The 115,343-nt window shown below is 62.9% G+C and carries 92 protein-coding genes (2 of these 92 cut by a window edge); 55 read left to right on the forward strand and 37 right to left on the reverse strand.

All coding sequences use genetic code 11. From position 1 onward, the window contains the following. Both PLANPX_RS26365 and PLANPX_RS26370 read left to right on the forward strand, forming a co-directional pair. Positions 1–269: the end of a biliverdin-producing heme oxygenase gene (locus PLANPX_RS26365; protein ID WP_152101605.1), read on the forward strand. 358 nt of this gene lie to the left of the window's left edge; the window shows 269 of its 627 coding nt (coding positions 359–627); its start codon lies off the left edge, out of view; the stop codon is at positions 267–269. Beyond that, a complete protein-coding gene (locus PLANPX_RS26370) occupies positions 266–3,028 on the forward strand; it encodes an ATP-binding protein (RefSeq protein WP_152101606.1) in 2,763 nt (920 codons plus the stop codon). Before PLANPX_RS26365 ends, PLANPX_RS26370 begins: the two co-directional genes overlap by 4 nt. A gap of 262 nt (positions 3,029–3,290) precedes the next feature. Here PLANPX_RS26370 and PLANPX_RS26375 read toward each other — a convergent pair whose 3' ends face one another. Both PLANPX_RS26375 and PLANPX_RS26380 read right to left on the reverse strand, forming a co-directional pair. Continuing rightward, positions 3,291–5,474, reverse strand: a complete 2,184-nt coding sequence (locus PLANPX_RS26375) for a hypothetical protein (RefSeq protein ID WP_198421819.1) — start codon at positions 5,472–5,474, stop codon at positions 3,291–3,293. 114 nt (positions 5,475–5,588) lie between these two features. After that, positions 5,589–6,332, reverse strand: coding sequence for a 3-keto-disaccharide hydrolase (locus PLANPX_RS26380; protein ID WP_198421820.1), 744 nt, complete (start codon positions 6,330–6,332; stop codon positions 5,589–5,591). A 304-nt stretch (positions 6,333–6,636) separates the two neighbouring features. Here PLANPX_RS26380 and PLANPX_RS26385 point away from each other — a divergent pair, with 304 nt between their 5' ends. The 9 genes from PLANPX_RS26385 to PLANPX_RS26425 all read left to right on the forward strand — a co-directional run bounded on the left by PLANPX_RS26385 (position 6,637) and on the right by PLANPX_RS26425 (position 15,205). Then, positions 6,637–7,734 (forward strand): hypothetical protein, encoded by a 1,098-nt coding sequence (locus tag PLANPX_RS26385; RefSeq protein ID WP_152101607.1) that lies wholly within the window; start codon positions 6,637–6,639, stop codon positions 7,732–7,734. A gap of 217 nt (positions 7,735–7,951) precedes the next feature. Continuing rightward, positions 7,952–9,001 (forward strand): CAP domain-containing protein, encoded by a 1,050-nt coding sequence (locus PLANPX_RS27705; RefSeq protein ID WP_194175112.1) that lies wholly within the window; start codon positions 7,952–7,954, stop codon positions 8,999–9,001. A gap of 408 nt (positions 9,002–9,409) precedes the next feature. Continuing rightward, entirely contained in the window at positions 9,410–10,018 is a 609-nt protein-coding gene (locus PLANPX_RS26395) for a DJ-1/PfpI family protein (RefSeq protein WP_152101608.1), read from the forward strand. A gap of 3 nt (positions 10,019–10,021) precedes the next feature. Next, positions 10,022–10,756 carry a DUF2071 domain-containing protein gene (locus PLANPX_RS26400; protein ID WP_152101609.1) on the forward strand — a complete coding sequence of 245 codons (735 nt, stop codon included), beginning with the start codon at positions 10,022–10,024 and terminating at the stop codon, positions 10,754–10,756. A 164-nt stretch (positions 10,757–10,920) separates the two neighbouring features. Then, on the forward strand, positions 10,921–11,496 hold the full coding sequence (locus tag PLANPX_RS26405; protein ID WP_152101610.1) for a hypothetical protein: 576 nt from the start codon (positions 10,921–10,923) through the stop codon (positions 11,494–11,496). Positions 11,497–11,550: 54 nt separating this feature from the next. Then, positions 11,551–12,507, forward strand: a complete 957-nt coding sequence (locus tag PLANPX_RS26410; protein ID WP_152101611.1) for a lactate/malate family dehydrogenase — start codon at positions 11,551–11,553, stop codon at positions 12,505–12,507. Positions 12,508–12,519: 12 nt separating this feature from the next. Next, positions 12,520–12,948, forward strand: coding sequence for a hypothetical protein (locus PLANPX_RS26415; RefSeq protein ID WP_152101612.1), 429 nt, complete (start codon positions 12,520–12,522; stop codon positions 12,946–12,948). A gap of 145 nt (positions 12,949–13,093) precedes the next feature. Then, entirely contained in the window at positions 13,094–14,752 is a 1,659-nt protein-coding gene (locus PLANPX_RS26420) for a right-handed parallel beta-helix repeat-containing protein (protein WP_152101613.1), read from the forward strand. A gap of 156 nt (positions 14,753–14,908) precedes the next feature. Further along, a complete protein-coding gene (locus tag PLANPX_RS26425; RefSeq protein ID WP_152101614.1) occupies positions 14,909–15,205 on the forward strand; it encodes a hypothetical protein in 297 nt (98 codons plus the stop codon). Between the two features lie 107 nt (positions 15,206–15,312). Here PLANPX_RS26425 and PLANPX_RS26430 read toward each other — a convergent pair whose 3' ends face one another. Next, on the reverse strand, positions 15,313–15,828 hold the full coding sequence (locus PLANPX_RS26430; protein ID WP_172992344.1) for a TPR end-of-group domain-containing protein: 516 nt from the start codon (positions 15,826–15,828) through the stop codon (positions 15,313–15,315). A gap of 633 nt (positions 15,829–16,461) precedes the next feature. On the opposite strand from PLANPX_RS26430, the gene PLANPX_RS26435 reads away from it, so the two are divergent. Both PLANPX_RS26435 and PLANPX_RS26440 read left to right on the forward strand, forming a co-directional pair. Then, positions 16,462–16,815: a hypothetical protein gene (locus PLANPX_RS26435; RefSeq protein WP_152101616.1), complete on the forward strand. Its 354-nt coding sequence runs from the start codon at positions 16,462–16,464 to the stop codon at positions 16,813–16,815. A 418-nt stretch (positions 16,816–17,233) separates the two neighbouring features. Then, positions 17,234–19,795: a hypothetical protein gene (locus PLANPX_RS26440; RefSeq protein ID WP_152101617.1), complete on the forward strand. Its 2,562-nt coding sequence runs from the start codon at positions 17,234–17,236 to the stop codon at positions 19,793–19,795. 225 nt (positions 19,796–20,020) lie between these two features. Here the strand turns inward: PLANPX_RS26440 and PLANPX_RS26445 are convergent, their stop codons facing one another. The 4 genes from PLANPX_RS26445 to PLANPX_RS26460 all read right to left on the reverse strand — a co-directional run bounded on the left by PLANPX_RS26445 (position 20,021) and on the right by PLANPX_RS26460 (position 24,251). After that, positions 20,021–20,731, reverse strand: coding sequence for a 3-keto-disaccharide hydrolase (locus tag PLANPX_RS26445; RefSeq protein WP_152101618.1), 711 nt, complete (start codon positions 20,729–20,731; stop codon positions 20,021–20,023). Positions 20,732–20,897: 166 nt separating this feature from the next. Next, the gene (locus PLANPX_RS26450) at positions 20,898–21,971 is read right to left on the reverse strand and encodes an SGNH/GDSL hydrolase family protein (protein ID WP_172992345.1); all 1,074 of its coding nucleotides are present in this window, start codon (positions 21,969–21,971) and stop codon (positions 20,898–20,900) included. An 81-nt stretch (positions 21,972–22,052) separates the two neighbouring features. After that, entirely contained in the window at positions 22,053–22,778 is a 726-nt protein-coding gene (locus PLANPX_RS26455) for a 3-keto-disaccharide hydrolase (RefSeq protein WP_172992346.1), read from the reverse strand. A gap of 330 nt (positions 22,779–23,108) precedes the next feature. Then, complete coding sequence (locus PLANPX_RS26460; RefSeq protein ID WP_172992347.1) at positions 23,109–24,251, reverse strand: GDSL-type esterase/lipase family protein; 1,143 nt, start codon at positions 24,249–24,251, stop codon at positions 23,109–23,111. Between the two features lie 186 nt (positions 24,252–24,437). Between PLANPX_RS26460 and PLANPX_RS27610 the strand changes: the two genes are divergently transcribed. Next, positions 24,438–24,593, forward strand: a complete 156-nt coding sequence (locus PLANPX_RS27610; RefSeq protein ID WP_172992348.1) for a hypothetical protein — start codon at positions 24,438–24,440, stop codon at positions 24,591–24,593. A 557-nt stretch (positions 24,594–25,150) separates the two neighbouring features. On the opposite strand, the gene PLANPX_RS26465 is transcribed toward PLANPX_RS27610, so the two are convergent. Together PLANPX_RS26465 and PLANPX_RS26470 are read right to left on the reverse strand one after the other, a co-directional pair. Further along, positions 25,151–25,366 (reverse strand): hypothetical protein, encoded by a 216-nt coding sequence (locus PLANPX_RS26465; RefSeq protein ID WP_152101622.1) that lies wholly within the window; start codon positions 25,364–25,366, stop codon positions 25,151–25,153. Next, positions 25,336–26,865 (reverse strand): anti-phage dCTP deaminase, encoded by a 1,530-nt coding sequence (locus PLANPX_RS26470; RefSeq protein WP_152101623.1) that lies wholly within the window; start codon positions 26,863–26,865, stop codon positions 25,336–25,338. The genes PLANPX_RS26465 and PLANPX_RS26470 overlap by 31 nt, the downstream gene beginning before the upstream one ends. Positions 26,866–27,676: 811 nt before the next feature. On the opposite strand from PLANPX_RS26470, the gene PLANPX_RS26475 reads away from it, so the two are divergent. Next, positions 27,677–28,171, forward strand: coding sequence for a ferritin-like domain-containing protein (locus PLANPX_RS26475; RefSeq protein ID WP_152101624.1), 495 nt, complete (start codon positions 27,677–27,679; stop codon positions 28,169–28,171). A 107-nt stretch (positions 28,172–28,278) separates the two neighbouring features. On the opposite strand, the gene PLANPX_RS26480 is transcribed toward PLANPX_RS26475, so the two are convergent. After that, positions 28,279–28,752, reverse strand: coding sequence for a hypothetical protein (locus tag PLANPX_RS26480; protein WP_152101625.1), 474 nt, complete (start codon positions 28,750–28,752; stop codon positions 28,279–28,281). 86 nt (positions 28,753–28,838) lie between these two features. Here PLANPX_RS26480 and PLANPX_RS26485 point away from each other — a divergent pair, with 86 nt between their 5' ends. Together PLANPX_RS26485 and PLANPX_RS26490 are read left to right on the forward strand one after the other, a co-directional pair. After that, complete coding sequence (locus PLANPX_RS26485; RefSeq protein WP_152101626.1) at positions 28,839–29,045, forward strand: hypothetical protein; 207 nt, start codon at positions 28,839–28,841, stop codon at positions 29,043–29,045. Positions 29,046–29,283: 238 nt separating this feature from the next. Further along, entirely contained in the window at positions 29,284–30,438 is a 1,155-nt protein-coding gene (locus tag PLANPX_RS26490; RefSeq protein ID WP_172992349.1) for an agenet domain-containing protein, read from the forward strand. 21 nt (positions 30,439–30,459) lie between these two features. Here the strand turns inward: PLANPX_RS26490 and PLANPX_RS26495 are convergent, their stop codons facing one another. After that, positions 30,460–30,738 (reverse strand): hypothetical protein, encoded by a 279-nt coding sequence (locus PLANPX_RS26495; protein ID WP_152101628.1) that lies wholly within the window; start codon positions 30,736–30,738, stop codon positions 30,460–30,462. A 391-nt stretch (positions 30,739–31,129) separates the two neighbouring features. Between PLANPX_RS26495 and PLANPX_RS26500 the strand changes: the two genes are divergently transcribed. Continuing rightward, positions 31,130–31,714 carry a DUF1990 family protein gene (locus tag PLANPX_RS26500; protein WP_232536255.1) on the forward strand — a complete coding sequence of 195 codons (585 nt, stop codon included), beginning with the start codon at positions 31,130–31,132 and terminating at the stop codon, positions 31,712–31,714. Positions 31,715–31,782: 68 nt separating this feature from the next. Here the strand turns inward: PLANPX_RS26500 and PLANPX_RS26505 are convergent, their stop codons facing one another. The 5 genes from PLANPX_RS26505 to treZ all read right to left on the reverse strand — a co-directional run bounded on the left by PLANPX_RS26505 (position 31,783) and on the right by treZ (position 38,269). Further along, positions 31,783–32,412, reverse strand: a complete 630-nt coding sequence (locus PLANPX_RS26505; RefSeq protein ID WP_152101630.1) for a PEP-CTERM sorting domain-containing protein — start codon at positions 32,410–32,412, stop codon at positions 31,783–31,785. A gap of 239 nt (positions 32,413–32,651) precedes the next feature. After that, the gene (locus PLANPX_RS26510) at positions 32,652–33,200 is read right to left on the reverse strand and encodes a hypothetical protein (RefSeq protein WP_152101631.1); all 549 of its coding nucleotides are present in this window, start codon (positions 33,198–33,200) and stop codon (positions 32,652–32,654) included. A gap of 689 nt (positions 33,201–33,889) precedes the next feature. After that, on the reverse strand, positions 33,890–34,927 hold the full coding sequence (locus tag PLANPX_RS26515) for a DUF1559 domain-containing protein (RefSeq protein WP_172992350.1): 1,038 nt from the start codon (positions 34,925–34,927) through the stop codon (positions 33,890–33,892). 71 nt (positions 34,928–34,998) lie between these two features. Next, positions 34,999–35,739, reverse strand: coding sequence for a helix-turn-helix domain-containing protein (locus PLANPX_RS26520; protein WP_152101633.1), 741 nt, complete (start codon positions 35,737–35,739; stop codon positions 34,999–35,001). 637 nt (positions 35,740–36,376) lie between these two features. Further along, on the reverse strand, positions 36,377–38,269 hold the full coding sequence (treZ, locus tag PLANPX_RS26525) for a malto-oligosyltrehalose trehalohydrolase (RefSeq protein WP_152101634.1): 1,893 nt from the start codon (positions 38,267–38,269) through the stop codon (positions 36,377–36,379). 212 nt (positions 38,270–38,481) lie between these two features. Here treZ and treY point away from each other — a divergent pair, with 212 nt between their 5' ends. From treY to PLANPX_RS26555, 6 genes are all read left to right on the forward strand, one after another. Then, on the forward strand, positions 38,482–41,496 hold the full coding sequence (gene treY, locus PLANPX_RS26530; RefSeq protein WP_152101635.1) for a malto-oligosyltrehalose synthase: 3,015 nt from the start codon (positions 38,482–38,484) through the stop codon (positions 41,494–41,496). Positions 41,497–41,571: 75 nt separating this feature from the next. Beyond that, positions 41,572–43,746, forward strand: a complete 2,175-nt coding sequence (glgX, locus tag PLANPX_RS26535) for a glycogen debranching protein GlgX (RefSeq protein WP_152101636.1) — start codon at positions 41,572–41,574, stop codon at positions 43,744–43,746. A 238-nt stretch (positions 43,747–43,984) separates the two neighbouring features. Further along, on the forward strand, positions 43,985–44,227 hold the full coding sequence (locus PLANPX_RS26540) for a hypothetical protein (RefSeq protein ID WP_152101637.1): 243 nt from the start codon (positions 43,985–43,987) through the stop codon (positions 44,225–44,227). 53 nt (positions 44,228–44,280) lie between these two features. Next, positions 44,281–44,466: a hypothetical protein gene (locus PLANPX_RS26545; RefSeq protein ID WP_152101638.1), complete on the forward strand. Its 186-nt coding sequence runs from the start codon at positions 44,281–44,283 to the stop codon at positions 44,464–44,466. 47 nt (positions 44,467–44,513) lie between these two features. Continuing rightward, complete coding sequence (locus tag PLANPX_RS26550; RefSeq protein WP_152101639.1) at positions 44,514–44,798, forward strand: hypothetical protein; 285 nt, start codon at positions 44,514–44,516, stop codon at positions 44,796–44,798. Between the two features lie 247 nt (positions 44,799–45,045). Then, a complete protein-coding gene (locus PLANPX_RS26555; RefSeq protein WP_152101640.1) occupies positions 45,046–45,606 on the forward strand; it encodes a cation transporter in 561 nt (186 codons plus the stop codon). A 148-nt stretch (positions 45,607–45,754) separates the two neighbouring features. Here PLANPX_RS26555 and PLANPX_RS26560 read toward each other — a convergent pair whose 3' ends face one another. Both PLANPX_RS26560 and PLANPX_RS26565 read right to left on the reverse strand, forming a co-directional pair. After that, complete coding sequence (locus tag PLANPX_RS26560) at positions 45,755–47,956, reverse strand: bifunctional serine/threonine-protein kinase/formylglycine-generating enzyme family protein (RefSeq protein WP_152101641.1); 2,202 nt, start codon at positions 47,954–47,956, stop codon at positions 45,755–45,757. Next, positions 47,935–48,519: an ECF-type sigma factor gene (locus PLANPX_RS26565; RefSeq protein WP_152101642.1), complete on the reverse strand. Its 585-nt coding sequence runs from the start codon at positions 48,517–48,519 to the stop codon at positions 47,935–47,937. The genes PLANPX_RS26560 and PLANPX_RS26565 overlap by 22 nt, the downstream gene beginning before the upstream one ends. A gap of 435 nt (positions 48,520–48,954) precedes the next feature. Between PLANPX_RS26565 and PLANPX_RS26570 the strand changes: the two genes are divergently transcribed. The 3 genes from PLANPX_RS26570 to PLANPX_RS26580 all read left to right on the forward strand — a co-directional run bounded on the left by PLANPX_RS26570 (position 48,955) and on the right by PLANPX_RS26580 (position 54,289). After that, positions 48,955–51,282 carry a PEP-CTERM sorting domain-containing protein gene (locus PLANPX_RS26570; protein ID WP_152101643.1) on the forward strand — a complete coding sequence of 776 codons (2,328 nt, stop codon included), beginning with the start codon at positions 48,955–48,957 and terminating at the stop codon, positions 51,280–51,282. Between the two features lie 262 nt (positions 51,283–51,544). After that, on the forward strand, positions 51,545–51,916 hold the full coding sequence (locus PLANPX_RS26575) for a BlaI/MecI/CopY family transcriptional regulator (RefSeq protein WP_152101644.1): 372 nt from the start codon (positions 51,545–51,547) through the stop codon (positions 51,914–51,916). Positions 51,917–51,961: 45 nt separating this feature from the next. After that, the gene (locus PLANPX_RS26580) at positions 51,962–54,289 is read left to right on the forward strand and encodes a M56 family metallopeptidase (protein ID WP_152101645.1); all 2,328 of its coding nucleotides are present in this window, start codon (positions 51,962–51,964) and stop codon (positions 54,287–54,289) included. Between the two features lie 113 nt (positions 54,290–54,402). Here PLANPX_RS26580 and PLANPX_RS26585 read toward each other — a convergent pair whose 3' ends face one another. From PLANPX_RS26585 to PLANPX_RS26605, 5 genes are all read right to left on the reverse strand, one after another. Next, a complete protein-coding gene (locus PLANPX_RS26585) occupies positions 54,403–54,780 on the reverse strand; it encodes a hypothetical protein (RefSeq protein WP_152101646.1) in 378 nt (125 codons plus the stop codon). Between the two features lie 12 nt (positions 54,781–54,792). Next, complete coding sequence (locus PLANPX_RS26590) at positions 54,793–57,465, reverse strand: DEAD/DEAH box helicase (RefSeq protein ID WP_152101647.1); 2,673 nt, start codon at positions 57,463–57,465, stop codon at positions 54,793–54,795. A gap of 156 nt (positions 57,466–57,621) precedes the next feature. Continuing rightward, entirely contained in the window at positions 57,622–57,948 is a 327-nt protein-coding gene (locus tag PLANPX_RS26595) for a hypothetical protein (protein WP_152101648.1), read from the reverse strand. A 191-nt stretch (positions 57,949–58,139) separates the two neighbouring features. Then, positions 58,140–58,715, reverse strand: coding sequence for a hypothetical protein (locus PLANPX_RS26600; protein WP_152101649.1), 576 nt, complete (start codon positions 58,713–58,715; stop codon positions 58,140–58,142). A gap of 701 nt (positions 58,716–59,416) precedes the next feature. Beyond that, the gene (locus PLANPX_RS26605; RefSeq protein WP_152101650.1) at positions 59,417–60,031 is read right to left on the reverse strand and encodes a hypothetical protein; all 615 of its coding nucleotides are present in this window, start codon (positions 60,029–60,031) and stop codon (positions 59,417–59,419) included. A gap of 207 nt (positions 60,032–60,238) precedes the next feature. Between PLANPX_RS26605 and PLANPX_RS26610 the strand changes: the two genes are divergently transcribed. Together PLANPX_RS26610 and carB are read left to right on the forward strand one after the other, a co-directional pair. Next, positions 60,239–61,474: a hypothetical protein gene (locus tag PLANPX_RS26610; RefSeq protein WP_152101651.1), complete on the forward strand. Its 1,236-nt coding sequence runs from the start codon at positions 60,239–60,241 to the stop codon at positions 61,472–61,474. A 257-nt stretch (positions 61,475–61,731) separates the two neighbouring features. Beyond that, complete coding sequence (gene carB / locus PLANPX_RS26615; protein ID WP_152101652.1) at positions 61,732–64,980, forward strand: carbamoyl-phosphate synthase large subunit; 3,249 nt, start codon at positions 61,732–61,734, stop codon at positions 64,978–64,980. A gap of 50 nt (positions 64,981–65,030) precedes the next feature. Here carB and PLANPX_RS26620 read toward each other — a convergent pair whose 3' ends face one another. Further along, entirely contained in the window at positions 65,031–65,690 is a 660-nt protein-coding gene (locus PLANPX_RS26620; RefSeq protein ID WP_152101653.1) for a hypothetical protein, read from the reverse strand. A gap of 1,139 nt (positions 65,691–66,829) precedes the next feature. Here PLANPX_RS26620 and PLANPX_RS26625 point away from each other — a divergent pair. The 3 genes from PLANPX_RS26625 (at position 66,830) to PLANPX_RS26635 (ending at position 71,802) form a co-directional block, all read left to right on the forward strand. Continuing rightward, on the forward strand, positions 66,830–67,984 hold the full coding sequence (locus tag PLANPX_RS26625) for a KpsF/GutQ family sugar-phosphate isomerase (protein WP_232536256.1): 1,155 nt from the start codon (positions 66,830–66,832) through the stop codon (positions 67,982–67,984). Between the two features lie 108 nt (positions 67,985–68,092). Continuing rightward, positions 68,093–68,614, forward strand: coding sequence for a KdsC family phosphatase (locus PLANPX_RS26630; protein WP_152101654.1), 522 nt, complete (start codon positions 68,093–68,095; stop codon positions 68,612–68,614). Positions 68,615–68,739: 125 nt separating this feature from the next. Further along, positions 68,740–71,802, forward strand: coding sequence for a hypothetical protein (locus PLANPX_RS26635; protein ID WP_152101655.1), 3,063 nt, complete (start codon positions 68,740–68,742; stop codon positions 71,800–71,802). Between the two features lie 113 nt (positions 71,803–71,915). Here PLANPX_RS26635 and PLANPX_RS26640 read toward each other — a convergent pair whose 3' ends face one another. Beyond that, entirely contained in the window at positions 71,916–72,665 is a 750-nt protein-coding gene (locus PLANPX_RS26640; protein ID WP_152101656.1) for an alpha/beta hydrolase-fold protein, read from the reverse strand. Between the two features lie 247 nt (positions 72,666–72,912). Here PLANPX_RS26640 and PLANPX_RS26645 point away from each other — a divergent pair, with 247 nt between their 5' ends. Then, positions 72,913–74,022 carry a glycosyltransferase gene (locus tag PLANPX_RS26645; RefSeq protein WP_172992351.1) on the forward strand — a complete coding sequence of 370 codons (1,110 nt, stop codon included), beginning with the start codon at positions 72,913–72,915 and terminating at the stop codon, positions 74,020–74,022. A gap of 83 nt (positions 74,023–74,105) precedes the next feature. On the opposite strand, the gene PLANPX_RS26650 is transcribed toward PLANPX_RS26645, so the two are convergent. After that, positions 74,106–74,318, reverse strand: coding sequence for a hypothetical protein (locus tag PLANPX_RS26650; RefSeq protein ID WP_152101658.1), 213 nt, complete (start codon positions 74,316–74,318; stop codon positions 74,106–74,108). A gap of 481 nt (positions 74,319–74,799) precedes the next feature. Between PLANPX_RS26650 and glgC the strand changes: the two genes are divergently transcribed. The 3 genes from glgC to PLANPX_RS26665 all read left to right on the forward strand — a co-directional run bounded on the left by glgC (position 74,800) and on the right by PLANPX_RS26665 (position 78,276). Further along, positions 74,800–76,035, forward strand: coding sequence for a glucose-1-phosphate adenylyltransferase (gene glgC, locus PLANPX_RS26655; RefSeq protein WP_152101659.1), 1,236 nt, complete (start codon positions 74,800–74,802; stop codon positions 76,033–76,035). Positions 76,036–76,056: 21 nt separating this feature from the next. Continuing rightward, positions 76,057–76,926, forward strand: coding sequence for a hypothetical protein (locus tag PLANPX_RS26660; RefSeq protein ID WP_152101660.1), 870 nt, complete (start codon positions 76,057–76,059; stop codon positions 76,924–76,926). 279 nt (positions 76,927–77,205) lie between these two features. Beyond that, on the forward strand, positions 77,206–78,276 hold the full coding sequence (locus tag PLANPX_RS26665; protein WP_152101661.1) for a substrate-binding domain-containing protein: 1,071 nt from the start codon (positions 77,206–77,208) through the stop codon (positions 78,274–78,276). Positions 78,277–78,519: 243 nt separating this feature from the next. Here the strand turns inward: PLANPX_RS26665 and PLANPX_RS26670 are convergent, their stop codons facing one another. Further along, positions 78,520–79,905, reverse strand: coding sequence for a hypothetical protein (locus PLANPX_RS26670; RefSeq protein ID WP_152101662.1), 1,386 nt, complete (start codon positions 79,903–79,905; stop codon positions 78,520–78,522). A 632-nt stretch (positions 79,906–80,537) separates the two neighbouring features. Between PLANPX_RS26670 and PLANPX_RS26675 the strand changes: the two genes are divergently transcribed. The 3 genes from PLANPX_RS26675 (at position 80,538) to PLANPX_RS26685 (ending at position 83,176) form a co-directional block, all read left to right on the forward strand. Continuing rightward, positions 80,538–82,205 carry a sigma-70 family RNA polymerase sigma factor gene (locus PLANPX_RS26675; protein WP_152101663.1) on the forward strand — a complete coding sequence of 556 codons (1,668 nt, stop codon included), beginning with the start codon at positions 80,538–80,540 and terminating at the stop codon, positions 82,203–82,205. A 192-nt stretch (positions 82,206–82,397) separates the two neighbouring features. Continuing rightward, positions 82,398–82,610, forward strand: coding sequence for a hypothetical protein (locus tag PLANPX_RS26680; RefSeq protein ID WP_152101664.1), 213 nt, complete (start codon positions 82,398–82,400; stop codon positions 82,608–82,610). Next, positions 82,607–83,176 carry a nucleotidyl transferase AbiEii/AbiGii toxin family protein gene (locus PLANPX_RS26685; protein ID WP_152101665.1) on the forward strand — a complete coding sequence of 190 codons (570 nt, stop codon included), beginning with the start codon at positions 82,607–82,609 and terminating at the stop codon, positions 83,174–83,176. Before PLANPX_RS26680 ends, PLANPX_RS26685 begins: the two co-directional genes overlap by 4 nt. A gap of 32 nt (positions 83,177–83,208) precedes the next feature. Here PLANPX_RS26685 and PLANPX_RS26690 read toward each other — a convergent pair whose 3' ends face one another. The 3 genes from PLANPX_RS26690 to PLANPX_RS26700 are packed head-to-tail and all read right to left on the reverse strand — an operon-like array spanning position 83,209 to position 87,754. Next, entirely contained in the window at positions 83,209–84,402 is a 1,194-nt protein-coding gene (locus PLANPX_RS26690) for an HD domain-containing phosphohydrolase (protein WP_152101666.1), read from the reverse strand. A gap of 50 nt (positions 84,403–84,452) precedes the next feature. Continuing rightward, positions 84,453–87,032 (reverse strand): hybrid sensor histidine kinase/response regulator, encoded by a 2,580-nt coding sequence (locus PLANPX_RS26695; RefSeq protein WP_152101667.1) that lies wholly within the window; start codon positions 87,030–87,032, stop codon positions 84,453–84,455. Next, positions 87,029–87,754, reverse strand: coding sequence for a hypothetical protein (locus tag PLANPX_RS26700; RefSeq protein ID WP_152101668.1), 726 nt, complete (start codon positions 87,752–87,754; stop codon positions 87,029–87,031). The genes PLANPX_RS26695 and PLANPX_RS26700 overlap by 4 nt, the downstream gene beginning before the upstream one ends. Positions 87,755–87,958: 204 nt before the next feature. Here PLANPX_RS26700 and PLANPX_RS26705 point away from each other — a divergent pair, with 204 nt between their 5' ends. From PLANPX_RS26705 to PLANPX_RS26715, 3 genes are all read left to right on the forward strand, one after another. Beyond that, positions 87,959–89,743 carry a hypothetical protein gene (locus tag PLANPX_RS26705; RefSeq protein WP_152101669.1) on the forward strand — a complete coding sequence of 595 codons (1,785 nt, stop codon included), beginning with the start codon at positions 87,959–87,961 and terminating at the stop codon, positions 89,741–89,743. Positions 89,744–89,936: 193 nt separating this feature from the next. After that, on the forward strand, positions 89,937–91,625 hold the full coding sequence (locus PLANPX_RS26710) for a M14 family zinc carboxypeptidase (protein ID WP_152101670.1): 1,689 nt from the start codon (positions 89,937–89,939) through the stop codon (positions 91,623–91,625). A gap of 34 nt (positions 91,626–91,659) precedes the next feature. After that, positions 91,660–92,139 (forward strand): hypothetical protein, encoded by a 480-nt coding sequence (locus PLANPX_RS26715; protein ID WP_152101671.1) that lies wholly within the window; start codon positions 91,660–91,662, stop codon positions 92,137–92,139. Between the two features lie 127 nt (positions 92,140–92,266). Here PLANPX_RS26715 and PLANPX_RS26720 read toward each other — a convergent pair whose 3' ends face one another. Beyond that, positions 92,267–94,408, reverse strand: a complete 2,142-nt coding sequence (locus tag PLANPX_RS26720; protein WP_152101672.1) for a sigma-70 family RNA polymerase sigma factor — start codon at positions 94,406–94,408, stop codon at positions 92,267–92,269. A 327-nt stretch (positions 94,409–94,735) separates the two neighbouring features. After that, a complete protein-coding gene (locus PLANPX_RS26725; protein WP_152101673.1) occupies positions 94,736–94,987 on the reverse strand; it encodes a hypothetical protein in 252 nt (83 codons plus the stop codon). Positions 94,988–95,464: 477 nt separating this feature from the next. Between PLANPX_RS26725 and argH the strand changes: the two genes are divergently transcribed. From argH to hemA, 5 genes are all read left to right on the forward strand, one after another. Further along, positions 95,465–96,859, forward strand: a complete 1,395-nt coding sequence (gene argH, locus PLANPX_RS26730) for an argininosuccinate lyase (protein ID WP_152101674.1) — start codon at positions 95,465–95,467, stop codon at positions 96,857–96,859. 44 nt (positions 96,860–96,903) lie between these two features. Further along, on the forward strand, positions 96,904–99,153 hold the full coding sequence (locus tag PLANPX_RS26735) for a hypothetical protein (RefSeq protein WP_152101675.1): 2,250 nt from the start codon (positions 96,904–96,906) through the stop codon (positions 99,151–99,153). A gap of 162 nt (positions 99,154–99,315) precedes the next feature. Next, complete coding sequence (locus PLANPX_RS26740; RefSeq protein WP_232536445.1) at positions 99,316–100,308, forward strand: sigma-54-dependent transcriptional regulator; 993 nt, start codon at positions 99,316–99,318, stop codon at positions 100,306–100,308. 207 nt (positions 100,309–100,515) lie between these two features. Continuing rightward, positions 100,516–101,433: a cytochrome c biogenesis protein CcsA gene (gene ccsA / locus PLANPX_RS26745; RefSeq protein ID WP_152101677.1), complete on the forward strand. Its 918-nt coding sequence runs from the start codon at positions 100,516–100,518 to the stop codon at positions 101,431–101,433. Further along, complete coding sequence (gene hemA, locus PLANPX_RS26750; protein ID WP_152101678.1) at positions 101,430–102,707, forward strand: glutamyl-tRNA reductase; 1,278 nt, start codon at positions 101,430–101,432, stop codon at positions 102,705–102,707. The genes ccsA and hemA overlap by 4 nt, the downstream gene beginning before the upstream one ends. A gap of 172 nt (positions 102,708–102,879) precedes the next feature. Here hemA and PLANPX_RS27615 read toward each other — a convergent pair whose 3' ends face one another. The 3 genes from PLANPX_RS27615 to PLANPX_RS26765 are packed head-to-tail and all read right to left on the reverse strand — an operon-like array spanning position 102,880 to position 104,723. Next, positions 102,880–103,299: a hypothetical protein gene (locus tag PLANPX_RS27615; RefSeq protein ID WP_172992352.1), complete on the reverse strand. Its 420-nt coding sequence runs from the start codon at positions 103,297–103,299 to the stop codon at positions 102,880–102,882. 33 nt (positions 103,300–103,332) lie between these two features. Further along, positions 103,333–104,055, reverse strand: a complete 723-nt coding sequence (gene scpB, locus PLANPX_RS26760; protein WP_232536257.1) for an SMC-Scp complex subunit ScpB — start codon at positions 104,053–104,055, stop codon at positions 103,333–103,335. A gap of 44 nt (positions 104,056–104,099) precedes the next feature. Then, the gene (locus tag PLANPX_RS26765) at positions 104,100–104,723 is read right to left on the reverse strand and encodes a hypothetical protein (RefSeq protein ID WP_152101679.1); all 624 of its coding nucleotides are present in this window, start codon (positions 104,721–104,723) and stop codon (positions 104,100–104,102) included. A 146-nt stretch (positions 104,724–104,869) separates the two neighbouring features. Between PLANPX_RS26765 and PLANPX_RS26770 the strand changes: the two genes are divergently transcribed. The 8 genes from PLANPX_RS26770 to PLANPX_RS26805 all read left to right on the forward strand — a co-directional run bounded on the left by PLANPX_RS26770 (position 104,870) and on the right by PLANPX_RS26805 (position 113,444). Continuing rightward, positions 104,870–106,048, forward strand: coding sequence for a cysteine desulfurase family protein (locus PLANPX_RS26770; protein WP_152101680.1), 1,179 nt, complete (start codon positions 104,870–104,872; stop codon positions 106,046–106,048). A gap of 100 nt (positions 106,049–106,148) precedes the next feature. After that, positions 106,149–107,249: a DnaA ATPase domain-containing protein gene (locus tag PLANPX_RS26775; RefSeq protein ID WP_152101681.1), complete on the forward strand. Its 1,101-nt coding sequence runs from the start codon at positions 106,149–106,151 to the stop codon at positions 107,247–107,249. A 412-nt stretch (positions 107,250–107,661) separates the two neighbouring features. Further along, complete coding sequence (gene dnaN, locus PLANPX_RS26780; RefSeq protein ID WP_152101682.1) at positions 107,662–108,777, forward strand: DNA polymerase III subunit beta; 1,116 nt, start codon at positions 107,662–107,664, stop codon at positions 108,775–108,777. 176 nt (positions 108,778–108,953) lie between these two features. Further along, entirely contained in the window at positions 108,954–109,337 is a 384-nt protein-coding gene (locus tag PLANPX_RS26785; protein WP_152101683.1) for a DUF721 domain-containing protein, read from the forward strand. Between the two features lie 146 nt (positions 109,338–109,483). Next, positions 109,484–112,060 carry a DNA gyrase subunit B gene (locus PLANPX_RS26790; RefSeq protein ID WP_152101684.1) on the forward strand — a complete coding sequence of 859 codons (2,577 nt, stop codon included), beginning with the start codon at positions 109,484–109,486 and terminating at the stop codon, positions 112,058–112,060. A gap of 34 nt (positions 112,061–112,094) precedes the next feature. Beyond that, positions 112,095–112,715: a hypothetical protein gene (locus tag PLANPX_RS26795; RefSeq protein WP_152101685.1), complete on the forward strand. Its 621-nt coding sequence runs from the start codon at positions 112,095–112,097 to the stop codon at positions 112,713–112,715. Between the two features lie 115 nt (positions 112,716–112,830). Beyond that, on the forward strand, positions 112,831–113,046 hold the full coding sequence (locus PLANPX_RS26800) for an antitoxin family protein (RefSeq protein WP_152101686.1): 216 nt from the start codon (positions 112,831–112,833) through the stop codon (positions 113,044–113,046). After that, positions 113,043–113,444, forward strand: coding sequence for a type II toxin-antitoxin system VapC family toxin (locus PLANPX_RS26805; protein WP_152101687.1), 402 nt, complete (start codon positions 113,043–113,045; stop codon positions 113,442–113,444). The genes PLANPX_RS26800 and PLANPX_RS26805 overlap by 4 nt, the downstream gene beginning before the upstream one ends. A gap of 57 nt (positions 113,445–113,501) precedes the next feature. On the opposite strand, the gene PLANPX_RS26810 is transcribed toward PLANPX_RS26805, so the two are convergent. Both PLANPX_RS26810 and PLANPX_RS26815 read right to left on the reverse strand, forming a co-directional pair. Further along, the gene (locus tag PLANPX_RS26810; RefSeq protein WP_152101688.1) at positions 113,502–114,224 is read right to left on the reverse strand and encodes a hypothetical protein; all 723 of its coding nucleotides are present in this window, start codon (positions 114,222–114,224) and stop codon (positions 113,502–113,504) included. Between the two features lie 131 nt (positions 114,225–114,355). Continuing rightward, positions 114,356–115,343, reverse strand: partial view of a hybrid sensor histidine kinase/response regulator gene (locus PLANPX_RS26815; protein WP_152101689.1) — the 3' portion only. The gene runs 662 nt beyond the window's last position; the window shows 988 of its 1,650 coding nt (coding positions 663–1,650); its start codon lies beyond the right edge, outside the window; the stop codon is at positions 114,356–114,358.

Consider the following 115,343-nt stretch of genomic DNA (forward strand, 5'->3'; position numbering starts at 1 on the left):
TCCTCGCGCGGCACTTCTTCGCCCGCTTCGGCCTCACCAGTCGCTGCGGCCTCGCGTTCTTCACCTGCTACGGCGAGCGCACCGGCGAAATGTGGCAGCGCTATTTGGCGAGCCTCGCCGCGTACGACAACCCGCGCGACGCCGACCGCGTCGTCGCTGCTGCGGTCAGCACGTTCGAATCGCTCGCAGCCTGGCTACCGCTGCCCGCCGAACCGCTCGGCGCTGCGACTCACAACATCAACGAAAGTGAACGTTTGGCGGCACGATGACCGAGACCATCGACCTCACCACCTGCGACCGCGAGCCGATCCACATCCCCGGCGCGATCCAGCCCCATGGCGTGCTGGTCGCGCTCGATGGCGAGCGGCTCACGATCACGCACGTCAGCGCGAACGCGGCCCAACTTATTGGCGCCGCGCCGGAGGAACTCTTCGGCCGCACGCTCGACGCGCTCCTCATCGAGAACGAGCAAGGCGAAGCCGCCCGCTGGCATCGCGACCTCGCCCAATTGAAGGAAGGCCGCCCCGCCTACCAATCGACGTGGGAACTCCGCCACGCCGAGGAACCGTGGGACGCGATCACCCATCGCTACGGCGACAAACTTTTTATCGAGCTCGAACGCTCGCCCGAAACCTCCGGCCAGCGTGCGAACGCTCTCTACCACAACCTACAAGACGCCCTCGTCCGCATCGAACGCGCCACCTCGGTGAAAGAGATGGCCGCGCTTGCCTGCGAAAAGGTGAGCCGCCTTTGCGGTTTCGACCGCGTGATGATGTACCGCTTCGACCGCGAGTGGAACGGCGAAGTCATCGCCGAAGAACGCCGCGCGGACCTCGAACCGTTTCTCGGCCTCCATTACCCCGCTTCCGACATTCCGAAGCAGGCCCGCGAGCTCTACACGAAGAACTGGCTCCGCTTCATCGCCGATCGCGATTACGTTGCGTCGCCAATTCTCGCCGCCCATGCGACCGCCCCGCCGCTTGATCTCAGCTACTCCGTCCTCCGCAGCGTTTCGCCGATCCATCTGCAGTACCTGCGGAACATGGGCGTCTACGCCTCGATGTCGATCTCGATCCTGCGGCAAGGCAAGCTGTGGGGCCTGATCGCTTGCCACCACTACTCGCCGAAATTTATTCCGTACGATCTGCGGAAGGCGAGCGAACTGCTCGGCCACTTCATGTCGCTGCAAATCGCCGCGGTCGACGAGCAAGAGACGCGCGAGCTCCGCAAGCGTCAGCTCACGTGCTGCGACAAGGTGATGACCAACCTCAGTCGCGACGAAGACTTCGCCAAGGGCGCCCTCTTCTCAGAACCGACGCTCATCGACTGCATCGATTCCGGCGGCGCCGCGATCGTTTCCGACGGTATTGTCTCTCGCATCGGTCACACGCCCAGCGAAGACGAAATCCGCCAAATCGCCGCGTGGCTGCTGGAGCGAGGCGAAGACGTCACCGCGATCGATAACCTCAGCAGTCAGTTCGGCGGCGGTTACCTCGCCGCCGTCGCCGCCGGCGTCCTGGCGGTGAACATCGGCCGCAACCGCGCGCACCAGCTCCTCTGGTTCCGCCCCGAACACGTCCGCACCGTCAACTGGGCCGGCGATCCTCGCAAAACGGCCCTCTCACAAGAGACGCCCGATCGCCTCTCGCCCCGCGGCTCGTTCGCCCTTTGGCGCGAAACCGTCAAAGGGACCTGCGAGCCCTGGACCAACGACGAAATCGCCACCGCCGACAACCTCCGCCAACGAATGGTCGCGCTGCTCGTCCGCCGCGCCGAAATGCTCGCGATGGCTCACGCCGACCTCCGCCTCGCCACCGTCGAGCGCGAGAAGGCGCTCGACAGCGAACGGATCGCTCGCCACGAACTCGAGCGTCTCAACCGCGTGAAAGACGAGTTCGTCGCCACGCTGTCGCACGAGCTCCGCACGCCGCTCAACGCCATCCTCGGCTGGTCGCAGCTACTGAAAATGACGGGCACGGAGCTCAGCGCCGAATTCCAGGAGGGCCTCGACGTCATCGAGCGCAACGCCAAAGCCCAGGCGACGATGCTCGAAGACCTGCTCGAGATCAGCCGCATCATCGGCGGCCGCCTGCGGCTCGACCTGCAAGACGTCAACCTGGCGACGATCGTCGAAGAAGCGGTCCAGTCGTCCGCCGTCACCGCGCAAGCGAAGGGGGTGCGGCTCGAAAAAATGATCGCCCCCCTCTTCGGCGTCAAAGCAACCGGCGATCCAAACCGTCTCCGCCAGGTTGCGTGGAATCTGCTTTCCAACGCGATCAAGTTCACCCCCAAAGGGGGCAAAGTGCAGGTCGTCCTGCAGCGAGTCGACTCGCACGTCGAGCTCACCGTCACCGACTCGGGCATCGGCATCAAGCCCGACCTGCTGCCGTACATCTTCGATCGCTACCGCCAAGCCGACGCGTCGATCAGCCGTTCGTACGGCGGCCTCGGCCTCGGCCTCGCGATCGTCCGCAACCTCGTCGAACTCCATGGCGGCGTCGTCTCGGCCGACAGCCCCGGCGAAGGCCGCGGCTCGACCTTCATCGTCAGCCTGCCGATTCGTTCCGTCTTGCAGGAGCAAGCGGCCGACGGCGAATCGCACGATCTCCACGACTCGCATCTCCACGAACCAACCTTTAGCCTCGCCGGCTTAAGCGTTCTGATTCTCGACGACGAAGCCGACTCCCGCGCCCTCGTCGCCCGCGTCCTCGAATCGTGCGGCGCCCGCGTCACCGCGGTCGAATCGCCCGAGCAAGCTCTCGAGTTGCAAGCAATGGCGACATTCGACCTGATCGTCTCCGACATCGGCATGCCTGGCATGGACGGCTTCACGTTCATCCGCCAGTGGCGCGCCCGAGAGGCGACGCTGCAACAAAAGAAAACGCCGGCGATCGCGCTCACCGCCTACGCCCGCGCCGACGACCGTCGCCGTGCGCTCGTCTCCGGCTTCACGTCGCATCTGCCGAAGCCAGTTGAAGCGGGCGAACTCATCACCCTCGCCGCGAGCCTCACCGACCGCATCGCCTAGCCCCGGGCTCCGCCCGGGGTTCGGTTTCCATGCCGGTAATGCGTTGCCGCGCGTAGCGCTGCGCTCAGTCGCCGAAGCCTCACTAAAATGAAACCATGAGGTCCCCTCCCCTCGATGGGGAGGGTTAGGGAGGGGTGAAGACAGCGGGTACCAGGGCTCACCCCCCTCCCCAGCCCGGTGCTGCGCACAGGCTACCGCCTGCGCTCGATCGCCGCTGGCGACCGTGCTCGTTGCTCCCACAAGGGGGAGGGAGCCACAACATTCATTGCGAGGCCCCTCGCCAAGGCCCGCCGTCATTCTGCGACATCTCTTCGCGCACCGCACCAAGCTGCGACGCGACCTTCGACGACTGGCTCACGTCCCACAGCGACGTTCCCTCAACGCGCAACCCCAACGTGATCGCCGTCCACGCCGGCCCCCACCCCGCTTCGGCGCACCAAGCTCCCCAACCGAGGTCGCCCGAGCTCGACCAATAATCCCAGCGCCGATAATCAAACGCCCGGAACCACGTCCCGTTGAGATACGGAATCGACTCCGACCGCACCTGCACGCGCACCAAATAGTCGGCCAAACGATCTTCCGCTTGCTTGAGCTCCGCATCGCCCGTCGCGGCGACCGCTTCGCGCAAGCCGAGGAGCACGAATCCCGACACATACAGCTGATCGGTCACCGGATCGCCGCTCTCTTGAATCAGCGGCGTCTCGCCCGTGCCGTACGCTTCGTTGGAAGTTGGCACGAGGAAATGCCCCGTCGAGGCATTGCCCGGCTGCTCCGGAATCCCGCCGCATGGCTGCTGCGTTTTCAGCAGGTCGTTCGCCACTTGCTTGAGCCAGCCGCGATGCTCCGCCGTGTCCTCCACGCGCACCAACCAGGCAAGCGCCAGCAACATCCGCGCGCGGTCGAGATTTTCTCCCCACCGCCAACCGGCGGGATACTCTTCCATCGTGCGGCGGATGCCGCGCTTGGTCACTTCCAGAAATTGCTCGTCACCCGTCCGAGCGTAAGCCCACAGATAGCAGGCCCAAGAGTACGCCTCGAAGTGGGGCGACACATTCACCGTCGGTGCGTCATGAAAGTGCTTCCAACCATGCTCTTCAATCATGGCGATGGTGAGATTGTCGCTGCGAAACCCGAGCGTGCCGGTCGTTCGCAAGTTGGCGTAGAGCGCTCGCAACAACGGCTTGTCCCACGCCGCGGTTTCGAGCTTGGCGGCCGTCGCGATCGTGGCGAGCAGCGTGCGGGCATTGTCGTCGCCGTAGTTGCCGGCCATCCAAGCAGGTGAAACGTCCCCCCACGCGACCAGGCCGAATGCCGGATGCCGCGGATTGCCGCGCTCGCCGCGGCACATGCCCGACGTTTCATACAAGTAGTTCATCAGATTGGTCGCGACCTGCTCGCTCCGCGCATCGCCGCTCAGCTTGGCGTGCATCGCAAGGGCGGCCGCTGTCTCCGCTTGGCAGTCGGCGCGAATCGGCGTTCTCTGCAACTGGCTTCCGTCGGGCAAAATCTGCGACGCATACCCTTCAAGAATCCCGAGCGAACCATCGCCGCCAGTTGCAGCCGGCGGCGGCACGATCTCCACATTCTCGCGCAGCAAGCGGTGGAGTTCCGGCTCCCGCTCCGGCACGATCAACAGCCGCGACTCGAGACACCACTTGGCGAAACTCGCGAGCGACTCCGCCTCGGCCGAATCTGGCAACGGCTCGTCCGCAGCATACGCCGGCGTCGCCAGCGGCTTCACTTGCAAACGGTGGGGCGCCCCCGCGGGATCAATCGCCGCGAGCAAATGCGTCCACAGCGTCGCCCAATCGGCCGCCGGCGCGTAACGGGACGTTACGAACCCGCTTAACCGCGTCGTCGCGATCCACGTTCGCTCGTCGGTGCGAAACAAGAGCGGATCGCTCGCCGCCGGCATACCGAACACCGCTCGATCGAACCCCGCCACGCGTCCCAACACCAGCAGCGGATCCTCCGCACGGCATGGCAAGTACTGGCAATCGTGCAGCGCGAGAATCGCCAACGGCGGCAACCCAAGCGACGCCCCTTCCGCAACAACCCCACGCTCCCACCGCGCCTGCCGCGGCTCCGCAAACTCCACTCCCGGCGCCTCGGCAGGAAACTCCACCAGCAGCGTTAGCCCCTCCTCCCGCGCGACCGCATACTCTTCCGCACGCACCTCCGTCCGCCACTCCGGATACCCATCGGCCAGCACAAGCAGCGCCGCTCCCGGTGCGGCGATCTCGATCCCCTCGCGCACGGAGCTCGCCCGCTGCACGACCGACCCGCCAGCCACCAGCCCGCGGTACAAATCGTTCTCGGCCCTGCACGCCAGCGTCAACGTCGCCCCGCGCGCGGCGTCACTCACCCCAGCCGAGTCATCCGCCGCTGCACCGCCGCACAACGTCACCCCTAACATCACCGCCGCCGAAACGGCGCGCATCATCATTCCCATCACTCAAACCTCGTTCCACGCTCTGCGCGGCAACGCGCACCCCCGATGCTCCCCGCGCATTCCTTTGCGCCTCTGCGCCTTTGCGAGAGATCCGTATTTCCAAGCAACTCAATCAGTCAACGCCTCAATCGGCGTCAGCTCCAGCTTCCGGAACTCCACCTCCGTCCCCTCCGCCTGCACCGCAATCTGCCCCTTCTCCGCCGTGCACTTCGAACCATGGTTCACCAACTCGCCGTTCACCCACACCTTGATCTCGTCGCCGACGCACTCGATCACCATCTGATTCCACTCGCCCAGCGGCTTTTCCGATTTCTCAGTCAGGTTGAGAACCCGTCGCTCCTTCCCCTCGGTCGCGCCCCAGTTGGCGGGATCACCCGCGCGACGCTTCGCCATCTCCGGCACTTCGATGTCCTCGTGAATGCACCAGAAGTCCCCTGCCTCGCCGCTTTGCATTTGCACCTCAAGCGACTGCGGGAACATGCCGTACAGCACTCGCGGCTTCGACGCGTGGACTAGCACGCCGCAGTTGCCTGGCTTGTTGACGAACCGGTACTCGGCCACCAGCCGATAGTTGCTGAACTCGTCGTCGGTGATGAGATGCCCGCCCGGCGTTCCGAGGCTCACGAGGTTGCCGTCGCGCACAATGAACGGCGACTTCCCCTGCGGGTTCTTATCCAGCTCCGGCACATCGGCGTGCCAGCCGCTGAGATCCTTGCCGTTGAACAAGCTGCGCGTCTCGCCCTTCGCCACGGTCGGCTTGGATTCGTCGGCGCGCCCCATTTCACCGCCAGCCACCATCAGCCCTACAGCCAACGCCCACACCGCCACGCGCGACGCCGAGAAAGATGTCATCGAAGAGTCCTCGCATTGCATGAGAGTAGATACCCCAATCAGCCCGCCATTATGCCCCGTAGGCCATCCGCTCGGCAAACGGCCGTGCGAAGCGCATTCTGAGAAACTACGAATCACGCGAATTGACGCGAATAGTGCTGGAACGACCCTGTTTTCTCATTCGCGCAAATTCGCGGGATTCGTGGTTACGCTCTTTCTGCGTTACGCTCCTGGCACGAAGCGAGGAGAAATTCAAGCGACTTCTTACTCCGCTACTGCTATACTGCGGCCCGACGTCGCCTCAGACCAATCGGAACCGCACACCATGCGTCTCGCTTCACCACTCTTCGCCTTATCCGCCCTCACCGCGATTCTCGCATCTGGGAACGCCCGTGCCGCTGAACCGAACGAAACGTTCGCCACCGCCACGATCCTCGCTCCCGGCATCCTCACGGTGAGCGACCAGCTCGTGCAGCCTCCCGACACAATCCTCGGCATCCGCAACTTCCTCGGCGCCATCGTCGACGTCGACGACGACAGCAGCCCCCTCGGCAACGGCCATGCCTCGGGGCTCACCGGCGTCCCCACGCAAAACGGCAGCATCTCGTTCGTTATTAGCGGCTACGGCGACGATGACTTCGTCGGCAGTCACGGCGAATCGGGCGCTCTCGACGTGTACGTGCAAACGTACGACTCCTTCGGCGACCCGGCGAATCTCTTTACGAGTTCCGCAACGCTCGCACCAGGCTCCGTCGAGGAATATTCGTTCGTCGACGGAGACGCGATCCTCGGCTCGTACGACGTGTACATCGACAATCTCGGTTACTTCAACGTCGGCGCCGACATCGACTACTTCACCTTCACCGGCCTGACTCCCGGCGCGCCATTCACGGCGCAAACATTCGATCCGCAAAGCGTCGCGATTGATACGCAGATCGGTTGGTTCGGCGACAGCGGCTTTCTCATCGACGAAGACGACGATAGCGCCGGCGACGGCCTTTCATTGCTCGCCGGAACCGTGCCGGCCAACGGCAAGGTGACGCTCGCCGTCACCGGCACTGGCGACGACGCCTATCTTGGCGATCACTTCGCCAGCGGCCCCTACGAACTCAAACTCACGCTCGGAGCAGACTACGCGGCCGACTTCAACAATGACGGCAAAGTGAACGCCGCCGACCTCGCGGCGTGGAAGCTCGCCTTCGGCCCAGGCGCCGGGGCCGACGCCAACAACGACTTGAAGACCGACGGCGCCGACTTCCTTATCTGGCAGCGGCAATTCGGCAGCGGCGTCCCTACGATCGCAGCCGTCGCCGCGATCCCCGAACCTGCCTCCGCGGCGCTCCTCGCCATCGTTTTTGCCACTACTGCACTGGGCGCCTTGCGCCAACCCCCCGGCCGCCGGGCTCGCTTCGCCGCAGCCTGAGAGCGTCGCTCCGCCACCTTGCGCAGATTACCGTTCCTCACTCGCCCGGGCGCAGGGAAAACCCGCAAACAGCCCATTCTGCTCGTTGCCACGAGCTTACGCGACCCCTAGACTCGAACCTTCGCGTGCCGCACGAAGGATTCGCCTAACGGCATTTCGAGACGCGTCGATCGGAAATGGAACCTCCGTTCGGCGTTAAAGAGTTTAGGAGAAGAGTATGTTGTTCGCTTCACCATTGACGAAGCAACTCTGCGCCTCGGCCGTCGTCGCCGCCCTCGCCTCGATCTCGCTCGCCCCGCTCCGCGCCGACGAGCCAACTGCGGCCCAACCTGCCGCCGAAGCTCCGGCGAAAGAAACTGCCCAAGCAGCGGAAACGAAGACTGAAGAGAAGTCGGTCATGAAGACTGCGGAGAAGCCCGCAGACGAAGCTAAGAAAGAAGCCAAGCCGAAATCCGAGAAGAAGTCGACCGTCACGGTCGGCGGACTCGAATGGCGCACCGACTACAACAAGGCCTACCAAGCCGCGAAGCGCAACAAGCAAATGCTGTTGATTAATCTCACCAGCACCTCGACGAACAACGTTCAAACGAGCGTCGACAACTACTTCGCGACGAACGCTGCGATCCAGAAAAAGCTCGACGGCGTCAGCCGCCTCCGCCTGCCGGTCGACGCCGAGATCACCGTCGACGGCAAAGCCCAACGGCTCCTCTCCTTCCCGGCCTTCGCCCAGCTGCAAGGCGGTGCGGGTTTCGTCCTGCTCGACCTGAAGAACGAGGGCGCCCCCCACTACGGCCACGCCGTCAATGTGCTCCCCTACTCCAGCGGCAAGTACTACCACTGGCAGAACAATCACCTCAGCGTGATTCTCGATCTGCCGTCCGGCACGCTCACGCAGCGGACGATGATTTGGGCCGTGAGGACCCACCCCGAGGCGCCGCAAAGCACCTACGGGACGCTTCATCCGACGCTCGCGAACGGCGCCGCCAGCCACTCGAGCTACCAGGCCAGCATCGGCCAGCAAGGGCACCAGAACTTCGGTTCGCGCTTCAACCAACTGAGCGGCGCCACCGGCGGCCCCGTCTCGGAAGTCGTCGCCGAAAGTTGGCCTGGCCAGAACATGATCGACTCGTGCATCGACTGCGTCCAAAGCTGGCGCGGTTCGTCGGGCCACTGGCGCGGCGTCTCGGGCCGTCACCGCGCGTTCGGCTACGACATCCGCCGCGGCGGCAACGGCATCTGGTACGGCACCGGCATCTTCGCCGACTGATCGCCGGCACGCTGACCACCGAAACTATCGAGCCCTGCCTGTTCCCGCGAATCCTCGCGAAACAGGCGGGGCTTTTTCGTGCGCTCATGCAAAAATTTTGAACCGCCAAGGACGCCAAGAGCGCCAAGGAAGAAATGCATTTAACCACGAAACACACGAAATGAACGAAAAGGGATGTAGGTCTGAAGCCATTGCGATCACAGCGATTCTCAATGAATCTCTTCATTTCGTTTCTTTCGTGTGTTTCATGGTCAATCTCCCCGCTCCCGCATTTCCTTGGCGCTCTTGGCGTCCTTGGCGGTTCAATTCTTAAGCACTGCAGACAGCCCGCCAAGAAACTGGAAGCTGCTATGTTAATGCGTCGCCGCGACGGCGGTTCCTGTCTTTAACCGCACAGAATCATTCGCCATGAACATCGACATCCTCATTTACCCCGGCTTCGACGAACTCGACGCGATCGCGCCGTTTGAAGTCCTACAGAACGCCGCCAAGCTCGGCGCCGACTTTCGCGTGCGCCTCGTCGCCTCCCCCACCGCGGAAACGATCGTCGCCGCCCACGGCCTCGCCGTCGCGTGCGATGCGTTGCTCGGCGAAGGCCCGCGACCCGACCTGCTCGTCGTCCCCGGCGGCGGTTGGATCGACGGCTCCGCCGCCGGCGCGCGGGCCGAGGTCAACCGCGGCGTCATTCCCGCCGAACTCGACGAGTACCACGCCGCGGGCGTCACGCTCGCCGCCGTCTGCACCGGCGCGATGCTCCTCGCCGCCGCCAAACTCCTCAGCGGCCGCCCAGCGATCACCCACCACAGCGCCATCCCCGACCTCGAAGCCGCCGGCGCCCGCCTCGTTCGCGCCCGCGTCGTCGACGACGGCGCCATCATCACCGCCGGCGGCGTCACCTCGGGCCTCGACCTCGCCCTCTGGATCGTCGAACGCTTCGCGAGTCCCGCGATCGCCCTCCGCATCGAAGAGAACATGGAATACGAACGCCGCGGCGTCGTGTGGCGGCAACCGAGTTAACCGATGCTCAACCTCCCCGCTATCCGCGGCGTCATCGATCGCCGCATCCTCGCCAACTTTCGCGTCGACCACGACGTACTCGCCGCCACGCTCCCCGCGCCGTTTCGTCCGCAACTCGTCAACGGCTACGGCATCGCCGGCATCTGCCTTATCCGCTTGAAGTCGGTGCGACCACGCGGCATGCCGGCGTGGCTCGGCGTCAGCTCCGAAAACGCCGCGCATCGCATCGCGGTCGAGTGGAACGATGGCGACGCCATCCGCACCGGCGTCTACATTCGTCGCCGCGATACCAACTCGCGATTCAGCGTCCTCGCCGGCGGCCGCCTCTTCCCCGGCGTGCACCATCACGCCCGCTTCGTCGTGCAAGAAACGGCCGAGGAGCTGTCGCTCGACATGCAAAGCGACGACGGCGTCACCGCCATCAAGGTGCGAGGCCACGCGGACGACGCCTGGCCTACGAACTCGATCTTCCCCGCCGCAGACGCAGCTTCCCAATTCTTCGCCGCCGGCTCGTTCGGCTACTCGAACGCACGCACGCCGAACGTCTATCAAGGACTGGAACTCGACTGCGACACCTGGACAGCGACGCCGCTCGCCATCGAATCGATCCGTTCCAGCTATTTCGACGACCGCACGATCTTCCCGGCTGGCTCGATCGAATTCGACAACGCCCTCCTCATGCGCGGCATCGACCACGAATGGCACAGCCGCGGCGAACTCTGCTGTTCAACAAATTGAATAGCCGGCTCGCTCGAATCCTCTCCAATTGACATCCAATTTGCATCGGCTGAAGCGTATGATAGGCGAAGGTTCGGGGGAATTCCCCGAATCTTCGCCTCCCCATCACGCCAGCTCCCGACTCAGCCGAGTCACTGAGCCTCAATGCCTCAGAGAAGCCTTGCATGCCGAACACAAGTGAACTGCCAAGCAGCCTCGCCGCAATCGTCGCGACAGAACTTGAATCTGATGAAAAGATCGTCTGGTTGGGGCAGCCAATACCGCGGCTCTACGCCAGGCGAGGCTTGCCGGCGTTCCTCTTCGGCATTCCCTGGACGGCTTTCACCTTAAACTTTACATACCAAACTACCCGAGGAAATCTGGACTGGGACCACCTAGTTCCCTTCGTTGTCATTGAAATTCCTTTCCTGCTCATCGGCTGCGTCATGCTGCTCTCGCCGCTCTGGATGATGCGCATGGCCAAGCGAACAGCCTACGCTGTCACCAATCAGCGGGCCTTGATCTTCAACGCCGGCTGGTTCAGCGGCCATACCATTCGCTCGTTTCGGCCCGACCAGATGCAAGAACGCCGCCGCGTCCAACGCGCGAACGGCTGCGGCGACCTCATCCTCGACCGACAGTGGAGCAAAGACTCCGACGGAGGCTCGAAGTCGACCGACTACGGCTTTCTCGCCATCCGCGACCCGAAGATGGTTGAAGGGCTGATTCAAGAATTAACGAACGCCCACAGCGCTGCGTGACGATATAGTCGCGCGAGGGTCTCTGATCAATTGAGCTCGGCAAGGATCGCAACAATGAGCAAAGTTGGAATCGTCGGCGTCGGCATGGTCGGACGCGCCGCTGCCTCGGCCATGGTTTCGCGAGGCTCGTGCCGCGAGTTGGTGCTCGTCGACGTCCGCCGCGAAGTCGCCGAAGCGGTCGCGCTCGACCTTCTCTACGGCATCCCCACCGGGCAGCCGCTACTCATTCGCAGCGGTACGAACGCTGATCTCAAAGACGCCGACCTCGTCGCGATCACCGCCGGCGCCAACGAGAAATCGGGCGGCGCCACCGACAAGAGCGACGCGCAAGGCCGGCTCCGCCTGCTCGGCGTCAACGCCGGGATCTTCCAAGCGATTGTCCCCGAAGTCGTCGCCGCCGCGCCGCAGGCGGTGCTGCTCGTGGTCGCCGACCCGCCCGATCCGCTCGCCGATCTCACGCGCCAGCTTGCCGGCCACGACCGCGTCGTCAGCACCGGCACGTTTCTCGATAGCCTCCGCTTCGCCACTCATCTCGCGCAGGTGCTAGGCGTGAACCCGGCGTCGGTCGGCGCTCAAGTCTTCGGCGAGCATGGCATGAGCGAAGTCCTCGTCTGGTCGGCGGTCACTGTCGCCGGCGTGCCGCTCGCCGACGTGCTGCAGCAACGCAAACTCGACGCGGCGACGTTCCGCAGCGAAGTCGAGTCGGCCGTCCGCAGCGCGAACATCAACATCATCGCCGGCATCGGCGCGAGCCAGTACGGCATCGGAGCCGTCACCGCCCGACTAACCGAGGCGATACTCCGCGACGAGCGGATCGTCGCCGTCGTCGGGTCGTACCAAGCGGCGGACGGCGTCACCTATTCGCTGCCCGGCGTCATCGGCGCCGGCGGCGTGCAGAGCGTTTTGACGCCGCGACTCAACGGCGACGAGAAAGCAGCGCTCGACCGCAGCATTGCGACGCTGCAACAAGCCGTGCAGAAGCTGCCCGCGAACGCTCCGCCCAATCGCTAGCGAGGTCTTTGCATGGGAACAGGCAACGCAGAATCCGGCCGACGCAATCTGGTGCTGCTATGCATCATTGCCCTCTGCTTCGAAGCTTATTTGATCTTCGACTACCAGCTCAACTTCTTCCCCCGCAAACTCCCGACGCAGATCATTCGCTTGATCTTGAGCGCGGCGCTCTTCTACTGGCTTAGCCGCGGCAGCAATGCGGCGCGCTGGCTAGCGATTGTGCTCTTCGGCTGGGGCGGCGTTGCGGGGCTATATGCAGTCGCTTCCGCCAATGCGTGGATGTCAGACTATGTTCTAATGTTTGTGTTCTACCTCGTCTTCGCCATTCGCTTGCTGACGTCAAAGGACATTCGCACTTACATCCGCGAATCAACCTACGGGCCTCCATCAGCCCAGTTGCTCGTCGGCGTGGGACAAAAGAGCCCGGCAGACAATCTCTAGCCCGCTGCTTTCAGCGCCGTCACCGCGCGCGGCGCTAGCACCACGTTTTTCTCCCCTTCGCCGCCCCCTCGTGTACAATCACACGCTCAGGGGCCAACGTCGCGACAGACACCCGCGACGCTAACGGAACGGAAGGAGACGCGGCATGCGACGAGGTCGTTGGCTCGAGGTCTGTTGGTACGGAACCCTCGCGGCGCTGGCGGCGGCCAGCCAGATTCATCTCGCCCGCGGCGCCGAGTTCTACGTCGCCCCCGGCGGCAACAACTCCGGGTCCGGCAACAGCGGCGCCCCTTGGGCCACGCTGCAGTACGCCGCCGATCATGTCGGCCCCGGCGATCGCGTCACGGTTCGCGCCGGCAACTACAAAGGCTTTTATCTCGATACCAGCGGCACCGCCGCCAACCCGATCGAGTTCTTCGCCGAGCCCGGCGTTCTCATCAACACGCCCACCAGCGGCGCCGGCAATCAAGACGGCATCAACCTCGAACTCGCCTCGCACATCATCATCGACGGCTTCAGCGTCACCGGCATGCCCCGCGCGGGCATCCGCAGTGTCGGCCTCGACGACGACATGGCCGAGTTCGTCACCATCCGCAACGTCCACGCCTACAACAACGGCCGCTGGGGCATCTTCACCGGCCACGTGAACGACCTGCTTATCGAGAACAACGAAACGAACGGCTCCATTTTGGAGCATGGAATCTACGTTTCGAACAGCGGCGACCGGCCGGTGATTCGCAACAACGTCACCTGGGGCAACCATGGCGCCGGCATCCACATGAACGGCGACGCCAGCCTCGGCGGCGACGGACTGATCACCGGCGCCCTCGTCAGCGGCAACCGCGTCTACGGCAACGCCGCGAGCATCAACGGCGGCGCTCTCGGCGGCGGCAGCGGCATCAACATGGACGGCGTTCAGGATTCCCGCGTCGAGAACAACTTGCTCTACGACAACCACGCCAGCGGCATCTCGCTCTTCATGGGCGACGGCGCCGAAGGCTCCAGCGGCAACGTCGTCGTCAACAACACGATCAACCAACCCTCCAACGGCCGCTGGGCGATCAATATTCAGGACGGTTCCACCGACAACACGCTGCTGAATAACATCATTCTCTCGCAACATGCGTCGCGCGGCGCCATCGACGTCTCGGCCGACAGCCTGCCAGGCATGGTGAGCGACTACAACGCGGTCATTTCGCGATTCACAACGAACGGCGGCAGCTCGAACATCACGCTCGCCCAATGGCAAGCGGCGACCGGCCAAGACGCCCACTCGTTCACGGCAACGGCGACGCAACTATTCGAAAACTGGACCGCCGGCGACTACCGCCTCCGCAGCGGCTCGCCCGCGCTCAACAAGGGAACCGCGACCGAAGCCCCCACGGTCGACATCGTCGGCACGCCCCGCCCTGCCGGGGCCATCGACATCGGCGCTTACGAAACGGCCACGGCGCCAACGCTCTCGGCCGACTTCACCGGCGACGGCTTCGTCGACGCCGCAGACTTAGCAGCGTGGCGTTCGGCCTTCGGCGCGAACGCCAACGGCGACGCGAACAACGACAACCGCACCGACGGCGCCGATTTTCTTATCTGGCAGCGCGAGTACACGGGTAGTGCGCCAACAGTCGCCGCGGCAATCCCAGAACCGGCGTCAGCCACCACGGCGGGCATCGCGCTCATTGCGGGCATAGCGATGCTCCGCCATAAGAAAAATGAAACCTTGAGGGGAGCAACGAGCACGGTCGCCAGTGGCGAGCGAGCGCAGGCGGTAGTTCGTGCGGAGCACTGGGTTAGGGAGGGGTGATCGCAGTGGGTACCAGGGTTCATTACCCCCTCCCCAGCCCTCCCCTCAAGGGGGAGGGAGCCAGAAGACATATGGGAATCGTAACACGCTGAGGCGCATCTATCCGCCCGGCCGCGCGACGCTCAGTAATGACGTACGTCCGCTACACTAACGGTCATGTACATTAGCAGCGACGACATCGCGAAAGCCCTGCTCATCGTGCTCGGCCTGCCTGCGCTCGCAAGCATTCTGCTTTGCTGGACTGGGGCCGTGCTTGGAGATCGCCGCAAACTGCAACGCGCCCCCGATTCGCGACTCGTTGGATTCGCCATCGGCTGGGCAGCGTCCGTCGCCGCCTTCGTGCTCTGCATTCGCGTCGACGCATGGCTTGTTGGCGCTATCGCCTCGCCGGCGATCGGCGGACTGGCTGCGTACGCTGCGTCTAGATTTTTAGCATCAAGAAAAAATGCTTAGCGGCACGCCACCTAGCCCCGGGCTCTGCCCGGGGGTCGGCCACCACGCCGATCAGCTAAATCGCGCGTGATGCCACCCCCGAGCGGAGCCCGGGGCCAGAAATGCGACTAACCAACCGCAGTCGTCAGCGCCTGAAACAACGGATCCATCCGAATCGGATCAAAATCAGGCTCGTCGCAAACCAGATCGCGGAAGTTACCGTCAATCTCGAGCGCGTGAGCTAAGCACTGCAGCGCGCGACGGCGATTGTGAGCGAGGCTCCAATAGCACGCCAGGTTGTAGTGCAGCACCGCTTCGCTCGGGTCGACGGCGATGGCGTGTTCGAGGGCGCCAATCGCGTCTTCCAGTTGGCCAGTCCGCTTCAGGCACCAGCCGAGCGCCATCGCGACATGAATATCGTCCGGAATCAGCTCGAGGCAACGACGGAGCGGGAAGATCGCGTCGCGATACCGTTGCAGCTCGCGTAGCGTTTCGCCCATCAGGTAGCAGCCGCGGGCGTCGCCGTGGACATGCTGTCCCCACCGTTGCAGCGACGCCAGAGCATGCTCCGGCAATCCCAGTTCGAGGTATCCCTCGGCTTCGGTGCAAGCCCGGCGCAGGTGCGAAATCGCTTCCGTGGTCATAGCGGCGTTATGGCTAAAGCGGAGCATGAAAGGCGCCAGGGCTTGCGGTGTCGGGAACGAATCGAGAGGTTCCGAAGGCTCGATTCAATCCAGGTAGAATGCAAACCGTGGGCCGAAAACGCTGACAAGTCGGGCGGCGAAAGATGAGGTTCGTTTCACGCGCCGAACGATGAGCTGCCTAATCTTACACGCTGCCGTGCGCGCGGCTTTTGCGCCGTCGCGGATTGTGTTGTAACTCTCATTCCCGTAAGCAGAAACGCTCGGAAAATCGAGTTCTCCGAAGTTACGGGACTCGCCGCAGGCGCAAACTCTGCCGCCAGCACGCCGCCGGCAAAGCGGCTTGCCGAGCCCCGCGCGGCGCCTGCCAAAGGTGGTAAACCGCTAGCCCGGCAGACCAGAAAATGTGCCGCTTTGGCGGGCGGCGACTGCACGGATCGCGTTCATTTTTCGCCACGCGGTCCCCCGGCGACGTTGCCCAGCCGCCACGCCGAGGCGGGGGATTCCGTGGGGCAAAACTCCCTGGCGCCGCGCGATTTCCCGAGGATTTTAAGTCCGCTGATCTCCGCTAGTTCCGCCGCGATCGTCGGCACGCCCGTTGCCCTAAGGAAAGCACCGCAAGACGAGGAAACCGCCATGAAACGCAGCCTGCTCACGATTCTGCTTGTCGCCGCCATCAGTGGTTGGATCAGCGCCGGCGAGCGTGCGGCCGGCCGCTCGCCCGGCGGCGATTGGGTCCGCACCAGGGACGGCTGGGAATCGCGGTTCGTCGTCGAACCGCATGAAACGACGGCGCTGCCGACGATCCACCCGGGCGTCATCGCGGGACTGCAACTCGGCGCCTCGCTCTTCTTCCTGCTCGCTTTCCCGTCGCAGTTCCGCGAGCTCGCCATCAGCCGCGCCACGGCGTACTTCACCGAACGCCGCCGCGGCGGCGACCGCCGGCAAGGCGCCGACCGCCGCCTCAGCGCAGCTGTTTCCGCCGGCTGACTCTCCGCGGGCCCCTTTGAAGAACATTGAATCATGAGGTCCCCTCCCCTTGAGGGGGAGGGTTAGGGAGGGGTGACAGCGGCTGGTACCAGGGCTCTTCCCCCCTCCCCAGCCCTCCCCTCCAGGGGGAGGGAGCCAGAAGATTGAATGCGTGGCTGAGTTCGCCTCGAACTACGCCATCTCTTCCCGGGGCTATTTCGCACAAAATCTTCCCTCCGAAGATTTTCTTGTACGAACCCTCTCTCCCCGCGCCACTAACCCAGTAGCTCTCCTGCTTTGTGGGAGGGGTCTCCGACCCCGATGGATCGCTGCCTGGCCATGATTGGCTCGAAGTAGTGACGCAATCGGCGTCGGAGACGCCTCCCACATGCGAGGAGCGCCCCACGAAAAAAGCATCCCCCAGCCCCACGGCCGACCCATGCGTCTCACCCTCCGCACCCTCCTCGCCTACATGGACGACGTCCTCGATCCCGCCGATCAGGAGGATCTCGGCCGGAAGATCGAGCAAAGCCCCTTCGCCACCGAGCTGATCCACCGCTCGCGCGACGCGGTCCGGCGGCTGCGGCTCTCGGCGCCTGAAATCCTCTCGGCCGAGACGGGCGACCTTCACGGCGACGCCGGCGCGCTCGACGCCAACACCACCTCCGAATATCTCGACAGCACGCTCCCGCCCGACGCAGTCGCCGAGTTCGAGCGGAGCTGCCTCGAAGCGGGCAACAACGCCGACATGCTGCTCGCCGAAGCCGCGTCGTGCCATCACATTCTGACGATGGTGCTCGGCGAGCCGGCCGAAGTCGACGCCGATCTGCGGCAGCGACTCTACGCCCTCGCGCAATCGCCGGCAGCAGCCCAACAAGTCCGCATTGAACCGGCTCACGCCACGCCCACGAATGCGTCGGTCACGCCGCCGCTGGCCGAGGCGCCGGTCGCCCCGGTCCCATTGCCAGTGCCGACGGCAACGCCGCGCAAGCCGCAGGTCGATCCCGACGAAGCGGGCGTCCCCGACTACATGCTCGCCGCCGTGCGGCAACGTCGTCGCACGCGCCGCGCGCTCGCGGCAACGCTCGGCGCCTTCGTCCTCGGCGGTATTGCCGCCCTGGCGTTCTACATCCGCCACGAAAACAACAAGCCGGTGGAAACGCCCGGCGACGTTGCCGCAATTGGCAAGATCGACGACGTGGTCGCAGCCGTCGACGTCGGCAATCTCGAAACGCCCGCCGCCGCGTCGAGCAGCACCGCGACCGCCGACGCCGGCGCGACCGCTCCTGCCGCGAGCGACACGGCCGACAGCGAAGCCCCGGCCTTCACGCCGAGCGCGCCGACGCTACCGCCCGTCGTCGAAACGCCCGCTGCCGCACCAGGAGCCGCCGGCACGCTTGAGACGCCGCCACTCGAACTCCCCGCACCCGGCGCTGAAATGGCCGGCGCGATCGCCGCCGAAACCGAAGCGGCCGCTGCGGCTGCTCCCGCAGCAACACCCGCTGCGTCAACGCCCCCGGCAGCCGTCGCCGCCACTGAAGTCCCCGACGCTAGCGAAATGACGCTCGGCCCCGCGGCCGATCAACCCGCAGCGCCCGCTGCCGACGCCACCGCTGCGGCGGAAACACCCGCAACCCCCGCCGATGCAGCCGCCATCGCCGCTACGGAAGCGCCGGCCGTTCCCGCGCCGCCAGCCGGCGCCGCCGAGACGCCCGCAGCAGAAACTCCCGGCCCCGTGATGGTCGCCGACGCTAGCGCCTCCTCGATCCCCGCCGCCGACGCCGCAACTGGCGCCGATCCATTCCCAGCCGGCGAAGGCGAGAAAGAAACCGAGACGCCCGAGGTGAAACCAATCGGCGCCTACCTCGGCAACAACGACGTATTGTTGAAGCTCGATCCCAAAGAGAATGTTTGGAACCGCGTCGCCCCGCGCACGCCGTTACTCCCTGGCGAAACGCTGCTCGCACTCCCCACCTTTCGCACCCACGTGGTCCTCGCCGACGCCAATGTGTACCTCAGCGGCGGCGCCGAAGTGGAACTGCTGCCCCCCGGCGCCGGTTCGGGCGCCAGCGCCGCTGAGTTCGGCCTTCGCATCCCCTACGGCCAGGTCGTTCTTAACTCGGGCCTCAACGGCAACCGCATCGAAATTTCGATGCTTGACGTTGATCGCCTCGCGCAACTCGGCCCGTCGTCGAGCCTCGCCATCGAAGTCCGTCGCGTCTTCATTCCCGGCCCGCTCGCCAACCGCGCTCCGGCGCCAGCCGAAGCATCGTGGTACCTTACCAGCGGTTCGATCGAGTGGAACGGCGAAAAGATCGAAGCCCCGGCGACTTGGACGACGGTCGCCGGCCAAGACACCGCCCCCGTCGCTATCGACAATCTCCCCGAGTGGGTCGACCGCGAAGCCATTGCCGACAGCGAGCGCCGTGCTCGCGATGAAGTCGCCAAGGCGCTCGTCGCCGGCGAGCCAGTGAACGTGCACTTGCTCGAATTGAGCGATCCCGCCGATCGCGGTCGCCGCACCGAAGTCCGGGCCCTCGCCGCTCGCTGCGGCGCCTACGTCGGCCTGTACGACGCGCTCGTCAACGCCCTCAACGACACGAACCAACGCGCGTCGTGGCGTTCGCAAGTCGACTCGCTGCGGCAGGCGATCGCCCGCGACCCGTCGGCCGCCGTCGGCATCGGCGACGCCTTCGCCCTCGAACGGGGCCAAGAGGCTGCCGGCGACCTCATGGAAATGCTTTCCGGCTTCGACGCCGACGCAGTCGGCAAGACGCGCGAAGAGGTCAAGAACGGCGTCCTCAATCGCATCGTCCGCTGGATGGACGACGACGACCTCACCTACCGCGTGCTCGCCTCCTACAACTGGGACGAGATCACCGGCAAGCGACTCTTCGGCAACTACCGCCCAGAGCAGACTGCGTCGCAACGCAAACGAGCGCTGCGTCATCACATTGAACGTCTCGAAAAAGGCGAACTCGCCGCCGGCGAGGCAAAGTAAACCTCCGGCAACTAGCCCCATCGGGGCGGCATGTTGTAGCCAGGGGCGCAAGCCCCTGGTCTTCATCGCCTTGGTGTAAATAGCCCCGCAAGGGGCGACACAATTCTCATCACCTCGCGATGAGCAATGTCGCCCCTCACGGGGCTTAGGATGGAGTCCCATTGTTCGCAACCAGGGGCTCGCGCCCCTGGCTACATCACTCGGCCCTTCCAGGGCCAAAGACTATTACTTCTTCTCCGCTTCCTTGCTGAGATCCTTCAGCTTCACCGACCGGTACTGCACCTTCATATCCGGCCCCGCGTGCACCTGCAGCGCCAGCAAGCCCTTCGCTTCGGCGTTCTTGGGATCATCGTCGGTGATGTCAGCCGTCACTTCGCCGTTGATCTTGTGGATCAACCGATTGCCGACCGCCTTCACTTCGATCGTCGTCCACTCAGTAAGATCGATCGGCTTCAGCTCGCCTTGCTTCGGGTCGAGCGGCTGCACATCCTTCTTCTCGCCCGGCAGCAGCGTCACCTTCTGCCCGCGCTCGGCGGCGATGCCGCGGCCACCCTCGTCGTAGAGCATGCCGGTGTAGTGCGGATCGGCGTGAATGTCGGCCTGATAGCCGATCACCCCGTACGGCCCGCCGTTTGGCTTCGGCTGAGCGCGATACTGCACGCCCGAGTTGTTATTCCCTTCGAGGCGAAACTCGGCGATCACTTCGAAGTCACCCACGTCACCGCCCTCCCAAATGGCGAACGTATTCGCCTTGAGCTTATCCTTTTCCTCCGCCGGCGATTTCCCGGTGAGCAGTCCGCCCTCGACCGACCAGACCTTTTCATCGCCTTTCCAGCCAGTGAGATCTTTGCCGTTGAAGAGTTCAACGAACTCCTCCTCAGCCTGCAGCGGCGCGGCAACGATCAGCAACGACAACGCAATCAATGAACGCAACATCGAGAACCTCCCTCGTAAGTTTTGTTGACCCCGTAGCCCTAGCCCCGGGCCACCATTAAAAACTTGTGGCTCCCTCCCCCTTGAGGGGAGGGCTGGGGAGGGGGTAGGCGCCTGGTACCAGCTTCTATCACCCCTCCCTAACCCTCCCCCTCAAGGGGAGGGGACCTCATAGTTTACTTTTTAACGCCTCGCGCAACTGCGGCTCCAACTTATCCGCCAGCATCACAAATCCCACATCCGTCGGATGCACCCCGTCGACCGTCGCGTCGCCGCCGTCGACCGACCAATCGCTCGCCGCCACGAGCCCAATCTGCTTGTCCCCCGCCGCGACGCGATCGGCATAAATCCCCGCCAACAACTCGCTTGATCGCATCACCTTCTCGTACGGCGACGCCTTCAGCGGAATCGTCGGATAGATCGGGTTCTGCACGAGCAAGATCGGCGTCTCGGGATGACTCTTGCGAAAGATCTCGATGAACCCCGGCATCCGCTCGGCAAGCAGCTCCGGCGACAAGTTCGGCAGCGAATCGATTACCAGCACCGCCGGATCGAGCTCCGCGAGCAGCGTCGCCACCTCCGGCTCGGTCTTGCCGTTGCCCGAGAAGCCGAGGTTCACCACCTCGCGACCGAGCCGCCGCCCGAGAATCGCTGGGTACGCCATCCCCGGCCGCGACGCACTGCACCCCTGCGTGATCGACGTCCCATAAATCACCACCGGCTTTTCAGCTTGCGGCGGATCGATGAACTTCAGCTTAGCTCCCGCCGGCACGCCGACCTCGACACTGCTCACGCCGTTGTACAGCGGCAAGTAGAGCCGATAGTGAACCGCTTCGCCGTCGCGACCCCGCGGCGCCGCAACATCGACTTGGTTGTCCGGATAAGCCGCCGGCTTCCCCGTCTCCAGGTAATGCCACCCCGCGTCATCCTGCACGTAAACGTCGACGCCGCTTACCCCCGTCCCCGTCATGTGGGCGAACGACAGTTCCGGCGTATTCAGTTTCCACCGCACGGTGAACTTCGCCGCGTTAGTCTCGAAGTCAACGCTCAACCCCGAAGAATCGCGCGAGAGCGTCCACACTTCGGGCCGCACAATCTTCTCGGCTCGCGCCGGCAGCCGGTCGAACGGCGCCTTCACGTCGCTCCACGCCTGCCCGCCGACGTTCGCCGTCGCCACGTTGTGCCAAGTCATTTCCGGCGCCTTTGCCGCGGTCTCTTCCGCAACCGCGGCACTCGCTGGCATAAGCGCAAGCGACAGCATCAACGCCGTCGCCAACGAATGCACTGCCAACCACGATCTGCTCTCTGCTCGCTTCACCATCGCTTACGGCAACTCCCGAATTCGAATGTTCTTGAACTCCACCGGCGCCCCTTCCGATTCAAGGCACAAGTAACCCGTCCGCGGATCAGCGTCGCTGCCGCCCGACACTTCCTCGCCATTCACCCACAGGCGAATCTCGCCATTGATCGCCCGCACATAGTAATGATTCCACTCGCCGACGCCGCGACTCAGCTCCTTCTTCGGAAAGCTGCGACTCCCATCCGCAGAGAGCGGCGGAAACGGTTTTAATTTTGCCTTGCCCACCGGAAACACGTCGCCGTGGCAGGTGAACCAGTCGGCCTTATTGCCGTTCTGCTTTTCGTAGTTCACCGCGTAGCCGAGATCGAGCACCTGCACCTCGATCCCGCCCGGCGGCAACATCCCCGCCGGCAAGTCTTTCAGCGCCTCATCGCTCGTCCAGACGAACATCCCCGAGTTGCCGCCGTCCTGCAGATGCTTCCACTCGGCGACGAGCTCGAAGTTCGTAAACTTCTGCTTCGACCGAATGACGCCCACCGGCTTGCCCGTACAATGAGCGACGCCATCCTTCCACGTCCACGTGTCGTCATCGCAATTGACGTTCGTGAAGTCATCCTCGCCGAGCGTGCGGAACCCCTCGGCCGAGCCATCAATAAGCGCCGATTTCACCGGCTCCGCAGCGAGAGCAAATGGAGACGACAGGGAAAGCGCCACGAACAAATGCGCCGAAAGCTGAATCGTGCGAAGCATGGCGGCAGGGGATCCGTCGGGGTGAAGTGACATCAAGGCGCCGAACAGCGAGGCCCATTATCACACGCCGCGCAGGAGAAAACGAGGCGCCTACGCCCCTCACTTCACGCCACGCGCGACAGCAAGGCCCCCGTAGGATGCGGTCTTCGCACCCACCTTCGCGGCATGGGCCCCAACGCCGCCAACGTTGCCAACGTTACCGTCCACGCCACACGAACGCCAACGGCGTTCCATCATCCAGCCCAGGGTTGATTGCAACGCAATCTACCCTGGGTATTCGCACGCCCTCCCACCCACAACCCTGAAAGGGTTGCAGATCGAGCGCCCCGCTTACTGCTCCCCATCCGCCTTCGCCACGGCCACCGCAATGAGCGCCGCCAACCGCCCCTGCCCTTCGAGCGTCGGATGCACGCCGTCGGCCGCCAACTGCGTGGCCCCCTGCCCCGCCCGGAACAACGGCGCCAGCGCCGCCGTCTCGACCACATGCACCCGCTCGTCGCCCGCCGCGCGCCGCTCGGCGACCGCATCGCGAATCTCCTGATCATGCACGCCCAACGGCGGGATCACGCAAAAAATCTGCGACGTCGGACACGCCGCACGCACGTCGCGCAACCACGCGGCATACGTCTCGGCAATGTTCTTCTCGAAATCGTTCGTCCCCATCGCGCAGAAAACATAGTCGGGCTGCGGATCGAGCCGTCCCCCCGTCAGCCGACTCGCCTCGCTATCGAACCGACTCCACGTCTCCGGCAGCGGCGGCAACTCCAACCCGCGCACCATCCCCTGCCCGCCCGAACCGAGCTGCCCATACTCGCAATCGAGCGCCGTCGCCACGAGCGGAAACCACGCGGTCCGCGCACTATTCACTCCCAGCGATTGCCACGAAGTGAACAGCCCGTCGACGCCGACTCCCTCGGTAATCGAATCGCCAAACCCAATCGCCCGCTTCGGCCGCGCCGCCGTCGGCAGCAATTCGCCGCCGCGATCAAGCTCCAACCCCGCGATCCGCAGCCGCGTCTTCGGCGACGTCCATCGCTGAGCAGTGAGATCGGCCGCGCGAAACACGACCTCGACGCGATGCGGCCGACTCGCATCGAGCCCCTCCGCCAACGGCAACACGTAGCGTGCATCATGCTTCGTGAGCGGCACAATCTTGAACGGCTGCTCGTCAACGGAGTACTCGATCACCGGCATCGAATCGGCCGGACACCCCGCGTTGCCGCTCCCGTCGACGACCAAGCCAATCGTCGTAGTCTTGCCAACCGTCGCCCGCAAGTAAGCCCCCGGCATCGCCGCCTCGATCACCGGCGCCGCGTCCGTGCCGGAGAGCGTCTTCCAAACATAAGGCGAGCGCACGATCTCCGCACTGAGCGGCGACGCCGTCGTGTGGGCCTTCGCCTCCTGACCTGCCGCCCGATTCGTCTGCATCAAAACGACCGCCGCAACGCACGCCAACACGACATGCGCAATCATCCGCTGAGTCATCAAGCACCTGTGAGTTAGCCGCCAACGCAGCGGCCAACGCCTGAAGCGGAACCGCCGAGCCGAAAAGAATTCAGAAAAGCCGCGCGAACGCGCTCAGCCTGCGATTATCGACGCCAGCCCAACCGATTGCAACACGCGCTGCCCTCAAGCTTCTCCAGCTGCTAAGATGTAGCCATGAAAGTTTGGTTGTTTGCAATCAGCGCGATGGCGATCGTCGTTCTCTTCTATTGGAACTCAGCCCTCGGCCTCGCCGCGGTAGGCGGAGTCGTCGCTTACCGTTACAACTTCTGGCGAATGCTGGATAACCTCTGGCACAGCTTCGACGACTAATCGCTCGCGGCGCCACGGAACACATCGCCGCCCGGCCCAAGCGCTAACGAGCGCAGCCGACCCGCTCCTCCGAACGCCGACAGCTCACCCGCTCGAACGCCAACGGCGTTCCATCATCCAGCCCAGGGTTGATTGCATCGCAATCTACTCTGGGTCAACGTCCGCCCATTGCCCCCGCAACCCTGAAGGGGTTGCATCCCGCTGCGTCAGTCCAACCAAACTCACGCGCCCGGCGCAAACATCCGCAGATCCTCAAACGGCATCACTGCAAACACCACGGTGAGCCGCAAGAACGAGGTCGCCACGGGAACAAAACGTGAAGCGGCGAGAAGACACACCCGTGGGGTCAGCGACCATTAGTCGCATTAAGCCCTGACGTTGAATACGGCCTACGGGGCCAGCAACAAGATCGAACGCCAATGGTCAAACCGAGGCAACACCACTCGCTGGCGATTCTAGCGACAACAATTGTCGCGAGAGCGATGAATCAAACAAGAGAAGCAATCGCTCAAACAACGGGCTGTTCAGATTGAACAACACTCGGAAATCCGAACCATCTAATCTGATATAGCAGGCTTCGACGCTGCTTCAGCCTTCTCCCGACTATCATTTCCAATGACCGGCATGCGGCTGGAAGAATTTGTAGATTTCGTACTGTTGACCAGCACGTTCTGCTTCCATTCAGGCCAAGCACCGACGATCGCGCTTGCTTTAGCAAGTTCTTCTCGAATGCACTGGTCGCTCATTTTTTCACCACGTTTGAGTTTAGGCACTCCTGAAAAAGCTTGCAGGCTTGCAGCTCAAGGTCCAGATACGAACATGGCTTCATTTGTATTCGAAGTCGGGCGTTTTGGATACTCCACTGCATTCTTTCGCCTGTTTTTTCGTCTTTCCGCTTGATTTGATAGCTCGAGCCGAGATGGCAGGAGAACAGGTCAAAGAACCGACGAGGCCCAATGCCTTCAAATGGCTCGAACTGGACTCTCCGATCGCCTGGCGCAGGCGCGGACGTAGTCAGCGATATCGAATCGTCATGAAACTCCAATGCCTTACTCTTAGGGTAGGGCTCGATGTAAACAACCCTCCTAATCCCTGCGGCAATGATATGTTTCGCGCAGTTGTGGCAGGGAAACGTTGTGCAGTAGAGGGTTGCACCTACCGTTGACCATTGGTTACGCGCACAAGCCGCAAGCGCTTCCATTTCCGCATGCACAACGCGACCGTACTCTGTCAGATCGCCGATCCGGCTCTTCTGAAGTACTTCGCGGAGCTTAGCTTCGTCGATTCCACACTGCCTACCCTGCTGTGTAATTTCATCGATTATCCGAGTCTGTTCTATCTTATTTGAATCGGCCCCTCGCATGTAATCTCTGCCTTTGGCACAATCCTCCACAGATACGCTCTGACTGTCTCTCATTGGCCAGTAGAGACCTCCGCCTGACTTCGGACATTCGTTTGCTCCGGCTGATAGCACCTCACGATCTCGCGTAACAACTGCTCCAACCTGACGCGACAAATCCGCGGATCTCAAAGCTGCTGCAAATGCCAAAAACATCGCATACTCATCGAAAACTGGCGTTAGGAACGGATTGCCAAACCATATCTCTACCATCCGCTGAACATCCGCACGCAATCGCTCGCTGTTATCAGTAATACGCAGAAAGAAATCGGCCAAGTAAAAAGTGCGGTTCACCCTCTGTCCATGAGGAACCCTAAGCTCCTCCCCATCTCGGCGAACCAACTCCCTCGCCTCCTCTTCGCTCATCCCGAGGTTGACTCGCAAATGCTTGAGCCTCCGATCCTCCTCAGCATGCACACCAACAAGAATAAAACCGGAAGGATACATCATTCGAAGCATGTCGACCTCTTCGGGCCGCTTTAGCGATCTCACTATGTAGGCAGTTTTTGGACGAGGCACTGACTGCCCATTTTCGTTCTTCTCACGATGCGCATAGATAACCGACGCCACCCCTAATGCCAGTACCGAATTATCCTTCGCATTCTCTCTCGCTTTATTCCCAGCCGTCATAAGACAGCCAATTCTCTGGTAACTGCTTTCGTGCGAAGGCAAATCAGGACTGAGAAGTGGAATGACATCCGTAGAGATCCGAATGCCGCTAACGTTGTAGCCAGCGAGCTTAAGACGCTCTTCTAAAAGCGTCGCCACCTTGTCCATCTCAGTACCTACAGCCCCTACTAGGCCGATAACCAGCTCAGAGTCAAGTTCGTGATTCAGTTCAACTGGCACAACAAGCCCACCTACTTTGGACATTAGTTACAGACAATGTTGTCATCAGTTTTGGTAACGACACACCCTAAGTCAACCCAAAACATAGCCAATAGCAACGTTGCGTTTATACAATCACATACGACTCGGCACCCCGAAACCTTACGCACCTAAGGGTGGCCGAAAATCGGTAGCTGCCATCGCCCGCCGACTCTGCTAGGTTGCATGGATCGCCGAGGCATAGCTGCGCTCCGGCGGTTCTTTGACAACGCAACCTCTCGCTAGCGCCCGGCCGCGAACCGATGGCGCTCGCCAGGGCGTCGCCCTTCCCCTGCCACTGACCTCGCACGCTGCGGTGTCGCCCATTTGTCGCCGCCATCGCCCCATCTGTCGCGTCAATTGCATCCCGAACTCCTCGCCATGCAATCACTTACGAATTGTGTCGCCAAAAACGCGAAATGCGACACAATTCGAAACGACAGAATTCAACGCCACACAACGCCCCTCCTCCCAGCGAGCCGCGGCGTTCATCGCCGCGGTCTTCTCGCATCGCTCTCGCCGAACCACCCCTAGCCCCGGGCTCCGCCCGGGGGTCGGTTTCCATTCCAATACGCATGCCCGCGCGTCACGCAACGTCACCCCCGGGCGGAGCCCGGGGCTAGAACACGACGCAGAGCGTCGAACATGGCGTTCCCACGCGGAGCGTGGGAACGAGCACACGCTACTCCTGCCCTCTCCCTCCTGAACCCCGAACCCCGAACCCCAAACCCTCCCGCCTCCCCTTGGCACACAGTTCGCATTACTCCCCACAGACGCCAACATCATCACCGTCACGTCTCATTCAGGAGTTGCGAAAATGTCCCTCGATTCGCTCGAAGACGCCTTCTACGACGAGCTCTGCGACGTCTATCACGCCGAGAAGCAACTGGTTCGTGCGCTGCCAAAGATGGTCAAGCAGGCCGCCAACAAATCACTCGCCGCCGCCTTCACAGCCCACCTCGCCGAAACTGAAAAGCACGTCACACGCTGCGAGCAGGCGTTCGCCGATACCGGCAAAGTTCCGAAGGCGAAGAAGTGCGAAGCGATGGCCGGCCTCCTCGAAGAAGCCAAGTCGATGATGGAAGAAGAGGCCGAGCCCGAAGTGATGGACGCCGTCCTCATCGGCCTTGCGCAAAAGGTCGAACATTACGAAATCTCGACCTACGGCACGCTCTGCACGTGGGCCGACGTGCTCGGTTACAAGACGGCTAAGAAAGCGCTCGGCGCCAATCTCGACGACGAAGAAAAGTGCGACAAGAAGCTGACGACGATCAGCAAGAAGCTCAACAAACTCGCGCCGGCCGAAAGCTGACGCGCAGCGAGCGAACGCTCGCAAGTCGATAGGGGCGAGATCGCCGGCTCGTCGGGTTGGATTCTGGCGGGCCGGCGTTTTTGCGCACTGCGCGAACCTTCGAAATATCAGGGCGGAGCTAGTTCCAAGCTAGTCGCCGCTTCTGTACGAGGTTCGCTAAACGCTCCGCTTGAATCGACGTCAACGACGAAAGTATCCCTTTTTCTAACATAGACGCTCACGGCGAATCCAGTAGGAATCGCGGGTATGGAAAGCAGCATCCCTACATTAACTTTGACAAACTGAGATTTCGAAAACAGCAGTGACTTCCCCTTAATCTCCGCGCGCTCTTGCTCATCGACAACCAGGCGAGTGATGATTAGTCGATCGTCGACGAACTCGATCTTGTCCGCAACTGCAATCAGCTCGCCCAGTTGCTGCTCGCAACTCTGGAGATCTCGGATCGCATCATCGCTGGCGCCGCACCCAACGAGCGCGCTGCAGATAGCGACTGCGAACAAGAAATGGTTGCGAATCTTCGTTTGCGGCGCCCACATGTCGAATTGACTCCCCTCGCCGGAGGCCGTGTGCCAAGAGATCATGATGGTATCTCTCAATTCAATTAATCCAGCAAGACGGTATACTAACGCGATCAAGTCAATTCATCGAATCACCGGAGACTGTCGCGATGGGGCAAGAGACTGTGCGGATCATTTTGGACAACGGCTCGGAGCTCGTAATCAGCGTCCGTAACATCGCCTACGTCCACTTCGTCCCCGCCGGCGTCGGCGCCACGGCGAAGGCCGACGTCTTCTTCGTCGGCAGCGAACGCCCCCTCGGCATGGGCGAAGCCGCCGCGATCCAACTCCGCGAAGCGCTCGCCAATCTCGGCTAGCCCCGGGCTCCGCCCGGGGGTCGGTAACCATACCGATAGGCCTAGTCGCGCGTACTACTATCCAACCCCCGGGCAGAGCCCGGGGCTAAACTCATCGCCAACCCGTCAAACCCCGCACTACCAGCATAAAAACCCTACCAACGCCCCCAATTCCGAGTGCTACACTTGCACTTAACGAGCGCCGACGGCGGCCGCGGGGTGCGGTCGTAACGGTCGGCCGACGATGGGAGTGCGGGCGATGCGTCTCAGTGCGTGGTTGTTGGCGGTGTTGTGCGGACTCTCGATTAGCGTCAAGGGTGGTCGCGCGTCGGCCGACGCCGACAACGGCGAGCTCGATTGGGATCCCGCGACGACCTCGGTCTTCATCGTCGGCATCCTCGAGTGGGAACGCAGCGATCTCTACGGTTCCTTTCCTGCGTGCATGCCCAATCGCCGCGACGAACAGCTCGCCCAGTTCTTCCGCAAGGCGGGCGTCCCTGAAGAGCGGCTCGTCTACCTGCAAGACAGCGAAGCGACCAAAGCCCGCATCAAGAAGGAACTGAAGCAGCTCCTCGACGAGACCGACGAAGGCGAGATGGTCGTCATCTATTTCGCTGGCCACGGCTATCGCGACGAGGATAGCAACGAAACCTGGTTCGCCTGCTACGACGCCGGCGACGAAAACGAAAGCGGCTGGGGCGTGCCGGAGATCTTCGACGCCGTCGAGAACCACTTCAGCGGCGACCGCGCGCTGTTGCTCGCCGACTGCTGCCACTCGGGCGCCCTCTACGACGAAGCGAAGGTTCGCGCCCCCGACTCCGACGTCACCTACGGCGTGATCACGTCGTCATACGCGCACAACACCTCGACCGGCAACTGGACCTTCACCGACTCGCTCCTTTCGGGATGGCGTGGCGAAGGCGCCGTCGATCTCAACGGCAACGGTTACGTCGAACTCCGCGAGATCGCCCGCTACGGCGAGCTGGAACTGGCGTTCATCGAGGGGCAGAAGTCGATGTTCTACGCCAGCGAAGAGTTTCCGCGGGCGGCCGCCCTGGCAGAAGTTGAAGAAGAAAAAACGCCGCGCGTCGGCGAGCGCGTCGAAGTCGAGTGGAAGGGCAAGTGGTTCCGCGCGAAGACGATCGCCGTCGACGGCGACCAGGTGCAGGTCCACTACAACGGCTTCTCGTCCGACACCGACGAGTGGGTCGGCCCCGACCGCGTCCGCCCCTACTACCCGGCCCAGTTCGCCGAGGGGGATCAGGTCGAAGTGATGTGGGACAAGGACGAGAAGTGGTACCCGGCCCGCATCGAACGCGGCTGGTTCGGCCTGCACAAAGTGCGCTACGATGGGTTCGATTCGTCGAGCGACGAATGGGTCGGCCCAGGCAAAGTGCGGCTGCGGGTGGAGTGAGCGGCGGCGGCGGTCGCCACTCTACTGCGACACTGCTGCAGTTTCGCCGCCAAGTTCTCCGAATGAATCGAATGTTTCATCGAGCAACTTAACGTCGAGACTGCGCGCACCAACCGAAAGAACTTCAGCTTCGACGTACGTCCCATTCGGGTAGCGTCTTTGCTCAGAAGAGACTCTGCCGCGGTAAGTGGAATGCACGATTTCCAGCCGCTGTAGATAGCCTGTATTGATAATCGTTCCGTGCACCACCTCTCCGACGCTTGGCGTCGGCTCGGTAGCTGGGTACGGCATGAGTTCCATCGTCTCGCGCCACTCAACGCTCCGAGAGCCGCATGCGGGGCACTTAGTGCGCACTTCTCCGCCGCACGGTACGAGGTCCGCGCGTTGGAACGCCTTCCCGCACCCATTGCATGGCGAGATTTCAAATCGTCGATTCCGGGAGCGAACGACCTGCACAACGCCGCAGGCGTCGCATGCGAATAGCGAAGCGAACTGGTCGAGAGATTCCTGGCCTTTATGGCCGCATCGCCGACAGACGCTGCCAACGACGCAAGACATAATCTGTCATCCTAAGAGGAACCGAAATCAGAGAAGCAGACGCGAACGATTTTACGATACCATACTCACTCATATCACCTATATAGCAACCAGCCTGCCGGAGTGCGGCGGCTGAGCAGCGGAGATGAATAACGTGAGCACGATCGCTCTCCATAAGCCAACCGACGCTGCGCTGCGACAGTTCATCGCCGAGCAGCACGCCCTCCCCTTCACTTACGAAGGCGTCGGCGCCACTGCCGACGAAGCGGCGATCCCCGCCGGCTATGCCGTTGATCGCATGAGCATCGCACTCGGCCGCGGCGAAGCCGCTTTCACCGCAGCAAAGCAAGGTCTCCAGGCGTGGCAGCAGTTCCAACTCGGCTGGTGCGAGGCGTGGCCGCGCACGACGCCGATCCGCCATGACGAAACGGTGGCCGTCGTCGCCCGGAGTATGGGCACGTGGTGGACGAACGCAGCGCGGATCGTTTACGTCATCGACGAAGCCAATCGTTTCGGCTTCGCATACGGCACGTTGCCGGGGCACGTCGAGATGGGCGAAGAGCTGTTTCTCCTGGAGCGTGATCCAGCCAGCGGCGAGACGAGCTACAGCATCCTCGCCTTCTCGCGCCCGCGACATCCGCTCGCGAAGCTCGGCCGGCCCATGGTGCGACGACTGCAACAACGCTTTCGCGACGACTCCGCCGCCGCGATGCAGCGGTGGATCAAGCAGCAAGCGTGAGTGGCGCCGTTCTCCTAGCCCCGGGCGGAGCCCGGGGCTAGAAGTGCGAAAGCGAACGGCAATGCGAGCTAAACCGCACGCCGGCGACGAAACGCCGCGAGCCCCATGCACGCCGCACCGGCAATCGCCAAGCTCGAAGGCTCCGGCACCGCCGATACGTTGAACAGCAGCGAGTAGTTGAATGGCGTATCGATGTCTTCCATCAGCATCGTGTAGACGCCGCTCGCCACCGGGACGGTGAACTCCGGCGGGTTCGCATTCTCGTGAATCATAGAAAGCAGATCGCTCCCGGCATCACTTGAATGAACGTGAGCCCAGCCCATCAACGAGAAGCCGAGAATATCGAAGCCGAACCCATCGAGCCACGGCGAGCCTGGCTGCAACGCGAAGAACGAGGCGCCGAACGCACTCTGATTCGAGTACGAAACAATCGTGATTGAATCGAGTTGCAGACCGGCGGGAATCGTCAGTGCCAAGAGATCGTAGTCGACGGTCCCGACGCTGTGATCGGTGCCCGCGCTGCCGATGAGGGCGTTGGCGCCAGCCTCAAGCACGAACGGCGTGGGCGACGCCGCAACGCTCGAGAGCTCGCCTTGAACGCTCTCGTTGTACGAAGCGGCCGCCGCGAACGGCGCCGTCAGACAAGTGGAGATAATGACCAGACCAACCGCCGTTGCGCGCATACAAGAGAAACTCATCAATGCCCCTGTCGTTGGTTGCCGCCGCCTCTCTTATGTTGTTCCTTCGAGCCCGCCGCCATGGCAGCTGGCTCTCTCGTCACTGTAGTTACCCCCCGAAATTGTCGCCACAGCGGGGGCGATTCCTGGGGCATGCGGCAGTGTGCAGAAGGCCGGATTTAACCGTTTTAGGACGTAGAACGAGAGCCGGTTGCGCGATGGCGAGAAAATCGACGCCCAGCAGCTGCGAATGAGAGCGGTCAACCGCCGCACAACTCGTCGTGAACCATCACCGTCCAGGCGCCCAGCGTCCCCTGTGGATTGAACTCCGCCTCCATGCAAACGTCAGCGCTGGTGTAGTAGAGAATGACTTCGCCGTCGTCCTCGTCGCGATCGATCCGCTGCGGCTCGCCAACGATGCGGATGAACTCGTCGATCGTCGTGGCATCGGTCAACTCGCCGCGGCCTTCAATGCGCGGCCGGCAAAACTTCGCGCCGGGCAACGGCGCCGAGTACGTGCCGTCGCCGATGTGAAACATCACCTCCGCAAATTTCCCTTCGTCGAACTCGATCATCATCCCGCGGCGGCCGTAGAGCAGCATGGCGTTGTCGGCGGTCCGAAAGCGACGGCAGCGTTCAGGTCGGCCGAGAAATTCGGCGTTGGCGATCGAATCGCCCAACCGAAAGGCGCCAATACTAAATGGCTCCAAGCGAATTGCCGGCAGCGGCTGATCGGAAACCGACCAGTTTCGCGTCGGATCCACTGGGCGATACCACAGGAAGTCGAGCCAAGTTTCGTAGCCGAACATTGATTAAAAAACCCTAACAATGGTTGCACGCCACAGGGGTGAAGTCAGATGATCGTGGCAACGCGCCGATGCGGCAAGATGCAACGCGGCGTTGTCAGATTGATTCGCCGCACGGCGTGGCAAGGCCTCCGCATTGCACAAACTATAACACGACCAACTTGCCGGTTTTCTGCCGAGACGCAAAGGGGATTGATTGGTAAAGTAACTCCGTGCTCCTGCGGGTAGCCGCGATGCGGCCGACAGTCATCAGCCGGGGGGCGTTGGACCTCGTTTACGGACATGCTCGATCGGCCGGCGAGAACTCGCCGCCCGACAACCGACCTCGCGGTCAGGCAATTGAGCAGACGACCAACTCGAACCGACGTCCCGCCTCTCCGGCTAATGACTGTCGCCATTCACGGGCGACCCATTCATTGGCAGGATGACTGAGCGTTTGTAACGCTCCCTCTAGCCCCGGGCTCCGCCCGGGGGTCGCTCACCACTCCGGTTGGCGACGCCCCGCCGCAATCATCATCGCGCGTGATGTCACCCAATCTGAACGCTGTAGCCCCCTCCCCCTTGAGGGGAGGGATGGGGAGGGGGTGGAACCCGGGTACTCGCTTCAATCACCCCTCCCTAACCCTCCCTCTCGAGGGGAGGGGACCTCAGGGTTCTGTTTATCTGCGATTCGCCGCAAAGGCTCCGGCCGATCACGGCCAGTCACCCGCCTCATCCCCCGCAATCGTCGACAGCGCTCGATAAACAGCCAGTTCCGCCGCCGCCTCCAGAAACCGCACGCTGCCGTCGCAGTTCAAAAAGAACCCGCCGCCGGCATGGTCGCTGCGGAAGTTGCTCGTCGCGTGCGTGCCGCCGTTGGTCGTGCTGCGGCAATCGGTGATTGCCGCCTCGTCGACGAGCGTGCTCGTCACCGGCCGCTTGCCGAGCGACTCGACTGTCGCCGCGTAGATGCCGGCGTAAGGGTAGCCGCCTGCCGCAATCTCGTTGTTGCCGAGGTTGCCGATCATCCACGGCACGTCGACCCGCGGCGGTTCGACGCCTGGCGGCTCCACCGCTTCGTTACACCCAGGCCTCACGCACACCGGCCACGTCTCGCCGCCGGCCGCTTCGCCCATCGCGATCGTGCGACTCGTCCCGTCGCCAATCTGGCACAGCTTCGTCGGCTCGGCGTAGCCCGCGGCCACGATGTGGAACACGCCGCGCTCGCTGTCGGGAAACTCGTTCGCTAGACACCACGCATCGGTCGCGCCGCGCGAGTAGGCGTAATCGGTCGTCGCCAGCCGCACGCCGGCGGGAATGCCGAGCTGTTCGTAAATCTGGTTCGCGACCGTCTGCACGCCGTTGCTGGGGCACGTGAAAAGCGGAATCGGCGTCGCCAAAATCTCCGGCAGTTGTTTCCAGTAGTCGAGCGATTGATTCCAACGCAAGGTCACCGCACCCTGCTCCAAATACGGGAGCGTCGCGACGTTGGCGTTCGCTAAAATCTGCGGCCCGCTGGCGCCAAGGGTCATCCGCGCGCCAGCCGGCAGATGGCCGAGCGCCGCTTCATGATTCAGCAGTCCTAGCCCCATTTGCTTGAAATTGTTCTGACAGCTCGAACGCCGCGCCGCCTCGCGCGCCGACTGCACCGCCGGCAACAACAGCGCGACGAGCAGGCCGATGATGGCGATTACAACCAACAACTCAACGAGCGTGAACGCCCAGCGGCGTGAACTAGCGCAAGGAACCATGTGCATTGTCGTAACGGGGTGCAACAAGTTGCGAGAGGCGTCTCCGACGCCGATGGCGGCCGCTGCCAGGCTCAGCAGTGACTGCGCGACATCTGTTCGGGATCGGAGATCCCTCCCGCAACTCTTTCGAATCCGCACTCCTGCGCCTGATCCGAGCTAAGAATCAGCGGCGTCGCGGCCGGTCGGCCATGCCCCGGCGCCAAGTACTCGTCCATTCGCAGCAGCCGCTCCTGCTCGAACTGGAAGACGTACAAAAACTGCATCCATTGCTGCCGACCATCATCGAGTCGCACCTGTTGCCCGCCCCGCATAACGACGACGTCGCCGCCGCCGGTCGGCGCTTCAACGTAGTAGTCGCCATCGCCGCAGACCTCCCAGAAGCGGTAGCCATTCTCGACGAACTGCTGAACCCCCTCGATCCCGCGGTATTCGCCGCGAAGGATCGCCCCCGCCGAGAAGTTAGGGAGATGCGTTTCGATCTGCATCGTGATGTCGCGATGGGCCAGATCGTACAGATCAGACGAGTCGTGTTGTTCAGCGACCCGCTTCAGCCCGGCGGTCAGCCGTTCGACGTGCCGCTTCCAGCGCAGGTGCAGATCAACTTCGGCGCAGGGAATGATGATCTCGGTAACCGGCACTCCCAGCCCGCCGGCGATGAATTCCAAAAAACTCCGCTTCAGCGGGTTGCCCCGCTCGGCGTTGCGAATGGTGCGCTCAGAAACGCCCGATCGCACGGCGAGTTCGAGCTGCGTTAATCCGAGCGCACGCCGAAGGTTGGCGAGCTTCGCGCCATGAGGCTGCAACGAAGGCATGAACAACGACTCTCAAGTGATCGCGACGCCGCCGTGCCGCGTGAAGGAAAAGGAACAACTGAAAAGGGACTCTCGACTCCACCGCTAGCGTCGCTTCTCCGTCGAGGGAGAGCAGCGATCGTGAACCACGAGGTCAACTTTCCGTTTTCTTGCCGTCAATGCTAGTCGCCTATTTGGGGGATAAACGCTAATGTCACAAACTCATCGGGTTAAGAAATTCGTCGTTTTCCGACCTATTCGTAAACATCTCTGATTGATTGCGGAATCAAATTTGCCATAACCCGCACCCGCAGGTTTCTTGTGGAGGCAATCGCTCGTGTCTCGTACTTCACTGCGAGAGCGCTGCCCCGTTTTCGCAGTGAATTAGGTAGCCGGCGCCGCGCGTACGGCCTACGACGCTGGCGTCGGCTGCCGATTTCACGCGAGCTAAGGCAATCCATTCGCACTGCTCAGTGATCGCTTAGCGCGCAGTGTAGAGAACTGCTGGCAACTTGTATCGAGCAACTGTCGCTGCGATTGGGGTGATTACCCCAGCGCAGCGAGATGACGCGCAGTTTTGAGAGATCGAGAGTTTGCGACGACTGCCTCGGAAACATTTTCTCGATGCCGTCGCTCCGCAAAACGAAGCGCACCGGCGTCACTCAACAAACGGCACGGCCTCCAGCACAATCGCCGTGTGCCCGGAGATGATCCAATCCCGCGCGTTGAAGTCGGCCGTCCCCGCCCCGGCGTAATCAAACTGCTCGCTCGACCAGAGGAGCCGCCAATCTTGCCCGCGCGGCGGCGCGGCCAGCGGCTCCGGCACCGGCCGCCAGTCCATATCACGGCCAAGATTCACGCAGAGCAGCCGGTCGTTTTCATCGGGAGCGAACCACCGCAAGATAAACGCCTCCGGCCCAACGATGGCGCCGTCGAGCATCTTCCAATCTTGCTGCGAGAAGATCGGATCTTCCCGCCGCAACTGCAGCAAGTCGCGGTGGAGCCGCAGCATGCCCTCGTGCCGGCGGCATTCGTCCCAATCGAGTTTCGATTGCTCGAACGTCTCGCGCGACGAAGGGTCGGCGAGTTCGCCATGATCGCCCCACTTGGCCGTCCGCGGGAAGTTGCGGATGTAGCCCCAGCGCCCGTCACGGACAATCTGCTTCAGGTCGACGTCGTGGTCGGCGAAGTAGCTGAACGGCGTTGTGGCGCCAAACTCCTGCCCCATGAACAGCAGCGGCGTCGGCGGCGCGAGTAGCAGTACCGCGGTGAGCGCGCGGTAGCGCCCCGCCGAGGTAAGGCTGTTGAGCCGCAGCGCGCGGCCCGAGTTCGCCACCTGATCGTGGTTCTGCAGAAAGTGCACCATCTGCGCCGCCTCGCAGTTCCGCGTCGGCGAGCCGCGCCGCTTCTTTTGCCTTGGGTTGAACTGTCCCTGGTAGAGATAGCCGTGACGAATCGCGGAGAGAATCTCCTGCGGCGAACCGGCGTAGTCGGCGTAGTAAAACTCGGCATGCCCCGTCGCCGCGACGCGGCACGTGTGATGGAAGTCGTCGTTCCACAATCCGTCGAGCCCGTAACCGCCGGCATCGGTGGGTTCAACGTGATTCACTTGCTGCAGTTCGTTCTCGGCAATTAGCAAAATCGACCGCTTGCCCGCCGCCTTCCGCGCCGCGACCGAGATATCAGCGAGTAGATGCCGCGACGAGTCGTCGTATATCGCCTGCGTCGCGTCGATCCGCAAACCGTCGAAGTGAAACTCATCGATCCAGTAGGCAGCGTTCGAGGTAACGAAGTCGCGCACCGGCTGCGCTTGTTCGCCATCGTAGTTAATCGCGTCGCCCCACTCGGTCGGATGGCGCTTGGAGAAATACGAAGTCGAGAAAATCCCCGTGTAGTTGCCGTTGGCGCCGAAATGGTTGTAAACGACGTCGAGAATCACGCCGATCCCCAGTCGATGGGCCTCGTCGACAAACCGGCGGCAGTCGTCGGGCGACCCGTACAGCCGCGTCGGCGCGAACCACGCGACGCCGTCGTATCCCCAACCGTAGTCGCCGTGAAAGTCGTTGATTGGCATCACCTCGATCAGCGTGACGCCGACATCTTTCAAGTGCGGCAGCTTTTCAATCGCCGCGGCCCAAGTTCCCTCCGGCGTGAACGTGCCGACATGAAGTTCGTACATCACCTGCCCCGGCAACTTCACGCCGGGCCAAGCGGCGTCGTTCCACTTGTATTCTCGCGCATCGACCACTTGCGAAGGGCTATGCACGCCTAGCGGTTGATAGCGTGACGCGGGATCTGGAAATGCCCGCTGATGCCCGTCGATGCGGTAGCCGTATAGGTCGCCCGCGCGAGCCTCAGCATCGAATAAGGTGTAATAACCATCCGTTTCGGGTTCCATCAACGAAACCCGACGAACGGTCTGGCCATCTGGTTCGAAGAGAACCAGCTCGACCTTTTGATGGCGTGGCGCCCAGAGGCGGAAGTGGACGCCCCGCTTGGTAGTTTCAGCTCCAGCGGGGAGTTTACGCGGCGTGGCGGTGATCGTCGACATTTGGCACATCCTTTGCTCGCTAGGCGGGACTTCGGCAGGACCGAAACGAATTCGCAACTCACATACCAATCGCTCCCGCCTAACGACTGGTCGCATTCCACACGGCGAACGATTCGACCGCTCACCATTTACCCACGCCACTTTCATCCACGTTACTTTGCCGCCTTCGCCTCCCGCAACGGCCTTCACACGCCAGGAACGTTATAACGTTGATGTCGGTCCAGCTTAGCAAGATGCCAGCCACAACCGAGGCGTCCCCTATCAATCACGCATCGCGGGTCAATCGAATTCCGCTGGCGACCTATCGCCTGCAGCTGTCGGAGTCATTTGGCTTCGAGCAGATTCGTGAGTTGATTCCCTACTTGCAGCAGCTCGGCGTCAGCGACCTCTACCTCAGTCCGCTGTTCCGCGCTCGCGACGGCAGCACGCATGGTTACGACGTCGTCGACCATGGCGCGATCGAGCCGGCGTTCGGCGGCGAAGTGGAACTCGTGCGCATGGCCGAAGAAACCCGCGCAGCTGGGATGGGCATCGTCCTCGACGTGGTTCCCAATCACATGGGAATCAACGACTCGGGCAATCGCTACTGGCTCGACGTGCTCGAGAATGGCGAAGGCGCCCGCTGGGCCAAGTTCTTCGACATCGACTGGGACGCGATTCCGCAAACGCTCAAGCATCGCGTGCTGCAACCAGTGTTGGGGCAATCCTTCGGCGCCACGCTTGAACAGGGCGAACTGAAGGTCGTCTATTTCGAACGCCGACTGCAGATCGAATATTTTGATCGCCGCTTTCCGTTAGCCCCGCGGACTTGGCCGGCGGTGCTGGAGTTAGTCGCCGCGCGACTTGCCGAAGCGGCTCACAACGGCGTCACAGCTGGGCCCGAACGTCGCCAAGCCCGCATCGAACTGACCGAACTCGAAAGCATCATCGCCCAACTACGACACTTGCCCGCTTCGGAGGATTGCTCCGCCCAAGCCCTGCGCAATCGCTACCGCGAACAGCGGATTGCCCGCCGCCGGCTCGCCCATCTCGTGACGAAGCGGCCGCGCGTCGCCGAGGCCCTCACGGCGGCGATCGAAGAAATGAATGGCGTCGTCGGCCAGCCGAGTAGTTTCGATCGCCTCGAAGAATTGCTGCGGGCCCAGTGCTACCGGCTCGCCTACTGGCGGGTCGCCTCGGACGAGATCAACTACCGCCGCTTCTTTGACATCAACGAGCTCGCCGCGATCCGCGTCGAAGACAGCCAAGTGTTCGAGATGGTTCACCGCCTCGTCGGCACGCTGCTGGAGCGCGGCCTAGCCACCGGCCTACGGATCGACCACCCCGACGGTCTGCTCGATCCGGCCCAATACTTCGAGAACCTGCAGACGCTCTATCGCCGCTCGCAGCCTGAAGCGACGCGCGACGCAACGGGCCAACTCTACATCGTCGCCGAGAAGATTCTTTCCGGCAGCGAGCAATTGCCGACCGACTGGGCCGTGCAAGGCGCCACCGGCTACGAGTTCATCAACCTGGTGAGCCAACTGCTTGTCGACGCTACGGGGGTAAAGGCGATTCACGCCGCGTACGAAGAACTCTCCGGCGTCGAAGAAACGGCGGCCGAGATTTTCTACGAGAGCAAGAAGGAAGCCGCCAGCGTCGCGATGCTCAGCGAGATGCAAATGCTCGCCGCGCGGCTCTACCGCATCGCCCAGCGACAACGGGCGTCGCGCGACTTCACGCTGCCGACGCTGCTGCGAGCGCTGCAGGAGGTCATCGCCTGCCTCGCCGTCTATCGCACCTACGTCCCGCCCCGCGGTTGGGAGGCAAGCGAAGAAGATCACCGCCGCATCGGCCTCGCCATTCGCTGGGCGAAACGCCGCAACCCCAGCATGTCGCGATCGCTGTTCGACTTCATCGCGTCGGTGCTGCTGTTGCAGTTTCCGACGAACCTTAGCCAAGAAGACCGCGAGGCGTGGCGGCACTTCGCGCTAAAGCTGCAACAAGTCAGCGGCCCGATCGCGGCGAAGGGGGTCGAAGATACGGCGTTCTACCGATTCTATCCGCTTGCCTCGCTCAACGAAGTCGGCGGCGAACTCGACGCGACCGGCATCGCGGTCGAAGAGTTCCATCGCCTGATGCATCACCGCGGCGCCACGTGGCCGCACGGCATGTCGGCCTCGTCGACGCACGATACGAAGCGAAGCGAAGACGTCCGCGCGCGGCTCCACGTCCTGTCGGAAATCCCCGTTCGCTGGAAAGAGGCGGTCCTCCTCTGGCGGCAGATGAATCGCCGCTTCCTTGAAAACTGGGATGGCGAGCCGATCCCCGACGCGAACGAGGAATACCTTATTTATCAGACGCTCGTCGGCACCTGGCCAGTGACGCCAATGAATGACGCCGCCCGCGAGACCTACTGCCAGCGGATCGTGCAGTACATGGAAAAGGCGCTTCGCGAGGCGAAGCTCCACACCTCGTGGATGAATCCGTCGGAAGATTACGAGACGCTCGTGTTCGACTTCGTGCGGAAGATCCTCGGCCCCGAGGCGGCGGCGTTTCAAACCGACCTGGCGCAGTTCGTCGCGGAGATTGCCGACGCCGGGTTCGTCAATTCGCTATCGCAAGTGGTGCTGAAGGCGACGCTCCCCGGCGCCCCCGATTTTTATCAGGGGACCGAACTGTGGGATTTTAGTTTGGTTGATCCCGACAACCGCCGGCCGGTCGACTACGCGACGCGGACCGCTGCTCTTAAGGAACTCGGTCGGCGTGTGGAAGGCGATCTGTCTGGCGTTGCCACGGAGCTCGCCGCCGCGTGGCCTGATCCACGCGTGAAGTTATTGGTTACAAAACAATCGCTCGCGGCCCGGCGCCGCCATCAAGCGCTGTTCACGCACGGCGAGTACATCGCACTCGAAACCACCGGCGGATTGGCCGACCACTTGTTCGCGTTCGCTCGCCGCGACGGCGACGACTGGGCAATCACCGTCGTGCCGCGACATTTCCAGTCGCTCGCGCACGGCAAGCAAAACAAAAAAGCTGCGACCGGCTGGAAAGCCGAGTGGGGCGACGCCGCGGTGGTGCTACCCGCCGAGATTGGCGCTGCGTGGCGCTGCGAGCTTTCCGGACAAACAGTGGAAGCGGCGCCAAACGGCGATACATTGACGCTGGCGGCGCGGGAACTGTTTGCGGCTTTGCCGGTGGCGCTTCTGACGAAGACCGCTGGCACAAGGCCAGCGGCTCGCGGTTGATGCTGCGACTCGCAGTGAGTGACGACGACTTGTATCTGAATTCCTGAACCCCGACACCCGAACCCCGACACCTATATGCGTATCTGGCCAGGACGACCCTACCCCCTCGGCGCCACATGGAACGGCAAAGGCGTCAACTTTGCCCTCTACAGCGAAAACGCCACCAAGGTCGAGCTATGTCTCTACAACTCGCCCGACGATGACAAGGAAGCGGAGCGGATCACGCTCGTCGAACACACCGATATGGTGTGGCACTGCTACCTTCCCGACATCCGCCCGGGGCAGGTGTACGGCTATCGCGTGCACGGGCCGTACGAGCCTGAGAATGGCCACCGCTTCAACCCAAATAAGCTGCTGCTCGATCCTTACGCCAAGGCGCTCGCGCGAACAATCAACCCGACCGACGCGATCTCGGGGTACATCCTCAACAGCAAAGAGGGTGATCTTTCGTTTAGCGATCTCGACAGCGGCGCCGACGGCCCGCTTGGCTGCGTCGTCGATGAAGCGTTTTCGTGGGGCGACGATCGTCCGCCGAACACGCCGTCGCACAAGACGCTTATCTACGAGATGCACGTCAAAGGCTTTACGAAGCTCAACGAAGAGATTCCCGAGGACCTGCGAGGCACCTACGCCGGCGTCGGTTCGGAACCGGCGATTCGCTTTCTGAAAGAACTCGGCGTCACGGCGGTCGAGTTCCTGCCGATCCACGCGAAAGGCGACGACCGCCCGCTTGTGGAGCGCGGCCTCATTAATTACTGGGGCTACAACACGCTCAGCTTCTTCGCACCGGAGCCGACCTACGCTGCCGCCGATCGGCCCGCCGACGTGTTGATGGAGTTCAAGTCGATGGTGGCCAACCTCCACGACGCCGGCATCGAGGTGATTCTCGACGTGGTTTATAACCACACGTCCGAGGGGAACCAGATGGGCCCCACCTATTGCTTCCGCGGCATCGACAACGCCAGCTACTACCGCCTAGCGCCCGACGCTCGCTACTACATGGATTACACCGGTTGCGGCAACACGCTCAGCATGCAGAATCCGCGGGTGCTGCAGCTGATCATGGACAGCCTCCGCTACTGGGTGTTGGAGATGCACGTCGACGGTTTCCGCTTCGACCTCGCGAGCACCCTCGCCCGCGAACTGCACGAAGTGAACAAGCTGGGGGCGTTCTTCGACATCATTCATCAAGACCCGGTGCTCAGCCAAGTGAAGCTCATCGCCGAGCCGTGGGATCTCGGCGACGGCGGCTACCAGGTCGGCAACTTCCCCATCCTCTGGTCGGAGTGGAACGGCAAGTACCGCGATTGCGTCCGCCGCTTCTGGAAAGGTGACGGCGGCGTCGCGTCGGAATTCGCCACCCGCATCAGCGGTTCGAGCGATCTCTACGAGTGGGGCGGTCGCCGGCCGCACGCGAGCATCAACTTCATCACGGTTCACGACGGCTTCTCGCTCAACGACCTCGTATCATACGACGGCAAGCACAACGAAGCGAACGGCGAGAACAACCGCGACGGCGCCGACGGCAACGACAGTTGGAACTGCGGCGCCGAAGGACCGACCGACGATCCGAAGATCAACGAACTGCGCGAGCGGAAGAAACGCTCGATGCTCGCCACGCTGATTCTTTCGCAAGGCATTCCGCTGCTCCTCGCCGGCGACGAGCGGAGCCACACGCAGCAAGGCAACAACAACACCTACTGCCAGGACAACGAACTGACGTGGCTCAGCTGGAAGCTCGACGATCGCCAGAAGAAGCTGCTTGAATTCACCAAGAAGGTGATCGCCATCTGGCAAGCTCAGCCAAGCTTCCACCGTCGCCGCTTCTTCCACGGCAAGTCGATCCGCGGCAACGAGGCGCCTGAAATCGTCTGGCTCGATCCGACCGGCAAGGAGATGAGCGAGGAGGCGTGGCACACCCCCCACATGCGTTGCCTCGGCGTTCACTTCAACGGCGGCCTGGTCGATAACGACGAATACGGCGAGCCGATCATCGGCGACCACGTCGTCATCCTCTTCAACGCCGACCACGCGACGGAGATTCCGTTCGCGCTGCCGGAACTCGAAGGGGACGTCGAATGGGAATGTCTGTTCGACACGGCAATCGAAGAGCCGAAGGAGCCGCCCAAGACGGCGACCGAGGGGAAGGTCGACGCGAAGAGCATCGCCACCGCGCGGGCGTACAAGCTGCGACCTTGCTCGATGGCCGTGTTCACGGCGCCGGCGAAGGAGCGTGCGGAAACGACTTAGGCTGGCCTTTCAGCCTAAGTTGGCAGCGTCATCCTGAACGGAACGAAGGATCTGGCGCCATGACCAGCTTCCAGATTCTTCGCTCTGCTCAGAATGACGACGAGGTAGCGACAAACTGTAATGCTGGCAGTCGCCGGAGGGTCATTTACCCCTCCGGCGGCGCCAGATCGCGTCCTTTCCCCGCCAAAGCGGCGGAATTAACGCCGTTGCCGCGCGTCGAACGACTACAGTGGGGGTAATGACACAACACACCCTCGTGAATCTCAGCGGCCGCGCCATTCCGCCGAACGCCAAACTCGCCATCAACGGCGAGGCCAAGTTGGGCGACTATCTGGTCATCGAGACCTGCGACGGCGCCACTGGCGTCGCCGCCTGGCGAACCGAGGCCGAGTTCAATCTCCAGCGCGCAAGCGCCGCACCGACAGGCCCGCCGCGCACCGCCTGGATGCCGCAGCTCAAACCGAAGGCGCCCTACAGCTGACGCCTGCCCGCTTCGCATTCGTTCTCCCCCTCGACCAAACCGACGAGCATCACATGACGTTCAAGAAGGGCGAAAAGGTTCTTACCGAAGAAGGCGAAGTGGGCGAGATTCTCTTTGTCGATCGCGGGGGCCTCGAAGCGCAAGTCGCCCTCCAACGTATCAGCACGAAGATCCGCTGCGATTCGCTCAAGAAATTTGAGGGCGTCGAACCCCGCAAGAAAACTCGTGGCGCCAAATAGCAAGCATGGCGAGCTGAAGATCGGCTGGCCCTCACGGAAAGAGTTCCATGGCGAAAGACATGATGGTCCGGTGCGAGGAAAAGCGCCTCCACAAAATCGACGGCAAGAAGGAAATGCGCTGGGTGCAACTCGGCGTCGCCGACCTCTCCCCGGACGCCGCGCGCGAAATTCGCTGCCTCTACTGCCATGGCCAAGTGAAATTGCGAACCCAGAAAGCGGACTATGGCTCGCAGACGCTTATCGAACACCGCTCGCGACAGGACGCCGAACGCTGCCAAGGGAGCGCCCAATACCAAGGCTCCCATCAAAGGTCCGAGAAGCCGGTCGTCTGATCGCTGCCTCCCAGCCGAGATGAAATGTTGTGGCTCCCTCCCCCTTGAGGGGAGGGCTGGGGAGGGGGTTGAAGCCTGGTACTCGCTGCGATCACGACGCCAAGCGTCACACACTACGATGGCATCGTTTCCGGCCGTTTACGCTCGTAATCGACAGCCTACCTCCGGTGCATTAGGCTGATGCGCTCCATGCGTTCTGCAAACGCTCACCACGCCGCACCGCGTCTCCCCTAAGCGAGTTTTTCCAATGAATCAGCTCATCCGCACGTTAGCCGCCCTATCCACGCTCACCGCTTTCTCTCTGGCTGGTAGCGCCGCCCGCGCCGACGAAACCGTCACGATCGACGGCGTCCACATTTGCTGCAAAGGCTGCGCGGTCGCCATCGAGAAGGCCGTCGCCAAGACGGCTGAGGACAAGGAACACCCGGCTGAAGTAAAGTGCGCCGTCGACAGCGACGCCGGCAAGGTGGAACTCGTCGCCGCCGATACAGCCGCCATTCAAGCCGCCGTCGATCAAATCGCCGCCGCCGGCTTCCACGGCAAACTCAGCAGCAAAGAAGTGAAGTGGCCGAAGGCGAAGGCGCCGAAGGGCAAGGTCACCAGCCTAGAGGTCACCGCCGTCCACAACTGCTGCGGCGCCTGCACGAAGGCGATCAAAGCGGCCCTTGCCGAATGCGAAGGCGTCACGGCCGACACTTGCAAGCCGAAGGAAGAGTCGTTCGTCATCGAAGGCGACTTCGATGCGAAGGCTGCACTGAAGGCCCTCCACAAAGCCGGCTTCCACGCGAGCCTGCCGGAGAAGAAGTAAGCTTCTTTCACTCTGAATGTGTGGCCCCCTCCCCCTTGAGGGGAGGGCTGGGGAGGGGGTGAAACCCTCGTACCCGCATTATTCACCCCTCCCTACCCCTCCCCCTCAAGGGGAGGGAACCTCATGGTTTAGTTTTGATGCGCCCGGCCTACGCAATCTCGCTAACAATCCGCATCCCCGCCGCCCCCGGATTGTCGGCCTCCTGCCCCCAACGGGTCACGGCCGAACAAAACCGCGCGAGATCGGTATGCGCCCCGCCGCGCATCACCCGTTCGACGCCGCGCGCTTCGCATACCGGATCAACCGTCGGCGACTGCTCGTAAAAATCGACCTCGTACCCGTCGAGACACCACTCCTGCCGGTTGCCGTACAGATCGTACAGCCCGAACGGATTGGCCTGCCGCGTCGCCACCGCGCGATACAGCCCCTCGGAGTTGTCGCCAAACCACGCATGCTCGCCAAGCATCGTGGAATCATCGCCGAAGTGGTAGTGCGAGTCTGATCCAGCCCGCGCGGCGTACTCCCACTCCGCTTCCGTCGGCAAGCGGAACGTGCGCTCCGGTTCGAGCGACGACAGCCACTCGCAGTACGCGATGGCGTCGTTCCAGGTGACGTTCATCACCGGGTAATCGTCCACGCACACGCGCTGCCCCAAATTCTTCCACGAGTAACCGCGACGCTTCACCCACCCTTTGTCCTCGCGGCCCCAACCGCTGCTCCGTTCGCAGTCGGTCACGTAGTCGGCGGCCTCGACGAACTTGCGGAACTGGGCGTTCGTCACCTCCGTTTCGCCAAAGTAAAACGGCCGGCTAATGACGACCCGGTGCTGCGGCCGATGGAGCGCGTCCTCCAGTTCCGCCGTGCGATAACGCCAATCCCCCTCCGGCGGCAGCGCGGTCGCCAGCTCCTCGTCGCCGAGTCCCATCGCAAACTCCCCCGGCGGCAACAGCACCAGCGGCGCCCCGCCCGGCGACTGCCAGCGGAGCGGCAGATCGAGATAGCGGGCCCATGCCTGTTGGATCTCGCGCAGCCGCTCGGCAGTAAGCGGCGACTTCGCTACTGGCGGAGCCGGTCCGCTCGGCAGCGCTCGGCGCGAGCTGCCAACGCCGCTGCGATTCGCTCGCCATGTTTGCCACGCAACCCCACTGATCACCGCCACCCCCACAGCCGCGAACGCCGCTCTCCGCGTACAGCGCTCTGCGTCGCGTTCCGCGGGCAACTCGCCCGCCAGCGCCTGCCGCAACAGCCGCTCCGCCTCGGCCATCGTCGGCACGCGATCCTCCGGCCGCGGCGCCACGAACCGCCGCCACGCCGCTTCGACCTCGCGCGGCACGTCGGCCCGCTCCAGCATGAGCGTCGCACCACGCTTCCCCTCGGCCCGCAAGCGATCGGCCAAGCTTCCGCGATGGGGCGCCTCGCCCCGCAACATGAAGTAGATGACGCATCCCAGCGAGTACACATCGGCCGTCGGACCGATCTCGACGCTGGCGCCAAGCTGCTCCGGCGCCGCGAAGCCGACGGTTCCCAAGAACGCACCGGCGCCTGTCGCTTGAAAGTCAGCCGCTCGTGAAAAATCTGTCGCCTGCCCCGCCGCCGTCGAAACATCTGACTCCGCATCCGCGATCATCGTCTTCGCGAGCCCAAAGTCGACGACCCGCACGACGCCGCGCTCGTCAAGCAACAAGTTCGAAGGCTTCACGTCGCGGTGAATAATCTGCCGCGCGTGGGCATGCGCTAGTCCGTTCGCCGCTTCCGCCGCCAGTTCGAACGCCCGTCGCCACGGCAGCGCCCCTTCGCGGCGCACCAACTGCTCCACGGTTTCGCCGGCGATGAACTCGGTGACCAAGTACGGCCCATACGGCGAATCGCCCGCATCGAGCGCACGCACAATGTGGGGATGCTCCAACTGCCCGAGGAGCTTCGCCTCGCGCACGAACCGCGCGGCCGCATCCGCTTCAAGCAGCGACGCATATCGTGGGAACTTCAGCGCCACGAGCCGATCGAGCCGCTGATGCCGCGCCTGAAACACAATCCCCATCCCGCCGGCGCCCAGCCGCTCGAGGATGCGATACTCGCCGACCTGCTGCGGCGCCGCGAACCCGCTACTCCCCGCCTCGCCGGCTGTCGGGTTCGATAACTCCGCAGCGAGGTGCTGCAAATGCTCGCCCAGCAATCGTGCCGCATCGCCCCCTTGCTCAAGCCGCGCCACATATGCCGCCGCGTCCGGCATTCGCCCCGCGCGCAACTCCGCCTCGAATTCATCCGCCAATTGATCGACGCGCACGACCGCCGCTAGCGACAGATCGCTCAACTCGCGATCGAGTCGATCTAGTTCGTCTGCTGACGCCACAGCCGCTCCACCAGATGAAGCTTCCGCTGCACCGTCCGCGTCGTGCAGCCGAGCTGGAGGGCGATCTCTTCGTTCGATGCTCCTTCCAAGCGCAGCGTCGCCGTCGCATGCAGCGTCGGGTCGCCATGCAGGTCGAGTTGCTCGAACAGCCGTTGCAGTTCGTCGCGCAGCACAGCCACTTCTTCTGGCGAAGGCTCGCCGTCGGCTGCCGCGCTAAGTCCGTTGTCGCTGATTGTCGCCTGCCCCCCGCGACGCAACCGCAGGTCGCGGCGAATGCGATCGGTGGCCTTATTGCGCGAGATCGTCGCCAGCAGCCGCCACAGGTCGTCGCGGTCAGCCAGTTCGGCCGCGCCGCCGTCGGCCGCTGCCCGGCAGAACGCATGGAACGCGCTTTGCGCCACATCTTCGGCGTCGCCGACGCCAGGCGAAATGCCCACCAGCAGCGGCCGCGCGAGATTCTCGATCCGCAGCCCGTACCGCCGCCACAGCGCAAGAATCGCCGCCTCGTTCCGCTCGCGCAGCTCGGGAATCAATCGCGTGATGGAGCCAACGGACTCGGGCATGGCGAATTTTCAAAGCGACTCGAAAGAATGCCGGCGTGCCGGAAGTACATCCAGCAGATGCAGTTATCTTAGGCGGCGTTCGCCAGGCTCACAATAATTCGCAAGATTTCTCCGTTTCTTCTGTCGCCGATTTGCCCCGGCGGCGTTTACCTCCCTGAGACGACCGCTCGCAGTTCGCGACGGGGGCCGCGAACTGCCGCACCTCCCAACGCTGCGTTTCCGCAGCCGTTGGCTACGCGAGCATGAATTTCGACGCCGCTACGGCGTAGCGCTACCGCTGCGCGCCGTGAACGCTCCGCGGCGAAACCTCGCCCAGCGATCGCTCTCATCGCCGACTGGATTTGCCGGCGACTTTTTCCCGGGCATTCCGCCCGAGTTCTTCGTTCGCGCCGCGGGAGCAATTCTCCCCAGCGCAACCATCAGGTAGGAACAGCGATGAGTTTCTCGACACCCCACTGCCTCGCACTCCGTTTCCACAGCCGCACACTGCTGGTGGCCGCTCTCGCAGCAGCGCTGGCGCCAACATCCGCCGTTCACGCTGCCGTCAAATCGTGGTCCGCCGGCAACGGCAACTGGGCCACCGGCGGCAATTGGTCGCCCGCGGGCGTCCCCGGCGCGGCCGACGACGTCCTCATCGGTCCGCACATCAACGCGGCAAATGAAATCGTCACGCTCAACGCCAACGCCAGCGTCGATTCGCTCACCATCATCGACGGCATGACGCTCCGCACCGCCACCGGCCACCTTGTCGTCGCCGGCACGACGCAAGTCGGCGGCCAGAACATCGTCGGTCCGTCGACGTTCGCCTCACGGCTGCGCGTCGAAGACGGCGTCGCCGGCGTCGATTTTTCGACCGACAACCTCACCGTCACCAACTTCGGCCGCGCGACGCTCGAAGACGACGCGTCGGTGATCGTCCAAGAGGTCGCCACCATCGGCGCCGACGCCGTCCTCATCGGTCACGGCGCCGTCTACTTTGGCGGAAGCACAGGTACGGTCCTCGCCAATGACGGCACCATCGAAGCAGGCCCCGGCGGCCTCACTCTCTACCAAACCTCCGGCGGGCGGTTCGACCTCGACGGAGTCAGCGGCGCCGGCGCGCTCGTCGTCAACTCCGGCGGCGGCAACGGGCTCGTCTTCTACGGCGATCAACTCACCGATTCGTTCAGCAGCTCCATCACGATGGGCTCCAACTCCCTGCTTGAGATGAACTTCACCGGCGGTTGGAGCGCCGGTTCCGCCAGCTCGCTCCTCGTCGTCGGCGCGGGCAACCTGCCAACCTCGATCGTCGACGGCAGCCACGTCAATTGGTCCGGCGAAGTCGACGTCACCGGCGATCACGGCCGCTTGCGCTTCGACGCCGACGTCACGCTGGGCGCTGCGACGGTAGCCAACGTGAATGCTGACGACGAGCTCGAATTCGCCGGCGCCACCGAGATCCAGGGCGGCGACTACAACCTCGCCACTGGCGCCGAGCTTCGCTTCACCGGCGACGTCACCGTCGCCGGCGGAACCTTCTCCACCGCTGGCGTCGCCAACAACAGCGGCCGCGTCAGCTTCCTCGGCCCGTCAACCTGGCAAGGCGCCGTCACGCTCAGCGGTCGCTCGCGCGTTGCCGGCATGGCGATCGTCTCCGCCGCGACGACGATCGACGCCGACCAGTTCGACATGGACGGCGCCGGCGGCACGACCATCTGGGACGTTAACGCCGCGCTTACCGTCAACGCCGACCAAATCGACGAAGCGGACAACCAGTTCGGTGGCGCCATCGAAGTGAGCGGCAGTCCGACAAGCCGCCTCACGCTCAACCTCGCTGATCCTGAAGCCGCCTGGGAAATGCAAGGCACGCTCGACCTCGCCGGCGGCTCGCCCCTCTACTACACCCGCATCGCCGGCTCGCGCATGAACTTCGGCGGCTCGATGAACGTCACCGACTCCAACGTTGCGATCGCCGCCCCCGTCACGTTTTTGTCCGGCAGCCTCGTCAACCTGGCCGCCGCCGGCTCCGACCTGCGCTTCAACGGCGAAACGCTCCTCCAATCAGGCGTCGACGTCAACGGCCAGGGCTGGCTCCACAACAACGCCGCCGGCGCCGGCATGACGCTCGCCAACGGCGTGACGTTCGGGCAAGCAGGCCTCGACAATCAAAGCCGACTCATCATCGGCGACCACGGCCCCGGCCAAGCGTTCGTCGACCGGCTCACCAGCGGCGCCGACGCGACGCTGCAAGTCCACGTCGGCGGCACGACGCCCGGCACGGAACTTTCGAACCTCACCGTCACCGGCGGCACGGCCCAACTCGACGGCGCCCTCGCCGTGACGCTTGCCTCGGAAGGAGGGTGGACGTTCGCCCCTGAGCTCGGCGACGTCTTCACGATCCTCACGGCCCCCGGCGGCATCGTCGGCCAGTTCGACGACCTCATTCAACCGGTCGGCCTTCCCACTGGCATGCGGTTCGTGGCGCAGTACACCGCCAACAGCGTCCGCCTGCTCGCCGACGACACCTTCGCCGGCGACTTCGATCGCGACGGCGACGTCGATGGCGCCGACCTCGCCGTGTGGCGCACCGCCTACGGCCTCAACGACTACGCCGACGCGAACAGCGACGGCACAAGCGACGGCGCCGACTTCCTCGTCTGGCAACGGCAGTACGGCTTGGGGGCGCCCGTAGCGATGGTGATGGCCATCCCCGAACCGACGACGGCGATGCTGCTGCTCGTCGCCACCGCGACAATGACAACGGTTCGCCACCGCAAGCGCTGAATCGTCAAATGTGATCGTCGCTTACACTTCAATCAACAACCACGCAACAACAGCCCCGACCTAGCTAGGTCGGGGCTGTTTTCATTAGCGGCTACTTTATTCGCGACGATTCGCGTCATTCGCGGGCTCATTCTTCAACTCACAACATGAGTCGTTGAGCCGCTAGCACTTCTGCCGGGCTGAAAGCCCAGCCAACGCTCTTGCACCCCATAGACGACTCGTCTACGATGCCGCGTAGACACACCGTCTATGGAACGCCCGCATGGCTAAATCGCCGCGACACGTCACCGACGCCGAGCTCGCCGTCCTCAAGACGCTCTGGGACGCCGCGCCGCTCGCCGCCCGCGAGATCGTCGAGCGCCTCTACCCCGACGGCTCGCCCTCCGACGTCGCGACCGTGCAGAAGCTGATCAGCCGCCTCGAAGCCAAGGGGCTCGTCAAACGCGAGCGGGCGACGCCGGCCCATCTGTTTCGCGCGACGATCACCGCCGAGGCCTTTGCCGGCGAACAGCTCGAAGCAATGGCCGAGAAACTGAGCGACGGCTCGCTCACGCCGTTCGTGATGCACCTCGTCAATGCCCGCGGCCTCACCCGCCGCGAGCGGCAAGAACTGCGAAAATTGCTCGGAGAGTAACGCCCTTCCCTCGCCGCGAGGCGACCCGCACGTTTGGAGAACCGCATGATGGACGGACTCATCTCGGCCGGCCTGCTGAACGCCGCCCTTGCGACGCTCCTCGCGGGCGTCGCGATTGCCGTGACGGCCGCGTGGAAGAATCCGTACGTCGCACGCCTCGCCTGGCTCGCGGTGCTGTTGAAACTGCTGACGCCGCCACTTCTATTCGTTCCGGTTGAAGTTGCTTGGCTGCAGCCGAGCGTGCCTTCAACACTGACCGTTGCCGTTGAATCAGTCGCGATCGAACCCAACGATTCGCAGCCCGTCGCAAACAACGTCGACATCAGCGCGGCAACGACCGAGGCCCTCACAACGTCAACCACCACTCAAGCGATCGCGACGCCGGTCGCTCCCGCCACCACACCAACCGCACCACTCCTCGCCCCCGCCCCATACTCGTTCCCATTCACCCCGCTCCAAACCCTCGCTGCCATCTGGCTCACTGGCAGCGTGCTGCTGGGCCTCCTCGCCCTCACGCGCATCGTCCGTCTCCACCGCTGGCTCGCCCGCTCCCTCCCCTGCCCTACGACACTCGAACAACGCACCGCCGCGCTCGCCGCGGAACTCGGCCTCCATGCCCCGCCGCGCGTTTGCATCGTCGCCGGCCGCGTCGCCCCCTTCGCTTGGTCGCTCGGCCGCCGCGCAACAATCGTCCTTCCTGCTGCACTCGTCGACTCGCTCGACGCCGACGCCCTCGACGCCGTCATCGCTCACGAACTAACGCACCTCCGCCGTCACGACGGCTGGGCTCGTTGGCTTGAACTCGCCGCCACCATCGCTTATTGGTGGTGCCCGACCGCGTGGTTCGCTCGCCGCCGGCTCCACGCCGCCGAAGAAGAATGCTGCGACGCCGACGTGCTGCGAAAGTTCCCCACCCTCCGCCGCGGCTACGGCCAAGCGCTCTTGCAGACGCTCGACCTCCTCGCCGGCGACGCCCCCCTTGCCCCCGGCGCCACCGGCTGGGGCTCGCGCCGCTCGCTGCGGCGACGGTTCGAGCGGATCGGCACGCCGAGCTTGGTTCAACCGCTGCCCAAATGGAGTCGCGTCTTCTACGGAGCGGCGATCATCGTCACCTGCCTCCTCGCGCCGGCCGCGGCTACCTCCGAACCCGCTACCTCTGAAGCCGCACCCGAAGCAGCGCCGGAAACCAAGGAAACAACGGAGCCGATCGCCGACAACTCAGAACCTTGCACCATCACGCTGAAAGACGGCTCCGTCATCAACGGCGTGCTCATAAACAACAACGGCGAACGGCGTGTGGTGCTCGGCGAACAAGAAGTCCCCGGCACGCCCTCCCAGCAGGCGGCAACTCTTTCGCCAACGACAGACCCCGAATCACTGCAACTGTGGGACCTGAAATTAGAAGAGTGCATTGAGATCGCCCTCACCAATCTCCGTAGCTGCAACCTTTCCTCCAAGCCAAACGATCTCGGACGTTTCGAAATCATTCAGGCGCCTTGGAGCCGCAAACAACCGCGAGACTTCCAATCCGAATTGGAGGCCACGGTGCGAGACATTGCCGAGGCCTACTGGGAACTGCATTTCGCCTGGGAAGACCTCGCCGCGAAACGCGCGGCCCAGCGATCGGCGCTAGCGACGTGGAGGCGAATCATGGCCAAACACCGTGGCGCCGATCCTCAAAAAAACGACGCTGGCGTATCTCAATCGCGCGACGCATTCTTCGCAATCCGCTCTCAGGTTGAAACAGCCCAAACACACTTACTGAGGACCGAACACCGACTGCGCTACGTTATGAGATTGGCAAAAGACGATGGACGAGCCATTTGCCCCGCAGATCGCCCCGACGCAAGCAAGCGATCCATCGATCCTTCGCTGTCCGTCGTCAAAGCACTCGCGAACCGCGAAGAGATCTACGTTCAGAAAGCGAAACTCCAGAAGGCGCGAGAACATCAAGCCGAAGCCCAGAAAGCCGTGGTGAAGACCGACCAACCCGCTCTGGGCGATCAACTCAAGGCAACGATTGCTCGTCACGCGGTTCTCCTCGCCGCCCGCGAGTCTGCGGTGCTCCAAGACGTTGAGCTCGGCATCGTGCATCAAATTCACGACGCCGCACGAGACATCGACTCAGCTTATGAGGCAATCCAGACGAGTCAGCGGCAAAAGAACTTAGCCGTCGCCGAAGCGGTCGATGCCAACAAGCATTACGATGAGGATCGCGCCTCGCTCGGCCTGGTACTGCAAGCCAACCAACGCCGCGCTGATGCGACTAGCTTGTATCAGCGCGCACTCGCCGACTACGCCAGGGCGACGATGCAATTGGAGGTCCGCCAAGGCACGCTGCTCGAAGCGCATCGCTTAAGCATCGCCGAATAAAGAGCACGATCTCCATCCGCGCCCTAGCCCCGACCTAGCTAGGTCGGGGCTATTTGCTGCGCCAACCGCGATTGCTCGCGACAACCTGATTCCAATACGCACGAACTCGCCGCTCACTTCAACCGCTCACGCCCCCACTCATCAAATTCCGCCCGCAGCCGCTCATGCGGAATCGGTACGTCCAGCTCGTCGCTCACGACGCGCCAATGCTTCACGACGTACGCCGCCACTTCTTCTTCCGACGCCCCCGGATGGTCCGTTGTGTATCGCGTGGCAAAACTCATCGCCCCGCAATCCAACGCCTCCAGCTCCTTCCAGTACGCGGCACGCCAATCGCCGCTGCGTTCAACGAGGTACGCCCACGCGTCGTGGTAGTAGTACAACAGCGTGTCCACTCCCGACGCGTCCCCTCCGTACATCAGCGGCAGGTGGTAATACATGAGCCCAATCCGCTCTGCGAAAAATTCAACCATCGCTTCAGGCGTTCGCATACCAAGTCTCCCTCAACTCAACAGCATCCCCAACTCCGCCGCCGTCATCCCTTCGAGCGGCCCGCCGTCGCCGCTGACAATCGCGTCCGCCAATTTCCGCTTCCGCTGCTGCAACTGCAAAATCTTCTCCTCCACCGTATCGCGGGCCACCAGCCGATATGCAAACACCGGCCGCTGCTGGCCAAGCCGGTGGGCCCGATCGATCGCCTGCGCCTCCGCCGCCGGATTCCACCATGGGTCGAGTAGAAACACATAGTCGGCCGCGGTGAGGTTCAGCCCCGTACCGCCCGCCTTCAAGCTCACCAGAAACAACGGGCACGCCGCATCATGCTGAAAGCGCTCGACGCGCTGCTGCCGATTGCGAGTTTTTCCGTCGAGATACTCGTACGCCACGCCCTGCGCATCGAGTTGCGTCCGCACGATCGCCAGCAAACTGGTGAACTGCGAGAAGACAATCGCCTTGTGCCCCTCGGCGACGATTTCCTCGACCTGCTCCAACAGCGTCTCGAGCTTCGCGCTCGGCTTACTCGCCAGCTTCGCGTCGAGCAGGCCGCCGTGGCACGCCGCCTGCCGCAACCGCAGCAGCGACTCGAGCACATGCATCCGCGCCGCCTTCATCCCCTCCGCTTCCACCTGCTTGAGCAGCGACGCTCGATAGTGCTCGCGCAGCTCGTTGTATCGCTTGCGGTCCGCCGGCAGCAGTTCGACGAACAGCGTCTGCTCCGTCTTCTCCGGCAGTTCCTTAAGCACCTCGTCCTTCGTGCGCCGCAAGATGAACGGCGCCAGCGCCCGCCGCAGCGGTTCGAGCCGTTCCTCCCCGCCGCCGGTGAACGCCTGCAACGTTTTGCTTCGCCCCAGCATCCCCGGGTTGAGAAACTCAAAGATCGACCACAAATCGCTGAGCCGATTCTCGACCGGCGTGCCGGTGAGCGCGAGCCGATGCGCGGCGTTGAGCAACCGCGCCGCCTTCGCCGAAACCGACTGCGGATTCTTGATCGCCTGCGCCTCGTCGAGAATCACATAGTCAAACGGCTGCTCGCGCAATAGCTCAATGTCTTGCCGCATCGTGCCGTAAGTGGTGGCGACAAGATCGGCGTCGGCGAACACTCCCACCCGGTCGTGCCGCTGCGTCCCGGTGTAGTCGACCGCCCGCAACTGCGGCGCGAACCGTTCCGCCTCCTGCAGCCAATTGAAAACAACGCTCTTCGGCGCCACCACCAGCGTCGGTCGGTGCTCCGCATTCCGCTGCCGCTGCGACTGCCGCCCCGCCAGCCACGCCAACACCTGCACCGTTTTGCCGAGCCCCATGTCGTCGGCCAAACAACCGCCGAGCCCAAAGTCCGCGAGGAACGCTAGCCATCCCAACCCTTCGCGCTGATAGCCGCGCAACTCGCCGCGAAAATCAGCCGGCGCCGCGAGCGGCTCCACGCCGGCAAACGACCGCAGCCGATCGCGCACTCGCACGAACTGCCGATCGACTTCGAGCCGAATCTCGTCACCCTGCTCCGCGAGTAGCACGTCGAGCAACATCGCCTGCGACGGCCGGAACCGCAGCTGCTCACCCTCGACCTCCGCCAGCTCGGCCAGCGGCCCCCACCGCGCCAGCCACTCCTCGGGCAGCAGCCCCTGCGAACCGTCGTCGAGCACGACGAACCGCTCCTTCCGCTGCAGCGCCGCCAGCAATCGCGGCAACGGAATCGCCGCGCCGCCAAACTCGACCGACAGGTCGAGATCAAACCAATCAACGCCGCTCCGCACGACCGCCTGCGTCTGCCCGGCCCGCCGCACGGGCCGCCCCTCGGCTTCAATCGCCCAGCCAAGTTCCGCCAGCCCGCGCACGACGTCGTCGAACTTCTTCAGCGGGAACTCGACGTTGCCCGGCGGATCGTAGTAGTAGAGCGGCCGCTGCGGCCCCACGCGCAGTTGCGACAGCTGTTCAATCAGCCGTTCCTCCGCCGCTTCGTGGCGACGAATCACGCGGTTGCCCGCCGCATCAAACACAGTCGGCAACCACGCCTCGAGCCCGACCTCCACCCCGTCGTAATCGAACGCCGCCTCCGCGTAGAGCCGATCGGCTTTGTGATAATGCGGGAACCCCGTTGCATCGGGCGCTGGAAAAATCCGCAGGATGCCGCGCGGCGCCACGTCGACAATCGGCAACGACAACTCCGCCGCCGCATCGCCCGCTTCCGCCGCATCTCCCGCTCGCGGCATGCTCGCATGCCCACCGCTAATCGCGCCCCACCGCCCAACCTGCCACGCCGCGCGCTCGGCCTGCTCCGCCTCAGCGTCGCTCGCCCCCCACGACTCGTCGTCATCCGCATCGTCGTCGAAGTTGCGTTCGAAGCGATGAATCAGCGCGAGCGGAGCGTTCGCTTCGCCCAGCTCCGCATCGAGCCCCGCCGCCAGCCCCTCGGCGTCAATCTTCAGCAGCGCCGCCCACAGATGCTTGCAGAAGTCGCCCCCTTCGTAATAGGGGCAGGTGCAACTCGCCACGACGCCGATCTCAGGCGCCCCCCAACTAATGACGATGCGATACGGCTCGGGCCCGTTCCCCCGCACCGTGCCGACCGCCGAGCGTGCATCGACGCTGCTCCACTGCACCGCCCGCGACCTGAAGTAGTTCTCCCCCTTCGCGCGAACCTTCGCCGTGAACTCACGCAAACAGCGGGCGGCAAGCGACATCGGCGGCGGCACTCGAGCGAAGGGCGATCAAACGCCGCCATTGTCGCAACATCGCCCCATCGCGACCATCCCACTAGCCCCGACCTAGCTAGGTCGGGGCTGCGCGCGGCGACCATCCCCAGCCGCTCGCGGCTTAGCGCGCAACGACGCTCCCCTTCAAGTCGACAACGGCACAGTCAACTCCCGCCGCTCCACCTCCGCCTCCGGAAACAGCCGCCGCAACCGCTCCACCTCAGCCTCCGGCACTTCCTTCGACAGAAAGATCGAGAGGATCGACTCGTCCCCAAATAATTGCCGAATCGCGTTCGGCCGATTCCGCGAGCCTGCGCCGCGATCGCCCGGAATGACGGTGACGTTCGCGTACCCCATCGCATCGTGCAGCGCCCCTTTCCGCCGCTGCACAACGCTCCCCTGCCAAGCCACCGCCGCCGCCACGGCCGTCAACACGAGCGCCATCCGCAAAGTAAACCGAGGCCGCGTCATCCCAAGCTCCCGCCAATAGCCATCTGCCCCGCAGCCACCGTAGGGCGGGTGCTCGCACCCACCTTTACCACGTCAATCTACAAGTGGTCCCAACATCTCAACGCACAGCAGCGTATGCAGCGCAGAAACATTTGCCTAAACGCCGCCTGCATTCTATTACAGACGGCGTTAGGTGGGTGCAATCACCCACCTTACACGCCTACGGCGCGTAACTTCTCGGCAACAATCGCACGACATTGCACACATCCGGAGGATTCGCGATCAACGTCGACGCGATTGAGCCGCTGACCGCAGGAAGGACAGCGACACAGGGCGATCTTGACGACCACCACAATTGACCCGGTGGCCCAGCTCAAGAGAACGAACAGCGTCGCAAACAAAGAAACGGAGATTGCCAGCCTCGCTTCTCGCGGCAGCGTAAGCAATCGCTCAACGAACGCATCTTCGAAATAGACAATGGCGAAAAACGGCGGTAAACAAGCCGCAATGCAAGCGATCGAAAGCGTGACTCGCCTGGAGAACCACTGATAATCCTCGATTGAAAGCGGGCGGACGACCATGCGTTGAAATCGAGCGACCGGCGGCGCCACGCTGGCGGCCGTCAAAACCACCAAGGCCGAGAAGATGCTGCAAGCGCCGACAAACGCTTTAACTCGCGCATTCGGCCCAAGAAAACTCTCGTAGCTAAATGCCAACGCCGACCATGCCGCCACGAGAAACGTCAACAGCAGTAACCATCGCGTGCTGAATTTCCATCGAGTCGCCATGCCAAAACCTAGTGCCACGCTACGGAACTGATCTCCACCGTCCACGCAGGGTAGGTGCTCGCCCCCACTCTACGGTGAGGCCAACGCACTCATCAAAGGGGTGGCCGAAAATCGGTGGCTGCAGTTTAGTCGCCGTTCCGCTAGGCTGAACCACCGACGCCTGGCTCTCGCTGGGGTAGCTGCTGCGCAATTGGAAACGGGCCGAATGCGGGCGGATTCGAGCGGCGCCGCAGCGACGCTCCAGGAGCAGTGGCCATCGGGTAGCCCTGGTTGGCGTACTCGCCTACCAGGACGGCACAGCCGCAAGAGGCTCGTCACTCGCCGCCAGCCATTCACGCACCATCCGCAACTGACAACTGACAACTGACAACTGACGAAACCACCCAACTTACCACGAAGTGTCGCCTCCCAACCACGCAAAAAGGCGACACAAGCAACCTAAAACACGCCCGCCAAACCACTTACAACAACCAGTGTCGTGTCGCCTAAAATCGCATTCACGACACGAGCGACAAATGCGACACGACATTACACGGCACTGCCCAAACGGGTAACGGGTAGCCCCGGTTGGCGTACCCGCCTACCGGGGCGGCGCAGCCGCAAGAGACAAGCCAGTCGCAGCCGGCCACTTACCTCTTACTCTGACTTCACATGTCGACGCGCGGCGACATACCACCCAACGCCCGGACGGCTCCGCCGCATCACTCCCCCCTCTGAACCCCGACCCCTGAACCCTCCCCGCTCGCCTCCCGCTCAATCACCTCCTGCCGACTCTCCCGCCCCGAGTTCAACAACCGCTCCCGCATGTAAAATCCGGTCCCCACTGTCAAGACAGCAGCTAACGCAATGAGCAGGTACGGCACGGCCGCGGCAATCCGCTGCAACAGCGCGTAGTTGGCGAGCGTCCGCTCCACCGCCAACAACGAACGGGCGACCGCTTCCTTCGCGGCGAGCTCCTTGCCGGCGACTTGGTCGGCCTGCCGGCGCGTGTGCACCGATTCGCGGCCGTCGTGTGCATGCCAAGCGTGCGAGGGCGCCGGCTTGAGCGCAGCGGAGTTCTTCACAAACGGGAGGTGATCGACCGATTCGCAGCCATGCCGCTCCCAGCGGTCGATCAACTTGGTGAAGCCGGCGTCAATCCGCCGCACATGCTGATAAGAGGCGGCGTCGATCGCCAGGGTGAGTCGCCCGTCGTTGCGGGCGGCGCCCCAGGCATATTGCCCGGCCAGCGCCCCGGCGAACTGCTGGAACTCGCGAACTTCGTCAACCGTCGGCTGCTTCCCCGGCGGGAAGACGACGTAGCAATAGGAGGACATCCATCGGCCTTTCCTCCCCCCCGCCTCGTACGATACCAGCCTGGCTCGCGAAGCTGCAAGTTTAGGATGAATTTACCTTTGATAATGGCGAACGAAGACCTTCCGGCTAAACTGAGCGACGAGGAACGCGACGGAGCGCGTCGGCCGTTGCCTACAGGGAGTTCGCGCCCGACGGTGCGGCATGCAAGTACGTGAAAGGATTCGCTCGTGCATCGATTGCTTCTAGGTCTCGCGTTGCTGCTGACTAGCCTAACCGTAAACGCGAAGATAGCGGATGCGGCGACGATCTACCGAGCGCCAGACTTATCTAACGGCCGACCGCTATCGCAACTCCGCCTCCTGCCCAACGGCGCGGGCGTCGTGGGCGTTGCCGGCAATGAAATCTTTCAGTGGCGATTGGGCCAGGAGCGCACTGTCATCGGCTCGCTCCCTACCTTGCTTGGCGGTTACGTCGTTAATCCCGTCGCGATCTCCGGCGACGGCGAAGCCATTTTCGGCAACCTTCAGTATCCAGTCGACCCTGGGCGCGAACCCGACGAACTTTGGCGTTTAGCCCCACACCAGGGTTTTCGCTGGACCGCAGCCAACGGCTTGGAAAGATTCACGATGGGACGACCGAACTCAGGAATTGCGCCGATTGCAGCTTCCCATGACGGCTCGACGTTCGTAGGAGTGATGGGATATCAAGAGCAACCCTACTCGCCGCTGCACACTTACACCATGAGATGGTCGAATGGCGCGTTCGAACAACTAGCTCTTCCAAATTACTCCCCCTATCCGGATCTCGTTGCCGAGAGTTGGTTCCTGATCTCAGGAGACGGCAATCGTATCGTGGGAAGCAAGTACGCCAACAACAATGTGAGCGGCGTGTTTCAATGGACGCGCGACGGAGGCGTGCAAGACTGGACGCCTGCAGGCGCCAGCAATCCGGCGGTACTCGCGCTGTCACACGACGGCAACGTCTTCTTCGGGACCGCAACGTTTGCAACCGGCGGCCGGCGCGCCTTTCGGTGGACCGCAAGCAACGGCATGCAAATGCTGGACGAGTTCGATCTGTCTGGCCAAGCGTCAATCGTCACGACGGACGGCAGCATGGTGCTGGGGTTCTCCTCGCACATCGACGAGTCGAAAGCGACGGGCGCGACAATCCGAAAGGCTATCCTTTGGGACAAGGATCACGGAAGTCGTCGAATTTCAGCGGTTCTCGACGACGCCGGTATCGCGTGGCGACATCTTGACTGGTTCAATCCAGACGACGCCAGTCAACTCTCCGCCGATGGCTCCGCCTTGTTCGGCAGCACCACCGCACTGAATTCGCTCGGGCAACTTGAGAGCACGAGCTGGATAATAAAGCTGGCGGTTCCTGAGCCGTCGAGCATCGCGGCGACTTGCCTCTTCGCACCGATCTTCGCCATCCAACGAAGAATGCCTCGCAGAAGTTAGAGCCCGGATTTCCTCGCCATTTCTCGGCATTTTCGGCAGCTGACGGATTAGTCACTGCCGGCCGGGCCCTTGTGGGAGGCCGTTTCGGTGGGCTACGATGGAGCGATTTTACTCGCTAAATGCGAGGCAGCCGGAGCGAGTTGCGATGAGTCTAAGAGAGTCCCGAGGGGCTGAACCCCTCGGCTCGCTTGGTTCGCTGCGGCGCCTGCTGACGAGACGATTCGCTGCCCCCACCTTCAGACGGAAGATATCCCGCCGTGCCCCGACGAGACGACATCAAACGCATCCTGCTCATTGGTTCCGGCCCGATCGTCATCGGCCAAGCGTGCGAGTTCGATTACTCCGGCACCCAGGCCTGCAAGGCGCTGCGCGAGGAGGGGTACGAGGTCATCCTCATCAACTCGAACCCGGCGACGATCATGACCGATCCGTCGACGGCCGATCGCACCTACATCGAGCCCCTCACCTGGGAAATCGTCGAGAAGGTAATCGAGAAGGAGCGTCCCGACGCGTTGCTGCCGACGCTCGGCGGGCAGACGGCGCTCAACCTGGCGATGGACCTCGACAAGCACGGCGTCCTGAAGAAGCACGGCGTCGAAATGATCGGCGCCAACGCCGACGTCATTGACAAGGCCGAGAGCCGCGAGCGGTTCAAGGCGGCGATGGCGAAGATCGGCCTCGGCACTTGCCGCGGCGAGACGGTCACCACGATCGAACAAGCGCGGGCGCTGGTCGAGCAAATCGGCCTGCCGGCGGTGGTGCGGCCGAGCTTCACGATGGGCGGCAGCGGTTCGGCGATCGCCTACAACCGGCACGAGTTCGACGACCTCGTCCTCCGCGGCCTCGACATGTCTCCCACCACCCAGGTGCTGATCGAAGAATCGATCATCGGCTGGAAGGAGTACGAGATGGAGGTGATGCGCGACGTCGACGATAACGTCGTGATCATCTGCTCGATCGAGAACTTCGATCCGATGGGCGTCCACACGGGCGACTCGATCACCGTGGCGCCGGCCCAGACGCTGTCTGACAAAGAGTACCAACGGATGCGCGACGCCTCGCTGGCGGTGATCCGTGAGATCGGCGTCGAAACGGGCGGCTCGAACATTCAGTTCGCGATCAATCCGAAAGATGGCCGGATGATCGTCATCGAGATGAACCCGCGCGTGAGCCGTTCGAGCGCCCTGGCGTCGAAGGCGACTGGCTTCCCGATCGCGAAGATTGCTGCGAAGCTCGCCGTCGGCTACCGCCTGCATGAACTGCCGAACGATATCACCCGCGAAACAAAGGCCTGCTTCGAGCCGACGATCGACTACGTCGTGACCAAGGCCCCGCGGTTTGCCTTCGAAAAATTCCCTGAAGCCGACGACACGCTGATGACGCAAATGAAAAGCGTCGGCGAAACGATGGCGATCGGTAGCACGTTTAAAGAGTCTTTCCAGAAGGCTCTGCGCGGGCTGGAGGTCGGCAGCTTCGGCTTCGGCTGCGACGGCAGCGACCTGTGGGGCACCGACGAACAGCCCGACGAAGCGGAGATTCGCGCGAAGCTCGCGCGTCCCTGCCCGCAGCGGGTGTGGCACATTCGCTACGCCTTCAAAATGGGCATGACCGTCAAGCAAATCCACGAGCTGAGCGGCATCGACCCCTGGTTCCTCGACAACCTCTCCGAGATCGTCGAAACCGAAGAACGGCTCCGCGAGATCGGCGAGTGGGAGAAGCTGCCCGCCGACATCCTGCGGACGGCCAAGCGGTTCGGCTTCTCCGACCGGCAGCTCGCCGTCATTTTCAAGCGGACTGAAACGGAAGTCCGGACGCGGCGGCTAGAGCTCGGCATTCGCGCCGTCTACAAGAGCGTCGACACCTGCGCCGCCGAGTTCGAAGCCTACACGCCCTACTACTACTCGACGTACGAAACCGAAGACGAGGTTCCGGAGAAGAAGCCCGGCACGAAGCGGGTGATGATCCTCGGCGGCGGCCCGAACCGCATCGGCCAAGGCATCGAGTTCGACTACTGCTGCTGCCACGCCAGCTTCGCGCTGCGGGAGCTGGGCATCGAGTCGATCATGGTCAACTCGAACCCCGAGACGGTTAGCACCGACTACGACACGAGCGATCTACTCTTCTTCGAGCCGCTCACCGTCGAAGATGTCCTGAACATCTGCGATCGCGTGCAGCCCGACGGGATCATCGTGCAGTTCGGCGGGCAGACGCCGCTCAACCTCGCCCGCGCGCTGAAGGACGCCGGTGCGCCGATCATCGGCACCAGCGTTGATGCGATCGAAGCGGCCGAAGACCGCGAAAAATTCTCGGCCATGATCGAACGGCTCGGCCTGAAACAACCCGCCAACGGCATCGCTCGCAACATGGGCGAGGCGCGAGCCATCGCCGAGAAGATCGGCTACCCCGTGCTCGTACGACCGAGCTTCGTGCTCGGCGGCCGCGCGATGGAAATCTGCTACGACCAATCGCAGCTCGAGAAGTACGTGGTCGCGGCGTTCGTCGTCGCTCAGGGCCAGCCGGTGCTGATCGACAGCTTCCTCGAAGGGGCGACCGAAGTCGACGTCGACGCGATCAGCGACGGCACGGACGTGATCGTCCCCGGCATCATGGAGCACATCGAAGAGGCGGGCGTCCACTCGGGCGACTCGGCCTGTGCGATTCCGCCGTACAGCCTGCCAGGCCCGGTAGTGAAGGAAATTCGCGACGCCGCCGAAGCGCTCGCCCGCGACCTGAAGGTTGTCGGCCTGATGAACGTCCAGTTCGCCGTGAAGTGGGAAGATTCAAGGCCGATTGTCTACGTGATCGAAGTGAACCCCCGCGCGAGCCGCACCGTGCCGTTCGTCGCGAAGGCGACCGGCATGCCCGCGGCGAAGATTGCCGCGAAGGTGATGGCCGGCGTCAGCCTCAAAGAGCAAGGCGAGACGAAGGATCCGGTGCCGCACCACGTCTCGGTGAAGGAGAGCGTCTTCCCGTTCATCAAGTTCGCCGGCGTCGACATCGTGCTCGGCCCCGAGATGCGGTCGACCGGCGAAGTGATGGGCATCAGCGAACGGTTCTCGATGGCGTTCGCCAAGAGCCAGCTGGCTGCAGGAACGGTGCTGCCGCACCAAGGCAACGTCTTCGTCAGCGTCGCCGAAAAGGGGAAGCCGGCCGTGGTCGACTTGGCCAAGCGGCTGCACGACATTGGCTACAAGATCCTCGCCACCGACGGCACCGCGAAGGTCCTCGAAGCGGCCGACGTGCCGTCGCGGCGGGTGAAGAAGATCAGCGAGGGGCATCCCAACCTGCTCGACTTCCTCAGCGATGGCGAAGTGGCGCTGGTGATGAACACCCCGCGCGGCAAAGGCGCCCGCACCGACGAAGGCAAGATCCGCGCTGCGGCGGTGCAAGCGGGCGTGCCGTGCCTCACGACCATCGAAGCCGCGACCGCTGCAGTCCGAGCGATGGAAGCGCTGCGCGTCGAGACGATGCAGGTCGAGTCGCTGCAGGACCGGTTTGGGAAGTAGCAAACCGCGTTTACATCAGCTGCTGTAGCCGCTAGGACCAAGCGAGGGGTTCAGTCCTGCGCTTCGTACGGCGTCAACATGCGATCAATGCGATCCGTGATCTTGTGAAACTCTGCGTCACGGGAGGCGTCCATAATCCGCAAGGGTGGACGCACATAAATGAATGAGAGCAGCCGGTGGCTGTGCGTCGGCAATTTAGCCGGCTCTGTGTTGAGCCATTCGAATGCGTACTGCTCAACACGAACCCGCTCGGCATCGGTCGCAGGGCTGAAGGCGGATGGCGAAGCCGGATCTGCGCCCATGTAACCGAACTTGATTCCCGCCAGATTCTTTCGGACGAAACTCAGCCGTCTTTCAATGAGCTCGTCATTACGCGTCTTCGCTGGCGCAAACTCGTCGGGCTTCATGTATGGCATGCAATGCAACCATAGTGCGACGACTGTGTTCTGGACCGGCGGCCCTCCCGGGGGCGGGTTCGGAGAAAAGTACTTCACAGGCAACGTTTCATTGGACTCGATCGCGATTTCAAGGCCGCGTCCATCGCCCGCAACGTCGAGCCGCGCGTGCCACCCGTTAGGAATATTCGCATTGAGTTCATCAATAAATTGCTGCGCATCTTGCAGCGACTGTCGGCTATCGACCTCGGCGGCAATTGCGGAAGCTGCCGCACAAAACATGGCAATCATGAAGGCGAGTATCGCGGTTCGCATAGCAGCCGTCTCCATCGCTTTTGTTGGGTAAGCTACTATACCTGCACCTCGCTCCCCGCCGCAAACTTCTTGGTCTAGAGCAGCTGGCGATTCGATCGCGAAGATTAAGCGGCGTGGTCGTTAGCCGAAAGAAGTTGCCGAGCGTCTGCCGGCAAACTAGTCGTCGCCGCCACGCGTAGTGCGAGCACCGCTGCTAAATGGGCGCTGCGTCGATGGAAATTTTTTCGCGCTACACTGCGTTGTGGAATGGCGAGTCGCTGCTAGCAACCGCCTCGCACGCCACACAACATTTTCCGTCTTGCAAACCCCGCTCACGCCACACACTGCGGCTTGCATTCCATGCTAACGTCGCACGGGAACGGGGACTGGTTTAGGCCCGACGAGCGCGCGGCGGAGCGCGTCGAAAAACTTTTTCAGAACTCGTTCAAAGTGCTGTTGACCGGTTCTCGGCATGGCCCTATTCTCCCCCCACACACGACGGACATACGACCGCGAGCAACAACTCAAGAGGCATGGAAGCCGCGAAAGTTTTGCCCTTTCAGGAAACTTCAAATCTTCCTACTCTTCGCCGACGGTCGTCCGACAGGAAGTCGATCAGTCACCATCATACACACAAGGAACACGTGAACGGGTCGATACCAGCGGCGAGACGACGGTTTCGCTGACTTCGACCCTCGCAGCGGCGCCGCGCAGCACGGAAGCTTCGCCCCGCTTCGAATCACTCCCCGGCGTTTTCGAGCCCGACACATCTCGAAAACGTCCGCCCAGGCGCGCAAGCGTGATTGCGTCCAATCGCTCCCGGAAAGGTTTCCGCGTCCTTTGCCCCCCTGGGACGTGAGCTTTTCTGGGAGCTTTTTTTATGCGCCGCTGGAAAGCGGCTAGCGAGGAAGCTGTCAGCGATCAGCTCTCAGCCAGAAGGAAAGCAGACTTAAGTCTAACTAATTCTGCCTGGACCGTAGATGATTGAGTCGCCGGGTCGGCAACTCTCAACGGCGTAGCCCTTCCTGTTTCTCTGGCTGACTGCTGATCGCTGAGAGCTGACCGCTCTTCTCCCACACTCGCCTACTCGCCGCAGGGCCGCTTCGCTACAATCCGGCCCTGCCGCAGACCATTCTACGCACGTCAAGGAAGACGGTTCGATGATGAGGGATGCCGCCGCACGGATGCGGCCGATTGATACGACGCGCGACGCCGAGGCCCTCGCCTACGGCCGCGAAGTGATCCGCGCCGAAGCTCGCGCGCTCGAAGGGCTCGCCGAGCAACTTGACGGCGGGTTTCTCGAAGCCGTCGCAATGATTCACAACTGCCGCGGCGCGGTGATCGTCACCGGCATCGGCAAGGCCGGCATGATCGGTCAGAAGCTAACCGCCACGTTCGCCTCGACCGGCGCGCGAGCTCACTTCCTTCATCCTGCCGAAGCATTTCACGGCGACCTCGGTCGCGTGCACAACGACGACGTCGTGCTCGCCCTCTCGCAAAGCGGCGAGTCGAGCGAAGTCGTCCAGCTGCTGCCGGCGTTCAAACAATTCGGCGTGAAGATTATCGCCGTCACCGCGAATCACACGAGCACGCTCGGCCGCGCCGCCGCGGTGGTGCTGCCGCTCGGCAAACTGCAAGAAGCTTGCTCGCTCGGCCTCGCCCCCAGTACCAGCACGACGGCGATGCTCGCCCTCGGCGACGCCTTGGCGCTGGCCGTCAGCCGGCAACGCGGGTTCCGGGCCGAAGATTTTGCCCGCTTCCACCCAGGCGGTTCGCTGGGCCTGAAACTGAGCGGCGTCGACGACCACATGCGGCCGATTGCCGAATGCCGGGTCGCCAGCGCGAACCAATCGATCCGCGAAGTTCTCGTCACTAGTACCCGGCCGGGTCGTCGCAGCGGCGCCATCATGCTGCTCGACGCCGACGGCCGGCTGTCGGGGCTGTTCACCGACAGCGATCTCGCCCGGTTGATCGAACGGCGCAGCGACGCCGCACTCGATCGGCCAATCAGCGAGGTAATGATCAACGCGCCGACCACTGTTTGCTCAGGCGAGCGGATGACGGCGGCCATCGAAATTTTGACCGCACGGAAGTTCAGCGAGCTTCCCGTGGTCGACCAACTTGGGAGGCCCCTGGGCATGATCGACGTAACCGACGTGGTCGGGATGTTGCCCGAACGCAGCCAGCCAGGCGTGATGCAGATCGAAGGCTACGAAGAGGGTGATTGGGAAGCCCCGGTCGTCCGCCTGTTCGCAGGAGAAGAGGACGAGCAGGAATTCTCTTGGCCCTTCGCCGAGTTGCCGGAAACGGACTGATGGAAGAAGTGAGTAGGTGTCTAGGTGAGTAGGTGATGCGTGGAGAAGCATCGCCCTCATCTTTCTTACTTACTCACTTAAACACCTACTCACCTACGCACTGCTCCCATGAAGCTCGCCCAGCGCTGCGCCGCCATTCGCCTCCTGCTAACCGACGTCGACGGCGTGTTGACGGATGGCGGCGTGATTCTCGACAACGCCGGCGTCGAGACGAAGTGTTTCAACATTCGCGACGGGCTGGCGATTCGGCTGTGGCAGCAAGCCGGCGGGAAGTCGGGCATCGTCACGGGGCGGAGTTCGCAGATCGTCAAGCTACGGGCGGCGGAGTTGGAATTCGACGTCGTGCGGCAAGGGGTGAAGGACAAACTGCCTGAGGTGCAAGAAATCGCCGCGTCGCTGGGCGTGAAGCCGGAAGAGATCGCCTACGTTGGCGACGACCTGCCCGACGTGCCGGCGATTCGCTACGCGGGGCTCGGCATCGCGGTGGGCGACGCACCGGAAGAAGTTCGCGCCGCCGCTGACTACGTGACGAGCGTTCCCGGCGGCAAAGGCGCCGTCCGCGAAGTCGTGGAATTGATCCTGAAAAACACGGATCGGTGGGACGACGTGATTCGGAAATATATGGCATAAAGCCGCGACCGGTGGTCGCGGGCATTTCATTCGACGTTGGTTACCAATTGACGCCGCATTCCGCGACCGACGGTCGCGGCTTTTTGACCTGAACCCCGAACCCTGACGCCTGAACCCTTCCCTGCATGATCACTCGCCTCACGCATGCTGCGATTGCGTTCGCCGTGACGGCGGTGCTCTACCAAGCGTACGTGCTGGCAGTGGCGCCATTCATCGAACCCGCCTGGCGCGTCGCGCAAGCGACCGCTCCGCCGGCGGTCGACGAGATGATGACGCCCGCCGAGGCGCTCCATCGCTATCGCGATCTGCTAACGGCCTACTTCCCGCCCGACCATTGGTGTTTCGCAAAGCCGCCGTTGGCTCTCGAAAACGGCCAGGCGCTGATCATCTTCAGCGAGTACGACGAAACCCCCGACGGCAAACTCGAAGTGCCGCAATGCGCCGTCATCTTCTTCCCGACTGCGCACGCCAAGTCCGACGGCCCGCCGCGCGACGCGATCATCATGGAGTCGGAGCTCGGCGCCAGCTTGCAAATGGAGGCGCAAAAAGGAGACTTCGGCTTCGGCCCCATTCAGCACGGCGTCCTCAACGGCAAGGTCAACATCCGTAGCGACATGCGCGAGCCAGGGCCGGCCGACGACCTGCTGATCAACACCGATAACCTCGTCATCAACGAAGACGGCATCTACACCCGCAGCCCGGTGAACATGCGGCTCGGACCGCACAACGGCTTTGGCCGCGAGCTCGAAATTCGTTTCTCGAAGGCCGAAGGGGGCGGCGGAGGCGGTTTGGGCGGAATCTACGGCAAGCTGGAAGAACTTATCGTCAAACACGACGTCACGATGACGGCTCAACTTGGTCAGCAATCGCTCTTCGACAAGCCCGCGGCATCGCCGCCCGGTCAGCCGGGATCGCCTGCTCCGCCGATCCACATCCAAAGCGCCGGACCTTTTCGGCTCAACTTTAACGCGAAAGTAGCCAGCTTCAACGACCAGGTGCGTGCGCGGCAAACGTATCCCGACGGCAAGCTTGATCAACTGTTTGCCAATGAATTGAAGCTCAATTTTACGACGACGACGAAGTGGAATAGCGAAGGGGACGGCGTCGTTCCGACAAATGGCTCCCCTGGCTTCGATCCGGCCTCGATCGAGGCGTTGGGATCCCCAGTGATCTTGTCGGCTCAGTCTCACGACGCCGCAGCGGAGGGGAAGCGTCTATTTATCAACCTCGGGTTACGGCTGATCAGCCTAGAGGGAGGCGACGAAGTCCGATTGTCGCATCAGGGGTCGGAGATCCATGCGCCGACCGTGCAATACAAGCTCCCCGAGAAAGATTCGGGACGGCAAATCGGCGAGATTACCGCCCGCGGCGGGGCCGGATGGATCAGGGCAATTCCCGATCCCGCGCAGCCGTATCGCGTACTCGATGTTCATTGGGAGGATGCTCTCAACACTCAACGGAGCAACGACGGCCAATTGATCCTAATTCTCGACGGCCGGCCGCGCGTCAATCTCACCGGCACTGGCACGCTTTGGGCCGATCGCCTGGAGATCTTCCTCCGCGAGCTTGCCGCCGGGCCGAATGCAGCCAACGGCGCGAGCGGTCCGCTGGCGAGTTCGGTCGTTCCGGAACTGATTAAAGCGTCGAATAACGTCGCCATCGAATCGTCGCAGCTCACCTGCAAAGTCAATTCGCTGAAAGTTCGCATTGATCACGACAACGCGAACCCCGCCCCGTCGGCTCCGGCTACGGGACAGGTCGTTGCGACGCCGATCAGCACTGGCGGTCCCTCAGCTCCGCCGCCGACTACGCTGCCGGCGAGCAATCCGATCGCTCTCTTCAATCCGAGCGGCGCCGGAAACGGCAAGTCGTACGACATCCAAGGCGTGACGCTCGAACTCGACGTCGCGATGCAGGGTAAGATCACGGCGCTGCGTGGCGTCGACGTCGACGGCAACGTGCTGTTTAAGGAAACATCGCCCGTGGCGCCTGGCGAGCAGCCGATGCGGATCGACGCCGAGCATCTCAAAGTCACCGCCGCCGACACGCCGAACGCGCAGATCGAAATCAGCGGCGGGGGCGGGCAAAACGGCATCCCGCAGCAAATTGCCGAGCTGACCGCCAACGGCGCCAAGCTCCGCGTCCCGGCGATCGCCGTGCAGCGAGGTTCCAGCCAAGCGCAAGTCAACACGCCCGGCGAAGTGCAGTTGCTGGTCGATCGCGACATGCAGGGGAACCAACTCGCTCGCCCGGAACCGGTGCTGATCACCTGGCAAGAATCAATGCTGCTCAACGGCAGCGAGCTGACCTTCCTCGGCGACGTCCGCGTGCAACACAGTTCCGGCTGGTTGACGACGCGGCGACTCGTCGTGCGGACCGTGCAGCCGATCGACTTCGGCGGCGGCAACAATGGACAGCGGCCGCAGCTTGAACAGATCGAATGCTGGGAAGGCGTGCTGGCCGAGTTCGACCAACGCGATGTCACCGGCATCACCTCGCGGCAGCGGATGCAGCTGCAAGCGATGCAGGTCAACCAGCTGACGGGCGAGATCCGCGGCAACGGTCCGGGGACGATCGATTCGATCCATCTCGCGAAAGGCGCCAGCGGGCTGATGGGCGGCAGCGGAGCCGGCGCACCAGCGGCGCCGCGATTGATGAACGAAGAGGTGAAACTCCGCCATTTGCACATCGACTTCGTCCGCGGCGTCGGTGGCAACATGCTGGCTTCGAAAACGGTGAAGGTGATCGGCAACGTCGAGGCGGTTTACGGCCCTGTCGATTCGTGGGACCAGCGTCTGTCGATGTCGCCCGGCGGCGATCCAGGCGCCGATACGGTTTGGATCACCTGCGACGAACTCGGCGTCACTGAGAGCCCGATAGCGCGGATCACGCCCGATGCGGCGCGGCAGGTCGAACTGAACGCACTGGGCAACGTCGTGCTCGAAGGGCAAGACAAGCAAGGCAAACTCTACAACGCCACCGGCGGCAAGGCGATGTACGACCAGTCAAAGGGCCAGTTCATCCTCGAAGGCGATCAGAACCGGCCGGCGACCGTCGAAACGCAAGCGTATGCGGGCGCCCCCAAGTCGCCGCAATCGGCGCAGCGGATTTCGTTCAACCAGAACACGGGGATCGTCGAAGCGCAAGGGTTGCACCATGCGTCGTCGATCAACCCGGCGCCAAAGTAAGCTGCGAGCCAGCTTCCATCCGCATTCTAGCCCCGGGCTTCGCCCGGAGGTCGGCGTGAAGTAGGCGCAACGTACCATCTGGATGGTGCGCAACCCCCGGGCGGAGCCCGGGGCTAAACGCGCAACCGCTCACGTTCCAAACGCTCGGAAATAAACGCCAGCGCCGACTCCAACATCCGCTCGGCGTAGCGCACTTGATCGCTATCGGCACTCGCTTCCAAATCGGCTTCATACGGCACGCCAAGCGAGTAGAGCTTCATCCGCAACCGATCGGCCCCATCGTGCCGCAGGTAATCGGCCGGATCGCTGCAGAACCATTGATGCCGCGGCCAGTTGAGCGGATGAATGTGGAGCGTCGCCGTGTCTTGCCGCGCCTGCTCGGCGTCGCGGTAGAGCGAGTTCAACGTTGGGTCGCCCGCTTCGAGCGCGTGGTGGCAGTCGATCGTCGGAGCAATCGCGGCGCAAATGGGAAACACGTTGGGATGCTTGTAGCTCAGCTTGAGCGCCCCCTGCCCTCCCATGCCGACGCCGAGCAGCGCGATCTGCGGCGGCCGCACATCCCACTGCTCGCTCAGCCACGCGAGGAGTCGCTCCAGCACAAACCGCTCCGTTGATAGCTCCGCATCGAATGGGGGCCAGATGCGATCGGTCCACCAACTTCGCCCCGTGCAGGGAGCGAGGCATCGCAGCCCGCGCCGTTCGACCAGTTGGCTGAACGCCGGCCACGCGTCGACGTCGTCCGCCGCTTCATCATGCAGATAGAGCACCGCGTAGCCGTGCGGCGAAGGGACGCTCGGCTCGAACGCACGGCAGCGATGCCCTGCGATCGAAACGTCGGACCAGAATTCTGACAAATTAGTCATGCAGCTATCGGCGGTTTCTCGCGGCTAGTCGTCGCCGAATCATCTTAACTGGTCGCCAGCGTGCAGTCGCGGGCCTACAATGGCGGGCCTTGCTTCGCCATTCGCCCTCCCACGCCATCGCACCGACGCCTCTAGCCCCGGGCTCCGCCCGGGGGTCGCGCATCATGCCGATGGTGCGTCGCTCCTAGTTCACGCCGACCCCCGGGCGGAGCCCGGGGCTGGAAGATTGAAGTTCAGCCCTGTGCCGATGAAACAACCCCGCACGATCCTGCATCTCACGAGCCGCCTCAACGGTTATGGCGGAACCGCGATGCTGCGCTCGTTGGCGGCGAGCCAGTCGGCTGCGGGTGAACGAGTAGTCGTCGGAGCGCTCACCGCCGAGAAGCTGCCGGCGCACGCACTCCGCGATCAAGGCGTCGCTGTGCAGAAACTCGGTAGCCGCTGGCCGATCGACGTTATTGCGATCGGCCGGCTCGCGCGGTTGCGGCGAAAGCTGGTCGCCGACGTGACGCATGCCTGGGATGTGCGCACGCTGGCCCAAGCGGCGCTCTCGGGGCGACGGCGACCCGGCAGCATCCTCATCGGCTCGCTGTTGGCGACTGGCGAGGCGACGCCCTGGGCCATTCGCGTCTTACGCTCGATCGAGTCGCGCGTCACGGCGTTTACGGTGCCGGAAGAATCGGCCCGCGAGCGGCTGACAAAACTTGGCATCGCGCCGCAACGCATCCATGTGATCGCCCCGGGCGTGCCGCGCGGCGGCGCCGGCGAACGCCCGCACGGACGACGGATGCTATTGAAGGAACTCGGTCTCGGCGACGAATCCAAACTGATCGCCGTCTCGGGACCGCTGCGCCGCCATCGGCAAGTCGACGAAGCCATCTGGGCCTTCGAACTCGTACGGGTGATTTACCCCACGGCTCGCCTATTAGTCGTCGGCGATGGCCCAGACCGCGCGCGGCTTGAGCGATTCGCCGAACAAACGAGCGAACCAGGCTGCGTCCGCTTCCTCGGCTATCGCGACGATTGGCGTCAACTTCTGCCGGGGGTCGATGTCTTCTGGCAACTCAATGCGTCCGTAACGACGCCGCTCGCACTGCTCGAAGCGGGCGCTGCCGGGGTGCCGGCGGTCGCGAGCGATGTTCCGGCCCACCGCGCGGCCATCGTCAACGATCGGACGGGCATGCTGGTGAAACTCAACGACCGCGCCGAAGCGGTGCGCCCGACGAATGATTTGATCGCCAATCCCACGCGAGCGGAGCGGATGGGCCAAGCAGCGGCGGAACACGTTGCCGCAAAGTGGTCGCTCGATGCGACGCTCAGCGCCTTCGATCGCTTATACGAACGATTGATCCCCTAGCCCCGGGCTCCGCCCGGGGGTCGCGCACCATGCCGATGGTACGTCGCCTCTACTTCATGCCGACCCCCGGGCGGAGCCCGGGGCTAGACCGCGTCAGCCACGATCTTTCGCACACGCGCCAAGCACTGCGAAGTGAGAATCTGCGGCGGCATCCAGACGTCGCTCGTCACCGGCACGCCGTGCCCGACCGATCGGCGACGGTGTTCCGATGCGGTCCAAAGGCGGCGAATCTCGGCACACTCTTCAACAATCTGCCGACGGCTCGGCAGATACTGCGGTCGTTCCAGGCGGCTCATACCCCCTCGCTACTGGTGAGTACATCATCGGGACGCGCCATCCTGGGCAGAGCAATGAAGCTCGCCCCGTCGCATGAGCCTCCAGCTGCTACGCGGAGTTAACGCTGACGGGATGAAGAGCTCAGAATGGCCGGACTGCATGAAAAGTTCGCAAGAAACCGCCGGGGCCAGGCAGCTCGCAGTGGCGAAGCAGGTGGTGGGTATCCAGCAGCGGCGACCCGGCCCCGGCAGTCAGGTGGTGAGATCGTTGTAACCGGCGACCATGGAGATTGTGTGTAGGCCGAGCGAAAAATGGGCGAAGATTCCCGTGGCGGCCACCCTCGTTCTCGGCAATCCCCTTAGCCCCCGGTTCTTCAAACCGGGGGCAATTGCCGTTAAACGCCGACGCCCGCAACCGCCCGCACATATTACTTCCGCTGCCCAAATTCTCTAGAATCATCAGCCACGGCCGATCGGCCGAGCACCACGGAGGATGCACGAGATGAAAGACGTTCTGGCGGTCGTTTTGGCGGGTGGCAAAGGATCGCGGCTCGAGCCGCTCACTCGCGATCGGGCCAAGCCCGCCGTTCCCTTCGGCGGCATCTACCGGATCATCGACTTCACGTTATCGAATTGCCTCAACAGCGGCATTCGCAAGATCCTGGTCCTCACCCAGTACAAGGCGATGAGCCTCGCCCGCCACGTCACCAACGGCTGGCGGCATCTTCTCTGCCGCGAGCTGGGCGAATTCATCGACGTCGTGCCCCCGCAGCAGCGGATCGACGAGCAGTGGTACCAAGGGACCGCCGACGCGGTCTACCAAAACATCTACACGCTCGAACAAGAGCGGCCGAAGTACGTGGTGATCCTCGCTGGCGACCACATCTACAAGATGGACTACAGCAAGATGGTCGCCTACCACATCGAGAACGCCGCCGACCTCACGATCGGCGCCCTCCGCGTGACGCCCAAGGAGGCTCGCGAGTTCGGCGTGATGGAAATCGACGCGAGTCGGCGGATTATCGGCTTCGAAGAAAAAGTGCCGAACCCCAAGACGATTCCCGGCGACCCCGACCACTGCCTGGCATCAATGGGCATCTACGTCTTCAACGCGCCGTTCCTGTTCGACCAACTCTGCCAAGATGCGACGTTGCCGGAAAGCGCGCACGACTTCGGCCGAAACATCATTCCGTCGATCATCAACACCCACAAAGTGATGGCGTTCCCGTTCCAAGACGAGAACAGCAAGCAGGACGCTTACTGGAAGGACGTGGGGACGCTCGATGCGTACTACGAAGCCAACATCGAGCTAACGGCGGTCGATCCGCTGCTCAATATGTACGACTACCACTGGCCGGTGCGGACCGACCAGCCGAACCTGCCGCCGCCCAAGTTCGTGTTCGACGAGAACTCGGGCCGGCGCGGCGAAGCCCACGACAGCATCGTCGCCGCGGGGACAATCATCGCCGGCGGGCATGTCACGCGCTCGATCATCGGGCCGAAGAGCCGCGTCGAAGAACGGGCCGAAGTGACCGAGTCGATCTTGTTCTCGGGCGTTCACATCGGCAAAGGGGCGATCATCCGCCGCGCGATCATCGACAAGAACGTCTTCATCCCGGACGGCGCCCAAGTCGGCGTCGATCTGGAAGCCGATCGCCGCCGTGGGTTCGAGGTGACTGAAAAGGGCGTGGTGGTGATCCCGACGATCGACGGGTCGGAGGCGTTGTTCTCGCGGTAGGCCGTCGCTCACGGAGGCTCCATGCAGGTCGCCAGATTCTGGGCCACCGAGAAGGCAGTCGGCTTGAATTCCCAAGGCGTCGAAGTGGAAACGTCGGCCTGGGGTTGGTCGTCGGACAGCCTTGAGGAAGCTCAAGCCCGCGCGAAAGCAACGGCGGCCAGCGTGGTCCGTTGGCTGAGCTCTGATCGCGATGAGTCGTTGCCATCGCAAAGCGAGTACCAGTACCTTGTCGACCGACCGCCTTGCGAGCAGCTGCTCGAAGAGTTTCAGGACGATGCGGGCGAGACTGCGGCGTTGATCACCCGCAACAAGTACGGCAGCCTCGTGCTGAATTGCCGCGATCTGATGTTCGTCGACGTCGACTTCCCCAGTCCCTCCTTCTGGCGAGTCTTATGGTGTAAGTTCCGCGGACAGCCCGTTCGCCCCACGCCTAAGGAAGCGGCGGCAAGAGAGCGAGTCCAGCAGTGGCGCCTCGCCAATCGCCAGTACTCAACCCGCCTCTACGAAACCGCTGCCGGGCTGAGGCTAATCATCGTCGACCGCATGCTAAGCGCCGAGTCCGACGAGTCGCGCAAGATTCTACGGGAGCTCGGCAGCGACCCGCTCTATCAGAAGCTTTGCCAAACGCAAAGCTGCTTCCGCGCGAGACTCAGCCCGAAACCCTGGCGGCTAGGAGTGGCGGCGCCCCCAAAGCGATTTCCGTTCTTCGCCAATGGCGACGAAGGTGGCTTTCGCCAATGGATTGAGACGTACGAGCAGGCCTCGGCGAGTGCAGCGTCATGCAAGCTAATCGACGTCTCCGGCCCGCCGCGAGTCGATCCGGCGCTGGCGCCGCTGCTAGAACTTCACGACGCCATGACCAAAGCAACTTCCGGGCTGCGGCTGGCATAGCAGCGCAGCTAGTCACAGCGATTTTCGTTGTTACAAAAACGTAGGGGAAACCGACCAAAGAACGCTCTGTTCGTCCTGCTCTCATGCTCATCCTCGCCGGTTCCGGCGGGCCTTCGTCTACCAAGCTCGCCGAGTTGCTTTATTCTCCGCCGGGAAGATGAGATACTAGAAGCGGCGACCTGATCGCCAGTTGCGAGTCTTGCAACGCTAATCACCATTCTGAATTTCGGCCGCCGCTTCTGCAGCGGCCGATGTTCGCTCATCGCGGAGAAGTAAACCATGACCGCCGGACGCAGCGGGTTGCTGTTGGCAGGCTTGATCGCCGTCGCCATCGTCTTTGGATATCGAGCCAACGTCTACCAGCAGCCGACGCCAAAGCCGATGAAGTCGATCGTCTTGGTCACCGGCGGCTCCGGTCCGTTCTGGCAACTTGTCGAGCAAGGCGCCAAGAAGGCGTCGAAAGACCTCGACGTCGACGTCATCTTCAAAGCTCCGGAGGATGAGGAGAATGCAGGAGAGCAAACCGATATTCTCTCGCAGCTGAATCTCGACGAGGTCGACGGCGTAGCAATCAGCCCTCTCGATCCCGAATCGCAATCGCCGCTCATCAATCGCATGTGCGAGCACGCGCTGGTGATCACCTACGATTCCGACGCACCGCTTAGCGCCCGCGACACCTACGTCGGCGCGAGCAATTTGGCTGCAGGAAAATTAGTCGCCCAACTCGTCCGCGAAGCCGCGCCCTCTGGCGGAGAAGTCGCCTGCGTCGCCGTTAACTTCACCAAGGACAACATGAAGGAGCGTCGCGAAGGCTTCGAGAGCGGACTCGCCAAGTCGCCTAACGATGCGGCCTCAAAAGAGTCAGAAGAGTCAGAAGAAAAGCAACCGACGTATGAAATCGTCGAGTTCCTCACCGACGATAGCGACAACGACCGTTGCCGCGAACTAGCGGCGAAGCTTCTCGACGAGCATCCAAAGCTCGTCTGCTTCGTCGGCATGAACGCCCAACACGCCGGCATCTTGCTCGACGTACTCAAGGAAAAGAATCGGCTCGATCAGGTAAAGGTCGTCGGCTTCGACGAAGCGAGCGACACGCTCGACGGTATCCGCGGCGGAGAGGTCTATGCGACCGTCGTTCAAGACCCATTCCGCTATGGCTACGAATCGATCCGCCGCATCGCCACGATCTGCCGCGGCGAAGAGGGATTGCGGCCGCTGTCAGGGACGCACAGCACCTACAACATCGGCGTCCAGGCGGTGCGGAAGGACAACGTCGACGCCTTCCAGAAGCAGCTTGATGAGCGGCTGAAGAACGGCAAGGACAAGGAAGCGAAAGAGGCCGGCGGCTAGAGAGCTTCTCAAGATAACTGTTGTGGCTCCCTCCCCCTTGAGGGGAGGGCTGGGGAGGGGGTGGATCGCTGGTACCAGCTTCAGTTACCCCTCCCTAACTCTCCCCCTCAAGGGGAGGGGACCTCAGCGTTTCATTTCCGCCGTGCTTCCGGCGGCTTGCTGATGAATAGCCTTCGGAGCCCGGGGCGAGGGTGCGGCAACCATCTGCTCCACTCAGGATTCAGACGTTCTCACGTTGCCGGCCTACTTCTTCTCGGCCCCAGGCTTCGCCGCCGTGCTGGTCGGAGCGTCAAGCAGCACCAACGTGTCGATGATCGCCCGATCGGCGTCCGCGAACCGCTCTTCCGCCGACTGCTCGACCGTGACGGCAACCGTCGTCGGTCGCTTGCCTGCATCGGCGATAAAGTAGTACCGCCACTGCATCGGCACGTCGTCGACCTTGCCGACGGCGACAATCCCGAGGCACTGGTGCCCCGAAGCGTTCGCCCATTCGGTAGCCGCCTTTACCTCGCCGAGCTTGTCGCCCAGCGACTTCACGACATTATCTTCGAAGTGCTGCAGCGTCATCGGCTTGTCGGCAGGACGCACCGGCAGCGTCGTGATGTTGCAGTGGCCAAGTAATTCGCCCGCGACCATCAACCGTAGCGAGAGCGCCTCGCGTTGTTCGGCGGTGAGGAACCACGCCTTGTCGTGCATGAAGCGGTAGCCGCGGTCGGCCGACTCCAGCCGCAGGCGGCGGAGATCCGCCGGCGCCTTCGCTTTGGCGGCGTCAATCTGGGCGGTGTCGAAGGCGTCCGCTTGATTGGTCTTCGAGAGGGGCGTCATCACCAGCGACAGCTTGGCGACGACGTCGAGGCCTGGCGACACTTCGCCCGCTTTGCGGACTTCCTTGATCGCCATGTTGAACTTGGTAATCCGGCGTTCGTCGAGGTGGAACAAGTAAGCGCCGCGGAGGTCCATCTCGCTGGCAGCCCCGTCGACCGTGCCGTGGATCACGCCGGCCAGGCGGATTTGCACCTGCCGATTTTCCATGCCGGTGACGACGCTACGGACTTCGCAGACGGCGACGTTGTCCATGCCGACCAACCCGCCGATGGTTTGCGCGTCGTGGTCCCAGCCTTCCGATTCCTTTAGCGCTCGTCCGGGCAGCAGCCGCTCGATGAGCAACGAATTGCCGATGACGTTGACGAGATCGAACTCGTCACGCGTGAGCGTTTGTTCTAACCCGTTGAGGGCTGACGAACCGTCGGCGGCGACGTCGACGACAATCACGCGATCATCCTTCGCCAGCTGGCGATCGGCGCCCAGTTCGTCGGTCTTCAGCGTCGCCTTGGCCGTGAAGTAGTTCCGCAGCGAGCGGGCTGGCTTCTCGGCGTAGGACGACCAATTGATCAGCCGCTCGTCGTAGCTCATGTCCGCGACGACGCTGGTGGCTAGTTTGGCTTCGTTCCCTTCGGCGTCTTTCGCAAACAGGTCGCCGCCGACTTCCATCTTGGCGTCGACGTGGATCACGTCGCCTGCTTTCACGCCGGTCGACAGGTCATAGGCCTCGCCGGGCGCGGCCCAGCATTGCAAAACTGGCAAAGTTGCGGCGAATAAAGAAACGACGGCAACGAGGATACGCGACATTTTTTGGGTTCCGACTCTTGATTGGACGCCGGACAGTGCGAATCGATGGCGACCAGGAGGGCCGCGAAGTCCGGCGAGCGCGGCGGATCATAACGGTTAGCGGGCAATCGCCCAAGATCGGCTGGAAATTCACCGCGATCAGGCTGCCACGGTGGACAAGGATCCGCCGCCCCCTCCCCGGCAGGGGCCGATTTCGTCGACACCGCCCATCGCGGGAAACCGAGGGTTTTTGCGGAATTCCGCCCATTATTCCCGCCGGACCGGACATCGTAAGTTATCTTTCAGTAGTCACTTACGACAAACTTTTCTCATTCGGCGGAATCTATTGCGCCGAAAACCGCGAACTTTCTATCGACCCAAATCGCTCTTTCTTCGTACAACCAGTAACCCTTGAAGTCGCTAGCAACCCTCGGAATGGGGTCAAGATAGCGACCTCGAGCGGCGCGATGCGCCACCCCGGGGGAGTCGCTGGCAATCAAATGCCAAATCGCTCCACCCGCCGCAAACAAGTGGGCACGATTTTCGTACAGGAGACATCAGAGCTAATAGACGCCGTTACCGCCGTGGGCGAAGGAATCGCAAGGAACACCACGTGCCCGCCGTTTGAGGACTGTCAGAGAAGAAGGTGTACCATGCATATCGACTATAAAAGCCCGCTCGTTCGTGAGATCCGTGATCGCCAGCGGCAAGCGGCGACGCGTGAACAACTCCTTCAACGCATCGAAGCCGCCGAACGGCTGATGGCGACTGTCGACCTCGGCCAAACCTATCAACCGACCCAGGTGTTCGAGCACCTTGCCGGCGCCGAGGAGACTCCCGCCGAAGCGAGCCGCAAAATCGCCGGCCGCGACTTGGTGCACGATCTCCGCCTGCTCGTGGAAGACCTTTCCGACGTTGCCGAACTCCCGGCCGACGCCATGGGCGAGCAAGTCTTCACCGTCGAGGAACTGGCCCGCCAGTTCAACGTCTCGACGAAGACGATCTCGCGGTGGCGCGAACTTGGTCTCGTGAGCCGTCGGCTCGTGTTCGACGGCCGGAAGCGCGTTGGTTTCCTCCGTTCGAGCGTCGACCGCTTCGTGCGGAACAACGCCGAACGCGTGGAACGGGGCGCCAAGTTCAGCCAGCTGACCGACGAGCAACGGCACGAATTTATCGATCAAGCCCGCGAAATGGCTTCGAACGGCATCGGACAGGCGGAAATCGCCCGCCGGCTCGCCGAGCGGAGCGGTCGCAGCGTCGAAACGATTCGTACCGCGATTCGCCAACACGACGCGGAAAACCCCGAATTGGCGGTTTTCCCGGTCCTCGGCGGCCCGCTCACCGAACCGCAAAAGCAGAACGTTTACGAGGCCTACAGCCGCGGAGCGTCCGTCGATAAGCTTTGCAGCGACTACAACCGGACGAAGACGACGATCTATCGGGTGATCAACGAGGTTCGCGCTCAGCGGATCGTTGAGTTGCCGCTCGATTTCATCGACAACGCCCGGTTCGCTCGCAAAGGCGCCGACAACGCGATCCTCGGCCCGATGCCTCAAACCGACGAACCCTCGCGGAAGCCGCGTCGTCCCACCGGGCTGCCCCCTTACCTGGCCAGCCTGTACGAGATGCCGTTGCTCACCCGCGAGCAAGAACAACACCTGTTCCGCAAGTACAACTATCTCAAGTTCAAGGCGGCCCGCCTGCGGAAGGAGCTCGACGTCGAGCAGCCGAAGGCCCCGCTGATGGACGAGATTGAAGACCTGAACGAACAGGCCGTAGGACTGAAGAACCAAATCGCGAAGGCAAACCTCCGGTTGGTCGTGTCGATCGCCAAGCGGCACGTCACGCCCGATCAGAACTTCTTCGAACTCGTCAGCGACGGCAACGTGTCGCTGCTGCGAGCGATCGAGAAGTTCGACTACTCGCGCGGCAACAAGTTCAGCACGTACGCCAGCTGGGCGATCATGAAGAACTTTGCCCGCACGATTCCGGGAGAGTACCGCCAACGCGATCGGTTCCGCACGAGCTACGACGAACTGTTTGCCGCTACCCAAGAGGAACGCGGCAACCCAATGGTCGACGAGCGGGCGCAATCGGACCGCCTGGAGAAGATCCAGCGGATCCTGCAGAAGCTCGACGAACGGGAACAGCAGATCATCATCGGCCGGTTCGGCCTCGATCACAACCGCGAGCCGCTGACCTTGAAAGAGGTCGGCGCCGAGATGGGCGTGACCAAGGAACGGATCCGGCAGATCGAAGCCCGTGCCTTGACGAAGCTGCGTCTGGCGGCCCAGGAAGAAAAGATCTCGATCGACCTGTAAGCCCGACGCCCACAAAGCCGCGACCGCCGGTCGCGGCCGAACAACCCGAAGCCCCCCAGGCCGTCGCGGAGTCGCAAGACCTCGCGGCGGCCTTTTTTCGTGGCTTATTAAGCGACAAGTCCTCGCATATGCTTTGCTGGAAAGCCCGTGCTAGAATTCAGTTGGTAAGCGTACCCCGCTAGGATCAATAAAATGCTGAGCGAGGAAACCCTCAACGAATACCGCCGGATGACGCCGGGACAACGGTTCAACCTCACCTTGCGCGCGATTCGCGAAAGCATACCTTACCTCGATTCGGGCACGCCCGACCAAGTCGAGCGACGGTTTCAATTAATTCGGCGCGAGAACGACCTTCGCAACGAAAACATGCTGAAAGCAATGGCCCGGCTGCAGGACGCAGAATGAAGGACGTCTACGACACGCTCCTGGAGTTCGTCGAGATCCTCGATGAACTCAACGTGCGTTATGCCGTCATGGGCGGCCTAGCAGTAAGGGCATACAGCATTCCCCGCTCAACCTGGGACGTCGACCTGACGATCGGCATGGATCGCGACGACCTACCGCGATTCTTCGAAGCCGTCGAAGCACGTGGTTACTCCGTCCCCGAAGCCTATACGCGCGGTTGGGTCGATCAGGTGTCAGACATGCCGCTCGTAAAGTTCAAGGCCTACTGCGCCAGCGGAACAGTCGACGTCGACGTCTTCATCGCTGAGAACGACTTTCAGAAGTCATTGCTCGCTCGCAGTGAAATCATGACCACCGAAGTCGGTCCAGTCTCGATCGTCACGGCAGAAGATCTAATTCTGCTCAAGCTCATCGCCAACCGTCCGCGCGACCTGATCGACGTGGCCGACCTGCTTTTTATCCAAGGCAAGTTAGACGAGGACTATCTCAAGCACTGGGCCAAGCGGTTCGGCGTGCTTGAGACATTGGAAGAACGACTTGCGAATCGCCCGACGGAACGCCCGTAATCACGTCGCGCGAAATCGTATCGACGGCCCGCTCACCCTTCATCCGCATACCGCATCAGCACGTCCGCCACCTCGTCCCGCCGCCGCAGGAACGCGTCTAGCACCCGCGGATCGAACTGAGTTCCCCGCTTCTCGGCCATCGTGTCGAAGCATTCATCGACGGGGAACGAATCTTTGTAGCAACGCCGCGAGCTCAGGGCGTCGAATACGTCGGCCACGGCCGTGATACGGCCCTCAAGCGGAATCGCCTCGGCAGCGAGGCCGACGGGGTAACCGCTGCCGTCCCAATGTTCGTGGTGGCTCATCGCGATGCGGTGGGCGAGCACCAGCAGCGGCGTCGCGCCGCCGTTGGCGACGCTGAGCGGGGGCTCGCCGATCTCAAGCTGCGGTTCGTCGCCCGAGTAAGGCTGCAAGATGCGATCGCCGAACGCACAGTGGCGCTTCATCAACTCGAACTCATCGTCCGTCAGCCGCCCCGGCTTCAGCAAAATCGAATCGGGGATGCCGATCTTGCCGACGTCGTGGAGCTGTGCAGCTCGTTCAAGCAAGTCGGCGTCGTCGCCAACGATGCCGAGCTCTTCGCCAATGATCCGCGCGTAGCGGCCGACGCGAACAACGTGCAGCCCCGTATCGTTGTCGCGATACTCGGCCGCCCGAGCGAGCACGAGTCCAATCTCGCGATAGGCCTGCTCCAACAACCGCGTCCGCTCGCGCACAGCCGCTTCAAGGCTGTGGTTATACTCGACGAGCTGATCCTGGTACGCCTTCGCCGCCAGGACGTTGATGACGCGCGGCGCGAGCTCGGCCGGATCCACCGGCTTGTTCAGGAAGTCGGTTGCGCCGCGTTTGAGCGCCTCGCAGCGGACTTTGTGATCAGTCACCGCGGTAAGAATGATCGCCGGAATGTGTGCCGTCGCCGGATCGTGCCGCATCTCGTCGAGGACGTCGAGCCCCGTCACGAACGGCATCATCAGATCGAGCAGCACGCAATCGGGCTTTTCGTCGCGGATCAGCGTCATCGCCTTCCGCCCGTCGGTCGTCGTGACGAACTGCGAGAAGCCTTCGAGTTCCAAGAGCCGCCGCACGATCTTCACGTTCGTCGGCTCGTCGTCGACGACCATCAGCTTGCACTCTTTCACAAGTGCGGCGTCGGCAACGGCATGCGGCGGCTGACGCAGTGCGGCAGGCGGCGCGAGTCGTTCGGCGATGATGGTTTGCGAGCTCATAGGAATGTCGGCGATCAAGTCGATCTGGCGGCCGTCTGAATCGGGCGGCGTTAAACGACGATTAGCGGCTCCATCTCCCTCAGTTCATTGAGCAGGGCCGCCGCTTGGTCTCCCTGTCCTGCTGTGGCGCACGCCTCAAGTTCCGCGGAAACTTCCGACAGGCAAAGAAACCCGGCCGTTCCGCCGGAGCCCTTCAGCCCATGGACGTGCTGCTGCAGTTCTTCGTAGTTTTCTTCGGCCAACGCCTGCTCCATCGCGTCAAGCCGCGCTGAAATGCTGTCGACGAACTCGGCGACGATCTCGCGCAGCATGGCGTCGTCGGTTGGCAGGGTCGAACGAATCGGCCCGTTCAAAGCGCGTTTGATCCTGAGCTCCTTCTCGCCTCGTACGCTCAGCCCGCGACGCCCTTCCGCCCCGATCGCGGCCTCGATCGTCCGCACAAGATCGTCGACGTTCAGCGGCTTCGAGAGATAACCCGAGCAACCGGCGTACGTGCACTTCTCGCGATCGCCCTTCATGGCGTGCGCCGTGAGGGCGATGATCGGTTTCTCGAACCCGAGCGAACGAAGCTTGCGCGTCGCTGCGTAGCCGTCCATCTGCGGCATCTGCATGTCCATCAAGACGACGTCGAACTCATCCGCGAGGGCCAACCGACAAGCCATCTCGCCGTTTTCGACCGCTTGCACCTCGGCCCCGTGGCGAGCAAGAAAGACCTGGATTAGCTTGCGGTTGGTTTCGCCGTCGTCGGCCAGCAAGACGCGCACGCCGCGCAGATTGGCGGTCGTTGGAACGTCGACGTAGTCGCCGGTCGGCGTCTCTGGCGGCGATTCGAGCATGCGCACGTGCCGCAGGTCGCCGATCGCGAGCCGCACGGTGAACGTTGTTCCGCATCCCAGTTCGCTCGCGACGGAAAGCTCGCCACCCAGCGCCGTGACGATGTTCTTGCAAATCGTCAGCCCCAGGCCGGTGCCGCCGTAGCGGCGCGTCATCGAGCTATCGGCCTGCACGAACGGCTGGAACACGTCCTCCAACTTTTTAGCATCGATGCCGATGCCGGTGTCGCGGACTTCCAGCACCAGATGGCAACCGTCCGCTTCGCGCTCGGCGCGAGCCACGATCATCACGCTTCCCTGCTCGGTGAACTTGATCGCGTTCCCCACGAGGTTGAGCAACAACTGCCGCACGCGATGCGGGTCGGTCGCCACCGACTCCGGTATGGCGCCGTCCCAGCGATAGTTTAGTACGATCCCCTTCTCGACGGCTCGCACTCGCAGCAGCGACACCACTTCGGCGATCAGCTGATGGGGCGAGAAGCGGGCTTGCTCGACTTGCAGTTTACCCGCTTCGATCTTCGACAGGTCGAGGACGTTGTTGATCAGTTCCAGCAAATGGCGGGCGCTGGTGCGAATCGTATCGGCATAGTCGCGACGAGTTCGCTCATCCCCTTCGTCGGCGTTGCGAACCAGCAATTCTGCGAAACCAAGAATGCTGTTCAGCGGCGTGCGAATCTCGTGGCTCATGTTGGCCAGGAACTCGCTCTTTGTACGGTTGGCGGCCTCGGCCTCTTCCATCGCCCGCTGCATGTCGAGTTCGTGCGATTTGCGGTCGGTAATGTCCCGCACGAACGCGCAGAAGGTCGTTTCTTCGCTACCATGAATCAACACGATGGCGAGTTCGACGGCGAACGGCCGGCCATTCCGGTCAACGCATTCCATCTCGAACCGCTGCGGCGAAGCCTGTCCCGCCTGCGTTTTGGAAAGTTCCCGCAAACCTTCCAGGTACTGCTGGCGATCGTGCTCCGGGATGACGAGTTGATCGAACCGACGCCCTGCCGCCTCTTGCACCGTCCAGCCAAAAAGTCGTTCAGCGGGGCCGTTGAGGTTCAGCACGTCGCCCCGTGCATCGAGTTCAACCACCGCGTCGAGCGAGCCATCGATAATCGAGCGCTCTTTCTCGAACGAACGATGCACCTGCGCCGAATAGCGTTGCAAATCTTCGTGATGCCGCTCAGCCAGCGCCGTCTGCAGCGCGTTGTTTTCCATTTCTTCGGTGCTCTTGCGAATCGTAATCAGCAAGAACAAATCTTCGAACAGCACCCAGCCGGTGTGCTCGACCCACCGCCATTCGTCGGCAATCGCGACGCCAAACACCGACTGCGGCCAGAAGACGCCGCGAATCAAATGGTCGGCGCCCACCAGAGCGGTCGCGACCATCAGAATCCCCCAGTCGCGATAGGCGGCGAGAAATGCGAGCGAACCGAACACGTGAAAGTGCGTTTCCAGGCGCCCGCCGCTCACTTGCACCAGCAGCGACGAAAACAGCATCTGCGCCACCGCGATGACGTATCGCGTCACCGTCCGCCCCGGCATGCGCCAGGCCATCCACACCGGCAGCGACGAAATAATGCCCCCGCCGATCAGCGCAAACCACACGTGCGGATGAACAGTGGCCTTCGCCCCCGACCAAGTCTGCGGCGAGACGCAAAGCGCCGTGCCGACGGCCCCGACCCACTGGACGATCATCAACACCGCAAACATCCGGTCGATGCGGCGGTAAATGTGCAATTCGCGCTGCTGGAGAATCTCCTGCGCGCGGCTCTGAATCTGAACATCGTCCGTACGGGCGATCATCGTGCGTCGCCCTCAGCGGCCGTATCGAGTTTTTCGACCGAGTCGCTCGACGACGCGCCCTCGGCGCTGCCGACCGCCGCCTCGCGCGACGGCTCTTCGCGAACGACGCTGCAACCAAAGGCGGGAACGGACGGGGCGTTGGCGTCGGGGTTGATCAGCAGATCGGCCACGGCTTGAATGCCGGCGTTGTGTCCGTCATGGCCGCGAGCCATCGTGACGCCCCCGGCGTAGAGCCGCCGGCCATCGACGTCGTACAGCATCACGGTGCCGCTCAAGCGGGCGCCAAATCTCGCCGCTTCCACTCCGCCGGCGTCATGAAACACATACGAATTGGGCAATCGCGGAATGCTGTTCAAGAGCGGCGTCGACTCCCACAGTCTTCCGGTTGACCGCGGCGCCGACGCGACGACGCAAATCGTCGGCAACAACCGCGCCGGAACAAGCGTCGTCAACCGCTCCAGTTGTTCGACCGTCGCTTGCGAGCAAGCGCAGTGCGGATGCAGAAACAGCAACAGCATCGGCTGCTGCTTGCTGCGAACGATCGTCGAGTCCGCCGGCCAGACGGCAGGCGTGTCTCCGGCAGCCAGACGTTCGCCGACGAAACCAAACGATGTGATCCCGTACCACGCCGACAACGACGCGCCGAGCCATGCGACGAGCGCAAGGGCAATCAGCCACGACGTCTGGCCAACGGTTCGGGTTGGAAAGTTGGTTTCGTGCATAGCAGTGACGCAAAAAGTCTACGGCGCTGTGGCGAAACAGGCGTTTCCCGCCCGTTCCCCGTTGCCGCGATCTCAGAATCTAGGTCAGCCGCCTCCCTTTCTCCGGCGTCCTGCGGTAAACCAATCGTTCCGGCGGCGTCCGGCGATGCCGATTACAATGACGACGCCGGTTTTGACCGTCCCCATTCTTCCACAACTCGCGATATGACGATCTCACATCTCCTTTGCAACTTCTTGCTGTTCTGCTTGCTACTTTCGCCGCTCGCTTCGCAAGCCGAAGAGAGTCGCTTCGCAACGGTCGAACCGGACATGCGGATCTACGCGAACGCGCCGACCCCGCTAGCGGCTCCGACCGAAATTTCGCCCGGCCGGGTAATGATCTTCGCCCTGCCGAATGGCAACACGCTGGAGCAGACGCTCGGTTGCCAGCTAGCCGATGGGCTCGATTGGCACTACGACATTCAGCATGTCCTCGCACAAACGCGGCTGCTCCGTACGCTGGCCCCCGAAGAGCCACTCACGCTGGTGTGCGCGGAAGCGAAGGGACTCAGCTGGCCGTCATGGCGCGGTAGTCGCGCCGACGGCAACGCGCGGATCGCCGCCCTCGCTGATGAGTGGCGCCGCGAGTTCGGCGGCGACGACGCCCGCGTGACGCTCACCGGCCACAGCGGCGGCGGCAGTTTTATTTTTGGCGTCATCGAAGGGAACGACGAAATTCCAGCGTGGATCGATCGCATCGCTATCCTCGACGCGAACTATTCGTTCGACGCCGCAAAGCATGGCGCCAAGCTCATTCGCTGGCTGCAGGGGGATGAGTCCCGTCGGCTGATCGTCCTCGCCTACGACGATCGCAACATCGAATTCCAAGGCAAAAAAGTCGTCGGCCCCGACGGCGGCACGTTCCGTGCAACGCAGCGGATGGTCGAAGCCTTCAAGCCCGCCTTCGCAATCGAAGAGCGCAAAACGGGGCCGTTCACAGAACACTATGGCCTCGACGGACGCGTGCGGTTCTACGTCCACCCCAACCCGGAGAACAAAATTCTCCACACAGCGCTCGTCGGCGATATGAACGGCCTCGTTCACACGCAAACTCTGGGAACAGCCGCCGAAGAAACCTGGGGAACGTTCGGTGGGCCGCGAGCTTACACGAAGTTTGTCGAAGCAAAACCGATTGTCGACGAATCACGTATGCCAAAGCCAACGGCTGCCGATTCCAACGCGAAGGCGGCGCCACTCCCCGTTCGCGAAATCACGACGATCCCGCCCCGCCCTGCCGACGCCCTCGGCGGCACAGCGTTCATGGCGAAGTTGGCCGATTTGCCGCGCGAAAAGCGCGAAGCGGCGATCCTCGCCGAGCTCGCCGCGGGCAACGTGCCGGCATTCTTGCGGCAGTTCAAACAGGTTCCAATTTCCGCCGGCGAGGTGCAGGGCACGATCGAAGTCGCCCCCGACTACCTCGCCGTCGGCAGCGACGATGATTTCGTCCGCCTGCCGGTGACGCCGCAGACGGCTCAAGCCATCGCAGACAAATTCGAGTGCGTTCTGCCGACCCGTAAAATGGTCGACGCGATCGACGCCGGCGGCGAAGTCCGTCTCGCGCCGCAACCGCTGACGGAAGATCGCGAGTCGGTCGCCGCGTTTCTGCTATCCAACGAAAAAATCGAAGCCCAGCGGAAGGGGCAGCCGCTTGGCCCTCTTACCATCGGCGGCAAGAAAGACGTCGTCGTGTCGCCCAAGATGTACGAGCGACCGGATCGTCTCGTGATCTACGGCTGGCGCCAACTCAACGGCCAACCGATACAGCCCCTCACCAACGTCCACGTCGATTGGTACGTCGACTACAGTCATGGCGTCCGGCTCGTGCGCGACGAAATCACGATCGACGGCAAGCAGCTCAAAATTGCAGAGCTACTGCGCGACCCGGAACGATGCGCGATCGTGAGCGACGAAGGCGTCGTCGATCCATCTCGCTACCCTACGAAACCGTAACCATCAGCGGCGCGCACGGGTTGCGGTTACCCCCAACGGCAGCATGCCAGCGCTGCAATCTCGCGCGTTGTCGAGCGACGTCTGCGCAACGGCGCGATCGGTTCCGTCGCCGCCTCGCTGTGCGCCATTTACAATCCAAGAGTACTGGCGGCGCTCGATCCAGCCCCTCTGCTCTCTGACGGAACAATAGAAGATGCTTCGTTTCCGCCTCGGTCTGCGCTGCGCCGCGTGCGCTCTCATCAGCTCATTGCTGTCGACGTCGACGACAGTCGCCCAGATCACCATCGATGCGAACTTCGACTCCGGCTCGCTGAAAAGCTATTCCGTCACCCGCGCGGCCATCAACCTCGTCGGCCGCGACAGCTACGCCTTCGGCCAACATCCGCTCGGCGGCGACCATTGGCGGTGGATGTACTTCAAAGCCACCGGCGTGCTGAACACGAATCCGACCTTCTCGGTTGCCGGCGAGTTCGGCGGCGATAACACCGACTATCCGCCGACGCTCGCGAATCACGAACTTGCCGATCACGAGATGGTCTACTCGTACGACGGCGTGAACTGGGAATTCTTCCCCCACGCGAACAACACGCTGCAAAACATCGGCGACGGCAATTCAGCCAACGACCTCTTCACGTTCAACCTCGGTTCCAATTTCACGCAGAACGAGGTCTACGTCGCTTACGCCATTCCCTACACCTACGCCCGCAGCACGGCCCACACGCAGAAGGTAATCGCCTCGCCCTGGGCGACGCCGACGGCTTCCGGCAACGCGAATGGCGTGATCGGCCAATCGCCGGCAGGGGTCGACGACATTGGCCGCTCGATCCCCGCCCTCGACCTCTACGCCTACCGCATCACGAACCCTGCGACAGACTCCGCGACGCCGAAGCATCGGGTGATGATCGCCACCGGTCAGCACGCATCGGAAACGCTCGGCATCTACACCTACGAAGGGCTCGTCGATTGGTTGATCTCCGACGACCCGCGCGCCGCAGCGCTTCGCGATAAAACAGAGATTCTCGGCTATCCGACGCTCAACGCCTCGGGGCGCTACGCAGGCCTGAATCGTTCGATGCTGCAGTGGCAGAACACCGACTCGAACGGCTACTGGTATCCCAATGCCGTCTCCTCGAGCGACTACGTTTCGCCCCAGCGGACGGAGCAGATGATCAACGGCGAAGCGATGCGGGCCGACAAAGCCGCCACGCCGGGCGCCGTGACTGATCTGTTCTTGGACTTCCACTCCTCCGTCCCCGACTACAACATCGCCGGGCCCAACGGCGAAGGGGGCGGCGGCCGCGACGATTGGGGCTACATCACCAACAACGCCGCGTCGCTGAACAACCCGTGGTGGCTGGCGCTCAAGGAACTGCAACCCAATCTGCTCGAAGAAACCTCCGGCACGACGGCCGCCAGCAAGACGCTCACCGGTTTCGCGCTCGGCTTCCTCAACGCGCAGATGTCGGTCACGCTCGAGAATCAGTTTGGCATCAGCCGACCGATCTCTTTCTACCAAGACTACGGCAAGAACGTCGGCCTCGCGATGTACGAAGCGTGGATCCGCGTCGACAATCCGCTGGCGGCCGACTTCGACGAAGACGGCGACGTCGACGCAGGCGATCTCGCCGCCTGGAAACTCGGCTTCGGCACGCTGTCAGACGCCCAGCACTACCAAGGCGACGCGAACAACGACGGCGTCGTCGACGGCGCCGACCTGCTCGTCTGGCAGCGGCAGTTCGGCGGGACGTCGCCTCCCATTGCAATCCCAGAACCCACAGGAGTACTACAGCTTTTTACTGGACTTATGTTCATGTCGCTGCTATGGTATCAATCGCACCGCCGATTGTTACTGAAACACGAACTCCAACTAGCCCCGACCTAGCTAGGTCGGGGCTGCTTCAAACGGAGCAACGCCCTTGCCTTGCTACCTCTTCACCTGGCATGCCTACGGCACGTGGATGCCTGATCGCCCGCAAGGCTATGTAAAAAAGAGGCAAGGCGTTTTGCCTCCCGACCCAGAACAAGCTCGCCGCTATCGAGCACGGCAGAAAGAGCCAACGGCTAGCTTCGCTTCAACTGAACAGCGCCTAATCATCGACGAATCGCTCATCGCCGCCGAAAAACGCCGCTTCCGCCTCCACGGCGTCGCGACCGAGCCTACGCATCTGCATTTACTACTGAGTTGGCGCGACGAACGAACGTTCGAATTGTTGCGTCGCGGGGTGCGTGAATCAATTTCGCGGCGATTGAACGCACACCTACGCCACCGCTGGCTAGAGCAAGGCGGCAGCCGCAAACAAGTGCGCGAGCAGTCGCACTTCAACTATCTGATGGCGACGTACCTGCCAAAACACCACGGCTGGAAGTGGCGCGAAGGCCTTGGCTTCTATCAATGAGACTTTCTAATTCGCGGCGCAATCATTCAACGCGCAGCGAATAGCCCCGACCTAGCTAGGTCGGGGCTAGTTTGAGCTGAAGATGCGTACGAGCGCGAGCTCTCAAAGAAGCGTGCAAGAAGCCCGCTTATTCCTTGACGCGTTCTTCGGTCACTTCATCAAGCGCCGGTTCTTGGCGTTCCTCCTCAACTGCTTCCAACGCCTTAAGTCGCTCCTGCAGCTTTTTGAGTTCCTCTTCAGCCGCCAGCAGCTTCTTCAGTTCATCCTTCGGCACGACGCTGAACTCTTGGCCGTTAGATGAAATTTCGGGAACAAATCCTTTCGGCAGCGGCGGGGCAATCGGCGCCGTCTTGAACTGCGGCGGAGCCGGTGCGGGCGGGGCGGTGAGCACCATATCGGGCGCGTCTGGGGTGGCCTTAAAGTGGATGACTCCCGGCCGAACTTCAACCCTCGGCGCGGCCAATTTCGCGGGCCGAGCCTCGCGCACCTTCCGTTCAACTCGGTCAAGTTCGACGCGAGCTCGCTCCTTGGCCTTGATCGTCGCTGCCACCTGTGCTTCGGCGGCCGCCTTCATCGCGTTGTGCTGCGCCTTGATGGCCTGCAGTTCCGCCACCTTGGCAAGTTCGTGGACCTGCTCGACCTTGAAGTGGACGTTCTTCCTCGCTTCGTCATCCTCTGCGGCGGCCTTCGCCTCAAGGGACTCCTTCACCCGCTGAGCATTCATCTCGCATAACTTCACTTCGGCTAGCGTGAGATCTTTCTCTGCGGAGAGTTCGAGGATCTCTCCTTCGTTTTGCTTGGCGATGCCTTGCTCGGCCAACGCCGTCGTGTGCTGGACTTTGAATTGGATCGCCTCGGCCTTCTTCTTCAGCCCCTCCGCCTTCAGAGCCCAATACTCCCCTTCGAGCTTCAGCGTCGCTACGCTGCCGCCGGACACCGGCGAGGCGCTGGTCTCAAATCGGGGCACAAGCACGTCCGCCGGCGGCGGCGTGAACTGTGTAGTGCGTCCATAGGCGAATGCCTGCACCTGTGGCGCCCCGTCCGCAACCGTCTGCCATGATTGAACTGGAACGGACATTTCCACCGGTACTTCGTTGGTAACCGTCACCGCGGCGATGTTCTCCGCCGCGACGGTATTGGGTGCAGGCGTCGGATTTGGACTTGGGCTCGCCTGTGCGCCCTGCTCCGGCGACGTGGTCGCTACCGCGGCGTCAGTCACCACATCGACCAGATCAGCAGTCAGCGTCTGCACTTCTGATACGAGCGCCACGGCGTTTTCTTCAATCGCTTTCTCTTCGAGCTTCGCGCCGCTCTCGCCATCGACGTTCGTCGAGATGATCACGACGTTTCCATCGCCGCCCGCCTTCCCCTTCGGCGGATCAGCCTCGGCGACGGCGAGCATCCCTACGGCCAGGCAAACTCCCAGCACGCCAACGGCGGGCTTCGATGCAGCGGCGATCGTCATGGCAAGGATTCCCTTTTCAGCGAGTGAACAAGCGGCGCCGCCCTTCAGCGGCGCCCCTTTGATAACCATTGAGGCAAGTTTTGATTTCACGGCGAAGCCCATGCCGAGCGTCGCGGTCGACGCCACCAGGCCCGGCGTCGCGGCCGGAGCGCTCGACGCCGTCGATTGCACAATCCCCAGCGCCGCCGAGAGCGCGACGCCGCGGCGAAGCAGTCGCGAACGCAGCAGCCGCGTTCCGCGAGCGAGCAACCCTTTGATCGTTTGCGTGCTAACGCCCAACTGCTCGGCCGCCTCGCTCCGCGTGCGACCTTCCATGTAGCAGAGGACCAGCGGCTGCTGGTACCTGGCCGGCAGTGAGTTGAGTTCATCGAGTAGTCGCAACGCCTGCTCGTTCCGCTCGATGTCGGTCAGCTGATCGTCGAGCGAAGGAATGTCGGCCAGCAGCGGCGCTTCATTCCGCCGGCGATGCCGCGAGTGAGCGAGCAGCGCCGTCCGGTAAGCAACGCGGTAGAGCCAGCCTGCGGCGCTCTCGGTGGCGCGAATCGAGCGCGACTTCCGGGCGAGAATCAAAAATGTGGCTTGAAAGGCGTCCTCGACGTCTTGCTGATGACGGAGGATTTGCGAACAGACGCTCCACACCATGTTGGCGTGGGTTTCCACCACCTGGGCGAACGCCCGCTCGTCGCGGTAGCGTTGAAACCGCATCAACTGCTCGCCATCGGTCGGCGCGACGACCGGGGCGTCGACGGCCTGCCCTTCCGCAAAAGGGGCGTCGAAATCGGCGGTAGGTAAGAAGTCTGGCATCCGGCGGCGTCTCTCCACCCCATTAGAGGCCGGAACCGCCGCCGCGGACTGCGGAATTTTTAGAAAAAAGATAGCCGCTAGCGAGCGTGCTTTACTGGATTGGGTGCCACTGGCGTGTCGCCAGTGGGAAGTACCGGAACGCGACGACGACTGTTGGATGCGAAGCGGCCTAAAAAACAAGGCTGCCTGCTGCTCGCGATTGATTGTTAGTTAGTACCCGCTTCCGCACTGGCAAGATGCCAGTGGCACCCCCCACGCCGTGATATGTCATCCCTACTTCAAACCGACCCCCGGACGGAGCCCGGGGCTAGTGGGATGGCGGTCAGGTTACTTCCGCCCGTAGATCGCCTTCAACTGTCCCGCCGTCTCATCCGGCGCCGTCGCCTCGATCACCCGGGCGACTTCCTCGGCCGACATTCCGCGGTCCAGCATCTCTCGCTTCAGTTCCGCCTCGATCCGCCGCTGGTGTGCCTTCGAGACGACCGACGAAATCAGGCAAGCAAGCGTGACGATCACCCCCGTGAGGCACCCGATGCCGACAATCAGCAGCGAAAACCGCTGGTCGGATTCCAATCCCATGAACTTCTCTGTCCAGGGATCTATGGGTGGCGGGATTGAAACCTGGCCAAGAACTAAGGAGAGAGGGTGGAGATTCATCGTCGTTCACACCGCTTGAGTGGGCGCCGCCGGCTAGGACCGCCTGCCAGGCTACGAGTCGAACAAACGACCGCCCACGCCTGTTGTAGTATATCTGTCCCTGGCCATTCGTCGCCGCGGGTCAAATCTTGGCGCCTTCCGCCAGATTCGCCAGCCGCCATTCGGGGGGAGGCGTGAACTCTCCCAAGCGGCACAATAAGACCCCTGCCGCACTGTTCTGGCCGCGATTTCTAAACCCTTTTCCAATCGTGCCTATTTCTTGGGCGACCGGTGCCCGCGGCCGATTGACGCCTCACTCTAAGCCGTTTACCGTAAAGATGTTGGAGCCATTTTTATGGCTGCACCGGCAAACTCTCTCGGCTCCTTTCAGTCCGATTTCATTTCGCGTCGGAACTCCCTTTGGCCAAGCAACAACACAAACCATGGGGCGGCGTGTTTGACGGCGACGTCGACCCGCGCGTTGAGCGCTTCAGCGAAAGCGTCAGCTTCGACCATCGCCTCCACGCCCAAGATATCCGCGGCTCGATCGCGCACGCCCGCATGCTGGCAGAAACCGGCATGCTATCGGCAGATGAACGCGACCAGATCGTCGCCGGCCTCGAACAGATCGGCCGCGAGATCGCTGCTGGCGAGTTCCCGTTCAAGCAAGAGCTCGAAGACGTTCACATGAACATCGAGCGGGCCCTCACCGAACGCATCGGCGACGTCGGCCGCAAGCTCCACACGGGCCGCAGCCGCAACGACCAGGTGTCGACCGACTTCCGCCTCTGGATTCGCGACGCGATCGACCGGACGGACGAACTCCTCGCCAACTTGCAGCGAGCGTTCGTCGACCGTTGCGATCGCGACCACGGCATCATCCTGCCCGGCTACACCCACCTGCAACGGGCCCAGCCAGTGCTGGCGAACCACTACTGGCTCGCCTACACCGAGAAGTTCCAACGCGATCGCGACCGTCTCGCCGATTGCCGCCGCCGCGTCAACCAGCTCCCGCTCGGCACGGCCGCCCTCGCCGGGACGACGATCCCGATCGACCGCCGTCACGTCGCCGCGGCCCTCGATTTCGAAGGGATCGTCGCCAACAGCCTCGATTCCTCGAGCGATCGCGACTTTGCGATCGAGTTCGCCTTCGCCCTCACCCTCGTGGCTGAGCACCTCAGTACCTGGGCAGAGGAGTGGATTCTGTGGTCGACCGTCGAGTTCCGCTTCCTGCGGCTGCCGCATGCGTATTGCACCGGCTCGTCGATCATGCCGCAGAAGATCAACCCCGACGTGCTGGAGCTGATCCGCGGCAAAACGGCCCGCGTGGTAGGCAACCTCACGTCGCTCCTGGTGCTGGTGAAGGGGCTGCCGCTCGCCTACAACCGCGACCTGCAAGAAGACAAGCCACGGGTGTTCGACTCGGCCGATACCGTCGAAGCGTGCGTGGAACTGGCCGCCGCGGTCGTCACCGGCGCCGAGCTCAATCGCCCGGCGATCCACGAAAAGCTCGGCCGCGGCTACCTCGACGCCACGACGCTGATGGAACACCTCATCAAGCTCGGCGTCCCGCAGCGCACGGCTCACGAGATCATCGGCAAGCTGGTCGGCGTGGCGATGAAGCGCGATCTGCCGCTGAACAAGCTCGAAGTCGCCGAGTTTCAGGCCGCCCACCCGGCGCTCGACGAATCGGTCTACCAAGTCCTCGGCGTCGACCACGCAATCCTGGCGTTCAGCAGCGAGGGCTCGACGGCGCCGGCGCAAGTCGCCAAACAAGTCACGCTGTGGAAGGACCGCCTCGGTCTGGAACCGTAGCCTCCGAAATTGCCGCACACATCAACATCTGCTGCTTCTCATCCATGATTGATCGCTTCCTCACGTATCGCAGCCTGAGCGCCGTCGCCGCGACGATGATTCTCGCGACATCGCTCGTTCCGTCGCTGTCGGCGCAAGAACCAGCCGCCGATCCCGCCGCCGCGGCAGCGCCGACGTTGGATCAGTTCGCCCGCCGCGATCCCGCGGTCGCCTCGGTCCTCGAACTCAAGCGAACCACCCCCGCCGAGCAGCTGCGCGCGATCCTCATGCTGCTCGACCTCGGCCATGCCGACGTCGCCGCCCAGTTGCTGCCCGAATTGCTCGCCGCCAAGCTCGACGACGCCCAGAAGGCAGCCCTGGTCGGCGAGTTCGGCACCGCGAAATTCCTGAAGCTAATCCGCCTCGACCCACCGGTAGCGAAGGACGCAGCGCCCAATCAATTGGCCGGCGTTCGCGAGTTCGCCCAAAGCTGCATCATCGCCGCCGAGGCCGCGGCGAAAGATCCCAAGCGGATCGCCCAACTGATCGCGCAGCTCAACGCACCGACCGAGGGCGAGCGCTACGCCGCCCGCGTCGATCTCCGGGCCGCGGGCGACGCCGGCATGCTCGCCGCCATCAACGCCCTCGCCGCAGCCCAGGACGAAACCGTTCGCGGCAACCTGCTGGCGGCCCTCGCCGACATGCGGCCCGCCATCGACGCCCCGCTCCTCGCACTGCTGGCCGATTCGCAGGGCCAACTCCGTCGCGACGCCGCGGAACTCGCCGGCCATCTACACGTCGCCGCCGCCCTCCCCTGGCTGTCGACGATCGCGGTTACCGCAACCGATGCCTCGGCCGAATCGGCCGCTCGCAAGGCGATCTCCCAGCTCGGCTATCCCGAGCCGACGATCCACGAAGTTCAGAAGCTCCTGCGCGACCGTCTCGCCTCGATCAAATCGACGCCGGTGACGACCTTCGACGACGGCACCGTCGGCGTCTGGTGGTCGTGGAACCCGCAAACCAAAGAGCTCGCCGCCGCGACCTATGGCGTACCGCAACTGCGGGCGCTCACCGCGGCTCGCTTGGCCCGCGCGCTCGGCGAAGTCGGCGGCCTCACCGAACCCAACGACCGCCGCGCCGTGCTGCTCTACTCGCTCGAAGAGTCGGCCCTGCTCGGTCGCGGCGTCGACGCTCCGTTGAAGGAAGTCGTCGCCGCGCTCACGCCGAGCGAACTTTCGACGACGCTCGCCACGGCGATGAAGGAGCAATACACGGCCGCCGCTGTGATGATCGCCGAAGAACTCGGCCGCCGCGGCGACCTTTCGATTCTGTCGTCAGGCGGCGGGGAACCCTCGCCGCTCGCCGCCGCGTTGACGAGCCCCGACCGCGCCGTCCGCTTCGCCGCGCTCTCCGCGATCATGCAGCTCAACCCGCAACGGTCGTTCCCCGGTTCGAGTCAGGTGGCTAAATCGCTCTGGTACTTCGTCGGCGGCGCGGGCGAACCGACCGCCGTCGCCGCGGCGCCTGCGATCCTGGTTGCCAGCGATTGGGCCGGCAAACTCCGCGGCCAGGGCTACGACGCGATGCCAGTGAAGACGGGCCGCGAAGCCCTCGTCGCCGCCATCGATCCCGCCGTCGCCCCGCGGCTCGGCGTCATCGTGCTCGACAGCGATATCGGCCAACCGCTCCTTGGCGAGGTCGTTTACCAACTACGGGCGAGCGACCTTACCGCGAACGTGCCGATTTTGATCGCCGCGAGTGGTCCGCGATTCGCCTCGGCCCAACGCGTCGCCGAAGCGAACTCGTTGGTCTACGCGACGCCTCGTCCTCACGGCGACGGCTCCCTCGCCAACGTCGTGAAGGAAACTCTCGCCCTCAAGCCGACGCCGCTCGCGTCGACCGAGGTCCGCACCGCCCAGGCGAAGCAGGCCCTCGAATGGATCGCCAAACTGCTTGCTGCGAACGCCCCTTACGACGAACTCAAGCGCGACGCCTTCCTCGTCGATCGCACGTTGATGGCGCCTGAACTGGCCGCCGCGTCCGTGGGCGTGCTGGGCGCCCTCGGCACTCCCGAAAGCCAAACCGCTCTGGTCGATTTCGCCAGCGTGACGTCGCTGCCGATCGAAACCCGCCAAGCCGCAGCCGACGCCCTCGCCGCCAGCGTGAAGCAGTTCGGCGTTCAGCTAAAACGCGAGCAAGTCGTTCGCCAATACGACCGCTATAACGCCAGCGAAACTGCCGACAAGCCGACGCAAGAACTAATGGGCCGCCTCCTCGACGTCATCGAAAAGAAAGACTCCGCCTTGCAGAAGTAAAGAACCAACGGAGTCGGTCCGGGCGCTAGCGCTTCCGGCTCACTTCCCCACTCAGCATTCCGCATTCATCCTTCAGCATTTCCCTCCATGTCCCCTCGCACCCCGCAACTCGATGAATCACCCTCGGCTCCGCTGCCGGGCGTCATCGGCAATAGTGCGGCGATGCAGGAAGTCTTCCGCACCACGCGACAAGTCGCGCGGTCGAGCGCCTCGGTGCTCCTGCTCGGCGAGACGGGAACCGGCAAGGAACTGATCGCCCACGCGGTCCACACGCTCAGCGCTCGCCGCGATCGGCCGTTCGTCCGCGTCAACTGCGGCGCCCTCAGCGAGAGCCTGCTCGAAAGCGAACTCTTCGGCCACGTCCGCGGCGCCTTCACCGGCGCCATCGACAACCGCACCGGCCGGTTCGAAGCCGCGCATCAGGGTTCAATCTTCCTCGACGAAATCAACTCGACGACGCTCCACCTGCAGGTAAAGCTGCTCCGCGTCCTGCAGGAGCGAGAGTTCGAACGCGTCGGCGATACCCGCACGATCCGCGTCGACACCCGCATCATCGCCGCCAGCAACCGAGACCTGCTCGACTTGGCGATGGCCGGCACGTTCCGCGAGGACTTGTTCTATCGGCTCAACGTCGTGCCGATTTACATCCCGCCGCTGCGCGATCGGACCGAAGACATCCCGCTGCTAGTGACCCACTTTCTCAATCACTACAACGAGAAGAACGACCGCTACGTCGCCCACATCGAGCCGCGGGCCATGGAAGCCCTGCAGCGCTACTCGTGGCCCGGAAATGTCCGGGAACTCCAAAATTACGTCGAACGGGTCGTCGTCATGGCGCTCGGCGACGAGCTCACTTTTGAGCTCCTCCCCGAAGCGGTCCGCACCGGTCGGCAGCCGAAATCGCTCGGCCCCCGTACGATGACCTTTGAGGAGCTGTCGGAGGAACTGGTCGTTCAGGGACTCACCTCCGCGGGTGAAGACGACTGCGATCTGCATGGCCGAATCGTCAATCGCGTGGAACGCGAGGTGATTTCGCAAGTGATGAACCTGTGCGACGGCGTGCAAATCAAGGCCGCCGCCCGCCTGGGGATCAACCGCAACACCCTCCACAAGAAGCTGAAAGAGTACGGCCTCGACGACGCCGAAGGGGAATAAGTTCCCAGTAGCCGCGGGTCAACGACCCGCCAGGTGCCACTGGCGTCTTGCCAGTGCTCTTCGTTGCCTGAAGGGCCACATATCCACCCTTAGAAGAGTTTGAATTTTTATCCTCAGGCCAGCCGAGCCCAACTTACGAGCGGTTGATCTCTTAAACCTGCCGAGCACTTCTCACTGGCGATACGCCAGTGGCACCCGACACACGACATGCCTGCCGCCGTCACCATGCTCAGCTTCACCCTCTGCTACGGGGCGGCGCTCGCGCTGGAAGTCTTGGGCCTATGGGCGCGCCCACGCTGGCGGCGTTTGGCGGTAGTCGCCGCCGCCATCGCCGGCCTGGTCGCGCAGACCTGGTACCTCGCTGAGCGCGCCGCCAGTTCGCCCTGGGCGCCGCTGTCGAGCCAGCACGATTGGTACCTCTCGGCCGCGTGGGTGCTCGCCCTCATTTACGTCGGATTGGTCCTCTACCAACCGCGGGCCTCGATCGGCCTGTTTCTGCTCCCCATCGTCCTCGCTCTCATCGGCGCCGCCCGTTTCGCTAGCATCGAACCAATGGCCGGCGCCGAAATGCCCCGCATTTGGGGAATCTTGCACGGCGTCTTCCTGATGCTCGGCGCCGTCGCCGTGCTGCTCGGTTTCGTCGCGGGATTGATGTACCTCGTGCAAAGCGCACGACTGAAGAACAAGGCGCCGCTGAGCGATCGCTTCCGCCTGCCGAGCCTTGAATGGCTCGAACGTGTGAACGCCCGCTCGCTGATCGCCGCCACCGTGCTCGTCGGCCTCGGCTTCATTTCGGGCGTATTGATGCGGCTCGCCCTCCGCGACGGCAGTGGACTCCGCTGGACCGACCCGGTGGTGCTCAGCCTGAGCGGCATGTTCTCGTGGCTCGTCGCGGCCGAGGCGTTCCGCCTGGCTTACCCCGCCGCCCGGCGCGGCCGCAAGGTGGCGTATCTGACGCTCGCGGGGTTTGTGTTCCTAGTGATCACGCTGGCCGCGTTCATGAGCAGCCAATCGATGCACGGAAGGGCAGTTTCGAGTCGCGAGTCGCGAGTTGCGACTGAAGACATTGCGACTTCTCTCGAAACTCGAAACCCGAAACTCGAAACTTCGGGAGGCTCGCCATGAACCTCCGCATGATCGGTTGCACCCATCGCGCCTCCGGCGTCGACCTCCGCCAACAACTCGCCTTCGGCAACGAGCAAACCAGCGAAGCCCTCGCCCGCTGGCGCGAACGCTTCCCCACGGCCGAGTTCGCGCTGCTGTCGACGTGCAACCGCGTTGAGCTCTACGCCGCCGGCGACGGCCCGGTGGACGCCCCCGAAACCGAAGACCTCGTTGACGCCTTGCTCGGCTACCACGGAGTTCCCGCGCAGCGCGTCGAAGGGCAAATCCTCTCGCTCTACCAACGCGAGGCGGTCGCTCACCTTTACCGCGTCGCGGCGAGCCTCGACAGCATGGTCGTCGGCGAGCCGCAGATCCTCGCCCAGGTGAAGCAGGCCTACCAACGCTCGGTCGATAGCGGCGCCGCGGGGCCGGCGCTGCACGATCTGTTTCAATCGGCCCTCCGCGCCGCCCGCCGCGTTTACAACGAAACGGGCCTCCACAAACACCGCGTCAGCATCCCCAGCGTCGCGATCGCCGACTTCGCCAGCCGTGTCTTTGAACGCTTCGACGACAAACACGTTCTCGTGATCGGCGCCGGCGAAATGGCCGAGGAAACGATCCGCTACCTGCAAGACGCCGGCGCCACGCGGATCCATGTCGTGAACCGCAGCCCCGAACGAGCGATGGAACTGGCCGCGGAGTGGAAGGGCGTGGCCGTCCCGTGGGAACGGCTGTGGGACGAGCTTGCCACGGCCGATCTCGTCATCGGCGCCACGGGGGCGACCGAACCGATTGTCGCCGCCGATCGGTTTGCACGCGTCGTCGCCCCACTGCGGCAACAACGGCCGCTGTTCATTCTCGATCTCGCCGTGCCGCGGAACTTTGAATCTGCCGTCGGCGAACAACTCGGCGTCTACCTCTACTCGCTCGACGATCTGGCGACGGCCTGCGAGCTGAACCGCGCCGCCCGGGCCGCGGAACTTCCTGCCGCGGAAGAGATCATCCTCGCCGAGACCGACGCCTTCATGGCGGCCGCGCATCGCCGTCTCGCTGGCCCAGTGATCAGCGGCCTGCGACGGAATCTTGAAGAGCCGAAAGTGGCGGAGCTCGAACGGCTGTTCAAAAAGCTCCCCGATCTCGATTCGCGGGCCCGCGCCGAGATCGAACAGTTCGCCGACCGCCTGGTGAACAAACTACTCCACCCGCCGCTCGAATCGCTCCGCGACGCCTCGCAAGAAGGCCCGCCGCACGGCCTGCTCGACGCCATCCGCAGACTCTTCCGGCTGGAAGAGTAGTCGAAGCTCTCGCGGGCACCCTAGCCCCGGGCGGAGCCCGGGGCTAGAATAGGACCATTCAGTCCATCAAACAAAAAAGCCGCGGGGATAAACCCCGCGGCTCGCTTGTTTCTGTTCAGCGCTTGTTTTTATTCAAATCGCCTGGATCGGTCTCAGCGATCAGAAGCGACGATCAATCTTCGTCGTCTTCTTCTTGCTCGTAGGCGAGTTCGTCTTCTTCTTCGTCGTCCTCGTACTCGTACTCTTCTTCCTCATCATCGTCGTCCGAGTCTTCTTCTTCCTCGTCCTCGTCCTCGTCGTCGACTTCTTCCCACTCGTCTTCTTCTAGTTCTTCTTCCTCGGCGTCCTCTTCATCGTCGTCTTCCTCTTCTTCATCTTCGTACTCGTACTCGTCGCCGTCTTCGGCGTCGTCATCATCGTCGTCGTCGTCGTCATCCTCGTCTTCGTACTCGTACTCGTCATCGTCGTCGTCCTTGGCCATGACCAACCCTTCGGTCAGGAAGCTCGTCGACCATGGCGCCACGGGCGCGAACTCATCTTCATTCGCCGCTAAGGCGACGGAACCGTCAGCAATCGAAAACTGGGACCGCACGATAAATACTCCTAAACCAACTTCAACCGCACGTTACTCGCTCGCGCCCCTTAGCTCGAGCGATTCAGCCGCGCGTGATGCAGCGTTACAAATTTGATCGACTGGCGGCAGTTGTTCCAAGCGGCGGAGGCCAAAAACTTGCAAAAACTTTCGCGTGGTGCCGTACAGGAAGGGGCGTCCTAACTCCTCACTCCGTCCGACGATACGCAAAAAGTCCCGTTCCATCAACACGCGGAGGATTTCCCCGCACTGGACTCCCCGAATCGACTCGATTTCCGCCCGCGTCACCGGCTGCCGATAAGCCGCCACGGCCAGCGTTTCGAGCGCCGGCGCCGATAACCGCATTTCGCTCGGCGGAGCGTGAACTTTCCCCAGCCAATCGGCCAATTGGGGCCGCGTTAATAACTGAATTCCGTGGGCCACTTCCACCGGCTGGAGTGCACTTCCCCGCCGCCGCATTCTTCGGCTCAGTTCCCGCACCAGCGAGCGAGCCTCCGTTCCATCGGCCAAATCGGCGAGCGCGGCCAACTTTCTTGAGGGAAGCGGCTCGCGGGCTAACAGCAAAATCGCTTCGAGCCGAGCCAACTTGTCGGCCATCCGCTCGGTGCTGACGCGAACGAGCTCAACCGGCCCGGGAGTTGCTGCGGGGGACGCCGGCGGGGCCTTTCGAGTTGCCGCAAACGCCGCCCAGGGCTCGCGCGCAGCGACTGCCGGACTGTTCAACCGGGCGGCCAGCGTTGTCGAGAGTTTGCGCATGATCGCTTTCGCCGCCAGGGTCGCGGGGATCAACCCGTGCGAACCTACATCCCGCCCGCCTGTCGCGCCACTCGCCACTGCGAGACTTCGGTCACGACCTGCTCAACGCTCGCTTCGGGATCCGCGGTCACCGCCTCAAATTGCTGTGTCAGCGAGCCGCCGCTGATCGGCATCTCGCAATGGAAGCGGTAGAGCTTCCCCTCGCCGCCCCACCGTTCAAGGGCATACTCCGCCACGCCAAGTTGACGCAACTGCACGAGCAAAGGTTCGACACGTTCCGCCAACGTGGTCGGCGGAGCAGGCGCCGGAGCCTCAACCGGCGGCAACGCCGACCCAAACCCCGGCGCGATCGTCGCTGAAGTTTGCTCCGTTGACGGCTGCGATTGTTCAATGCGAGCCGCGGGGTTCATCCCCGCGGTCTTCTGATTCATCCCCGCAACCTGCGACGGAGCTCGCTCAGCCCCCACAATCGGCTCCGATTTCGTAAAATCCCAAGCCGGCTTCACCGCCGGTTCCGCCGACTTCCACCCCGTCGCCTCTTTGGCGATCGTCACGAAACGATCAACCACGCGTTGCGCACTGCTCGGCAACGGGCCATAGTAGATCCAGGCGCCGGGCAAGCCGACGAGCACCGACATCATCACCGCCGCACGAAACAGCGTCGCCATAAGTTCGAAAATCCGTTTTCGCAGACTGGCACGAAAAGCTCAGGGCACGGCCCTCGCCCCTTCCATGGGGCGGCGGATGATATCGTCGACCAATTGCTAGCAGCAAGATCGGTATGCGGCAGGGCATTCGTCGTATAATCGACCCCATGCCCGCCGCCCCGATTTACCTCGACCACAACGCCACCGCCCCCATCCTTCCCGAGGTGGCCGACGCCATGCGCGAGGCGTCGCTCCGCTACCGAGGCAACCCCGCCAGCCAGCACGACGCCGGCCGACAGGCCCGCCGAGCCCTCGAACAAGCCCGCCTCCGCATCGCCGAAATGCTCGGCGTCCGCACCACCGGAATGGACGCCGACCAGCTGATTTTCACCAGCGGCGGCACGGAATCGAACAACTTAGCCCTCCACGGCCTCCAGCGAGCCGGGGCGTCCCCGCCCCCGGCCGATCCCCACCTCCTCATCTCCGCCATCGAACACCCCAGCATCGCCCGCCCCGCCGAGCACCTCGCCGCCACGAGCGCCGCCACCCTCCAAACCCTCGGCATCGACGCCCACGGTCTCATCCGCCTCGACGAACTGACCCCCCTCCTCACCCCCGCCACCCGCGTTGCTAGCATCATGCTCGCTAGCAACGAAACGGGCGTCATCCAGCCGATTGCAGCCGCCGCCGAGATCTGCCGCCGCCACGGCACGCCCCTCCACACCGACGCCACCCAGGCCGTCGGCAAGATCCCCGTCGACTTCCAAGCCCTCGGCGTCGACGCCCTCACCGCCACCGCCCACAAGTTCCACGGCCCGCTCGGCGTCGGCATTCTGCTACTGCGCCACGGCGTAAAACTCGAACCAGCCCTCTTCGGCGGCTTCCAACAAGCTGCCCTCCGTCCAGGGACCGAATCGGCGCCGCTCGCCATCGGCATGCAAACCGCACTCGAACTCTGGCAGCGCGAAGCGACCGATCGACGCGCACGAATGACCGCGCTCCGTGACCAGTTCGAGCAGACCCTCCTCGCCGGTTGGCCCGCAGCGGTCGTCATCGGCGGCCAAGCGCCCCGCCTTCCGCACACGTCAAACATCGCCCTGGTCGGCCTCAACCGGCAGGCGTTGGTGATGGCTCTCGACCTCGCGGGCGTCGCCTGTTCGAGCGGTTCCGCCTGTGCCAGCGGATCGAGCGAACCCTCCCCCACCCTCCTCGCGATGGGCCTTCCCGAGGCCCTGGTTTCGTCCTCCGTGCGGTTCAGTTTGGGGGCTACGACGACCCCCGCTGAAATCGACGAGGCCGCTCGACGTATCTTGAACGTGTGTAACAATTTGCGTCGCGCCGGATAACGCTCTTTTATTGGCCGCGACCGCTAACGCTGGCAAGGCAAATCGGGTAAATTGTGGGGCTGTTTCGCGGCCCCCGGTATGCGCTGATTTTGAGCCCGCCATGCCGAGCGATTTCGACGGACGGATCCACGTGATTGACGGCGTTCTTCAACTCGAACTTCCTGGCAGCGACGCCCCCGCGGCGGCCTCCGGAATGTTGCCGTCGTTCGTCGTCGGCCCCGAGAATGAACTCGTCGTCGCCCCCCTCCTGCGGCTGTTGGGCGACCTCGATTTGGCCAAACGCGACGTCGCCGACGGAACCCAGCTGTTCAATCCGCTGGTGCTGGTCGGCGGCAGCGGCAGCGGCAAATCACAGCTCGTCCAGGGAATTGTCCGCCACTGGCGGCAACGCCTCGACGCGGCGCAGGTCGAGTATTTCACCGCCGCCGACTTCTGCCGCGAGGTTCAGGCCGCCACCGACGACGATCGCCTCCCTGCTTGGCGCGACTCCATTCGCAGCTTGCGATTGCTGGTAATCGACGACCTCCACCGCCTGCGGCCGCGGCCCGCCTTCCAGCAGGAACTCCGCTACGCGATCGACGCCATCGTCGCCGCGGGCGGGATCGTCGTGCTGACGGCCGACCGCGAACCGATCGCCATCGGTCATTTAGATACGGGACTCCGTGATCGCCTATCGGCCGGCCTCACCGTCCGCTTGCAACGCCCCAGCCTCGCCGCCCGCCGCGCGATCTTGCAACTCGCCGCCAGCGCCCGCGGCACGGTTTTCACCGACGCGGAACTAGCCCGCCTCGCCCAACGCGAAGCCAGTTCCCCCGCCGAACTAATCGGCCGCGTCACCACAGCCATAAAGCCGCGACCGCCGGTCGCAGTCCCCGCACCAACACCCCCCCCAACCACCGACAACGCCGCCACCGATTTCGCCCAACTCAAGCAAATCATCGCCGTCACCGCCCGCTATTTCTCGATCACCCAAGCCGCCCTCACCGGCCCCGCCCGCCGGGCGTCGCTGGTCGAGGCCCGCAACATCGCCGTCTACCTCGCCCGCCGCCTCACCAGCCTGAGCTACGCCGACATCGGCCGCGGCCTCGGCGGCCGCGACCACACGACGATCATGCACGCCGAACGCCGCTTGGCTGAACGAATCACGCACGATCCAGTCACCCAGCAAGCCGTCGATGAACTCGACCGGCTGCTGCGTTGAATTCGCGCTGAACACCGGAGTTCAGCGCCGTATGTGGACAACCTGTTAGCAACCAGTCGTCAACGCCACGCAACTATTGCCGCACCAACATCTGCCTGACCGCACCCGACAAACGCCCTCAACCATCGACACGGGCCCAACACGCTACGAACACGAAAGCAACGAGTTATCCACCGCGACGACATCACCTTAAACCTTTACACACAAACAACTTAACGGCAGTACGCGAGACCTATCGACAGTAAACAGCCTCGCTATTCTTCTGTTACTAACTTTTGAAATACATAAGAAGCAAAAACCGCGAGCCGCGGGGTTCATCCCTGCGGTCTGTCTCAGATAGAAGTCGAACATCGTGGCGGGAACGCCATCCAATAGTTTGCGTTCCGCCAGTTACCCGAAGGTAAAAACCTCCATGAAAATTTCCTGCGATCGCGAGCAACTCCTGCAAGCCTTCCAGACGGTCGCCGCCGTCGCTCCCAGCCGTAGCCCGAAACCGATCCTGCAGAACGTCAAACTCGACGTCACCCCGGACGGCGCCTCGCTCACCGCCACCGACCTCGAAGTTGGCATCCGTCACGCTGTCGGCGGCGTCGACGTTCAGGCCCCCGGCTCGGTGGTGCTGCCGGTCACGCGGTTCGGATCGATCCTACGCGAGTCGGCCGATCAAACCATTCACATCGAATCGGACGGCAACGGCGCCACGATCCGCGGCGAGCGAAGCCGCTTCCAACTCCCCGCCGAGAACCCGGCCGAGTTCCCCCCCGTCGGCGGCTTTGAAGAGACGAGCTACTTCGAAGTCCCCGCTCGGCTCCTTCGCGAACTGATCCGCCGCACGGTCTTCGCCACCGATAACGAAAGCAGCCGTTACGCCCTCGGCGGCGTGAAGCTGGAATTCGATACGGACATGGTCACCGCGATCGGCACCGACGGCCGCCGCCTCGCGAAAATGGTTGGCCCCGTCACGAAGCAAGGCGAACCCGCCGCGGTGCAGCAGAACACGATCGTGCCGACCCGCGCGATGCAACTGATCGAACGGGCGATCGCTCCGACCGATACTGAAGTGCAACTCGCCGTCCGCGGCAACGAGTTCATCGTCCACAGTCCGCGGGCGACGATCTCGGCTCGCTTGCTTGAAGGCCGCTTCCCCGAATGGCGGAAGGTCTTCCCTGAACGCGGCGTCGGCCAGCAGATCGAACTCGCCGCCGGCCCGACGCACGCCGCCGTTCGCCAAGCGGCGATCGTCACGAGCGAAGAAAGCCGCGGCATCGATTTCACGTTCGGCGACGGTTCGCTGGTCCTCGCCGGCAAGGCGGCCGAAGTGGGCCAATCGCGCGTCGAACTCCCGATCGGCTACGACGGCCAGGAGATCACAATCACGCTCGACCCGCGATTCGTGATCGACTTCCTGAAGGTGCTCGACAGCGACAAGACATTCAGCATCGAGCTCAAGGACGGCGAAAGCGCCGCGGTCTGCAGCACGGAAGACGGCTACGGCTACGTGATCATGCCGCTGGCACGTGATCGTTAGTCCTTCAAAAGACTTTCAACACAGAGAGCACAGAGTTCACAGAGGAAGAATTCAACTTCAGACCAAATCGCAGCGATCGATTTCAGCGAACGTTCTGAACCAGTTTGTTACCTGACTAAACAACGTATTTCTCCGTGTCCTCTGTGCTCTCTGTGTTAAACGCATTGAAGTTTTTCATGACCATCCCTCCGACAGAACCGCACCCCGACGATTGGAACGACCTGACGCGTCGCGCTCAGTCGCACAAGCGTTGGTTCTACGGGAAGCAGCCGAAACCAGTCGCTGAGGTGATGTCGCAATTAATCCAGCGTCGCGGCTACGCCCAGGTCCGCAACCTCGGCGAGTGGAACGACGCCTGGCTGGCCGCAGCCGGCGAAGCGTTCGCCGCGGTGACGGAAGTTGGCCAACTTCGCCGCGGCGTGTTAGAAGTCGTCGCCGCCAACTCGCTGGTGATGCAAGAACTCGGCTTCGAAAAAGAACGCATCCTCCAAGAACTAAAAGCCGCCCGCCCCGACGTCGGACTGAAGCAACTTCGCTTCCGCGTCGGCAAAATCGGGTAACCCTGAATAAATCAAATCGTTTCAGAAAGAAGTTATTTCACGCAAAGGCGCGAAGGCGCAAAGAAGAATCGCGGAATGTGATCTCTGCCTGTTTTCTTCGCGCCTTTGCGCCTTTGCGTGAGATAAATCAAAAGCAAAAGTAAAACATGTCAGAAGCAGAAAACACTCCCCAGCCCGAAGAGAAGAAGCCCCGTTCCACCACGCACGACGGCAATGCCGACTACGGCGCGAAGGACCTGGAGCATCTCAGCGATCTTGAGCACGTTCGCAAGCGTCCCGGTATGTACATCGGCGACACCTTCCTCCGCGGGCTCCATCACCTCGTCTACGAAGTCGTCGACAACTCGATCGACGAAGCGATGGCCAGCCACGCTACCACCGTCACGGTGATGGTCAACGCCGACGGCTCGGTGACGGTCGAGGACGACGGCCGCGGCATTCCGGTCGAACGCCACGCTCAACTCTCCGAAGAAATGGACCGCGAAGTCACCACGCTCGAAGGCGTGATGACCGTACTCAAGTTCGGCGGCAAGTTCGAAAAAGGCGCCTACCAAACCTCCGGCGGTTTGCACGGCGTCGGCGTCACCGTCGTTAACTTCCTCAGCGAATGGGCCGACGTCGAGGTCTATCGCGACGGCCACGTCTACCACCAAGAGTACCAACGCGGCGTCCCCACCGGCGAAGTCCGCCGCGTCGGCTCGACCACCAAGCGCGGCACGAAGACTACCTTCAAGCCCGATCCGCAGATCTTCCCGCAAACGAAATTCGTTTACGCCACCCTGGTGAAGCGTCTACAGGAACTCGCCTTCCTCAACGCCGGCGTCCGCATCGCCATCAGCGACGCCCGCAACGGCGAAAGCGAAACCTTCCAGTACGAAGACGGCATCCGCGAGTACGTTAAATACCTCAACCGCGCCAGCGACGCCGTCCATCCCGACATCCTCTTCCTTGACGAAGAGTCCGAAGGCGTCGGCATGCAGATCGCCTTCCAGTACTCGGGCGAGTACACCGAAAACGTCCACACGTATGTCAACAACATCAACACCACCGAAGGCGGCACCCACCTCTCCGGCTTCCGCAGCGCGCTCACCCGCTCGCTGAACAACTACGGCAAGAAAGAGGGGATGTTCAAGGATCTCATCCCCACCGGGGAAGACGTCCGCGAAGGTCTCACCGCCGTCATCAGCGTTCGCGTCCCGCATCCGCAGTTCGAAGGTCAAACGAAAACCAAGCTCGGCAACAGCGAAGTCGAAGGCATCGTTAACTCCGCGCTCGGCGAATACCTCTCGAAGTATCTCGAAGAGAACCCCCGCACCGCCAAAGCGATGGTGAAGAAGGGTATCCTCGCCGCCGAAGCCCGCGAGTCGGCCCGCAAAGCCCGCCAACTGGTCCGCGATCGTAAAGGCGTCTTCGCCGGCGGCGGCCTCCCCGGCAAGCTCCGCGACTGCTCCAGCAAGGACGTCGACAAGTGCGAACTCTACCTCGTGGAAGGTGACTCCGCCGGCGGCTCGGCCGAAGGCGGACGCTTGCGCGAATACCAGGCGATCCTGCCTCTCCGCGGTAAGATCATCAACGCCTACAAGTCGCGCGAAGACAAAGTCCTCGCCAGCGAAGAAATTCGCAACATGATCTCCGCCGTCGGCATCGGCATCGGGCCCGATCAAGACCTCAGCAAGCGTCGCTACGGCCGCATCATCATCATGACCGACGCCGACGTCGACGGTTCGCACATTCGCACGCTGCTGCTCACCTTCTTCTATCGCCAGATGTACGACCTCGTGGCGAAGGGCCACGTCTACGTTGCCCAGCCGCCGCTGTTCCGCGTCATCCGCGGCAAGAAGGACGCGTACTACGTGCAGACCGAAGAGGAGATGAAGAACCAACTCCTCGAGCTCGGCCTCGGCGATAGCGTGTTCGACGACCACGCCGGCAACATCGTCGAAGGCGAACGGATGACTAAGCTCGTCCGCACGCTCGCCGCGATGGAAGAAGCGATCATCGCCCTCGAACGCCGCGGCATCAGCCTCCGCATTCACTCGGAGCGCCAAGACCTCAACACCGGCAAACTGCCGACCGTGCACGTCTTCCTTGGCTTCGAAGAACACTGGTTCCTCGACATGGCCCAAACACACGCCTTCATCGCCGACAAGGAAAAGGAACTCGGCCATGAACTGCGCGTCGACTCCGCTCCCGTCGTCACCGCGAAACTCAGCGACCTCGACAAACAGGACGAAGCCAACGGTTCCGCCCCTGCCGCTAACGGAGCCCCGGCCGAACCCGAAGAACAAGGCCCCCGCCTCCGCATCGTCGAACTTCACGAAGTCCGCACGATCAACAACATGCTGAGCGACCTCAAGGATCTCGGCTTCTCGATCGAAGCCCTCATCCCGCAAGAACGAACCGGCGAAGAAGGCAGCCGCTTCACGATCCGCCGCGGCGAAAACGAATCGGGCCTCGAAGACCTCCGCGGCCTCCCCGGCGCCATCCGCGAAGCGGGCCAAAAAGGCCTCACCGTCACCCGCTTCAAGGGTCTAGGCGAAATGAACGCGGAAGAACTCCGCGAAACCACGCTCGACCCGAACAACCGCACGCTGCTAAAGGTAAGCATGGAAGACGCCGGCGCCGCCGACGAACTCTTCCGCGTCCTGATGGGCGACAACGTCGAACCGCGGCGGGAGTTTATTCAGAAGCACGCGCTCGATGTGCGGAATTTGGATGTGTGATAGCGAACGAGCCGCCGGCGATTAGCATGTCGGTATGTTCAATTTTCTGAAAATCGACGCTGCTTGCCGGAAGCTAGTCATGGCCGTGCTGTCATGCGTGTTTTGGGGAGCAAGCCATGCTAAGACGAGTTTCACCACAGATTCTCCCAACTGCATTTCCGCCCAGTTAGTTCAAGGGCGTTTTGCCGTTGGGTTTGTCTCTCAGCGCGGAGATAGCAGTTTTTTCGTCACGACTTCGAAGTACGATTCTTCTGAATCGTCTTGGTCGGAACGGAGAGACGGCCATTTCTGTGGATTCCCGGTGCCGCCATCGGGAATAGCGGTGGAGCCCAAAGGACTCAACGTGCATGCGAGCTCGCAGGGTCTTTCTTGGACCTGTCCGTATTGGCTCATGACAACGATCTGGAGCATCTCGCTGCTGAGATTGCGACGCAGCCTGCAATTCAATCTTCGCGAATTTTTGATCGTCATGCTCTGCCTCGCAGCCGCATTCTCGCTCGTCGAGTTGCGAATCGCACTGCCAATGGCGATCTTCTTGAACCTTGCCACGGCGTGGCTTCTCGTGCGAGGAGCCTACGCAGCTGTTCGAGGAAACGTCACATTGCGGCAGCCTTCGCCGAACTGCACGGAAGTTGTGGACAAAGACCATGTGTAACTCATAGCCTTTGGATGTTGCCAGATTATGGTTTGGTAGAGCCCCAGACGCTTTTCCTTTCGCTTCCAGCTAGTGGTATAATAAAATCAGCCACCCACGACCTGGATACCAAGCCATGGAAACCATTCAAGGCATCTACGAAAACGGCGTTATCCGACCGCTTGAACCGCTCGCTCTACCCGAGTCGACGCCGGTCAGCATCGTTGTGCCATCGCCGGATGAGAACGGTGAGCTTGGCTCAAACTCGGCAGAACTCTACGAAATACTCAGTCATTCTTACGACACCGGCGATACAGATCTCGCGGCTCGTATTGATGAGCTGCACCCGTGAAGCCCATCTTTCTCGACTCTGTGGGGCTCGTGGCGCTCTGGCTCCAGGCAGACCAGTGGCACCAAGCTGCACGTGGCGTTTTCGGTCAGATGCTGGTGTCTCGTCGTCGTGTCGTGACGACTAGCTTGGTGCTTTGCGAGTGTGGCAATGCAGTCGCTCGCAAACCGGCCCGACAAGACGTTATTCGACTTCGCAGTGATTTGTTAGCGAACAAAGGCTTAATTATTCCCACGCAAGATGATTGGGATAAGGGCTGGCAGCAGTACGATCAAGGTCGTCCCGGCGATCCCGGCATCGTCGACTGCATTTCGTTCGCCATCATGCGCCGCCTCGGTCTGACCGAGGTCTTCACGAACGACCAACACTTCGCCGCGGCGGGATTCACGCCGCTCTTCTAGCGTGTAGCAGGCGCACTCCGTGTACGCGACGCAAATCACCGAGTGGCTTGGTCAGCGTCAAGCACCCCGCCTACGCCAGCGAAGCTTGCCGATGCACCCAATGGCGAGCGACAGTGCGAGGAGCACAACTGATTGCGGCTCTGGAACTTCTTCCACAGTGATACGAAAGCTCATGTCCACCCGCGTGTTCACCGGTGGCGGCGTAGGAGCGTTCACCATCGTCGTCCATTTGTATGGCGCTGTTCCATATCGCTTGGGAGAGTAAAGGTAGAAATCCCCGCCCGGATGGGGATTCTGCGTGCCTCCATACCACAGGTAATCGAATCGTCGATCCGAAAAGGATTGATCTTCGCCCGTTTGCTCGCTGATGAGAACGATAGCCAGGACATCGCCGACAGAGACTAAAATGTTCCATGGACTCGCATCGAACGCGGGATGCGGTTTGTCGTTGACGCCATATTGGTCGAGCTCTGTCCACTTGAATGAATGGGTGGCAAGAACTTGGTCGATAACGGGAACTCCCAATGCATCCGTCCGAACGATCTTCATGTGGAGATCGTCGATTGGCGGCTTGGAGTCAGCATAGCCAGTTAAGATGACGTCGACGCTCACCTGCGCAAGCTTTCCCGCATTGCGAATGGTGAAGGTTTGCGCCATGTAATCGCCGGGATAGTCCAGAGCGTAGTTCCAGCTGTGAGCTTGATGTGCCTGGTCGACGATTGTTGCGGCGACGCCTTGCGAAGCAAGCGTCGTGAGAATTAGCGCCAGTAGAAAACGCATCTAGAGAATTACCCAGTAGGATATCGATTGACTGACGGAAGGTAGGCGATCCTACCCCCCGAGGGGTGGCATATTCAAGACAAGTTTGCAGTATCAATTACCGGCTCAGGAGTGGCCGACTCTCGCGGTGACTAGGGTCGTCCAGTCCGCCCCGCCAGCGTAGCCACCACCGCCGCTAGCTCGTTCGCATCCACCGGCTTCGCCAAATGCGCCTGGTACCCCGCCAGCAGCGCCTTCGTCCGGTCCTCGCTCCGCGCGAACGCCGTCAACGCCACTGCCGGCGTACGGCCCCCTTGCTCGTCGCTCAGGCTGCGAACCTTTCGCATGAACTGATAGCCGTCGGTCCCCGGCATGCCGACGTCGCTCACGATCACGTCAGGTTTCACACGTGCGACGAGCGCTAATGCCTCGTCCGCGGATCCCGCCGTGTACACGTCGACGCCATGCTGGCCCAGCATCCGCTCGACCAAAGCGCGGGCATCCGCCTCGTCGTCGACAATGACGACCTTCAGGTCAGAGATTGGCAGCCGCGGGATGCTCAATAGCCCGTCGCCAGCGGCGGCGGGATGAACGCGATCGCCGTCCTCCTCCGCAACGTCAGGCACGGCAATCTGCACCGGCAAGCAAACTAAAAACGTGCTCCCCTGCCCCGCCCCAGCACTTCGCGCGACCACCGAGCCTCCATGCATCTCAACGAAATGTTTCACAAGCGACAAACCGAGCCCCAGCCCGCCGTGTCGCCGCTGCGTGCTCGTGTCCCCCTGCCGAAATCGATCGAACACGAACGGCAGCAGCTCCGCCGGCATCCCCTGCCCCGTGTCGGCGACCCGTACCTCGACGTGCGAGTTCACCCGCTCGAGCGACACTTGCACCTTTCCATGCTTGGGCGTGAACTTGATCGCGTTCGACAGCAAGTTCCAAAACACCTGCTCCAGCCGGCTCGGATCGCCGAGCACCTGCCCGGCCCGCGGATCAAGCACCACCTGCAAGTCGATCTCTCGTGCCGCCGCCGCGGGAGTGACGGCGCTCACCGCCGCGCGAATCGAATCGCACAGATCGATCGACTGCACGTCGAGCCGCATCTTGCCGGTGATGACGCGACTCATGTCGAGCAAATCT

It is taken from the genome of Lacipirellula parvula (genome assembly GCF_009177095.1).
Lineage (GTDB): Bacteria > Planctomycetota > Planctomycetia > Pirellulales > Lacipirellulaceae > Lacipirellula > Lacipirellula parvula.

Coding starts and splice junctions, on each gene's coding strand:
- PLANPX_RS26435 (WP_152101616.1), top strand. CDS start 16,462: ATGAAACGCAGCCTGCTCACGATTCTGCTTGTCGCCGCCATCAGTGGT.
- PLANPX_RS26460 (WP_172992347.1), bottom strand. CDS start 24,251: ATGATTGCGCATGTCGTGTTGGCGTGCGTTGCGGCGGTCGTTTTGATG.
- PLANPX_RS26640 (WP_152101656.1), bottom strand. CDS start 72,665: ATGACTAATTTGTCAGAATTCTGGTCCGACGTTTCGATCGCAGGGCAT.
- PLANPX_RS26470 (WP_152101623.1), bottom strand. CDS start 26,865: ATGTCCAAAGTAGGTGGGCTTGTTGTGCCAGTTGAACTGAATCACGAA.
- PLANPX_RS26520 (WP_152101633.1), bottom strand. CDS start 35,739: ATGCCTTCGTTGCAGCCTCATGGCGCGAAGCTCGCCAACCTTCGGCGT.
- PLANPX_RS26590 (WP_152101647.1), bottom strand. CDS start 57,465: ATGTCGCTTGCCGCCCGCTGTTTGCGTGAGTTCACGGCGAAGGTTCGC.
- treZ (WP_152101634.1), bottom strand. CDS start 38,269: ATGTCGACGATCACCGCCACGCCGCGTAAACTCCCCGCTGGAGCTGAA.
- PLANPX_RS26630 (WP_152101654.1), top strand. CDS start 68,093: ATGAAGCTCGCCCAGCGCTGCGCCGCCATTCGCCTCCTGCTAACCGAC.
- PLANPX_RS26405 (WP_152101610.1), top strand. CDS start 10,921: ATGCCGAACACAAGTGAACTGCCAAGCAGCCTCGCCGCAATCGTCGCG.
- scpB (WP_232536257.1), bottom strand. CDS start 104,055: ATGCGCAAACTCTCGACAACGCTGGCCGCCCGGTTGAACAGTCCGGCA.
- PLANPX_RS26600 (WP_152101649.1), bottom strand. CDS start 58,715: ATGGCGACTCGATGGAAATTCAGCACGCGATGGTTACTGCTGTTGACG.
- PLANPX_RS26395 (WP_152101608.1), top strand. CDS start 9,410: ATGAACATCGACATCCTCATTTACCCCGGCTTCGACGAACTCGACGCG.
- PLANPX_RS26480 (WP_152101625.1), bottom strand. CDS start 28,752: ATGATCTCTTGGCACACGGCCTCCGGCGAGGGGAGTCAATTCGACATG.
- treY (WP_152101635.1), top strand. CDS start 38,482: ATGTCGGTCCAGCTTAGCAAGATGCCAGCCACAACCGAGGCGTCCCCT.
- PLANPX_RS26770 (WP_152101680.1), top strand. CDS start 104,870: ATGCCCGCCGCCCCGATTTACCTCGACCACAACGCCACCGCCCCCATC.
- PLANPX_RS26670 (WP_152101662.1), bottom strand. CDS start 79,905: ATGTCGCGTATCCTCGTTGCCGTCGTTTCTTTATTCGCCGCAACTTTG.
- PLANPX_RS26570 (WP_152101643.1), top strand. CDS start 48,955: ATGAGTTTCTCGACACCCCACTGCCTCGCACTCCGTTTCCACAGCCGC.
- PLANPX_RS26445 (WP_152101618.1), bottom strand. CDS start 20,731: ATGTTGCGTTCATTGATTGCGTTGTCGTTGCTGATCGTTGCCGCGCCG.
- PLANPX_RS26810 (WP_152101688.1), bottom strand. CDS start 114,224: ATGCGTTTTCTACTGGCGCTAATTCTCACGACGCTTGCTTCGCAAGGC.
- PLANPX_RS26790 (WP_152101684.1), top strand. CDS start 109,484: ATGTCAGAAGCAGAAAACACTCCCCAGCCCGAAGAGAAGAAGCCCCGT.
- PLANPX_RS26775 (WP_152101681.1), top strand. CDS start 106,149: ATGCCGAGCGATTTCGACGGACGGATCCACGTGATTGACGGCGTTCTT.
- PLANPX_RS26425 (WP_152101614.1), top strand. CDS start 14,909: ATGTACATTAGCAGCGACGACATCGCGAAAGCCCTGCTCATCGTGCTC.
- PLANPX_RS26455 (WP_172992346.1), bottom strand. CDS start 22,778: ATGCTTCGCACGATTCAGCTTTCGGCGCATTTGTTCGTGGCGCTTTCC.
- PLANPX_RS26370 (WP_152101606.1), top strand. CDS start 266: ATGACCGAGACCATCGACCTCACCACCTGCGACCGCGAGCCGATCCAC.
- PLANPX_RS26555 (WP_152101640.1), top strand. CDS start 45,046: ATGAATCAGCTCATCCGCACGTTAGCCGCCCTATCCACGCTCACCGCT.
- PLANPX_RS26695 (WP_152101667.1), bottom strand. CDS start 87,032: ATGATCGCCCGTACGGACGATGTTCAGATTCAGAGCCGCGCGCAGGAG.
- PLANPX_RS26380 (WP_198421820.1), bottom strand. CDS start 6,332: ATGACATCTTTCTCGGCGTCGCGCGTGGCGGTGTGGGCGTTGGCTGTA.
- PLANPX_RS26565 (WP_152101642.1), bottom strand. CDS start 48,519: ATGCCCGAGTCCGTTGGCTCCATCACGCGATTGATTCCCGAGCTGCGC.
- PLANPX_RS26375 (WP_198421819.1), bottom strand. CDS start 5,474: ATGATGATGCGCGCCGTTTCGGCGGCGGTGATGTTAGGGGTGACGTTG.
- ccsA (WP_152101677.1), top strand. CDS start 100,516: ATGCCTGCCGCCGTCACCATGCTCAGCTTCACCCTCTGCTACGGGGCG.
- glgC (WP_152101659.1), top strand. CDS start 74,800: ATGAAAGACGTTCTGGCGGTCGTTTTGGCGGGTGGCAAAGGATCGCGG.
- PLANPX_RS26490 (WP_172992349.1), top strand. CDS start 29,284: ATGCGTCTCAGTGCGTGGTTGTTGGCGGTGTTGTGCGGACTCTCGATT.
- PLANPX_RS26475 (WP_152101624.1), top strand. CDS start 27,677: ATGTCCCTCGATTCGCTCGAAGACGCCTTCTACGACGAGCTCTGCGAC.
- PLANPX_RS26710 (WP_152101670.1), top strand. CDS start 89,937: ATGCTTCGTTTCCGCCTCGGTCTGCGCTGCGCCGCGTGCGCTCTCATC.
- PLANPX_RS27705 (WP_194175112.1), top strand. CDS start 7,952: ATGTTGTTCGCTTCACCATTGACGAAGCAACTCTGCGCCTCGGCCGTC.
- PLANPX_RS26765 (WP_152101679.1), bottom strand. CDS start 104,723: ATGGCGACGCTGTTTCGTGCGGCGGTGATGATGTCGGTGCTCGTCGGC.
- PLANPX_RS26550 (WP_152101639.1), top strand. CDS start 44,514: ATGGCGAAAGACATGATGGTCCGGTGCGAGGAAAAGCGCCTCCACAAA.
- PLANPX_RS26650 (WP_152101658.1), bottom strand. CDS start 74,318: ATGAGCCGCCTGGAACGACCGCAGTATCTGCCGAGCCGTCGGCAGATT.
- PLANPX_RS26625 (WP_232536256.1), top strand. CDS start 66,830: ATGATGAGGGATGCCGCCGCACGGATGCGGCCGATTGATACGACGCGC.
- PLANPX_RS26645 (WP_172992351.1), top strand. CDS start 72,913: ATGAAACAACCCCGCACGATCCTGCATCTCACGAGCCGCCTCAACGGT.
- PLANPX_RS26785 (WP_152101683.1), top strand. CDS start 108,954: ATGACCATCCCTCCGACAGAACCGCACCCCGACGATTGGAACGACCTG.
- PLANPX_RS26595 (WP_152101648.1), bottom strand. CDS start 57,948: ATGACGCGGCCTCGGTTTACTTTGCGGATGGCGCTCGTGTTGACGGCC.
- PLANPX_RS26410 (WP_152101611.1), top strand. CDS start 11,551: ATGAGCAAAGTTGGAATCGTCGGCGTCGGCATGGTCGGACGCGCCGCT.
- hemA (WP_152101678.1), top strand. CDS start 101,430: ATGAACCTCCGCATGATCGGTTGCACCCATCGCGCCTCCGGCGTCGAC.
- PLANPX_RS26725 (WP_152101673.1), bottom strand. CDS start 94,987: ATGGGATTGGAATCCGACCAGCGGTTTTCGCTGCTGATTGTCGGCATC.
- PLANPX_RS26690 (WP_152101666.1), bottom strand. CDS start 84,402: ATGAGCTCGCAAACCATCATCGCCGAACGACTCGCGCCGCCTGCCGCA.
- PLANPX_RS26675 (WP_152101663.1), top strand. CDS start 80,538: ATGCATATCGACTATAAAAGCCCGCTCGTTCGTGAGATCCGTGATCGC.
- PLANPX_RS26705 (WP_152101669.1), top strand. CDS start 87,959: ATGACGATCTCACATCTCCTTTGCAACTTCTTGCTGTTCTGCTTGCTA.
- PLANPX_RS26735 (WP_152101675.1), top strand. CDS start 96,904: ATGATTGATCGCTTCCTCACGTATCGCAGCCTGAGCGCCGTCGCCGCG.
- PLANPX_RS27610 (WP_172992348.1), top strand. CDS start 24,438: ATGAAAGTTTGGTTGTTTGCAATCAGCGCGATGGCGATCGTCGTTCTC.
- PLANPX_RS26605 (WP_152101650.1), bottom strand. CDS start 60,031: ATGTCCTCCTATTGCTACGTCGTCTTCCCGCCGGGGAAGCAGCCGACG.
- PLANPX_RS26450 (WP_172992345.1), bottom strand. CDS start 21,971: ATGCCAGCGAGTGCCGCGGTTGCGGAAGAGACCGCGGCAAAGGCGCCG.
- PLANPX_RS26385 (WP_152101607.1), top strand. CDS start 6,637: ATGCGTCTCGCTTCACCACTCTTCGCCTTATCCGCCCTCACCGCGATT.
- glgX (WP_152101636.1), top strand. CDS start 41,572: ATGCGTATCTGGCCAGGACGACCCTACCCCCTCGGCGCCACATGGAAC.
- PLANPX_RS26665 (WP_152101661.1), top strand. CDS start 77,206: ATGACCGCCGGACGCAGCGGGTTGCTGTTGGCAGGCTTGATCGCCGTC.
- PLANPX_RS26720 (WP_152101672.1), bottom strand. CDS start 94,408: ATGCCAGACTTCTTACCTACCGCCGATTTCGACGCCCCTTTTGCGGAA.
- PLANPX_RS26415 (WP_152101612.1), top strand. CDS start 12,520: ATGGGAACAGGCAACGCAGAATCCGGCCGACGCAATCTGGTGCTGCTA.
- PLANPX_RS26740 (WP_232536445.1), top strand. CDS start 99,316: ATGCAGGAAGTCTTCCGCACCACGCGACAAGTCGCGCGGTCGAGCGCC.
- PLANPX_RS26585 (WP_152101646.1), bottom strand. CDS start 54,780: ATGCGAACGCCTGAAGCGATGGTTGAATTTTTCGCAGAGCGGATTGGG.
- PLANPX_RS26505 (WP_152101630.1), bottom strand. CDS start 32,412: ATGAGTTTCTCTTGTATGCGCGCAACGGCGGTTGGTCTGGTCATTATC.
- PLANPX_RS26800 (WP_152101686.1), top strand. CDS start 112,831: ATGGAAACCATTCAAGGCATCTACGAAAACGGCGTTATCCGACCGCTT.
- PLANPX_RS26540 (WP_152101637.1), top strand. CDS start 43,985: ATGACACAACACACCCTCGTGAATCTCAGCGGCCGCGCCATTCCGCCG.
- PLANPX_RS26580 (WP_152101645.1), top strand. CDS start 51,962: ATGATGGACGGACTCATCTCGGCCGGCCTGCTGAACGCCGCCCTTGCG.
- PLANPX_RS26440 (WP_152101617.1), top strand. CDS start 17,234: ATGCGTCTCACCCTCCGCACCCTCCTCGCCTACATGGACGACGTCCTC.
- PLANPX_RS26620 (WP_152101653.1), bottom strand. CDS start 65,690: ATGCGAACCGCGATACTCGCCTTCATGATTGCCATGTTTTGTGCGGCA.
- PLANPX_RS26545 (WP_152101638.1), top strand. CDS start 44,281: ATGACGTTCAAGAAGGGCGAAAAGGTTCTTACCGAAGAAGGCGAAGTG.
- PLANPX_RS26400 (WP_152101609.1), top strand. CDS start 10,022: ATGCTCAACCTCCCCGCTATCCGCGGCGTCATCGATCGCCGCATCCTC.
- PLANPX_RS26575 (WP_152101644.1), top strand. CDS start 51,545: ATGGCTAAATCGCCGCGACACGTCACCGACGCCGAGCTCGCCGTCCTC.
- PLANPX_RS26510 (WP_152101631.1), bottom strand. CDS start 33,200: ATGTTCGGCTACGAAACTTGGCTCGACTTCCTGTGGTATCGCCCAGTG.
- PLANPX_RS26795 (WP_152101685.1), top strand. CDS start 112,095: ATGTTCAATTTTCTGAAAATCGACGCTGCTTGCCGGAAGCTAGTCATG.
- PLANPX_RS26420 (WP_152101613.1), top strand. CDS start 13,094: ATGCGACGAGGTCGTTGGCTCGAGGTCTGTTGGTACGGAACCCTCGCG.
- dnaN (WP_152101682.1), top strand. CDS start 107,662: ATGAAAATTTCCTGCGATCGCGAGCAACTCCTGCAAGCCTTCCAGACG.
- PLANPX_RS26485 (WP_152101626.1), top strand. CDS start 28,839: ATGGGGCAAGAGACTGTGCGGATCATTTTGGACAACGGCTCGGAGCTC.
- PLANPX_RS26430 (WP_172992344.1), bottom strand. CDS start 15,828: ATGACCACGGAAGCGATTTCGCACCTGCGCCGGGCTTGCACCGAAGCC.
- PLANPX_RS26635 (WP_152101655.1), top strand. CDS start 68,740: ATGATCACTCGCCTCACGCATGCTGCGATTGCGTTCGCCGTGACGGCG.
- PLANPX_RS26680 (WP_152101664.1), top strand. CDS start 82,398: ATGCTGAGCGAGGAAACCCTCAACGAATACCGCCGGATGACGCCGGGA.
- PLANPX_RS26495 (WP_152101628.1), bottom strand. CDS start 30,738: ATGGAACTCATGCCGTACCCAGCTACCGAGCCGACGCCAAGCGTCGGA.
- PLANPX_RS26700 (WP_152101668.1), bottom strand. CDS start 87,754: ATGCACGAAACCAACTTTCCAACCCGAACCGTTGGCCAGACGTCGTGG.
- PLANPX_RS26660 (WP_152101660.1), top strand. CDS start 76,057: ATGCAGGTCGCCAGATTCTGGGCCACCGAGAAGGCAGTCGGCTTGAAT.
- PLANPX_RS26515 (WP_172992350.1), bottom strand. CDS start 34,927: ATGGTTCCTTGCGCTAGTTCACGCCGCTGGGCGTTCACGCTCGTTGAG.
- PLANPX_RS26685 (WP_152101665.1), top strand. CDS start 82,607: ATGAAGGACGTCTACGACACGCTCCTGGAGTTCGTCGAGATCCTCGAT.